The 115343-nt window shown below is 46.5% G+C and carries 113 protein-coding genes, 1 pseudogene and 1 riboswitch (2 of these 115 cut by a window edge); of the genes and pseudogenes, 99 read left to right on the top strand and 15 right to left on the bottom strand.

What is annotated here, in order from left to right; all coding sequences use genetic code 11:
• The 13 genes from pflB to metG form a co-directional block, all read left to right on the top strand.
• Nucleotides 1-666, top strand: partial view of a formate C-acetyltransferase gene (gene pflB, locus NO352_RS13365; RefSeq protein ID WP_005546632.1) — the final stretch only. The gene continues 1602 nt to the left of window position 1, outside the view; 666 of the gene's 2268 nt are visible here — the last part of the coding sequence; the start codon falls outside the window, past its left edge; it ends in the stop codon at nt 664-666.
• Between the two features lie 179 nt (nt 667-845).
• Nucleotides 846-1580, top strand: a complete 735-nt coding sequence (gene pflA / locus NO352_RS13360; RefSeq protein ID WP_289355873.1) for a pyruvate formate-lyase-activating protein — start codon at nt 846-848, stop codon at nt 1578-1580.
• Nucleotides 1581-2063: 483 nt separating this feature from the next.
• A complete protein-coding gene (locus tag NO352_RS13355; RefSeq protein WP_289355871.1) occupies nt 2064-3701 on the top strand; it encodes a DUF4855 domain-containing protein in 1638 nt (545 codons plus the stop codon).
• 290 nt (nt 3702-3991) lie between these two features.
• Nucleotides 3992-5353 (top strand): ABC transporter substrate-binding protein, encoded by a 1362-nt coding sequence (locus tag NO352_RS13350; RefSeq protein ID WP_163977006.1) that lies wholly within the window; start codon nt 3992-3994, stop codon nt 5351-5353.
• Between the two features lie 129 nt (nt 5354-5482).
• Nucleotides 5483-6367 (top strand): carbohydrate ABC transporter permease, encoded by an 885-nt coding sequence (locus tag NO352_RS13345; RefSeq protein WP_163977005.1) that lies wholly within the window; start codon nt 5483-5485, stop codon nt 6365-6367.
• A 2-nt stretch (nt 6368-6369) separates the two neighbouring features.
• Nucleotides 6370-7197 (top strand): carbohydrate ABC transporter permease, encoded by an 828-nt coding sequence (locus tag NO352_RS13340; protein WP_040735919.1) that lies wholly within the window; start codon nt 6370-6372, stop codon nt 7195-7197.
• Nucleotides 7198-7285: 88 nt separating this feature from the next.
• Nucleotides 7286-9214: a cache domain-containing sensor histidine kinase gene (locus NO352_RS13335; RefSeq protein WP_040735825.1), complete on the top strand. Its 1929-nt coding sequence runs from the start codon at nt 7286-7288 to the stop codon at nt 9212-9214.
• A complete protein-coding gene (locus NO352_RS13330; protein ID WP_289355870.1) occupies nt 9211-10812 on the top strand; it encodes a response regulator in 1602 nt (533 codons plus the stop codon). The genes NO352_RS13335 and NO352_RS13330 overlap by 4 nt, the downstream gene beginning before the upstream one ends.
• Nucleotides 10813-10870: 58 nt before the next feature.
• Nucleotides 10871-12508: a beta-N-acetylhexosaminidase gene (gene nagZ / locus NO352_RS13325; protein WP_289355869.1), complete on the top strand. Its 1638-nt coding sequence runs from the start codon at nt 10871-10873 to the stop codon at nt 12506-12508.
• 240 nt (nt 12509-12748) lie between these two features.
• A complete protein-coding gene (locus NO352_RS13320; RefSeq protein WP_289355868.1) occupies nt 12749-14881 on the top strand; it encodes a stalk domain-containing protein in 2133 nt (710 codons plus the stop codon).
• 193 nt (nt 14882-15074) lie between these two features.
• Nucleotides 15075-15539, top strand: a complete 465-nt coding sequence (locus tag NO352_RS13315) for a Fur family transcriptional regulator (RefSeq protein WP_005546658.1) — start codon at nt 15075-15077, stop codon at nt 15537-15539.
• Nucleotides 15540-15622: 83 nt separating this feature from the next.
• Nucleotides 15623-15847, top strand: a complete 225-nt coding sequence (yidD, locus tag NO352_RS13310) for a membrane protein insertion efficiency factor YidD (protein WP_206703743.1) — start codon at nt 15623-15625, stop codon at nt 15845-15847.
• A 436-nt stretch (nt 15848-16283) separates the two neighbouring features.
• Nucleotides 16284-18293 (top strand): methionine--tRNA ligase, encoded by a 2010-nt coding sequence (gene metG / locus NO352_RS13305; protein ID WP_289355889.1) that lies wholly within the window; start codon nt 16284-16286, stop codon nt 18291-18293.
• A 129-nt stretch (nt 18294-18422) separates the two neighbouring features.
• Here metG and NO352_RS13300 read toward each other — a convergent pair whose 3' ends face one another.
• Complete coding sequence (locus tag NO352_RS13300) at nt 18423-19235, bottom strand: undecaprenyl-diphosphate phosphatase (RefSeq protein WP_005546664.1); 813 nt, start codon at nt 19233-19235, stop codon at nt 18423-18425.
• Nucleotides 19236-19530: 295 nt separating this feature from the next.
• Between NO352_RS13300 and NO352_RS13295 the strand changes: the two genes are divergently transcribed.
• The 7 genes from NO352_RS13295 to NO352_RS13265 all read left to right on the top strand — a co-directional run bounded on the left by NO352_RS13295 (nt 19531) and on the right by NO352_RS13265 (nt 26496).
• The gene (locus NO352_RS13295; protein WP_289355866.1) at nt 19531-20526 is read left to right on the top strand and encodes a metal ABC transporter solute-binding protein, Zn/Mn family; all 996 of its coding nucleotides are present in this window, start codon (nt 19531-19533) and stop codon (nt 20524-20526) included.
• A gap of 75 nt (nt 20527-20601) precedes the next feature.
• A complete protein-coding gene (locus NO352_RS13290; protein ID WP_005546667.1) occupies nt 20602-21348 on the top strand; it encodes a metal ABC transporter ATP-binding protein in 747 nt (248 codons plus the stop codon).
• 51 nt (nt 21349-21399) lie between these two features.
• Nucleotides 21400-22206 carry a metal ABC transporter permease gene (locus NO352_RS13285; RefSeq protein ID WP_040735826.1) on the top strand — a complete coding sequence of 269 codons (807 nt, stop codon included), beginning with the start codon at nt 21400-21402 and terminating at the stop codon, nt 22204-22206.
• 56 nt (nt 22207-22262) lie between these two features.
• Nucleotides 22263-22979: a cytochrome c biogenesis CcdA family protein gene (locus tag NO352_RS13280; RefSeq protein WP_005546671.1), complete on the top strand. Its 717-nt coding sequence runs from the start codon at nt 22263-22265 to the stop codon at nt 22977-22979.
• A 314-nt stretch (nt 22980-23293) separates the two neighbouring features.
• The gene (mntR, locus tag NO352_RS13275) at nt 23294-23719 is read left to right on the top strand and encodes a transcriptional regulator MntR (RefSeq protein WP_005546673.1); all 426 of its coding nucleotides are present in this window, start codon (nt 23294-23296) and stop codon (nt 23717-23719) included.
• Between the two features lie 113 nt (nt 23720-23832).
• Entirely contained in the window at nt 23833-25407 is a 1575-nt protein-coding gene (locus NO352_RS13270; RefSeq protein ID WP_483311835.1) for a family 10 glycosylhydrolase, read from the top strand.
• Nucleotides 25408-25518: 111 nt separating this feature from the next.
• On the top strand, nt 25519-26496 hold the full coding sequence (locus NO352_RS13265) for a patatin-like phospholipase family protein (RefSeq protein WP_005546677.1): 978 nt from the start codon (nt 25519-25521) through the stop codon (nt 26494-26496).
• A 50-nt stretch (nt 26497-26546) separates the two neighbouring features.
• Here the strand turns inward: NO352_RS13265 and NO352_RS13260 are convergent, their stop codons facing one another.
• Both NO352_RS13260 and NO352_RS13255 read right to left on the bottom strand, forming a co-directional pair.
• Nucleotides 26547-26855, bottom strand: coding sequence for a hypothetical protein (locus NO352_RS13260; RefSeq protein ID WP_289355862.1), 309 nt, complete (start codon nt 26853-26855; stop codon nt 26547-26549).
• Between the two features lie 38 nt (nt 26856-26893).
• Nucleotides 26894-27847: a DUF1385 domain-containing protein gene (locus NO352_RS13255; RefSeq protein ID WP_268598115.1), complete on the bottom strand. Its 954-nt coding sequence runs from the start codon at nt 27845-27847 to the stop codon at nt 26894-26896.
• A gap of 191 nt (nt 27848-28038) precedes the next feature.
• Here NO352_RS13255 and NO352_RS13250 point away from each other — a divergent pair, with 191 nt between their 5' ends.
• The 5 genes from NO352_RS13250 (at nt 28039) to NO352_RS13230 (ending at nt 32480) form a co-directional block, all read left to right on the top strand.
• Entirely contained in the window at nt 28039-28719 is a 681-nt protein-coding gene (locus tag NO352_RS13250; protein WP_289355861.1) for a YqhR family membrane protein, read from the top strand.
• A gap of 116 nt (nt 28720-28835) precedes the next feature.
• Nucleotides 28836-29300, top strand: a complete 465-nt coding sequence (gene aroQ, locus NO352_RS13245; RefSeq protein WP_005546683.1) for a type II 3-dehydroquinate dehydratase — start codon at nt 28836-28838, stop codon at nt 29298-29300.
• Between the two features lie 33 nt (nt 29301-29333).
• Nucleotides 29334-30410, top strand: a complete 1077-nt coding sequence (locus NO352_RS13240; RefSeq protein WP_289355860.1) for a M24 family metallopeptidase — start codon at nt 29334-29336, stop codon at nt 30408-30410.
• Between the two features lie 106 nt (nt 30411-30516).
• Nucleotides 30517-31074: an elongation factor P gene (efp, locus tag NO352_RS13235; RefSeq protein WP_005546685.1), complete on the top strand. Its 558-nt coding sequence runs from the start codon at nt 30517-30519 to the stop codon at nt 31072-31074.
• Between the two features lie 152 nt (nt 31075-31226).
• On the top strand, nt 31227-32480 hold the full coding sequence (locus NO352_RS13230; RefSeq protein WP_289355859.1) for an aspartate kinase: 1254 nt from the start codon (nt 31227-31229) through the stop codon (nt 32478-32480).
• Between the two features lie 32 nt (nt 32481-32512).
• On the opposite strand, the gene NO352_RS13225 is transcribed toward NO352_RS13230, so the two are convergent.
• From NO352_RS13225 to comA, 3 genes are all read right to left on the bottom strand, one after another.
• Nucleotides 32513-32974, bottom strand: a complete 462-nt coding sequence (locus NO352_RS13225) for a DUF441 domain-containing protein (protein WP_005546689.1) — start codon at nt 32972-32974, stop codon at nt 32513-32515.
• 134 nt (nt 32975-33108) lie between these two features.
• On the bottom strand, nt 33109-33837 hold the full coding sequence (locus NO352_RS13220) for a 2-phosphosulfolactate phosphatase (RefSeq protein WP_262866597.1): 729 nt from the start codon (nt 33835-33837) through the stop codon (nt 33109-33111).
• A gap of 43 nt (nt 33838-33880) precedes the next feature.
• Nucleotides 33881-34702 (bottom strand): phosphosulfolactate synthase, encoded by an 822-nt coding sequence (gene comA / locus NO352_RS13215; RefSeq protein ID WP_289355858.1) that lies wholly within the window; start codon nt 34700-34702, stop codon nt 33881-33883.
• A 234-nt stretch (nt 34703-34936) separates the two neighbouring features.
• On the opposite strand from comA, the gene NO352_RS13210 reads away from it, so the two are divergent.
• From NO352_RS13210 to spo0A, 27 genes are all read left to right on the top strand, one after another.
• Entirely contained in the window at nt 34937-35206 is a 270-nt protein-coding gene (locus NO352_RS13210; RefSeq protein WP_005546695.1) for a YqhV family protein, read from the top strand.
• A 130-nt stretch (nt 35207-35336) separates the two neighbouring features.
• A complete protein-coding gene (spoIIIAA, locus tag NO352_RS13205; RefSeq protein WP_163976981.1) occupies nt 35337-36344 on the top strand; it encodes a stage III sporulation protein AA in 1008 nt (335 codons plus the stop codon).
• A complete protein-coding gene (gene spoIIIAB, locus NO352_RS13200) occupies nt 36328-36861 on the top strand; it encodes a stage III sporulation protein SpoIIIAB (protein ID WP_040735828.1) in 534 nt (177 codons plus the stop codon). The genes spoIIIAA and spoIIIAB overlap by 17 nt, the downstream gene beginning before the upstream one ends.
• An 11-nt stretch (nt 36862-36872) precedes the next feature.
• Nucleotides 36873-37076 (top strand): stage III sporulation protein AC, encoded by a 204-nt coding sequence (spoIIIAC, locus tag NO352_RS13195; RefSeq protein ID WP_005546700.1) that lies wholly within the window; start codon nt 36873-36875, stop codon nt 37074-37076.
• Nucleotides 37077-37108: 32 nt separating this feature from the next.
• Nucleotides 37109-37498 carry a stage III sporulation protein AD gene (gene spoIIIAD / locus NO352_RS13190; protein WP_005546701.1) on the top strand — a complete coding sequence of 130 codons (390 nt, stop codon included), beginning with the start codon at nt 37109-37111 and terminating at the stop codon, nt 37496-37498.
• Nucleotides 37499-37510: 12 nt separating this feature from the next.
• A complete protein-coding gene (spoIIIAE, locus tag NO352_RS13185) occupies nt 37511-38782 on the top strand; it encodes a stage III sporulation protein AE (RefSeq protein WP_005546702.1) in 1272 nt (423 codons plus the stop codon).
• Nucleotides 38783-38806: 24 nt separating this feature from the next.
• Entirely contained in the window at nt 38807-39622 is an 816-nt protein-coding gene (spoIIIAF, locus tag NO352_RS13180; protein ID WP_289355857.1) for a stage III sporulation protein AF, read from the top strand.
• Nucleotides 39623-39759: 137 nt separating this feature from the next.
• Nucleotides 39760-40428, top strand: coding sequence for a stage III sporulation protein AG (spoIIIAG, locus tag NO352_RS13175; protein WP_289355856.1), 669 nt, complete (start codon nt 39760-39762; stop codon nt 40426-40428).
• Between the two features lie 44 nt (nt 40429-40472).
• Complete coding sequence (locus NO352_RS13170; protein WP_289355855.1) at nt 40473-41228, top strand: SpoIIIAH-like family protein; 756 nt, start codon at nt 40473-40475, stop codon at nt 41226-41228.
• A gap of 414 nt (nt 41229-41642) precedes the next feature.
• Nucleotides 41643-42140, top strand: a complete 498-nt coding sequence (accB, locus tag NO352_RS13165) for an acetyl-CoA carboxylase biotin carboxyl carrier protein (protein WP_040735926.1) — start codon at nt 41643-41645, stop codon at nt 42138-42140.
• Nucleotides 42141-42186: 46 nt separating this feature from the next.
• A complete protein-coding gene (accC, locus tag NO352_RS13160) occupies nt 42187-43530 on the top strand; it encodes an acetyl-CoA carboxylase biotin carboxylase subunit (RefSeq protein WP_005546707.1) in 1344 nt (447 codons plus the stop codon).
• A 106-nt stretch (nt 43531-43636) separates the two neighbouring features.
• Nucleotides 43637-44047, top strand: a complete 411-nt coding sequence (locus tag NO352_RS13155) for an Asp23/Gls24 family envelope stress response protein (RefSeq protein WP_005546708.1) — start codon at nt 43637-43639, stop codon at nt 44045-44047.
• Nucleotides 44048-44114: 67 nt separating this feature from the next.
• Entirely contained in the window at nt 44115-44654 is a 540-nt protein-coding gene (amaP, locus tag NO352_RS13150; RefSeq protein ID WP_163976974.1) for an alkaline shock response membrane anchor protein AmaP, read from the top strand.
• Nucleotides 44655-44669: 15 nt separating this feature from the next.
• Nucleotides 44670-44900 (top strand): DUF2273 domain-containing protein, encoded by a 231-nt coding sequence (locus NO352_RS13145; RefSeq protein WP_163976973.1) that lies wholly within the window; start codon nt 44670-44672, stop codon nt 44898-44900.
• 229 nt (nt 44901-45129) lie between these two features.
• Nucleotides 45130-45606 (top strand): transcription antitermination factor NusB, encoded by a 477-nt coding sequence (nusB, locus tag NO352_RS13140; protein WP_289355854.1) that lies wholly within the window; start codon nt 45130-45132, stop codon nt 45604-45606.
• A gap of 53 nt (nt 45607-45659) precedes the next feature.
• The gene (gene folD / locus NO352_RS13135) at nt 45660-46529 is read left to right on the top strand and encodes a bifunctional methylenetetrahydrofolate dehydrogenase/methenyltetrahydrofolate cyclohydrolase FolD (protein ID WP_430109069.1); all 870 of its coding nucleotides are present in this window, start codon (nt 45660-45662) and stop codon (nt 46527-46529) included.
• 42 nt (nt 46530-46571) lie between these two features.
• Nucleotides 46572-47927 carry an exodeoxyribonuclease VII large subunit gene (gene xseA / locus NO352_RS13130; protein WP_289355853.1) on the top strand — a complete coding sequence of 452 codons (1356 nt, stop codon included), beginning with the start codon at nt 46572-46574 and terminating at the stop codon, nt 47925-47927.
• A gap of 5 nt (nt 47928-47932) precedes the next feature.
• Nucleotides 47933-48193 carry an exodeoxyribonuclease VII small subunit gene (xseB, locus tag NO352_RS13125; protein ID WP_005546718.1) on the top strand — a complete coding sequence of 87 codons (261 nt, stop codon included), beginning with the start codon at nt 47933-47935 and terminating at the stop codon, nt 48191-48193.
• Nucleotides 48177-49100 (top strand): polyprenyl synthetase family protein, encoded by a 924-nt coding sequence (locus NO352_RS13120; RefSeq protein WP_005546720.1) that lies wholly within the window; start codon nt 48177-48179, stop codon nt 49098-49100. Before xseB ends, NO352_RS13120 begins: the two co-directional genes overlap by 17 nt.
• Before the next feature lie 745 nt (nt 49101-49845).
• Nucleotides 49846-50472, top strand: a complete 627-nt coding sequence (locus NO352_RS13115; protein WP_005546722.1) for a hypothetical protein — start codon at nt 49846-49848, stop codon at nt 50470-50472.
• Complete coding sequence (gene dxs / locus NO352_RS13110; protein ID WP_005546724.1) at nt 50453-52354, top strand: 1-deoxy-D-xylulose-5-phosphate synthase; 1902 nt, start codon at nt 50453-50455, stop codon at nt 52352-52354. The genes NO352_RS13115 and dxs overlap by 20 nt, the downstream gene beginning before the upstream one ends.
• 48 nt (nt 52355-52402) lie before the next feature.
• On the top strand, nt 52403-53230 hold the full coding sequence (locus tag NO352_RS13105; protein WP_005546726.1) for a TlyA family RNA methyltransferase: 828 nt from the start codon (nt 52403-52405) through the stop codon (nt 53228-53230).
• Between the two features lie 122 nt (nt 53231-53352).
• Entirely contained in the window at nt 53353-53808 is a 456-nt protein-coding gene (locus tag NO352_RS13100) for a hypothetical protein (RefSeq protein ID WP_040735929.1), read from the top strand.
• A gap of 127 nt (nt 53809-53935) precedes the next feature.
• Complete coding sequence (gene ahrC, locus NO352_RS13095; RefSeq protein WP_005546729.1) at nt 53936-54385, top strand: transcriptional regulator AhrC/ArgR; 450 nt, start codon at nt 53936-53938, stop codon at nt 54383-54385.
• 24 nt (nt 54386-54409) lie between these two features.
• Nucleotides 54410-56134, top strand: coding sequence for a DNA repair protein RecN (gene recN, locus NO352_RS13090; protein WP_289355852.1), 1725 nt, complete (start codon nt 54410-54412; stop codon nt 56132-56134).
• Nucleotides 56135-56255: 121 nt separating this feature from the next.
• Nucleotides 56256-57620: a SpoIVB peptidase gene (gene spoIVB / locus NO352_RS13085; RefSeq protein ID WP_163976962.1), complete on the top strand. Its 1365-nt coding sequence runs from the start codon at nt 56256-56258 to the stop codon at nt 57618-57620.
• A gap of 229 nt (nt 57621-57849) precedes the next feature.
• Nucleotides 57850-58674 carry a sporulation transcription factor Spo0A gene (gene spo0A / locus NO352_RS13080; RefSeq protein WP_005546736.1) on the top strand — a complete coding sequence of 275 codons (825 nt, stop codon included), beginning with the start codon at nt 57850-57852 and terminating at the stop codon, nt 58672-58674.
• Between the two features lie 647 nt (nt 58675-59321).
• Here the strand turns inward: spo0A and NO352_RS13075 are convergent.
• Nucleotides 59322-59552 carry a hypothetical protein gene (locus NO352_RS13075; RefSeq protein ID WP_005546738.1) on the bottom strand — a complete coding sequence of 77 codons (231 nt, stop codon included), beginning with the start codon at nt 59550-59552 and terminating at the stop codon, nt 59322-59324.
• A 427-nt stretch (nt 59553-59979) separates the two neighbouring features.
• Here NO352_RS13075 and NO352_RS13070 point away from each other — a divergent pair, with 427 nt between their 5' ends.
• The 5 genes from NO352_RS13070 (at nt 59980) to NO352_RS13050 (ending at nt 68489) form a co-directional block, all read left to right on the top strand.
• The gene (locus NO352_RS13070) at nt 59980-60666 is read left to right on the top strand and encodes a response regulator transcription factor (RefSeq protein WP_005546741.1); all 687 of its coding nucleotides are present in this window, start codon (nt 59980-59982) and stop codon (nt 60664-60666) included.
• On the top strand, nt 60659-62062 hold the full coding sequence (locus NO352_RS13065) for a HAMP domain-containing sensor histidine kinase (protein WP_289355851.1): 1404 nt from the start codon (nt 60659-60661) through the stop codon (nt 62060-62062). The genes NO352_RS13070 and NO352_RS13065 overlap by 8 nt, the downstream gene beginning before the upstream one ends.
• A 182-nt stretch (nt 62063-62244) precedes the next feature.
• Nucleotides 62245-65352 (top strand): efflux RND transporter permease subunit, encoded by a 3108-nt coding sequence (locus tag NO352_RS13060; RefSeq protein WP_262866600.1) that lies wholly within the window; start codon nt 62245-62247, stop codon nt 65350-65352.
• Complete coding sequence (locus tag NO352_RS13055) at nt 65349-66611, top strand: efflux RND transporter periplasmic adaptor subunit (RefSeq protein WP_268599716.1); 1263 nt, start codon at nt 65349-65351, stop codon at nt 66609-66611. Before NO352_RS13060 ends, NO352_RS13055 begins: the two co-directional genes overlap by 4 nt.
• Nucleotides 66612-66626: 15 nt before the next feature.
• A complete protein-coding gene (locus tag NO352_RS13050; protein WP_268599715.1) occupies nt 66627-68489 on the top strand; it encodes a hypothetical protein in 1863 nt (620 codons plus the stop codon).
• A gap of 158 nt (nt 68490-68647) precedes the next feature.
• Here NO352_RS13050 and NO352_RS13045 read toward each other — a convergent pair whose 3' ends face one another.
• Together NO352_RS13045 and NO352_RS13040 are read right to left on the bottom strand one after the other, a co-directional pair.
• Nucleotides 68648-68947 (bottom strand): hypothetical protein, encoded by a 300-nt coding sequence (locus NO352_RS13045; protein ID WP_262866602.1) that lies wholly within the window; start codon nt 68945-68947, stop codon nt 68648-68650.
• A 22-nt stretch (nt 68948-68969) separates the two neighbouring features.
• Nucleotides 68970-69095 (bottom strand): hypothetical protein, encoded by a 126-nt coding sequence (locus tag NO352_RS13040; RefSeq protein ID WP_268599714.1) that lies wholly within the window; start codon nt 69093-69095, stop codon nt 68970-68972.
• A 213-nt stretch (nt 69096-69308) separates the two neighbouring features.
• Between NO352_RS13040 and NO352_RS13035 the strand changes: the two are divergent.
• Nucleotides 69309-70490 (top strand): annotated as a pseudogene (locus tag NO352_RS13035) (VanZ family protein); the annotation flags it as partial.
• A gap of 423 nt (nt 70491-70913) precedes the next feature.
• Here NO352_RS13035 and NO352_RS13030 read toward each other — a convergent pair.
• A complete protein-coding gene (locus tag NO352_RS13030; RefSeq protein ID WP_268599712.1) occupies nt 70914-71303 on the bottom strand; it encodes a DUF2627 domain-containing protein in 390 nt (129 codons plus the stop codon).
• 178 nt (nt 71304-71481) lie between these two features.
• Between NO352_RS13030 and lpdA the strand changes: the two genes are divergently transcribed.
• The 5 genes from lpdA (at nt 71482) to lipB (ending at nt 77333) form a co-directional block, all read left to right on the top strand.
• Nucleotides 71482-72909 carry a dihydrolipoyl dehydrogenase gene (gene lpdA, locus NO352_RS13025; RefSeq protein WP_005546762.1) on the top strand — a complete coding sequence of 476 codons (1428 nt, stop codon included), beginning with the start codon at nt 71482-71484 and terminating at the stop codon, nt 72907-72909.
• A 185-nt stretch (nt 72910-73094) separates the two neighbouring features.
• On the top strand, nt 73095-74126 hold the full coding sequence (locus tag NO352_RS13020; protein ID WP_005546764.1) for a thiamine pyrophosphate-dependent dehydrogenase E1 component subunit alpha: 1032 nt from the start codon (nt 73095-73097) through the stop codon (nt 74124-74126).
• Nucleotides 74117-75100 carry an alpha-ketoacid dehydrogenase subunit beta gene (locus NO352_RS13015; RefSeq protein WP_289355850.1) on the top strand — a complete coding sequence of 328 codons (984 nt, stop codon included), beginning with the start codon at nt 74117-74119 and terminating at the stop codon, nt 75098-75100. The genes NO352_RS13020 and NO352_RS13015 overlap by 10 nt, the downstream gene beginning before the upstream one ends.
• An 86-nt stretch (nt 75101-75186) precedes the next feature.
• Nucleotides 75187-76575 (top strand): dihydrolipoamide acetyltransferase family protein, encoded by a 1389-nt coding sequence (locus NO352_RS13010; RefSeq protein ID WP_289355849.1) that lies wholly within the window; start codon nt 75187-75189, stop codon nt 76573-76575.
• Between the two features lie 41 nt (nt 76576-76616).
• The gene (lipB, locus tag NO352_RS13005) at nt 76617-77333 is read left to right on the top strand and encodes a lipoyl(octanoyl) transferase LipB (RefSeq protein ID WP_289355848.1); all 717 of its coding nucleotides are present in this window, start codon (nt 76617-76619) and stop codon (nt 77331-77333) included.
• Nucleotides 77334-77462: 129 nt separating this feature from the next.
• On the opposite strand, the gene prli42 is transcribed toward lipB, so the two are convergent.
• A complete protein-coding gene (gene prli42 / locus NO352_RS13000; protein WP_005546772.1) occupies nt 77463-77564 on the bottom strand; it encodes a stressosome-associated protein Prli42 in 102 nt (33 codons plus the stop codon).
• A gap of 80 nt (nt 77565-77644) precedes the next feature.
• Between prli42 and NO352_RS12995 the strand changes: the two genes are divergently transcribed.
• Nucleotides 77645-78775 carry a M20/M25/M40 family metallo-hydrolase gene (locus NO352_RS12995; protein WP_262866604.1) on the top strand — a complete coding sequence of 377 codons (1131 nt, stop codon included), beginning with the start codon at nt 77645-77647 and terminating at the stop codon, nt 78773-78775.
• A gap of 170 nt (nt 78776-78945) precedes the next feature.
• Here the strand turns inward: NO352_RS12995 and NO352_RS12990 are convergent, their stop codons facing one another.
• Nucleotides 78946-79134: a hypothetical protein gene (locus NO352_RS12990; RefSeq protein ID WP_005546778.1), complete on the bottom strand. Its 189-nt coding sequence runs from the start codon at nt 79132-79134 to the stop codon at nt 78946-78948.
• A gap of 94 nt (nt 79135-79228) precedes the next feature.
• Between NO352_RS12990 and NO352_RS12985 the strand changes: the two genes are divergently transcribed.
• The 4 genes from NO352_RS12985 to fur all read left to right on the top strand — a co-directional run bounded on the left by NO352_RS12985 (nt 79229) and on the right by fur (nt 82376).
• Nucleotides 79229-79810 (top strand): NUDIX domain-containing protein, encoded by a 582-nt coding sequence (locus NO352_RS12985; RefSeq protein WP_268599706.1) that lies wholly within the window; start codon nt 79229-79231, stop codon nt 79808-79810.
• A 4-nt stretch (nt 79811-79814) separates the two neighbouring features.
• Nucleotides 79815-81044 carry an endonuclease Q family protein gene (locus NO352_RS12980; RefSeq protein WP_005546782.1) on the top strand — a complete coding sequence of 410 codons (1230 nt, stop codon included), beginning with the start codon at nt 79815-79817 and terminating at the stop codon, nt 81042-81044.
• Nucleotides 81045-81133: 89 nt separating this feature from the next.
• Nucleotides 81134-81772, top strand: coding sequence for a stage II sporulation protein M (gene spoIIM / locus NO352_RS12975; protein WP_005546784.1), 639 nt, complete (start codon nt 81134-81136; stop codon nt 81770-81772).
• A gap of 130 nt (nt 81773-81902) precedes the next feature.
• Nucleotides 81903-82376 carry a ferric iron uptake transcriptional regulator gene (fur, locus tag NO352_RS12970; RefSeq protein WP_005546785.1) on the top strand — a complete coding sequence of 158 codons (474 nt, stop codon included), beginning with the start codon at nt 81903-81905 and terminating at the stop codon, nt 82374-82376.
• 173 nt (nt 82377-82549) lie between these two features.
• Here the strand turns inward: fur and NO352_RS12965 are convergent, their stop codons facing one another.
• Entirely contained in the window at nt 82550-83944 is a 1395-nt protein-coding gene (locus NO352_RS12965) for a S8 family peptidase (protein ID WP_289355846.1), read from the bottom strand.
• A 207-nt stretch (nt 83945-84151) separates the two neighbouring features.
• Between NO352_RS12965 and NO352_RS12960 the strand changes: the two genes are divergently transcribed.
• From NO352_RS12960 to NO352_RS12945, 4 genes are all read left to right on the top strand, one after another.
• Complete coding sequence (locus tag NO352_RS12960) at nt 84152-84388, top strand: DUF4227 family protein (RefSeq protein ID WP_005546789.1); 237 nt, start codon at nt 84152-84154, stop codon at nt 84386-84388.
• A 115-nt stretch (nt 84389-84503) separates the two neighbouring features.
• Entirely contained in the window at nt 84504-85433 is a 930-nt protein-coding gene (locus NO352_RS12955) for a tyrosine recombinase (protein ID WP_289355845.1), read from the top strand.
• A gap of 63 nt (nt 85434-85496) precedes the next feature.
• Complete coding sequence (locus tag NO352_RS12950) at nt 85497-86687, top strand: phosphopentomutase (RefSeq protein WP_289355844.1); 1191 nt, start codon at nt 85497-85499, stop codon at nt 86685-86687.
• 54 nt (nt 86688-86741) lie between these two features.
• Nucleotides 86742-87569, top strand: coding sequence for a purine-nucleoside phosphorylase (locus NO352_RS12945; RefSeq protein WP_005546794.1), 828 nt, complete (start codon nt 86742-86744; stop codon nt 87567-87569).
• Here the strand turns inward: NO352_RS12945 and NO352_RS12940 are convergent.
• The gene (locus tag NO352_RS12940) at nt 87562-88152 is read right to left on the bottom strand and encodes a hypothetical protein (RefSeq protein ID WP_289355843.1); all 591 of its coding nucleotides are present in this window, start codon (nt 88150-88152) and stop codon (nt 87562-87564) included. The genes NO352_RS12945 and NO352_RS12940 overlap by 8 nt on opposite strands.
• A gap of 348 nt (nt 88153-88500) precedes the next feature.
• On the opposite strand from NO352_RS12940, the gene NO352_RS12935 reads away from it, so the two are divergent.
• The 27 genes from NO352_RS12935 (at nt 88501) to NO352_RS12805 (ending at nt 114069) form a co-directional block, all read left to right on the top strand.
• Nucleotides 88501-89733 (top strand): D-alanyl-D-alanine carboxypeptidase family protein, encoded by a 1233-nt coding sequence (locus NO352_RS12935; protein WP_289355842.1) that lies wholly within the window; start codon nt 88501-88503, stop codon nt 89731-89733.
• Nucleotides 89734-89824: 91 nt separating this feature from the next.
• Nucleotides 89825-90178, top strand: coding sequence for an anti-sigma F factor antagonist (gene spoIIAA / locus NO352_RS12930; protein WP_005546801.1), 354 nt, complete (start codon nt 89825-89827; stop codon nt 90176-90178).
• On the top strand, nt 90175-90630 hold the full coding sequence (gene spoIIAB, locus NO352_RS12925) for an anti-sigma F factor (protein WP_005546803.1): 456 nt from the start codon (nt 90175-90177) through the stop codon (nt 90628-90630). The genes spoIIAA and spoIIAB overlap by 4 nt, the downstream gene beginning before the upstream one ends.
• 11 nt (nt 90631-90641) lie before the next feature.
• The gene (sigF, locus tag NO352_RS12920) at nt 90642-91397 is read left to right on the top strand and encodes an RNA polymerase sporulation sigma factor SigF (RefSeq protein ID WP_005546805.1); all 756 of its coding nucleotides are present in this window, start codon (nt 90642-90644) and stop codon (nt 91395-91397) included.
• A gap of 100 nt (nt 91398-91497) precedes the next feature.
• Complete coding sequence (locus NO352_RS12915; RefSeq protein ID WP_005546810.1) at nt 91498-92148, top strand: stage V sporulation protein AA; 651 nt, start codon at nt 91498-91500, stop codon at nt 92146-92148.
• Nucleotides 92141-92578, top strand: coding sequence for a stage V sporulation protein AB (locus tag NO352_RS12910; RefSeq protein ID WP_005546811.1), 438 nt, complete (start codon nt 92141-92143; stop codon nt 92576-92578). Before NO352_RS12915 ends, NO352_RS12910 begins: the two co-directional genes overlap by 8 nt.
• Before the next feature lie 64 nt (nt 92579-92642).
• Nucleotides 92643-94304 (top strand): spore germination protein, encoded by a 1662-nt coding sequence (locus tag NO352_RS12905; protein WP_289355841.1) that lies wholly within the window; start codon nt 92643-92645, stop codon nt 94302-94304.
• Nucleotides 94305-94487: 183 nt separating this feature from the next.
• Complete coding sequence (lysA, locus tag NO352_RS12900) at nt 94488-95819, top strand: diaminopimelate decarboxylase (protein WP_040735830.1); 1332 nt, start codon at nt 94488-94490, stop codon at nt 95817-95819.
• A 197-nt stretch (nt 95820-96016) separates the two neighbouring features.
• Entirely contained in the window at nt 96017-96454 is a 438-nt protein-coding gene (locus NO352_RS12895; protein WP_005546816.1) for a peptidylprolyl isomerase, read from the top strand.
• 167 nt (nt 96455-96621) lie between these two features.
• A riboswitch (FMN riboswitch) is annotated at nt 96622-96781 on the top strand.
• Between the two features lie 315 nt (nt 96782-97096).
• Nucleotides 97097-98263 carry a bifunctional diaminohydroxyphosphoribosylaminopyrimidine deaminase/5-amino-6-(5-phosphoribosylamino)uracil reductase RibD gene (gene ribD, locus NO352_RS12890; protein WP_268599702.1) on the top strand — a complete coding sequence of 389 codons (1167 nt, stop codon included), beginning with the start codon at nt 97097-97099 and terminating at the stop codon, nt 98261-98263.
• Nucleotides 98244-98921 carry a riboflavin synthase gene (gene ribE / locus NO352_RS12885; protein WP_289355840.1) on the top strand — a complete coding sequence of 226 codons (678 nt, stop codon included), beginning with the start codon at nt 98244-98246 and terminating at the stop codon, nt 98919-98921. Before ribD ends, ribE begins: the two co-directional genes overlap by 20 nt.
• Nucleotides 98922-98941: 20 nt before the next feature.
• On the top strand, nt 98942-100180 hold the full coding sequence (locus NO352_RS12880) for a bifunctional 3,4-dihydroxy-2-butanone-4-phosphate synthase/GTP cyclohydrolase II (protein ID WP_040735831.1): 1239 nt from the start codon (nt 98942-98944) through the stop codon (nt 100178-100180).
• An 82-nt stretch (nt 100181-100262) separates the two neighbouring features.
• Nucleotides 100263-100730 (top strand): 6,7-dimethyl-8-ribityllumazine synthase, encoded by a 468-nt coding sequence (ribH, locus tag NO352_RS12875; RefSeq protein WP_005546822.1) that lies wholly within the window; start codon nt 100263-100265, stop codon nt 100728-100730.
• Between the two features lie 69 nt (nt 100731-100799).
• Nucleotides 100800-101594 (top strand): segregation and condensation protein A, encoded by a 795-nt coding sequence (locus NO352_RS12870; RefSeq protein ID WP_005546824.1) that lies wholly within the window; start codon nt 100800-100802, stop codon nt 101592-101594.
• Nucleotides 101563-102219 carry an SMC-Scp complex subunit ScpB gene (gene scpB / locus NO352_RS12865; protein ID WP_289355838.1) on the top strand — a complete coding sequence of 219 codons (657 nt, stop codon included), beginning with the start codon at nt 101563-101565 and terminating at the stop codon, nt 102217-102219. The genes NO352_RS12870 and scpB overlap by 32 nt, the downstream gene beginning before the upstream one ends.
• A 52-nt stretch (nt 102220-102271) precedes the next feature.
• Nucleotides 102272-102970, top strand: coding sequence for a metal-dependent hydrolase (locus NO352_RS12860; RefSeq protein WP_289355837.1), 699 nt, complete (start codon nt 102272-102274; stop codon nt 102968-102970).
• 247 nt (nt 102971-103217) lie between these two features.
• Complete coding sequence (locus NO352_RS12855; RefSeq protein WP_268599699.1) at nt 103218-103895, top strand: DUF2953 domain-containing protein; 678 nt, start codon at nt 103218-103220, stop codon at nt 103893-103895.
• Nucleotides 103868-104323 carry a GerW family sporulation protein gene (ytfJ, locus tag NO352_RS12850; RefSeq protein WP_268599698.1) on the top strand — a complete coding sequence of 152 codons (456 nt, stop codon included), beginning with the start codon at nt 103868-103870 and terminating at the stop codon, nt 104321-104323. The genes NO352_RS12855 and ytfJ overlap by 28 nt, the downstream gene beginning before the upstream one ends.
• A gap of 76 nt (nt 104324-104399) precedes the next feature.
• Nucleotides 104400-105836 carry a D-alanyl-D-alanine carboxypeptidase family protein gene (locus NO352_RS12845; protein ID WP_289355836.1) on the top strand — a complete coding sequence of 479 codons (1437 nt, stop codon included), beginning with the start codon at nt 104400-104402 and terminating at the stop codon, nt 105834-105836.
• Between the two features lie 27 nt (nt 105837-105863).
• Nucleotides 105864-106526: a nucleoside recognition domain-containing protein gene (locus NO352_RS12840; RefSeq protein ID WP_040735940.1), complete on the top strand. Its 663-nt coding sequence runs from the start codon at nt 105864-105866 to the stop codon at nt 106524-106526.
• Between the two features lie 70 nt (nt 106527-106596).
• Nucleotides 106597-107142: a spore maturation protein gene (locus NO352_RS12835; protein WP_163978119.1), complete on the top strand. Its 546-nt coding sequence runs from the start codon at nt 106597-106599 to the stop codon at nt 107140-107142.
• 107 nt (nt 107143-107249) lie between these two features.
• Complete coding sequence (locus tag NO352_RS12830; RefSeq protein ID WP_005546841.1) at nt 107250-107996, top strand: pseudouridine synthase; 747 nt, start codon at nt 107250-107252, stop codon at nt 107994-107996.
• Nucleotides 107997-108207: 211 nt separating this feature from the next.
• On the top strand, nt 108208-108735 hold the full coding sequence (locus tag NO352_RS12825) for a redoxin domain-containing protein (protein WP_238555818.1): 528 nt from the start codon (nt 108208-108210) through the stop codon (nt 108733-108735).
• 26 nt (nt 108736-108761) lie between these two features.
• Nucleotides 108762-110444 (top strand): cytochrome c biogenesis protein ResB, encoded by a 1683-nt coding sequence (gene resB / locus NO352_RS12820; protein WP_289355835.1) that lies wholly within the window; start codon nt 108762-108764, stop codon nt 110442-110444.
• A complete protein-coding gene (gene ccsA, locus NO352_RS12815) occupies nt 110441-111700 on the top strand; it encodes a cytochrome c biogenesis protein CcsA (RefSeq protein WP_005546848.1) in 1260 nt (419 codons plus the stop codon). The genes resB and ccsA overlap by 4 nt, the downstream gene beginning before the upstream one ends.
• Nucleotides 111701-111926: 226 nt before the next feature.
• The gene (locus NO352_RS12810; protein WP_040735941.1) at nt 111927-112643 is read left to right on the top strand and encodes a response regulator transcription factor; all 717 of its coding nucleotides are present in this window, start codon (nt 111927-111929) and stop codon (nt 112641-112643) included.
• A gap of 1 nt (nt 112644) precedes the next feature.
• Nucleotides 112645-114069, top strand: coding sequence for a sensor histidine kinase (locus NO352_RS12805; protein WP_262866609.1), 1425 nt, complete (start codon nt 112645-112647; stop codon nt 114067-114069).
• A gap of 156 nt (nt 114070-114225) precedes the next feature.
• Here the strand turns inward: NO352_RS12805 and serA are convergent, their stop codons facing one another.
• Nucleotides 114226-115343, bottom strand: partial view of a phosphoglycerate dehydrogenase gene (gene serA, locus NO352_RS12800; protein WP_005546854.1) — the 3' portion only. The gene runs 469 nt beyond the window's last position; the window shows 1118 of its 1587 coding nt (coding positions 470-1587); its start codon lies beyond the right edge, outside the window; the stop codon is at nt 114226-114228.

The following is a 115343-nucleotide window of genomic DNA, read 5'->3' as shown; positions in this document are numbered from 1 at the left end:
GATTCCTTGAGTGCAATCAAATATGCCAAAGTAACACCGATTCGCAACGAAGAAGGCATCGCTGTTGACTTCAAAATCGAAGGCGAATATCCTTGCTACGGCAACAACGATGATCGCGTAGACAGCATCGCTGTTGAGTTGGTTGAATCGTTCATGAACATGATTCGCAAGCATAAAGCTTATCGCAATGCAATGCCGACTCAATCGATTCTGACGATTACATCGAACGTTGTATATGGTAAGAAGACAGGTACAACTCCTGACGGACGCAAAGCTGGCGAACCGTTCGCTCCAGGCGCGAACCCAATGCACGGCCGTGATAAGAAGGGCGCGCTCGCATCGCTTAGCTCGGTAGCGAAGCTTCCATATGAGCACAGCTTGGATGGAATCTCGAATACATTCTCCATCGTACCTAAGGCGCTTGGCAAAGAGCTAGATGCTCGCAAATCCAACCTCGTATCGATGATGGATGGATACTTCGGCAGCAACGCACACCATTTGAACGTCAACGTGTTCGACCGTGAACAGCTGATGGACGCAATGGAGCATCCAGAGAACTACCCACAATTGACGATTCGCGTATCTGGATATGCGGTTAACTTCATTAAGCTGACTCGTGAGCAGCAATTGGATGTTATCAACCGTACATTCCATGGTTCAATGTAAGAACATAATTACGGTTGAACTAGAGGCAAAATGAGCAACGTAATGGATATACTCGATATTTGATAAGTAAAGGGACGCAACTGCACCAAATGCCATGTATCTTTCGGTCGATGGCGGGGAGGGAGCGTCCCTCTTGTCATTCAATCAGGTTGTATGGGCTGGAGAGGAAAGTGATAGAGATGATCGGACGTATTCACTCGTTAGAAACATTCGGTACCGTTGATGGACCTGGCATACGCTTTATTTTATTCATGCAGGGGTGCGCACTCAAATGCCAATATTGCCATAACCGCGACACCTGGAGCTTGAGTGACGGCAAAGAGATGACGCTGGAAGAGGTACTCGCTGAAATTGAACCATACTTGCCTTACTACCGCAGCTCAGGCGGGGGACTTACTGTATCGGGTGGAGAGCCAACATTGCAGGCGGCATTCGTTAGAGAATTGTTCCGTGAAGTGAAGCAGCGCTGGGATCTGCACACAACACTTGATTCTAACGGATTCAACGACGTGACGAAGCTCGAAGAATTGATGAACGTTACAGATCTTGTACTGCTGGACATTAAGCATATTAACAATGACAAGCATATTGCACTTACAGGTGTACCGAATGCACGCACATTGGATACAGCGCGTTGGTTATCGGAGCATGGCAAGAAAATGTGGATTCGACACGTGTTCGTACCGACGATTAACGATGATGAAGAGGATTTGCTTGAACTGGGCCGTTTTATTGGTACACTGCAAGGTGTTGAGAAATTTGAAATCCTGCCATACCATCAAATGGGCGTATACAAGTGGGAACAGCTAGGCGAAAAGTATCCGCTTGAAGGGGTTCCTTCCCCGACAGCAGAAGAGGTGGAGCGTGCTTATGCGCTTATTGAGAAAGGACGCCAGCAAACGCGCGTATCGTGAAACCCAACTATGTTCATATAGGAAAAGAGATGACTTGCCATATAGGGAAGAGGTCATCTCTTTTTTTGTTGAAATCGTGAAAGAATGTTCATTTTAGAACGCCAATTCAAAAATATCGTGTATCGTGAATTGTGTATAAATTGATCGGAAAGAACTATTTTTAAACTGGAAGAAAAAAACTATAATACGCAGTAAGAATGAGAAAAAGGATTTTCACAACCCGAAATGGAAGCGCTGTCATCTAAGGTCTTTTTTTTACCAAGCATATATGCTGTGGAAATGCATTTTCTTGTCCTCATAACTGGAAGATGAAGAGATGCTATTAGCTACTGGTTCAACCTAGAAAAGGTATCAGGCATCATGGGGGATCAGCTTTTCTTGGATGAATTTATGAATAGAGGAGGTATGATGCAGCTTAGTTATTCGATGATTCAGCGCCGCCGTATTCTTCGAAAATGATCTTATTTAGGAGGGATATTGATTATGATGAAAAAGATGGCAGCACTTGTCTTCAGCATGATGCTGATATTGTCAATCATACCGAACATGCCGAACGCACAAGCGGCACCTCAGCTCCGCAACCTTGCTACGAACTCTACTTACACATGGTCGGAAGCGCCGGAATCGAATTATCCGGATCCAGGCAACAAGCTGATTGATGGAAAAAAAGGAACCGCTAATGTTACGGATCCGGCATGGGTTGGTCATATTAAGAAAAAGGCGCGCGAAGTTACTTTTGATTTTGGACAGCGCAAGTCAATTGCCAGTGTGAAAGCGCACTTCCTTCAAGATTGGCCGGGTTCTGCGATTTTGTTCCCGTTAAGCGTATCTATATATGTGTCAGATGATAGTATGAATTGGGGAATTGTCGGGCACAAAGCAACGGAACGAGGCTGGACGAATGGCCCTCCAATTGATCAAACCTATGTATGGGATGGCAGCAAAGATGGGGTTGCAGGCGGAGGACAAGGTGCTACGATGGCCTATGCACGCTACGTGAAAGTTGTGTTCCCTATGCATCCGAAAGCATGGACATTTATTGATGAGATTGAAATTATGGGAACTGACGGCAAGGCTGACGGAGCAGTTGTCGTGAATATGAAGCCGTTCGAATTCCAGTACCCAGGCGTCGACACTGCTGGAATCCGTAATTTATCGCTTGTCTACAATGGATATTACCCTGACGTTCCGGAGTGGACAAAAGACAGCCTGATTCCGGAAATTGGTTATGTGAATCAAGCCGGACAAGTTCAGGACTGGTTCTTTGATGGGGTGTTAATGCTGGGTCTCCAATCTCCGGCGGGCCGTGATTTCGGAAAGGATTCACTCCTTACGGATTGGCAATGGTATCTGGATAAAACATTTGGCGTGCAAGGTGACTTGAAGCAGTTGAATGAGGCAACGAAGGAAGTAGGAATTCAGCTCGGACAGCCGAATCATAAAACGAAGGTTGTTATGATGCTGCCAAATCCGGGAGAATCAACGACGAACTTCGGTGACATTGACGGCGACGGCATTACCGAGAACTTCAGTGAAGCCAGCGTGGGCATAGAAAAAGCCTTGGCGACACGCCAGAAGGCAGTCAGATGGTGGCTGCAAGAGGTTCAAAACCGCTGGAATGCGAACAACTACTCCAACCTTGAACTGGTTGGTATGTACTGGCTGGATGAAGATATTAGCTGGTCCAAGTCAGCCCCAGACTTCCTGCGGATGATGAACTCTGATGTTCATGCAAGAGGGCTGAAATCGTTCTGGATCCCACATTCCGTGACATATAAGAGTTTTATTTGGAAAGACGCTGGCTTTGATGCAGCGACCTACCAGCCAAATTATTATTTTGAAGATTTATCAATTGATCGTCTTATTGATGGCGTGACTACTGCTAAACGATACGGAATGGGCGTTGAAGTGGAGTTCGACAACCGTATGCTAACGGATAATGTGTTCCGCAACCGATTCAATGACTATATGAACGCAGGTTACCAATATGGATTCGCGGGGAAAGGCTTTACTGCGTATTATAAAGGAAGCGGGCCGGTTCTGCGCGATGCAGCGAACAGCACAAATGCTAGTATTCGAGAACTGTATGATAAGTTGTACAACTTTACAAGAGGGAACTAATTCGCTCATATTCGATTACTGAAATGATGTATTGTATCAGATTGTAAGTTTAGCAGCATTCGAAAGTATATAATAGAGCCTAGTATGCCATGCATTTCACAGATCAGCGGTCAAATCCTCGGATTGGGGTTTTTGACCGCTGTTTTATTTTCTGCAAGGATTGTTAGAGGATTTTATCCCTCAATAGTGAAAATGTCGTCCTTACAGAATGGACATGGTCGATTTATAATGAAGGCGTAGCAAACAACAAGAAGATACTGGCAGACAAAAACATACGGGAGGGTCCTTACATGAAAAAAGGATTGGTAATGATTCTGACGCTTCTGTTCATCGCAACGACAGCGCTTACAGGATGCGGATCGAAGACAGAGAATGGTTCTGAAAAGCCAGCAAACCAAACTGGTGAAGAAAAAAAGGTTGAACCGTTCGAGCTTACGCTTCGTCACACGCAGCTCGGTGATGCAAAGAAAAATCGCTTTGCTATCCTGCAAGATGTTGTAAAGAAGACAGAATCCGAAGTACCTGGTCTGACAATTAAGCTCGATGGTGTGGACTCCGAGGTGAACCGCAAAGAAAAGCTTCGTGCAGAGATGGGCAGCGGATCTCCACCAGATATCTTTGATGCTTTCGGTAACCCAGACGTTAAATTGTACGCAGAGAATGGACTTATTCTCGACGTAGCACCGATTCTCAACGAACTTGGATTGAAGGATAAGTTTCAATCCCTTGCACAATGGACAGTAGACGATAAGATCTACGGTTTGCCAATCGGCGCTTCCATTGAAGGATATTTCTACAACAAAGACTATTTCGCTGAAAAAGGCATTCAAATTCCAAAAACATTGGCTGAGCTTGAAGCAATCGCTGAAAAAGTAAAGGCTGACGGCAAAATTCCATTCGCAATTGGTTCCAAGGATGCTTGGGTACCATTGATGACAACGAACACACTGTGGTCCTACTTCGGCGGTGCGGATATTACATCTGGATTTGCTAAAGGCGACACGAAGTGGAACGATCCAAAAATGGTAGAAGCATTCGCGAAGCACCAAGAGTGGATCAAGAAAGGCTATTTCAAAAAAGGCGAGCTTGGTCTTGACTATGCAACACAACGCACACAGTTGGTTAATGGCGAAGCAGTTATGATGTTCGACGGATCTTGGGCATCCTCCGTATTCGCTGATGCTACACAATCCGGTAAATTGCATAACAAAGCTGGCTTCTTCATGATGCCTCCTGCTAAAGAAGGCGATGGCTACAGCGTAATGTTCGACTCGAACAACGGGTATGCGTTCTCTTCCAAGGTTGCTGAAGATCCACGCAAGATGGAAGCAGTTAAAGCATTCATTAAGAACCTGTACAACGAAGACATGCAAGTACGCGGCTTGAAAGAAGATGGCGTTATCCCTGCAATGAAGGTTGACCAAGCGAAGCTGGATGAGGCTTCCCAAGGCAACGATTTGCTGCAAGCGATTATGGCGCAAATGAAAGACGTGAAATACACATGGCCGGCATTTGACGCACTTGTTCAAGCGGATGTGAACACAGCACTGGGCCAACAGCTTCAAAAAATGATCAGCGGCGAGGCAGAACCGCAAGCGGTTCTGGATGCCGTACAAAAGGTTCAAGAAGAAGCGAACGCAGCATCAAAATAAGATAAACAAAATACAAGCTTGACCACTAGGAGCACCACCTGTCCTAATATGGGGGGTGGTGCTCATTTATCATCCTGAGCGGCAGGTAACCAGTATGATTACGATGTGGGACGGACGGAGGGAAATCATATGAACAAAGCATTAAAGAACCCCTTAACATATGTGTTATTTTTGCTTCCTACGCTCGTTTTGTTCATCGCATTCTTTATATACCCGGTAATCAATGCGATTTACTATAGCTTTACGAGTTGGAACGGAATATCGAAGGACGTTACATTTATTGGCTTTGACAACTATCTCAATGTGATGAGTAAGCCAGAATTTTGGGATTCGGTGAAGAACAACGGTTACTTTATTTTGTTCTCTTTGTTTATTCAGGTTCCGTTAATCATTTTCTTCTCACTGCTCATCTCCAATGTCAAGCGTTTGAAAGGATTGTACAAGACAGCTGTATTTATGCCGTCTGTTATGTCCACGGCCGTCATCGGTATTTTGTGGGGCTTCATTTACGATCCGGACACAGGACTTCTTAATAAGCTGTTAGGTCTGTTCGGCATTGATCCGCTTATGTGGCTGGCAGATAAGAAAACGGCAATGATTTCGATCTTGATTACGAACGCTTGGCAGTGGACCGGTTTCTACATTGTTATGGTGTTGGCTGCAATCTTAGCAATTCCGAAAGACCTTGACGAGGCAGCGATGATTGATGGCGCAACTGGCGTTCAACGTGCGATGCGCATCACGATTCCGCTCATTATGCCAATCATATCCGTAGTCGTCATGCTGTCGATTGCAGGCGCGATGAAGGCTGCAGATATCGTCATCGTTATGACGAAGGGCGGCCCGGCAGGGGCAACCGACGTTATGGCAACTTATATGATCAAGCACTCGATTACAAGCTTTAAATATGGTTACGGGAACAGCATCGCAGTCCTTATCTTCGTGTTCACGCTCATCGTTACTGTGCTTTATCAAGTACTCATAGCGCGTAGAACGGAAAGGATTGAATACTAATGATGAAACAGCTGAAAAAGGGCGTCCCTCATATTTTCCTTCTGCTTTATTTGGCAGTTATTCTTTTTCCATTCTTGTTCGTCCTGTTCTCGTCTGTAAAAACAGACAACGGAGCCATTGCAGCAAATCCATTCGGCTTGCCGACTGAATTCGCTTGGGACAACTATGTAAAAGCTTGGGTTAATGCAAAAATCAGCACTTATTTCGTTAATAGTTTGTATATTTCACTTGCAGCATCCGTATCTACGATTCTCATCGCATCTCTTGCATCCTTTGCGATTACACGTATGCGTTATAAGAAGATGAGTGCAGCAGTGTTCCAGTTCATTCTGCTTGGCTTGCTCATTCCAGGCAACGCATTGCTTCTTCCGATTTACGGCATTCTGAAAAATTTGAACATGCTCGACAAGCACTGGGCATTATATGTTCCGTACACAGCAGGGGCAATACCATTTACAATTATTATTTTGGCGGCATTTATGCGCAGCCTCCCGTCTGAGATCGAAGAAGCAGCCGTAATTGACGGCTTGAACGCACCGGGCATTTTCTTCAGAGTCATCTTGCCGTTGACGGTACCAGCGCTCGTGACGGTATTTATCGTCAACTTCCTTGGCAACTGGAATGAATTTTTACTCGCAAACTTCTTTATCTCAACAGACAACTTGCGCACGCTACCGGTTGGTATGGTAGGCTTCCGAGATACGTACAACACGAACTATGCGCAAATGGCAGCCGGTATTGTATACAGTGTCGTACCCGTTATGGTCATCTACGCAATCCTGCAAGAAAAAATCATTGAAGGTCTTACAGCAGGCGGGGTTAAAGGCTAATCTTCTAATTCTTTCTATGAAATGTAAGCTCTTACGTGTTACTATATTCATAGTAGATTAGAGATAGGGTAAAGGGGTAATGTGCACAATGAATTTACGATTTAAGATGTTCAGTGGATTTATTTTGCTTATCATTATCCCTTTGCTATTGCTTGGCACCATTACGTTTGTCATTACCTTTAATTTGCTAGAAAAGAAATATAGTGAGCAAGCACAATTCTCGATGCGGGCCATGAGCCACAGCATTGGCTATATATTTGATGAAATCAATAAAGTGTCCGACACTGGCATAGCGAACAATGTGTTCCAGAAGGCGTTGGCCTCATCCAACCCTTATGAACACGATATGGTCAGCTCAAGCGTCGTAAGATATGACGATAATGGCAAGCTGTATATTGTTGATGAGCAGGGCAGGCCAATTAGCAAGCAGTTGGATGACACGTTAAAAGGCACAGACTACATCCGCATGAACGAACGTCAGCAAAATTTCCGGAAGCTGCTGTTCAATCATCCTGCGATTAGCTATGCCTTTTTGTACAATTTTAGCTCTTACGCGCGGGGAGAAGGCATTATCCCGATTTTCTCCAAAGAAAATTTCAAGGAAATGCCGTTTGATGATTTCAAAAATCATCCTTTATTTAAGAGAGTAATGGAGCTTAATGGTGTTCCGTTGTGGGTGGGGCCGAATGAATATCCGGAACTTACTGGCTCAGAGCAGGTCTTTACGCAAATTCGGGTTGTAAAGGATTTATCAACATTGAAGCCGCTTGGCATTTCGATTATCCAGATTAAAAACTGGGATCTAGACACCTTTTTCAATAAATTTTACACGGCTGATCAGATGGAAAATACGAAATTTTTTATCGTTAGTCAGGATGGTCGCATTCTATATGACAACTCGAAGCAGCTAACAGGCCAAATGATCGCCGATTATGCTTCTAAGCCAGTGAAGTTCGAGAATACCTATGTAAGCTACAAGGATAAATTCGGGGAACGTGAAAGTGTAATTACGTACCATCCGATGAGCGATTATGGCTGGTATTTAATATCTGTACGCGATTGGAGCTCTCTCTCGAAAGAGATGGTCGTATTTCTGAAATGGGTCTCGACAATTTTACTCATTTGTATTTTAGGTGCTCTATTGTTCAACCTGCTATTTACGAATCGCATCACACGCAATATTACACGAATTGTTCGCTTTATGCGGAGAGTGGAGGATGGGGATTTGAACGCTCGCGTCGTTGAGGAGGGGCGGGATGAGCTGCGAATGCTCTCTCATGGATTCAATAGTCTTATTGAACGAGTATCCGGTCTTATTGACCAAGTGAAAAATGAGCAGCAGCAAAAAAATAAAGCGGAAATGCGTGTGCTGGAAGCGCAGATTAAGCCGCACTTTTTATTTAATACCCTTGAATCAATAAATGTGCTGGCTATCCAGAACGAAGGCCGAAAGGTAAGCCAAATGGTATATCGTCTAGGCAATATTCTTCGGATCAGCATTCAGGATAAAGAGGAAATCACGATACGGGAAGAGCTTGAATATTTGAAGAGCTATTTGGAGATTCAAAAGTTCAGGTTCGAGGAGCTGTTCAACTTCGAAATCGATGTTCCCGAGAACATTATGCATTGCAAAGTGATGAAGCTTACCTTGCAGCCGCTCGTGGAAAACTCGATACAGCATGGATTCGATGGCATCGAGCATACAGGCTGGATTCGCATTACTGCTTACGAGGATCAGGAGCGGATTCTGATCCGGGTAGAGGATAATGGTCTCGGCATGTCGAATGAACAATTAAGGAAGTTCCAGTATATGCTGTCCGACGAGCAGAAATCAGTTCTGCCGCAGGAAGTCGAGTCGTACAATACGGAACGTAGAGGACTTGGGGTTCGCAGTGTAGCGGATCGATTGCGCATTCGATATGGCCCAGGCTATGGATTGTTCATCTGTTCAGCCTCGCAAATGGGAACGATGATTCAGTGTGTGATACCGAAATACGAACAGGGTGATACGTTATGAGTGTAAAAGCGCTGCTCATTGATGATGAAGTTCCGATTTTAAACAACTTGAAGCTGGTTATTCCTTGGGATGAAATGAATGTTGAACTGGTGGGTACAGCACGCAATGGGGTGGAAGGACTGGAAATGGTTCAGTTGCACGAGCCTGACATCATTTTATGCGATATTCGTATGCCTGTTATGGACGGTATGGACTTTCTGCGAGGAATTCGAAAAATGGGTTGTGAAGCCGAGGTAATGATGCTGACCGGCTATCAGGAATTCGAGTATGCGCGCATTGCAATGCAGCACGGTGTTCGGGATTACGTATTAAAGCCGATTAACTACGATGAGCTTGAGCTAACAGTAAAGAAGCTTGCCGATCTGGTGCGCGCAAGACAACTGGAGAAGAAGCTAACAGAACGGCGTTGGGGCCGTATGATCAGTCTTGCGTACGAAAAGATGATGTTCGATGTTCTTATGGGATTTTCCAATGGAGCACTCGCGGCCTTCATGGTCGATGAGGAGCAGCCGATTGAGAAGCTGGCTTACTCTCTGCTGCTTGTTGACTTGGATGGCTATGCACAGCGCAGTGCCTCATGGAGTGACAACGAGCGCAAGCTGTGGAACTTTGCAGTTTGCAACGTGCTTCAGGATGCGATTGTTGATGATTGGAATAAGTATGCGGTATTGCAAATGCGTGAAGGGGAGTGGTGCGTGCTTCTCCAATGCTATCGTGACCAGTATGAAGTGACATCGGTAGATATGGAGCGTTGGGCTCAGGAAATTCAGCAGGCTGTCCACAGCCATGTGAAGTTGACCGTAAGCCTTGCTTGGGATAACGGGCCAATACCGCTGATGAGCTTGGCACATACGTATAAGCGCTTGCAGCGCACTCTTATTTTGCATACCGCTGATGAGCAGCTCGTATCTGTTGATGAAGGCTCAGTAGCAAGGCAGGCGGCCTCCGTGTCGCAGTGGCAATTGGTTGAGGATATTGTTGCGGGTATGAAGCAGAATGACCGATCCAAGGTAGACGACGGAATGCATGCGCTTCAGTCCAGCCTCATGTATATGTCCGAACAGTCTATCGTTCGAGCGGAGACGTTCCTGCACTATGTGATTATCCATTTGATTCGTGAGATGAGGGAATGGGAACTGGTCACACCACAGGAAGAAGAAGCGATGTGGAACAAGCTTGAGCATATGATGAGTGTCAAGGACTTAATGTGTGCAATCATGGAGCTTGTTGATCATACGAAGGAACACGCGATGAACAAAAAGTCGAGCGAGTTGCTTATGATATCAGCCAAGGACTACATTCACCGCAATTTGGGATCGGATATCGGCGTTGAGGAGATGGCTGATTATTTGGGAATCAGCTGCAGTTATTTCAGTTTGTTGTTTAAAAATCATTTCGAAGAAACGTTTGTTGAATATGTGACGCGTCAGCGGATGGAGCTGGCGATGTCCCTGCTACGCACGACAGACAAGAGCATTACGCAAATTGGTGCGCTTGTTGGATATTCAGAACGGAGGTACTTCTCCAAGGTATTCCAGAAGTATACAGGAAAAAAGCCTACTGAGTATCGTGAAGAAGCCGTTCAGACGGGAAAATGATAACGCTTAAATGAATCACATCAGAGTTTCACTATACGAAAAGGATGGGATGAGTAAGATGAGTAAACTTCAACTGACGCTTGAGCAAAAGATCGGCCAAATGGTGATGTGCGGCTTTGCAACGACCGAGGTAAATGACAATATTCGCTCCTTGATTAAGGAGTATCATGTTGGAGGTATTATTTACTTCCGCCGCAATGTTGAGAGCAAAGAACAGGTCAGTGCATTGTCTCATCAACTGCAGGAGATTTCACGGGAGCAGACGAATATACCGCTGTTTATCAGTATTGACCAAGAAGGCGGTATGGTTGCCCGCATTGACTGGGATGATATTACGCTTATTCCGGGCAATATGACAATTGGCGCGACTCGCAGTGCTGAGCACGCTTATCAAGCTGCGCATATTTGCGGGGAGGAATTGTTGCGGCTTGGCATTAATATGAACTTTGCTCCAAGTCTTGATGTGAACAACAATCCTGAGAATCCAGTGATTGGCGTTCGTTCGTACAGTGAGCGTCCTGATCTGGTTGCCGAGCTTGGAACTGCACAAATTCGTGGACTTCAGGAGGCAAATGTAGCGGCAACAGCCAAACATTTCCCGGGACATGGGGATACGGCTGTCGATTCACATCACGGGCTTGCCGCTGTACCGCATGATGAAGAACGCCTTGTTGCTGTAGAGCTTGCACCGTTTGTCCAAGCGATTCGAGAAGGCGTAGATTGCATTATGACCGCTCATGTAATTTTCCCGGCATTTGAGCCGAATGCGATTCCAGCAACCCTGTCATATAATGTATTGACGAAGCTGCTTCGTCAGCGGTTAGGCTATCATGGCTTGATCGTAACGGATTGCTTGGAAATGCATGCGATATCGAAGGAAGTCGGTGTGGCGGAAGGTGCGGTTCGTGCAGTGGAAGCGGGTGCAGATATATTGCTTGTCAGCCATACGTACGAAGAGCAAGTAGCATCCATTCAAGCATTATGCGAAGCTGTACGTTCGGGGCGTATTGCCGAATCTCGGATCGACGAATCAATTGATCGCATTATCACATTGAAGAATAAGCGTCATATGGGAGAAAATAGCGAAGTCGCTGCTGATTTCTTCGCTTACCTTGGAACACCTGAATCCAAGGCGTCGGTCGATCAGATGTTCGAAGACAGTACAACGCTTGTAAAGGATGATGCGGGAGCATTGCCTCTAGATCGTAGTGCAAAAACACTTGTCATTTGGCCTCAGGTACGTACGCGCTCCGAGGTAGATGATCTTATTGTACAGGAGTACACACTGGCCTCTGCACTAGAACCGCATATGCAACATGTGGAGATACTGCGTATCAATAATGATCCAGAGCCTTTTGAGGTAAATGAAATTCTGGCGAATACGGAAGGATATAGTCAAATTGTTGTTTTGACTTACAATCCAGTGTCGAAGTTGCATCAAGGACAGGTGGATGTTGTAAACGCTTTACTGGCACGCAGCAGCATACGTGTTGTGGTTGCATCGACTCGTAATCCATATGACCTGAATCAATTCCCGGATGCACCTACGTATTTGTGCTGCTATGAAAATCGACCTGCCGCAATGAAGGCATTGGGAAATGTGCTTCTAGGCATAACAGAGCCAAAGGGCAAGCTGCCAGTTACGATCTCTGAACAATATTCATTTGGACATAGCGCTTCTTTTTGTAACAAGTAAATAGAACCCATCTCAGAACCTGTACCGAAGGTGCAGGTCTTTTATTTTTTTCGGACAAATGGATTGAAAAATGGTGTTTGCTAGAATGATGACTAAAAATTTACTTACATTAATTATTCCTGAAAAAAAGAATGCCAAAATAGAAACTTTTCGTAAAGTCGTGCGTCTATAACTATGTTCAATCATACAGAATGCGTTAACATTTCGAATAAAAGATGGATGAGGAGTAGGACGTTTACTATGAAATCTTGGAAAAAGCTTTTCGTTGCCTGTGTAGCCGCAGTGCAATTGTTCACAGTAATTCCTGTCTTTGCAGCAGAGGGAACGACAGGAACTGAGGTAAGTGGTGCAGTCGATGCCAATACATCTACGAGCACAACAGAAGATAATAGTAAGCAACAAGATGAGAATCAAGACGTTCAGCAAGATAAGCAGTTAAACAGCCAAGATAAACAACAAGTATCCCAAGCACGTGTTCAGCCTGTACTGCCTGGGGAGTATGACAAGAATGTCGTAGTCCTGATAGCTGACAGCAATAAAATTTATCAAGACGGAAATGAATACACGTCTCCACAGCCAATTACCATCAAGAAAGGTGTATCCTATATCGCGATTCGTTCGTTGATTGATCGTTTTGGATTCAAATTGGATTTTGACAACAAAACGAAGGAAACGATCATCAAAAACGGTGATAAAGAGCTGCGCTACAAAATGGGCAGTGCAGATTATCGTGTAAATGGCGTACCAACAAAAATGAAGGGCGCTTCCTATATTCAAAAAGATGTGTTCATGGTTCCTGTAACTTCAGCGATGGATGCAATGGGAATTCCTTATAAGTGGGAGCAAGCAAGCAAGCGTATCATCATTCAGCTTAGTGCGCAGCCTGTTGCGAAGTTCAAAGTCAACGAAACGGATATCATTGCAGGTGAAACCCGCGTAACGATAACGGATCAATCGACACATCCGCTCGGCCGTCAAATTGTTGAAACGGACTGGGAGGGATTGCAAGAAATCTACGACCAGCCAGGTACGTATACCATTACATTGCGCGTACGTGATGAGGATGGAGAGTGGAGTGATCCGTATTCCCAAACAATCAATGTCCAGAAGCCGCATACGCCGCCGGTAGCAAGCTTCCGTACAGATAAGACAACATATAAAATGGGTGAGCCTATCAATTATGATGATTTGAGTACGGATGAAGAAGATACGAACTTGAAGCGCGAGTGGACGAACAAACAACCGGCATTCTTCGAGCCTGGCGAGAAGACGATTACGCTGAAAGTGACGAACAAATATGGTCTAACGGCTGAAGTTAGCCAAACGATTAACATAACGGATGAAGTATTGTACTCGTTCGATGATTTTAACAGATTATTTACCCCGGCTGGAGACATCTATCCGATAGATGGGACTTCGGTTCTGAGCATGCAAGTGATAAAGCCGAAAATTTCGACAGAAAGACGCACGCTGTATCGCTCGAACAGCCCAGAAAATGTAAAAGCAGACGGGATTCTATATCAAGATAGAGTTGCGGGGGGAGCACGAGTATTCGCCCACCATATTAATAACTCTAAATCTAATAAAAATATGAGATTTTATATTTTGGCTCAAAATATCTCAGATCACACTTCTACCTTGACCGTACAGCATATGGGTATCGCCGGGCCGAGCACTAGCCCGCAGCAGACGGGTAAGATGGGAACTGTTCGTTACTTCGAATCCTTCGCAGAAGAAAAGACGACTGAAACGACTTTGAAACCGAACGAAATGAAGATTATTGTTCCTGAATTGAACCAAATCTCATTCAAGCCGGGGCAAGTATTTACCCTTTACGCTGATGTCTATGCGGACAGCATGGTTGAATATACAGTCGTTGGTATCGATGCAGATAAAGATGTGTTCAAAGCATTGCCGACTTTGCCGTTCCTGGATAAGGACGAACATATCCGTGGCACATATGATAATGCAGATATAACTTTAACTGTGGATGAAACGGTTGGCGAACAAGTTAGTCGCCTTATACTTGCTGATGCTGAACAAGATATAGCGGGTAGTGACATGATTACGCTGGAAGATCAACGCAATAAAGGAAATTATGGCGTGCTGTACCGAATCCGTATGAATAAGGTAGCGCCTCATACTCTTATCTCCTTCAATTCACGTGGAGGATCGTATTCAGGAGGCATGTTTGTTAATGGTAAAACCGTACAAACGCCAACGAACGGTTCATTAAAAGGCGCAAATGAAGCAAGTGTCTTATATCGCACTGGCGATTATGAGGAATCAGTCGAATTACTGTTCTCTTCAGCGGCAGGAAGCAATTTGCCAGTTAATTTGGTATTCACACCGCTTCCTAAACCGAAATCCTAATTCGCATTTATCATGCAATAATGACAATATTCATTTAAATTCGTACACCTATTTGCATATCCGATTTTAAGCGGACTGTCCTGACTTCCATTGGAGCGGGGCAGTCCTTTTTCTATACTTCACGTTTGACTTTACAGCATGGAATAGCGCATTATAATAGAGACGGGTTCCACATCATAGAGGAGGGACTTCGATGCTAAAGACAGAGCAAATCATAGAGAAAATGGCTGATTCAGGAATGAGAATTACGGATCAGCGTCGAACCTTGGCGAAACTGTTCGCTGACACAGATGGATATTTAACACCAAAAGATGTATACGAATTTATGGGGAAGCGTTATACTGGCTTAAGCTTTGATACGGTATACCGCAACTTGCGAATTATGTTCGATCTGGGAATATTGGAACAGGTCGTGTTCGAGGATGGAGTCAAGTTCCGGGTAACTTGTGCGGATGGGCATCATCATCATCATATGATCTGTTTGCAGTGTGAGAAGACTTATCCGATTCATTTCTGTCCAATGTCACAAACAGATGTCCCTGAAAAATTTCAGGTCGTTCAGCATAAATTCGAAGTGTTCGGATATTGTGCTGCTTGCACCGACAAGGACACTCATACATCATTGCCTGCTCCGAATACGAGTGGGAATGCTCTATGAAGGTAGATGGAAATAAGTCATGCTGTTCCAAAGATGAAGATGGACATCATAATCATGAGTCTGCTCCTCGCAGTAGACGCAGCTTGGGAACAAGAATCGCCCAGGCTCCGGTCAGGGCGTATCGCAAATGGATATCTCCATTGAAGCCGCCCACTTGCCGCTTCTATCCAACCTGTTCTACATACGCGATGGAAGCACTGGAGGTTCATGGGCCATGGAAGGGGAGTTGGCTAACCGTAAAGCGAATAGTCAAATGTCATCCTTTCCATCCCGGAGGAGTAGATAAGGTTCCGCCGAAGCGTCCTTGACAGAGGGACAGTTCGTGATTTATATTGAAGATTAGTTGTAGGATGCACATAATTGGAAATCAATATCTCCGAGGAACGGATAAGTAAGCTGAGAAATCCATTACAGAGAGCCGGTATTGCTGGAAGCCGGTATGGAAGCTCTTCTGAACATGGTCCGGGAGGAACCGATAGTGAGCGAGCAAGCTGTCCTAAGCGGCTATTGCCGCAAGCTGTCGGCGCATCATTCCCGTTAACGAATGCTTGGCCGGACTGCATTCCGGTCACAATGAAGCCGTCTGATGTTCCATACGCAGGCGGGAATATTGGGTGGTACCACGTGAGATATAGCTCTCGTCCCAAGCTGGGCGAGGGCTTTTTCTGTTTTTTAGAAGTGCATAAAGGACAACATCGGATATGCTTCCACGAAGAAGCTTATGCTGAGGAGGATGAACGAACAATGAGTCAAAAACGAAACACTTTTTACCTAACAACACCTATTTATTATCCAAGTGACAAGCTGCATATCGGCCATGCGTATACAACGGTAGCAGGGGACGCAATGGCTCGCTATAAGCGCTTGCGCGGCTACGATGTCCGCTATTTGACGGGTACAGACGAGCACGGGCAGAAGATTGAACGCAAAGCACAAGATGCAGGGGTTACCCCACAGCAGTTTGTAGATAATATTGTCAGTGGGATCAAGGAACTGTGGAATAAGCTCGATATTTCGTATGACGATTTTATCCGTACGACAGAAGAACGCCATAAGAAGGTCGTTCAAGAGATTTTTGACCGCTTGGTTCAGCAAGGAGACATTTACAAGGGGGCTTATGAAGGCTGGTATTGTACACCGTGTGAATCGTTCTTCACTGAGCGTCAGCTCGATAACGGCAACTGCCCGGATTGCGGCCGTCCCGTGGAGCTGGTTAAGGAAGAGAGCTATTTCTTCCGGATGAGCAAATATGCGGATCGACTGCTCGAATTCTATGAAGCGAATCCAGAGTTCATTCAGCCGGAGTCCCGCAAAAACGAAATGATTAACAACTTCATTAAGCCGGGCTTGGAAGACCTTGCTGTTTCCCGTACGTCTTTTGACTGGGGCGTTAAAGTTAAGGGAGATCCGAAGCATGTCGTTTATGTATGGATCGATGCGCTTTCCAACTATATTTCGGCACTCGGCTACGGTTCGGACAATGACGAGTTGTATCAGAAGTATTGGCCGGCCGATGTTCATTTGGTTGGAAAAGAGATCATTCGCTTCCATACCATTTACTGGCCAATTATGCTGATGGCGCTTGATCTTCCGCTTCCGAAGAAAGTTTTTGGGCATGGATGGCTGTTAATGAAGGACGGCAAAATGTCCAAGTCCAAAGGCAACGTTGTCGACCCGGTTATGCTGATCGATCGTTATGGTTTGGACGCGCTGCGTTACTACTTGCTTCGTGAGGTGCCGTTCGGTTCTGATGGAACATTTACGCCAGAAGGATTTGTTGAGCGTATTAACTTCGATTTAGCTAACGATTTGGGGAACTTACTTAACCGTACCGTTGCCATGATTCAAAAGTACTTTGACGGTGAAATTCCTGCCTATGCGGGTCAAGTGACTGCCTTCGACGGCGAGATTGCGGCCTTTGCTGCACAGACCGTTGATAAGGTGGAAGCAGCTATGGAGGATATGGAATTCTCCGTGGCGTTGACTGCCATTTGGCAGTTCATTAGCCGCACAAACAAATATATTGATGAGACACAACCATGGGCGCTTGCGAAGGATGAGTCGAAGCGTAGTGAGCTGGCTTCGGTAATGTCGCATTTGGCCGAAAGCCTTCGCATCTCCTCCATTTTGCTGCAGCCATTCTTGACACAAGCTCCAACGAAAATATGGGGTCAGCTCGGTTTGGAGGCCGGTGCAATTACGGCTTGGGAATCTGTCCGCACATTTGGAGCAATCCCGAGTGGTACGAAAGTTGTGAAGGGCGATCCAATCTTCCCTCGTCTAGAAGTGGCAGAAGAGGTACAAATCATTGCGGAAGCGATGAATGGCGGCAAGAAGGCAGAGCCAGCAGTTGAAGAATCAGCTGAGGCAAAGGCAGACAACAATGAAGGCACAGGAGAGACTGTGTCAGCTAAGCCTGATGATGTGAAGGAAGAAATTTCAATTGATGATTTTGCCAAGGTAGAGCTGCGTGTTGCTCAGGTTACGCATTGTGAGCCTGTACCTAAGGCAGATAAGCTTCTGCGCTTGGAATTGGATATGGGGTATGAACAGCGTCAGGTTGTATCTGGAATCGCACAATATTATAAACCGGAAGAGCTGATCGGACGCAAAGTAATCTGTGTAGCGAACTTGAAGCCTGTGAAGCTGCGTGGTGTTATGTCCCAAGGCATGATTTTGGCTGCTTCGAAGGATGGTCAATTAACGCTTGCTACCGTACCAGACAGCATGCCGAACGGTGCGATTGTAAAGTAACGATCATCACAAGTTGATCATGATTATACCGAAATACAATTACAATGGCGGGAACGTGAAGGCCCGCTAATCATATATGAAAAAGGCCGGGATCGAATGATCCCGGCCTTTTCTTTTGTCGAACAATTTTTAATTAACAAAGAATAGGACGAACAGCCCTGCAAGTACACAATAAAGTGAGAACCATTTCAGGTTGCCGCGAGCCATAATGCCCATGAACCATTTTAAGGCAAAGTAAGAAGCGACAAAGGAACATAGGAAGGCGAGCAAATAAGGAATCATCATTTGTCCAAGTGTCGGATCCTTAATCATATCTTTGCCTTCGAGAATCATGCTTCCAACGCTAACCGGAATGTACAGGAAGAAGGAGAAGCGCAGCGCTGTTTCCTGTTTCCAGCCAAGAGCCATTGCAGCAACGATGGTCGAGCCGGAACGGCTAATGCCTGGGATGAGAGCTACGGCTTGCGCCAAACCTACGATGAACGTTTCGCCGAAGGATAAATCCTTATCCCCTTTACGACCGCGCAAGTTGCGAATTAACCACAAAGCAAGTGCGGTTACGAGCAATGTAACACCGATAACTTTAACGCCCTTGAATACATCAGCTATCGTATCTTTAAACACGACCCCGATAATCCCTGCTGGGATCGTAGCGAGTATCAAATAAATAACGAACATGAAGTCATCTTTGGCATCCTGAGCGCGTGTGAACAGGAAGCGGAACGTATTCACGGCCAATCGTACGATATCTTTGCGATAAATGAGCAAAATAGCTAGCAAGGAGGCAAAATTGACAAGCACCTCAAAACCGAGTCCTTCGATATGTAATCCGAATAGTCGCTCAACGATAACCAAATGACCGCTCGACGATACTGGTATTGGCTCAGTGAAACCCTGTACCAATCCGAGTACGGCATATTTCAGCCATTCTATCCAATCCAAATCATTCACTCCTTAATTCATCTTTTAAAATTTGTAATGGTGTCAGATAAAAAGGAACAGACACTCTATCATATTAGTATCGTCTATCAATGATGTCAAAGAGTAACATGAAAGAGAGTACCTTACAATGTTGTAACCTCTATTTTAATATGGGATGAAGAAGAGTAATGTTGTTTATTTGAAAAGTAAGGATTGACAAGGGACAGAAGCCTTTTTATAATCTTAATAGTAATCATTACGAATTACAGAAAATCAACATGCGTACGATACATACTTACGCAGAAGGAGTTATTTGATGAAGCTAATGAGCAAATATAAAAAACTGCGCCATTCCTTACTAGCTTTGTGCGGCCTCGCCTTGATTTTGGCAGGCTGTACGCAAGGAACGCAGTCTAGTATTGTTGAAGGGAAACTGAATGTCGTTACAAGCTTTTATCCCATTGCTTTCCTTACTGAACAGATTGGCGGCGAGCATGTAAATATGATTAATTTGATTCCAACTGGAATTGAGCCGCACGATTGGACACCAAAGAGCCGCGACTTGCATAATGCTTCAAATGCACAACTGCTGCTGGTGAATGGTGCAGGTTTTGAAACTTGGCTGGACGACTTCACGAAGGGCTTGGATTCCTCTTCCCAAGTGAAGATACTCGAAGTAAGTAAAGGAATTCCGCTTATTGAAGCAGATGGAAGCGAGCATGATCATCATGAAGGTGAGGGTGAAGCGTCCGAGAACGAGCATGGGCATGAGCACGGTCACGACCATGGAAGCACTGATCCCCATACTTGGGTTAGTCCTAAGTCTGCGCTAACGATGGCAAGCAATGTTAAGGATGCACTTATTCAGACTGATGGAGCACATAAGAGCGAGTATGAAGCAAATTATGAGAAGTTAAGAACGAAAATTGAATTGATTGATAAATCATATTCGGATAAGCTAAGCTCTTTGAAGCAGCGCGAAATCGTTGTATCTCATCATGCGTTTGGCTACTTGTGCCGCGATTATGGATTGACTCAGCATGCGATAATGGGCATCACTCCAGATGCTGAGCCGAGAGCGCAGGATTTGGTGAAGCTATCGAAGTTAGTGAAGGAAAAGGGCTTGAAGTACGTATTCTTTGAGGAGCTTGTGTCGGATCAATTAGCGAATACATTGGCTGGTGAAGCGGGTGTGAGCACATTAGTATTGAACCCTCTTGAGGGGCTGACAAAACAGCAAGCTGAACAAGGTGATAATTACTTGACGCTAATGGAACGCAACTTGCAAAATCTCCTTGTCGCGCTACAATAAATGGAGTAATGGATCACAGTCCGCTAAGGACAATTGCACGCAAGAATGGAACGTGCAAGGAAGAGAGAGGGCACAATGATGAATGTGACGGACACCTGCCACAATCAGGTGATATCAATAGAGAATGTTGGCTTCAACTATGAAGGACAATCGGTTCTACGTGATGTCAACTTCACAGTATACGAACGGGATTTTGTAGGCGTCATCGGTACGAATGGCGCCGGCAAAACGACGCTGTTACGACTTATGGTGGGTCTGCTCAAGCCGACATCAGGGCAGATTAATCTATTCGGTACGCCGATCAATCGGTTCAAAGAATGGGATCGGATTGGCTATGTACCGCAGAAGAACTCCTTTAACCCTCTATTTCCAGCTACTGTGATGGAGGTCGTGCAATCCGGCATGTACAATCGCCGGCGTATGTTTCGGCGGCTGAAGCAGGAGGAAATCAATCAATGCCGCGATGCGATGCGTGTGATGAGGGTAGAGGATTTGGCGGATAAGCGAATCGGTCAGCTATCAGGTGGACAGCAGCAGCGGGTATTTTTAGCGCGAGCAATGGTGAACAAACCGGAGCTGCTTATTCTGGATGAGCCAACCGTAGGCATCGATACGGAAACGCAAAAGGACTTTTTCAATCTGCTGCAGCATTTGCATGAGCATCATCATATGACATTTGTTATGGTGTCTCACGATATGGATCTTGTAAATTCATGGCTCGGCTGCGATCCGAAGGGAACATGCGGCAAGCTGAACTTTTACGTGAAGCATTCGCACAATGTGCAATGCTCGGAACCGGATTTGGCACATGGCGTGCTTTAACGGAAACAGTGCCGTGCTTTGCCTGGAATTGAAATAAAGGGGACGTTGTCATTGCTGGACATCATACAATCTGATTTTTTTATACGAGCTCTGATCGGAGGTTTATTGATCGGCGCCATTGGGCCGCTTATGGGAATGTTCCTTGTACTGCGTCGTTTGTCTATGATAGGCGATACGCTGGCTCATGTTACAATCGCTGGGGTCGCTCTCGGATTTCTGCTAGGTGTGTACCCGCTCGCCATGGGCTTGGTATTTGCGCTTATTGGGGCGATTGCGATTGAGAAGCTGCGCAAGGCTTACAAAACATATGCAGAGCTATCTATAGCCGTCATCATGTCAGGCGGTGTTGCATTGGCATCGCTCTTCTTTACATTAGGAATGAACTTTAGTGCCAATGTGAACAACTATTTGTTCGGCAGTATCTATACGTTGAATGGTACGGACTTAATTGTTGTTGGGGTAGTCACCCTTATTGTAATTGTGTTCCTGCTTCTATTCTTCAAGGAGATGTTCCTGCTTACATTCGATGAAGATGCAGCCGCGGTAAATGGTCTTCCTGTGCGAATGCTCAATATTGCTGTAACGGTGCTGACCGCACTTGTCATTAGTGCTGCGATCAAAATTGTCGGTGCGCTTCTCGTATCCGCCTTGTTAACAATACCTGTTGCAATTAGTTTATTTGTAGCCAAAGGCTTCAGGCAGTCTGTTACCGTCTCCGTACTCGTAGCTGAAGCTGCTGTTGTCGGCGGCTTGCTGACGGCAGGAATTTGGAATTTGGCTCCAGGAGCTACGATTGTCCTATTGCTCATTGCCGTGTTAATATTGACATTGATAGCAAGAAGAGGAATTCGGGTGTGAAGCAGCATCTGTCCTCCTCCTGCTAGGGCAGCGACTAATACGGGGAGGCGAAGCGGTTGGGTCATATTACGGTGTGGATAGCATTTTGGGCTGGATTAGTATCCTTTATATCTCCATGCTGTTTGCCACTATATCCAACGTATATTTCTATCATTACAGGTATGTCTGTCGGCCAATTGAAGGATAAGCAAAATAAACGTGAAGTGCGTTGGAAAACGATTACACACACCTTGTTTTTCATCCTTGGTATTAGTGTAGTCTTCTACACGCTGGGCTTGGGTGCAACGTTAATTGGTTCCTTCTTGGCTGAATACCGGGATTTAATTCGTCAAATATCAGCTATTTTCATTATTATTATGGGACTTGTACTACTCGGAGTATTTCAACCACAGCTCTTAATGAAGGAACGTAAGATGAACTTTGGGCAGAAGAGCGGCTACTTTGGGTCTTTTTTGTTCGGAATGGGATTTTCCGCGGGATGGTCGCCTTGTATTGGCCCGATTTTAACTGCGATTATTTCACTTAGTGCCTCGGAGCCGAGCACAGGACTTTTGATGATTACTGCTTATTGTATTGGTTTTGGATTGCCTTTCTTCATTCTATCCTTCTTTATTGGTTCCACCCGATGGCTTACGAAATATTCAGGCGTGATGATGAAGATAGGTGGGGCGATTATGATCGTCATGGGTGTACTCTTGTTCACAGACCACTTGAGCCAACTCAACATCTGGCTGCAGCAAATTACACCGGATTGGATGAGAAGACTTACGTAAATGAAGGGATTACATAATCTGGCATTTATTCTGAGACCGCGACCCTCTATTTCTTTCGGATGGCGCGGTCTTTTTGCGGGATCCCGCAGCTCCTAGCAACTTATTAAATGACACCGAAATCGGTTGTAAGGTTGAACTTGTTCTCGAAACCATGTAAACTTAAATATACACGAATATTTCCGTATATGAATATGCTTGCTTCCATTCCTAATTTTAAGTGGTTTTTTGGGTCTAATGTGAAATTAGGAACGTGTTATAAGCAGGAGGCGCTTCTGGACAAGTCGTGTAACGTGGAATGAAATGAGGGACGCTTGATGCCTACACCAAGCATGGAAGACTATTTGGAACGCATCTATAAACTAATTGATGAAAAAGGATATGCGCGTGTATCCGATATCGCAGAAGGATTGGAAGTTCACCCTTCCTCTGTGACGAAGATGATTCAGAAGCTGGATAAGGACGATTATCTTATTTATGAGAAGTATCGCGGGCTCGTGCTGACTAGCAAGGGGAAAAAAATCGGCAAGCGATTGGTGGATCGTCATCAACTGCTGGAAGACTTCTTGACACTGATCGGTGTAGCTGACGAGCATATTTATACAGACGTGGAAGGAATTGAACATCATTTAAGCTGGAATTCGATTACTTGCATCGAGACACTCGTTGAATTCTTCCGTAGAGATCCGCAGCGATTGCAAGCGCTGAACGATTTGCGAAGCGAATTGGATAATGACTCGTAAAACATCTGTTTTTTGCGAAACAGATGTTTTATTTTTTGCGTCTAATAGTTGAGGGGGAAATGAAAGCACACATTTTCTCATTCAACATGGACAAGGGAGAGGAAAACAGAATGATGAATCAAGCTAAGAAGGTACTTCTCGGCACATTTGCTGCTGTTATGTTAAGTACATTCATGCCGTACACGGGGAAAGCGGCAGACAATGAAATTCGAATTTTTGTGAACAACAAGCAATTGCGAACGGATGTTGCACCTTATTTGATGCCCGGCAAAAATGTGACCATGCTGCCGTTCCGGGCAGTTGGGGAGGCCACTGGAGCTTCTGTAGATTGGGATCAGGCAAATCGTAAGGTCGAGTTCCGGAAGGATGGACATACGATTCGATTGACTATTGGTGACAGTAATGCGGAGGTGGATGGTCAAAATGTATCGCTGGACGTATCTGCCTCGATGCGCACTGGACGAACAATGGTTCCACTTCGTTTCATAAGTGAAAGTGTCGGGTTAAAGGTAGATTGGAATCAGCAGGAGCGCATCATCACAATTGGATCAGAGGACGGTGAAGCGATTCACGCAGAATCGATGCGTGGAACTTGGATATCGACCGTTTACAATATCGATTGGCCGCAGGATCCGAAGAAATCGGGCTTTAATGCCGAACGCCAGATGCAGCAATATACAAGCATGCTGGACAAGCTACAAGAATCGGGCATTAACGCTGTGTTCGTTCAAGTACGGCCAACCTCTGATGCGTTCTATCCCTCGAAGCTGCTCCCTTGGTCGGAATGGCTGACAGGAACACAGGGCAAGGATCCAGGGTATGATCCATTGAAATTCATGGTGGAAGAGACGCATAAGCGGGGCATGCAGTTCCATGCTTGGTTCAACCCGTACCGCGTAAGTGTACAAGGAGATTTATCCAAGCTGGTAAATGGTCATCCTGCAAAAGAACATCCAGAGTGGGTCGTAAAGCATTTGAACAAACTCATTTACAATCCAGGGGTACCTGAAGCTCGCCAGTTTGTGCTTGATTCCATTATGGAAGTTGTCAACAACTATGATATCGATGGCGTGCATTTGGACGATTACTTCTATCCATATGGTGAAGATAAGGAAGCATTTAAGGATAATGATACATATGAACGCTATAACAAAGTGTTCAATAACAAGGGAGATTGGCGGAGAAACAATGTTAATGAATTCGTTGAATCCCTATATAAGCAGATAAAGTCGGTGAAGCCAAATGTACAATTTGGCATAAGCCCATTTGGGGTATGGCGCAACTCCAGCGCAGATCCAACAGGCTCAGCAACAAAGGCTGGACTTAGCAGCTACGACAACCTTTATGCAGATACAAGAACATGGATCAAGAACCATTGGATCGATTATATTGCACCTCAAGTATATTGGCACATCGGACACAAGGCTGCTTCCTATGACACGTTAGTGAATTGGTGGGTCAAAGAGACAGCTGGCACAGGAGTTGAACTGTACATTGGTCATGCTGCCTATAAGCTTGCTGATGCAAATGAAACGGATTGGAGCAGCGCAGATGTACTTATTAAGCAGCTTGAGTTCAATTCGAGAATAGACACAGTTGCAGGAAGCATATTCTTCAGTGCATCTGATTTGGTGAAAAACACAAAGCAAGTTTCGGATAAGCTAAAGCAATATTACGAAGAAAAATAGCACCAAGCCGTAATCATACAAATCATTCATTCAATTTAAATCAATTCATATCCCCTCCTGCGCGAGCATACATACAAGTAAAAGATTTATGTGTGCGAGGAGGGGCTTCCCGTGCAGATCAATGCGGTATTCGAGGGTGGAGGAGTCAAGGGAATATCGTTAGTGGGTGCGGTGCACTCCGCGGAGCAGCACGGGATGACATTTCGCCGTGTCGCAGGCACCTCATCAGGTTCAATTGTAGCCTCATTTCTTGCTGCCGGTTATACAGCAGAAGAAATGGAGCGGCTTATTTTAGAAATGCCGTTTTCTTCCTTTTTACAGCGTGCGCCCATTTTCCAAATAATGTGGGCTGGGCCGGCATTGCGCTTGCTGTGGAAGAAAGGGTTATATTCGGGTGAGGCGCTTGAAAAGTGGGTATATGATTGCCTATTGAAGAAAGGGATTCGGACGTTCGGGGATTTGAAAAAGGAGCAGTTGCGGATTATCGCGTCAGACATTACGAACGGGCGTCTGCTTGTTCTTCCCGACGATATTGCTAGCTACGGAATCGACCCATCCAAATTCCTTGTTAGTAAGGCTATACGGATGAGCACAAGCATTCCGTATTTTTTTGATCCAGTTATTCTTCGTGCGCCATTTGAAGCAAAACATGGCCACACGAAGAAGTTTGCAGAGCAGTTCTCCTATATTGTGGACGGCGGGATGCTCTCCAACTTTCCACTATGGCTGTTCGATGATGAAGTCGACTCGCGCACGAATCGGCTTATTCCGACGATCGGTTTTCAAATGGTCGGGAAGCAGGAGGGGCAGCCTCACCGTATAACAGGCTTGATTACGATGCTTCAGGCGATGGTGTCCACGATGATATCGGCACATGATCAACGCTATATCGATAAACAGAATCGATTCCGTACAATTAAGATCCCAACGCTGGGCATCGGAACAACAGATTTTGATCTAACAGTAGAGCAGAGCATGGCCCTGTATGAGTCTGGAAAGAAGGCGGGCAATGCTTTCTTTGATCAGTGGACGAGGGAAGCGTATGAGAAGATGTACAAGGTGCATTGTTGTGGAAAAATGAAGGTATAAAATAAAACAGCGCTTCGATGAACGATCTTTATCGATGCGCTGTTTTTTGATTATTTGGACTGTTGCCTTTTCTCATTCTTAGCCTTGCTGCCCTCAATAACCGTAAGCTTAGCTTGTGATCGGGGCCTTAAGCGCTTCTTCGCTTGTAGCGTACGTGCTGCTTTCAGCTTTGCTTCTGTACGAGGTGACATCTTTACTTTTACATTTTTCTTCGGCCCATACCGGTAGACGAGGAATACAATGGCAATGATGGCGATGGGAATTAGAATGGATATAGGGTCTCGTGTGAAGCTGCTTACTATTCCGATTCCAACCAGCACAGCCATTATGAGCAGCAACCATCGCGGCAGTCGTACCATCGTCATCATCCCTTCTTGTCAATAGGTTAGTAGTGCTATTAAGATACAGCTTGATTGGATTGCAGTTCGCGATCAAGCTCGCGCATGCGATTGAAGGAAGCAATCGACACCTCTACTTGATCGTCAGTTGGCTCCTTCGTAGTCAATAGCTGCAGCCACAACCCAGGATAGCCAAGCCATCGAAGCACAGGCACATCCCGTAGGGCGTTTGTCAACCGCAGGAATTCGTAAGAGACGCCCATGACAACGGGAATAAGCAGCAGCCTCGGATAAATACGCTCCCATAAATTATCATATGGGATAAAGGAGTAAATAACGACACCAACGATGACGGACAAAATAATAAAACTGCTGCCGCAGCGGTAATGCAGTGTACTGAATTTCTGAACATTCTTCACTGTCAAATCAACGCCTGCTTCATATGCAGTTATGACCTTATGTTCAGCGCCATGATACTGGAATAGTCGTTTCACGATAGGTGTTTTGGAAATAAGCCACAGATAGCCAAGCAGGAACGCAATTTTAATGACCCCTTCGATAATCGTGTGGATCACAATGTTGTTGAATGTTGCCCCGAATATTAGTTCTTCAATGACAACCGGAACAGTTGTGAAAATAATTTTACTAAAGATAAGTGATAAAATGCCGACTACCGCGACCCCGACGATCATCGCCAGGTTCCACTTGGATTCCTTGCCCGCTTCAGCAGCTTCAATTCCTTCTTCATCCTCAGCGTATTTCTCTGCCGCGTAATTCAGATGCTGATAACCCTTCGCGCTCGCATCGAATATACCGACAATGCCTCGAATAAGCGGAATTTTTTTTAACCTTGCTACCCAAGGCTTATCTTTCTTTGGTACTTCGTAGAACGTAATGGATTTATCTTTGCGACGGACTGCCGTCACATTGACATGCTTCCCGCCGAACATTACGCCTTCAATTACGGCCTGTCCGCCGTAAATGGCTTTCTGATCTGACAACTGTTTCACCATCCTCATCTTGAATGCAATAACGCTTTGTGTTTGTACCGAAAGTGCCCCAAGCAAAAAGCACTTCACTATGTTGAAATTATAATAATTTTATTGTAGCGAATTTTGCTGACGTTTTCCACACCATGATTGTAAACCGCCTAGGTTGGTGCATACTACATACACATTGATATGAACACTTGGGAGGAATGGCAATGAATGAAAGGCAAGCAAGGGCTGAACGTCAGGGCAAGCGCACTGATCCGTTATCGTTTTCTGTTCAAATTGGCTTTTTTGCTGGACTAATATGGGGAGCGATTCGGTGGTTCGCCTATACTTTCCACTTTACATCGGTAATTCCGGGGATGATTGTAGAGCCGTTCTACCCGCATAAGTATCTCATGACACTTCAGGGTCAATTTGTAGGGTGGGGAGGATTCATTTTATTTTCCATTGCAGCTACCATTGTATATACTCTTATGCTGCGCAAGGTACCAGGCCCGATACCCGGCATTGTTTTTGGGATCGTATGGTGGATTCTATTGTATGTTGCGCCTGGGCCTCAGCTTGGCCTCGCGCCTCCGGCATGGAAGACAACGTGGAATACGATATGGACTGAATCTTGTATCATGCTCGTCTGGGGGCTGTTCATCGGCTATACAGTTGCTACTGAATTCAATAATGAGCAGGAGCGCGAGCCAGATCATGCGGAGCGATTACACATGAAAGGTGGGTCGGGGTATACAGGCGATAATGCGCAGCATTCTACTGGATCTGGCGGCGATAATTCTGGTATTCTGCCTAACAGCGGTGTTGTACATTCGTCAGACAACGTGGAATCTGAGAGGGAAGGTTCTGCTTTCCAAGAACGAAGGGATCCGAAACCGCTCATGTAACGAAATGCGTGATCTTATGCGGGATTTGCTGTATTGACGCTTCTCATTTTCTGCATCGTATGTTAAAATACGTGAGGATTCGTCTGTTGACGGTACGCTTGAGAGGTGGAATCATCATGGCTTGTTACTTGTTATTGAACGGACCGAACTTGAATATGCTCGGCATTCGCGAGCCTGGTGTCTACGGGAGCGAATCGTTGGCTGCGATTGAAGCACGGCTTACAGAGATGGCTGCATCTTGGGGCGTTACCCTGGAATCCTTCCAAAGCAACCATGAAGGGGCGCTCATAGACCGTATCCATGAGGCATATGGGACATGCGACGGTATTGTAATCAATCCGGGGGCACTTACGCACTACAGCTATGCGCTAAGAGATGCATTAAGCGCCGTCCGCATTCCGACAGTGGAAGTTCATATGTCCAACATACATAAGCGGGAAGAGTTTCGACACGTATCTGTAACTGCACCTGTAGTGGTAGGGCAGATTGCGGGATTCGGAGCATTAAGCTATGAGTTGGGATTGTCTGCTCTGCACCAATATGTGTCTTCATTACGGACAGAAGGTCAATCTCAAGAGTGACGGAACAATGCAAAGTCGGGAGATGATGAGAAGATGGGCCAATCACGTTTGACTCGTTTAAGAGAAGCAATGGGGACGAAAGGCTTGGAAGCCATGTTCATCACAAGTGCGGTGAACCGTCGTTACATGACAGGATTTACAGGTTCATCCGGCTATGTGCTGATAACGCAGAATCGTGCAGTGCTGATGACGGATTTCCGTTATATGACTCAGGCGCCGCAGCAAGCTGTGGACTTTGAGGTTATAGAACACGGCGCGAAGATGACAGATACGCTGAAGCAGCTTTTGTCTGACATGAAGATCAGTCGTCTTGGATTCGAACAGGATCACGTGGCATTCGCAACATATACAGGGTATCAATCTCAGCTTGAAAGCATCGAGCTTGTGCCTGTAAGCGGGCTGATCGAAGATCTTCGCATGATTAAGGATGAGGGAGAATTGGCGATCATGCGCGAGGCCGCACAGCTTGCAGATCGTACATTCAGCCATATTCTGGGCTTCCTCAAACCAGGTGTATCCGAGAAGGATATCGCACTTGAAATGGAGTTCTTCATGCGCAAGAACGGAGCAACATCGAGCTCTTTCGATACGATCGTTGCATCTGGCGAGCGATCCGCATTGCCGCACGGTGTTGCAAGTGACCGTATCATCCAAGGCAACGAATTCATTAAGCTTGACTTTGGTGCTTTGTACAACGGGTATTGCTCAGATATTACTCGTACTGTTGTTCTAGGCAAGCCGACAGACAAGCATCATGAAATTTATAATATTGTGCTTGAAGCGCAGTTGAATGCACTTCAACATATCCGTCCTGGAATGACTGGACGCGAGGCGGATGCCTTGACTCGTGACATCATTAAGAGTTATGGATATGGTGACCACTTTGGACACAGCACCGGCCATGGCTTGGGCATGGAAGTTCATGAATATCCAAGGCTGGCTTTCGGAAGCGATACGGTGTTAACTCCCGGTATGACCGTTACGGTGGAGCCTGGCATTTATATTCCAGGATTCGGCGGTGTACGTATCGAAGACGATATTGTGATTACGGAAGACGGGATTGAAATAATAACACAATCAACGAAACAACTGCTCGTATTAGACATGTAGTGACGGGCGCAGCTCAGTCCGATATCTAACCGGTAGCGTAACTGAGCATCGAACGTATTTCATTACGGTTAATCGGGGTTGCCATGCATGTAGGAGGGAATTTAGAGTGATTTCAGTAAACGATTTTAAAACAGGTTTGACGGTAGAAGTGGATGGAGATATTTTTACGGTTCTGGATTTCCAACACGTTAAGCCAGGTAAAGGCGCTGCGTTCGTACGCTCCAAATTGAAAAACTTGCGCAACGGCAACGTTACAGAGAAAACGTTCCGTGCAGGTGAAACAATCGGCCGTGCGCAAATCGATAACCGTGAAGTACAATACTTGTACAATAGTGGCGACGAGTATACATTCATGGACAATGAATCTTATGATCAATTCTCTTTGGACAAGAATCAATTGGAATGGGAATTGAACTTCTTGAAAGACAACATGATCGTTAACATTGTAAGCTATCAAGGTGAAATCCTTGGTATCAATATGCCGAATAACGTTGAATTGAAAGTTGTTGAAACAGAGCCAGGCGTAAAAGGCAACACGGCTCAAGGTGCAACGAAAAACGCTACAGTGGAAACTGGCTTGAACGTTCAAGTTCCACTCTTCATTAACGAAGGCGATGTTCTACTTATCGATACACGCGAAGGTAAATACATCTCTCGTGCTTAATAGTTGAATATGCTATTTTAAATCAAGCTCTGAATGCTTTATGCATTCAGAGCTTTTTCAATTTAAAGTACCACAATGGAAAAAATGTGCTATAATATGCTACTAAAAGAAAGTGCAAGCATTTCTATTTCATAGGGTGGGAGTGAGTCAGTGTGGCAGTATACGTCATGAAATTCGGAGGCAGCTCGGTAGGGAATATTGATAGAATGAAGCGGGTTGCCAAACGAATCGTAGAAAAAAAAGAAGAAGGCCACCAGTGTGTTGTTGTTGTATCAGCAATGGGAGACACGACAGACGAATTAATCGATCAATCTAAACGCTTGAATGAGAATCCTCCTGCGCGTGAAATGGATATGCTGCTCACGACAGGCGAGCAAATATCAGTTGCACTGTTATCTATGGCCATTCATCAAATTGGGCATCAAGCAGTATCGATGACCGGGTGGCAAGCAGGCTTCCGTACAAACGGTACATTTGGCAAGGCGCGTATTGTCGACATTCAAGCGGAGCGAGTAAAACAGGCCCTGAATCAAGGTCAAATTGTAATCGTAGCTGGATTCCAAGGCATGTCTGAGGATGGAGAGATTACGACATTAGGCCGTGGAGGCTCTGATACAACTGCCGTCGCGCTGGCCGCTGCCATTCAGGCGGATGTGTGTGAAATCTATACGGATGTGGACGGCATTTATTCTACAGATCCGCGAATCGTAAGCTGTGCCCGCAAGCTGAAGGAAATATCCTATGACGAGATGCTGGAGCTGGCTCACCTCGGAGCAGCGGTGCTGCACCCGCGTGCAGTTGAATATGCGAAGCACAATTCAGTGTGTTTAGTTGTTCGATCCAGCTTTACCTACAATGGGGGAACGATCGTGAAGGAGGAAGCAACAATGGAACAGGGTGTAGTCGTTAGCGGCATCGCATATGATAAAAATGTAGCGCGTATTAGCATTTTGGGTGTTGCTGATTTGCCAGGAGTATTGGCTAATGTGTTCGGAGCGCTTGCCGATGAACAAATAGATGTTGACATTATTGTACAGAGTGGCGTATTGAACGGTGAAGCCGACTTCTCCTTTACGACAGCGCTTGCTGATTGCGAGCGGGCAGTTGCAGTCATTGAGAACATTCGCAGCGAGGTTCCGTACCGTCAGGTCACATCAGAACGGGATTTAGTAAAAATCTCGATTGTAGGTGCAGGTATGGTCAGCCACCCGGGTGTTGCAGCTAAAATGTTCAACATTATTTCCAAAACCGGAGTCAGCATTAAAATGGTTAGTACTTCTGAAATCAAAGTATCCTGTGTTGTGGCAGCGGACAACTTACATGAGATTATTCGTGCTCTTCATACAGGCTATGGCTTGGACTCCTTGGAAGAAGCATTCGTTGGTGGCCCGAAAGAGCGAAGATAACAAACTCTATAAAAACAAAGTTAAAAATCACATTAGAATTTATCAATAATCCATCTGCTAATGTATAGCAATAGAGCGGTTATACCGGCAGCCATTAATGGCCCTACCGGTATGCCGCGCAGTAGGACGATCCCGATGATTGAACCGGCTACAAGGCCGACAATCATTTGTGGATCGTTTTTTAGTAATTCCAAACCTTTGCCATTCATAGAGGTAGCAATGGCGCCGCCCGCAAGAGCCATCATGCCCGGCCAAGAGGATAGCGCGGACCATAGGTCATGGGTGGTGATCCGTTCTGCGGCAAAAGGGACGAGCACGGCAATCGTAAGAAATAACAGCCCGAATTCCAACCCCCTACGTTCAATAGTAGGGAGATAGCGCTCCAAGTGGACAAGCTTAACGATGAGCAGAATACAGGCAGCAGTTGTAATAATTGAAGATCGGCTGATGAGACCTATGAGGATGAGTGTTACGAGTACGAATTCACCATTCATGTATCATGCTCCTCTGGAGAGAGTTGTTCACACTATCGCGCATATGTACAGCGGTCATTTTCAATGTATGAACAAGCCCCTCTGCTTTAGAACATGGACTGGCTGTCATCAAGTTCAAGTTCTCAATTGTAAGGCTACTCGAAAAGGAACGGCTTCATTGTGTGATTTTCTGTGAGGATGGGAACGAGTGTATATGCATTGACGGATGAACAGAACTCGACATCTTTCGCAAAGCCAAGTTTACATAATCTTTTGCCGCCGGAACATTGGTGAAGCGCCTCTGGTATGCGATCTGCATAAAATTGATAGGAGCTGTAGACGGTATATCCAATATCGTTCACGGTTAGATCGCTCCAGCTGCCAATACAACGTTGAAGCTCAGTGATAATAAGACCTGCACATAGACCATCCTCGAAGGCAAATTCATCCTGCGCCCCAGAGCAGAGCAATGCGACATCTTTGCGCAGCTTACAGGCGGCATATGCGGTCGCTTGTGCATTAATGATAGCTCCGGCCAATATATAATCTGCCTTCAATGCTTTTTGGATGGCCCTCGTACCATTCGAGGTTGTCAGCACGACTCGTTTGCCCTCGATGTCGTTCGTCATATATTCATAAGGGGAGTTCCCTGCAGCGAATCCTGTTATTTTTTTGCAGAATCGTTCTCCGCCTAATACATCCTCGTCTTTCGCAATTTGTTTCGCTAGAGATACCGTATCAACGGGAACGACACCGCTGGCGCCATGCTGGAGTGCTGTCACGATTGTACTTGTTGCACGCAGTACGTCGATTACGATTACTGTCCGGTGCGTCAAGTCAATGACTCGAGCTTCGTTTACGCTAGGGATGACATCGATGTGCATGTTGGTTCCCCCCTCTTTTTTTATTGTTCTCATTTATCAACCATTAGATCATGTAATGAGACTGAACCATGGCACTCATCGTGTCTGAACGGAGCCCTCTGCGCAGTGCTTCGAAGGCAAGAATATCATGTGGAGATACGTTGCCGATATTCGCATCTAGACCAATGGTTCGTAAGATTTCGACCTGTTGGTCCTTCTGTGGTGCTTCCCACATCAATCGATTAGGCGTGTGAACTGCTGCAGCAATCTGTTGGACTAGTGTGGTGTCACAACTACCGCCGCAATCAAATACGCCTACTCCCACACCGGATTCTCTTCCTTCTAGTGTCATCCATTCCGCTCCGTGTGCTAGATCTTCTGAAAATGTATTTACGATATCGTGAAGGACAAAGGGGGAGGAATTATCCTTTTTTCCATACTCTGTACAAACAAGAAGTCCTTCCTCGCAAGCGCGACGGATGAGTGCATTACGCTCCTTGCGTGACAAGGTGATTGTGCCGTCTGATACTTCAACGCCAGTAAAACCAGTCTCTCTCATCATATGAAAAAAAGCATCTACCATGCCTTGCGCGACAGCAATTTCTAAAAACGTACCTCCGGGAATAATAATCACATTATGCCGAGCTGCTGCTTCAAGCTTAGCGCTTAGAAGTAAAGGGGGAGTGACAGCGGAGGTTCCGAACCCCAGTTTAATCACATCAATATGTTCGTGGGCAAGCTCCAGCATATCTGTAAACTCGTTGATTCCCATTCCTTTATCCATGACCATCGTCATTCCCGTGGTACGTGGCTTCGCATTGCGCATTCTGCTTGGATCACATAATTGACTCGGCCAACAGCCAACTTGATTGTCAGTGAAGCTCATGGTTTACAATCTCCCTCATCTCATGAAGATAGTCAAACTATGAAGTCAATATATGCATAACTTGCCTGACAGGTGCCTAGCTGCTTGGAGATGAGTCTAGTTTCATGCGATTGACTGCTCTAAACAAGTCTTACCCTGCATACAATGTGACAACGTGATGTTTGGACAGGCAGCATTTATTTTGATATCAAAACGAAAGTCGAACTAGCAATATATGAACAGGAGGTGATAACGGTGACGATTGATAAATTCGTCGCAAGTATGGCAGGGCTGCGCATTATGTCTGGATGTTTGGAAATCGCTGCAGCCCTAATCATGTTGAAATTCAATGATGCGGAGAAGGCGCTGACAGTGAATTCATTGCTTGCACTGGTAGGGCCGCTTGTGCTTATTACAACGACAACGATTGGGCTAATAGGCATAGCCGATAAGTTGAATTGGACGAAGATTGCATGGATCGTAGCTGGCGTTACTTGCTTATTGATTGGCATTTTGAAGAAATAGCAGTTGTGCATATGGTCTATCCTGTTCATGGTGCATATTTGCAGGACAAGGGTCATACATATGGGTTACACAAAGGTTGTACTCAATGCCCAATGAAATAACGATGATGAGCCAAGGAGGATGGGGGAAGATGAACGCACACAGTTGGTCTGAGGTGCTGCCTCCTGCGCTGCGATCGATCTTAATGCGTCTGCCTGAGCGTATGCTGGATGAACTGGAAGAAGTAAGAGTTCGAGAAGAGCGTCCGCTTGAAGTTAGCACAATGGGTGAATTTCATTTTGTGACTAAGGACGGAACAGTGACGGATAAGCCTGATACAGCTTATCGGCCTAATCGTGAAGACAGCCTTCAATTACTCGATTATGTAACGAATCATTCATTGTATACGATGGAGGAAGAACTGCGGCGAGGCTTCATTACAGTGGCCGGTGGACATCGAATTGGACTAGCAGGTCGGACAGTGCTGACGCAAGGCAGAGTGAGCCATCTTCGCGATATAACAGGCTTTAATTTGCGTATCGCCCGTGAGGTAGCTGGCATTGCAGATGAAATTATTCCGCAACTGCTCGATTTCGCTCATCGGACAATCTATAGCACACTCGTTGTGTCGCCCCCACAACATGGCAAGACTACCATGCTTCGCGACATGGCGCGTGCCGTTTCCTCTGGTTGTTGGAATCACCCGCAGGCGGTCTGGAAGGCGCTTAAAGTAGGAATTGTAGATGAGCGTTCTGAAATTGCAGGCTGTATGAAAGGGGTACCAAGCTATAATCTTGGCTATCGTACCGATGTCATCGATGGCTGCCCCAAGGCAGAAGGATTGATGATGTTTATCCGTTCTATGTCTCCTGACGTGCTCGTTGTGGATGAGTTCGGCAGAGAAGAAGATTATGATGCGATGCGGGAGGCTATACATGCAGGCGTAAGGATGATTGCCTCTGTTCATGGCTCAGATGTAGAGGATATACTTCGCCGACCAGGCTTGGCTTCTTTGCTGGATGAAGGTGGATTCTCACGAATTGTAGTGCTGCGGCGGACGTCAAGGCAATGGCAGCGCAAAGTGTATGACGGCAAGTTGAGAGCGCTGCAGCCGGGTCTTGTGTCGAAAATACGGGGAGGAGGTGGCTGTCACGTATAAGTTGCTTGGAGCAGCGATTCTCATATCCGCTGCCGCTGGAATCGGATGGGTCCAAGCGGCTGCATATGCGGCAAGACCGAAGCAGCTGCGGCTTTTGCATCATGCGCTTGCAAGGTTGGAGACAGCCATCGTGTACGGACAAACCCCGCTCTCTACGGCATTTTATGATATTGCGCAACAAATGCCTGCCGCTTTACGTGATATATTCATCAGCGCATCGAAGGCGATGGGACATTCGGCTGCATTTCCATTAACGGCGAGAGAAGCTTGGCAGCAGGCGTGGGATCACTATGGCAGCAATACTGCGCTTTCCAAGGAGGATTTGCGAATCGTTAAGGAGCTTGGGTATTCGCTTGGAATAAGTGACCGAGAGGATCAAAGTAAGCATATCAAGCTTGCCATCAAGCAGCTTGAGCAGGAGGAATGGAGCGCACGGGAGGATCATAGCCGATATGGCAAAATGACCCGCAGTCTTGGTGTGCTAGCTGGTTTGCTCGTCGTAATCTTGATGTATTGAGGTGCCAGAAGATGAATGTAGATGTCAGCGCCATTTTTCAAATTGCCGGAATCGGAATTATCATCGCGATGATTCACACCGTGCTGAAGCAAATGGGAAAGGAAGATATGGCTCATTGGGTGACGGTCATCGGCTTTGTTGTGGTCTTGTTCATGGTCGTTCGCTTGCTGGATCACCTATTCCAAGAAATCAAAACAATCTTCTTATTTCAATAAAACTTTGGTAGGAACATAGGTCAGGTGATTTCATGGAAATCATTCAAGTCGTAGGACTCGGGCTATTGGCGACGATTCTTGTTTTAGTTGTCAAGGAGCAAAAACCGATGTTTGCATTTATCATCTCAACCTTTGCTGGAATTGCCGTCTTTCTGTTCCTTATCGGAAAGATTGAGGTTGTCATTCAAGTGCTGGAGGACTTGGCTGAACGGTCAGGCATACAGCCCATTTACTTGAAGACGATATTAAAAATGATTGGTATCGCCTACATCGCGGAGTTCGGTGCCCAAATTGTTCGGGATGCAGGACAAGATGGCATGGCGTCCAAGATTGAGCTCGCGGGGAAGGTACTTATCATGGTGCTGGCCATTCCGATTATTAGTGTCATTATCGAAACCGTGATGAAGCTGCTTCCTGCGTAAGGTGGAGTGCGAATGAACCGAATTCAATGCCAAGAACGACAGTGGATATTCCTTATTAGGAAGCGATCGTGGATGTTATTGCTGCTTTGCGTGTTGTTCGCCAGTATGGGCACGGCATTCGCTGATCCGACGTCAGAAGTCAAGCCGGTACCGCAACAGATTCAAGAAGAAGGACGCCCGAAACCTGACGCGACAGCAGTATGGGTTGAGGAGCAGACGAAGCGATTGCAGACGGGAGAGGTTGAGCGTTACTGGAACGATCTTTTGGTGAAGTATGGGGGTTACTTCCCTAGAGATTCAATGCCAGATTTCGTTGATTTGCTGCTTCCTGGTGGGGAAAAGTTGACGGTCAGCAATGTATTCAAGGCAATCGGAAAATTTATGCTGCAAGAAGTATTTATGAATGGCAAGTTGATTGTCACGATTGTCATACTCGTTGTATTCAGTATGGTGCTGGAAACGTTGCAAACCGCCTTTGAGCGCAATACCGTAAGCAAAATTGCCTACACAATTTCATATATGGTTATTATTATTCTTGCGATTAACAGCTTCCAAATCGCAATCGGATATGCCAAGGAAGCCATAACGAGCATGATTAACTTTATGATGGCGATGATTCCCCTGCTGCTGACCTTACTTGCTTCGATGGGAAGTATGGTGACAGTTACCGTTATGCATCCGCTCATTATTTTTATGGTGCATATGGTTGGAACGTTAATCTATGTTGGTGTATTTCCTCTCCTTTTCTTTTCGGCACTGCTGCATATCGTTAGCTCGATCTCTGACAAATACAAGGTAACACAGCTTGCTAATTTGATGCGCAGCATTAGTGTGGGTTTGCTCGGTGTGCTGCTGACGATATTTCTGGGCGTTATATCTGTTCAGGGAGCTACAAGCTCGGTTACTGATGGGGTATCGATTCGAACGGCTAAGTATATTACTGGTAATTTCGTTCCGGTCATTGGCCGCGCATTTTCGGATGCGACGGATACGGTGGTTTCAGCATCCCTGCTTGTAAAAAATGCGGTAGGGTTGTCAGGGGTCATTATATTGCTATTCTTATGTGCATTCCCAGCCATCAAAATATTAACGCTTGCGCTAATCTATAACGCCTCGGCTGCGATTATGCAGCCGTTGGGAGATTCTCCGGTGTTGGGATGTCTGAAAACGATTGGCAAGAGCATGATCTATGTATTTGCAGCTCTCGCTGCTGTCGGGCTAATGTTCTTTCTGGCCATTACGATTCTGATTACGGCAGGCAATGTGACGGTGATGATGCGCTAGCATTGAGGAAACGGAGTGAACGCGATGAGCTGGTTAAGTCAATGGATGAAAGAAATCATCATGATCATCATGCTTGCTACGTTCATTGATCTGCTGCTGCCCAATCGCTCGATGCAGCGCTATGTCAAGCTAATGCTCAGTTTAATTATACTGCTAACCTTATTGTCACCGGTACTGAAGCTGTTCGATGCGAAGCTAGCAGACCAATTGGCGAGTGAATGGAGCTCTTCGCTGTCTTCATCGTTGATTGCGGAGAGGGATCAGACAGCAAGCATCACGGAGATTCGCAGGAAGGGAGAACAGCTTGCTCGAGAACAGGAAGCGAGTGCACTCCGTCTAGCAGAATCGGAAATTGGAAATCAGATGAAGGAACAGCTTGCGCTCGCGTTCCGTCAAAGCGCTCAAAATAAGGATGGAATTGAGAATCGCACAGCAGAGGGACAGGTACAAGTGGAACAATTGCAGGTTAAGCTTGCACGCAATGCGAAGGGAGAACCGATCATTGAACGAATCGAATTGGCTCTTTCTGCTGGACAGGCTCCATCGTTTGTTGCTGAATCACCCGCATTTGCGAACTCAGATAGCGGAGTGGAGTCTGTAAAGCCTATTCAGCGCATTCAAATTAATGCTGGATCGAGTATGCAGGAGAAACAGGATAGGGGACAGCCGCAGCAATCGAAGTCAATACCTGCTTCTGGCTATGCAGAGCAACTGGAGAAAGAGACCGAACAATATCGCAGCAGGATGGCTAATCAAGCAGTACGATCGTTAATGAGCTCTTGGATTGTGAATGCAGAAAAAATTAAGGTGGAATGGACGCATAAGGATTCGAAGCTATGAGGCAGAAACATTGAAATGTTTAGCTTGAACAGATTAGACCCAAAACTTTTTGAAAAATTAGCATATATTCCAAGCTCTCGCATATAGGTGAAATAGGACAAGTAAGACAAGTCCATTCGATTGCAAAGGAGTCGATCATGTTGGCGAAATGGTTGCAGCAGATTGAATCGTGGATCGGAAAAGGCAGCAACGGCTCAAAGCGCATACGTTCGTTCCGCTGGCTGCTCCTGCTCGGTCTTGTCGGCGCAGCACTGCTACTTTTCGGCTCATTCCAACCGCAAGGAAGCGGCGGAGGATGGTTTGGGAGCAAGGGCAGCGCGGACAGAGAGCCGCCTACAGTCGGGGCCTTTGATTCGATGGACACCAAGAATTCATCTGATAAGGCTTCATCGAGTGTATTCGAGTCCATTGAGCAGTCATTTGAAGCACGCGTCAAAAGCATTTTGGAAGAAATCGTCGGCGTCGGACAAGTTGATGTGCTTGTCACTATCGATTCCACAGAGGAACTGATTGTTCAGCGCAACTTTAAAGACAATCAGCAGCAGACGGAAGAGACAGACGCGAACGGCGGAAAGCGGCACACCACCCAATATACGCGCGATGGACAGATCGTAACGCTGGAAGCCTCGGGCAATCAAGCTCCAATCGTGACGAAGCGCATTAAACCGAAGGTGCGCGGGGTTATTGTCGTTGCGAAGGGGGCGGAGAATACGACGGTGAAGAAGATGGTTGTTGATGCTGTTGAAAAAGGCTTGAACGTACCAGCATACCGAATTTCAGTCGTACCGCGCAAGATTGCTCAATAAGAATGGATTTGGATGATGAGAATGAATATTAGGAGGGTAATGAAATGAATACAAAAAGACAGACGATATGGTTGGTATCTATGCTGAGTTTGATGGTTGTATTGTCCGCTTACTATTTATTCACAGAAGACACATCGGCTCCGGCCAAACAAACGGTTGACAATGTACGTACAGAGCAAACGCTGAAGGGAGATGCGACAGAAGTTGGTCAGCTGCCCGAAATTAAAGTGACTGAGGTATCTACAGGACATGGTGCTGATCCGAGTGCTACGGATAAGGATGGTGCCGCTTCAACTCAGGACAACGGCAGCCAAAATAACGCAACTGGCACTCCTGCAACCAATGGCAGTGGCGCTGAAGCCGACGGTAAAAATACTGGAACAGATACTAGTGCGGCTGCCAAGGAAGACAAAGAAAAGGAAATGCTGGATAAAATTGAAGCAGAGGGCGTTATGAAGCGAAGCACTATTGAGGAGCTGCAAATGCAGCGAGCTGAGAAGTATCAGCAAGAGATGGAGAAGCTAATGGGTGACCTTAACTCAACAAGCAGTGAGAAGACAGCTGCCGTTCATGATGAAATGGGCAAGCTGGAAGATCATGAAACAAAATTAGCGGCCCTGGAAACCGAGCTGCAAAAGCAATATCACAGCGCAGTTATTACACAGGATAACGATAAATATCAGGTGCTCGTACAAAGCAACAAACTGGAGGCTAAGGATGCTGTTGAGATTGTAGACAAAGTCATGAAGGATTTGAATGTGACGCAAGATAAAATTGTCGTAGAATATGTCAGTGAATAGCGAATAACCTCGAATCAAGCCCAGTTGCAAACTGGGCTCTTTCCATTTGGAACGATTATGTTATAATACTAACGTCTGTAGATTGTCCTTTTATACGTTGTCCATAAAGATGGCTTTCATTTGGAAAAGCAACGAAAGGTCTCTCAGCATGGAATCTTGCATTCATTCTCAAGGATTGCCGCATAAAATTAGCATCATTAGCGCAACATCATGCGTTCTTCGATGTAAGCAGCCATAGTGCTTCATGTTGTTAAGCTGATCTACAGATTGGCCACAGTCTGTATAGGCAGCATGCGCTGAGTGTCCTTGCAGCCATTTGGTGCGGATTACTGCTCTCTTTTTGGACATGTAATTGCAGTGTGATATCTACCTTGCTATAAGAGACTTATCAATTGTCACGAGGAGTGAAATATGTTGTTCAAGATTGGCGAAATCAAAGAACTGATCAAGCTGTTGGACCAAACTTCCGTGCAGGAATTGGAAATCGAGAACGAAGGTTATCGTCTTTCCATTCGCAAGCCCGGCAAGACTGAAGTTATTAGTGTTCAACCAGCACCTGCACAGCCTACATATACCCCGGCTCCAACTGTACCTGCTCAGCCAGCTGCAGTTGAGACTGTTTCTGCGAACCCTGCAGCAAATGTTGTTGCCGACACGAAGGAGCAAGCAGGATTGCATAAGATTGTGTCTCCGATGGTAGGTACTTTCTATCGTGCGTCCTCTCCAGATTCCCCTCCTTTTGTGAACACAGGCGACAAGGTTAATGAGAAATCAGTCGTATGTATTTTGGAAGCGATGAAGCTAATGAATGAGCTGCTCGCAGAAGTCAAAGGTGAAATTGTTGAAATTCTTGTAGAGAATGGCCAGTTGGTTGAATTCGGTCAACCTTTATTCTTGGTGAAGCTGGATTAGTGGATATGTTATCCCAAACAGATGTCAAGCCAAGGAGGTCTAAACATTGAAATTTCAGAAGATTCTAATTGCTAACCGTGGTGAAATCGCTGTTCGCATCATTCGAGCTTGCCGTGAACTTGGAATTGCCACTGTTGCTGTTTACTCGGAAGCTGATCGAGATTCCCTTCATGTACGTCTCGCGGATGAAGCATACTGTATTGGTCCGACATCTTCCAAGGAAAGTTACTTGAACTTTACGAATATAATGAGCGTTGCTACTTTGACGGAATGCGATGCCATACATCCAGGCTATGGATTTTTGGCAGAGAATGCTGACTTCGCTGATATTTGCGAGTCATGCGGCATTACCTTCATCGGGCCATCTTCAGACGCGATTGAGCGTATGGGGGATAAGGCTGTCGCGAAGCAAACGATGAAGGATGCGGGGGTTCCTGTTATCCCGGGTTCCGACGGACTGGTCGAAGATGTAGAAGAAGCCCTTATGATTGCACGTGATATCGGATATCCGGTCATCATCAAAGCAACCGCTGGAGGCGGCGGCAAGGGCATTCGGATTGCTGAAGATGAGGATATGCTCGTAAAGCAAATTACGACAGCACAGCAAGAAGCTGAAAAAGCCTTCGGCAACGCTGGTGTTTATTTGGAAAAGTTTTTGACAGGCATGAAGCATGTTGAAATTCAAATTATCGCAGATAAGCATGGTAATGCTGTATATCTAGGCGAACGTGATTGCTCTGTGCAGCGCAGACGTCAGAAGCTGGTTGAGGAAGCTCCTTGTCCAGTATTGACACCTGCAATTCGAGAGCAAATGGGCGAGGCTGCTGTTCGCGCTGCATTGGCTGTTAATTACTCGGGTGCCGGGACTTTGGAATTTTTGTTTGGGCCGGACGGTAACTTCTACTTCATGGAGATGAATACACGTATTCAGGTTGAACATCCTGTTACAGAAATGATTACAGGAATCGATCTCATCCAAGAGATGATACGGGTAGCAGAAGGTAATCCATTATCGTTCCGACAAGAAGAGGTTCAGTTTAACGGATGGTCCATTGAATGTCGTGTGAACGCAGAAGACCCAGATCGCAACTTTATGCCTTCCGCAGGGCAAATTCAGTTTTATTTGCCGCCGGGAGGTGCGGGTGTGCGAGTAGACAGCGCAGCGTATCCAGGCTGTGTGATCTCTCCGCACTATGACTCGATGATTGCAAAGTTGATTGTGTGGGCTCCGACTCGCGAACAAGCAATTGATCGCATGAAGCGTGCGCTTGCAGAGTTCGCCATCGAAGGCATTCATACGACAATCCCGTTCCATCAACGGCTGCTGCGGCATCCGAAGTTCGAACAAGGGGATTTTGACATTAAGTTCCTGGAAGAGCATGAGGTCTAGAATATCATCAAGAGTAATTTGTCATAAAAATAGACAAATGCTATAGTTATGATTATGACGGACAAGAACTGCCTCTTTTCAAAAAATGATGAGGAGTGTGTAACGGATGAATCAGACGATTATTCCGGAATTTGATCGTACGGATCTTGGCAATATTCAGATTGCTCCTGACGTGATTGCAGTGATCGCAGGCCTTGCTACAATTGAGGTAGAGGGTGTAGCAGGAATGAGCGGTGGTTTTGCAGGCGGTATTGCCGAATTGCTTGGCCGTAAAAACTTGTCCAAAGGCGTTAAAGTGGAAGTTGGACAACGTGAAGCTGCAGTAGATGTGAACATTATCGTAGAATATGGTCGCCGCATTCCTACAATTGCTGATGAGATTCAGCAAAACGTGAAGCGTTCTATTGAAATGATGACAGGCCTTCACGTCGTTGAAGTGAACGTACATGTACATGACGTGCATTTTAAATCGCAAGAGAAAACGGAAGAGACGGAAGTATCTGTGCGAGTGAAATAATGATGGTGATAAACCCCCTCCTGGTGGCAGGGGGTTTACTGCCATTCCATGAGGAGGATCGTAAAGCGTGAGCAGAATTGTAGACAGGCTGTTGTTGTTTGTGTATAGTTTGGTCATTGGTTCATTATCGGTAGCGGCCATATTGGCTGCATTAGGCTTCATTTCCGAGCCGCTTGATCCAACTCAGCCGTTGTGGCTGCAAACAACTGTAATTTCGGCTGCGGCCGTTATTTTATTGCTTAGCGTCCGCTTCTTTTACGTTTCCATCCGTCGTGAACGGAAGTCATTGCCTTCCATTGATCAGCGTACCGAAATTGGTGATATTAAAATATCGATGGAAACGATCGAGAACGTGGCGTTGAAGGCAGCGTCCCGCGTTCGTGGTGTTAAAGATTTGAAAGCACGCATTCGCACCAACGAATCAGGGCTTGATATTACGATCCGTACAGTTGTGGACGGGGAGACGGCGATACCGAGCATGACAGAAGAGGTTCAACGCCAGGTTCGCGATTATGTGCAAGAGATTACCGGAATCCCGGTTTCTTACGTTTCGGTATACGTTGCTAATATTGTGCAGACGCAGACCTTTAAAGCGCGTGTTGAATAGGTGGTGAGCTGTCCAATGTGGAAAGAAATATGGGAGAGTCACGGCGGACGTCTTCTTGGCGTCGCGGCGGGCATTTTTTTTGGTATCCTTTATCTAATCGTTGGTTTTTGGGACATGCTGTTCTTTGCGTTACTTGTATTCATTGGATATGCGGTAGGCAGACAGCGGGATATGAATCTTGGCCCATTATTCCCAATACAGCGAATTGGAATGTGGATGTCTGAACGTTGGAGAAGGTTGAAGTAGTCCTATGGACGCTCCGCACGACTGCTTGACCGCCGGTTCATGCCGACGGAAGACAATCGGGGAGCTTCATAGGATTTTTTTCACAAATAAATCGTAAGTAGATGCATCAAAGTGCTTATAATCGTAACAATAGTGGCAATCGCCTTGATGAATGTAGGGTGCATGCGCTATGGAAATGCAGGGATACGAGTTCGACATGTTGGATGCTTTACATGCAGGAGGATAAATCATGAAGAGACGCATTGCCAGAGAAATGGCTATTCAAAGTTTGTATCAGCTTGAGATGACAGAGGTAACCCCTCAACAGGCTGTTGCTATGATTGTGCAGGAATCTGCACATGACAACGAAATTGGTGTAAAGCAAGAACATGCAGAAGCTATGCATACCCATGTATTGGAATGGGTGCGGGCAACGTGGGAACATCGTGTAGAAATTGACCAGCTTCTGGCGCGTTATTTGAGAGGCTGGCACGTTGAGCGTTTATCCCGAGTAGACAGACAGATTTTACGTCTTGCTACTTATGAAATGAAATACCGTGATGATGTTCCTCCTAAAGTAGCCATCAATGAAGCCATCAATTTGGCTAAGCATTTTGGTACGGACGAGTCCGGGAAATTCGTTAATGGTGTTCTAGGCCAGATGATGCGTGAAATGGATAAAGCTTCTGCTGTAGAAGCTGATAAAGAAATAAATCCAGAAGAATAGATGCAAGTTCAGCTAGGATGACAATGTCGAGTATTCGAATGGAGGCGCATAGCATGATAACAGCAACTTTATTGGATGGTAAGGCATTATCCCGAACGATTCGTGAGGAGATTACAGCGGAGACGGAACGATTGAAGGAGAAGGGGATTCAGCCGGGGCTGGCTGTTGTTCTTGTAGGTGAGGACGCTGCTTCCCAAGTGTACGTAAACAGTAAGCATAAGACATGCTTGGAGCTTGGCTTTAACTCTGAGGTTCATCGTCTTCCTGCAGATACTTCACAAGAAGAACTGCTTGCTCTCGTTCATCACTTGAATGATGAGCCATCCATTCACGGAGTTTTAGTGCAGCTTCCGCTGCCTAAGCACATTGATGAGAAGGCTGTCATCGATGCGATAGCCGTCGAGAAAGATGTGGATGGCTTCCATCCGGTTAGTGTTGGCAACATGGTCATCGGTGACGATTCATTGCTGCCTTGTACGCCTGCCGGTATCATGGAATTGCTCAAGCGTAACCAAATCGATGTTGCAGGCAAGCATGCTGTTGTCATTGGCCGAAGTAACATTGTCGGCAAGCCGATTTCGATCTTGCTCCAACGTGAGAATGCGACTGTCACAATGTGCCATTCTCGAACAGTCAATATGAAAGAGATTACGAAGCAGGCGGATATTCTTGTTGTAGCTATTGGCAAAGCGAACTTTGTGGATCGTTCTTATATTAAGCCAGGTGCTGTTATTATTGATGTTGGGATGAACCGTTTGGAGAACGGCAAGCTGGCGGGAGATGTCGATTTTGAGGACGTGAAGGAGTTATGCGGCCCGATTACACCAGTGCCAGGCGGTGTGGGACCAATGACGATTACAATGCTCATGTTCAATACGCTGAAGGCAGCCAAACGAATACATCACATTGCGCACAACGAATAGTTGTGCGCTGTCTGTCATTATGAACGAAAGGAGGCAGACAATGTGTCCGAAGAAGCACGAATATTAACCATTAAGGATGTCAACCGCTACATTCGCATGAAGATGGAAGGGGATGCGAGGCTTCAGGATGTATGGCTTCGCGGAGAAATATCGAACTTCACACATCATTCGAGCGGTCATATGTATTTTACATTGAAGGATTCTGATAGTCGTATTCGCACGATCATGTTCGCATCTCATAATCAGAAGCTGGCATTTCGTCCGAAGGAAGGGACTAAGGTCATTGCCCGCGGCAATATTACGGTATATGAACGGGATGGACAATACCAATTCTATGCGCAGCATATGCAGCCGGACGGTATTGGCAGCTTGTTCATGGCGTTCGAGCAATTAAAGGAACGGCTCAGCACAGAAGGATTATTCGCAGAAGAACGTAAGCGCAGTATTCCACGTTATCCGGCAGCGATTGGTGTAATCACTTCACCGACCGGAGCTGCCGTCCGCGATATTCTCATTACGCTGCGCCGACGCCAGCCAGGTGTAACGGTACTCTTATATCCTGTGCTGGTACAGGGAACACAGGCCGCTGGCACGATTGCGCAGGCAATTGAAGCCATGAACCGCAGTGGCGAAGTAGACGTGCTTATTGTTGGCCGAGGCGGTGGATCACTAGAAGAACTGTGGGCATTTAACGAAGAGGTGGTTGCGCGTGCAATCGCAGCATCATCGATCCCTGTCATTTCTGCGGTAGGACATGAAACGGATTTTACGATTTCAGACTTTGTTGCTGACCTTCGCGCCCCAACGCCTACGGCAGCAGCAGAATTAGCGGTAACGCATCGGGATGAACTTCGTCAACATCTTACACATGTCAATCGCAGGCTGCAATCGGCAATGAATCGCATCTTGAATCAGAATCAAGAGCGTTTGCTGCGGACCCAGCAATCCGTGGTGTTCCGCAAGCCTGAACAGCTCATAATGAAGCATGCGGATAAGGTCGAACGCTTACGCGAGCAGTTGGCGTATCGGCTACAGCTTGTGCAGGCTCAATCGGAGCAGAGATGGAAGGAGCTGCGAGGACGCCTGCGTGAACAGACGCCTGTCCATCAGGTGCGTGCAGCACGGAAGCGGCTGGATGGCAACCACCGTCAGCTTGTTCAAGCAATGACATCTATAACGAAGCAGAAACGCATGGAGACAGCTGCAATGTTCAGGCAATTGGATGCACTAAGTCCTCTTAAAATTATGTCACGAGGATATAGTTTGGTATATGATGAACAAGAAACGAAGCTGATTCGTTCGATAGAAGAAGTGCAGCTTGGTGATGTTGTGCGAGTGACACTATCGGATGGTCAATTAGATTGCCAAGTATGGTCGATGAAAGGAGAGCGTGAATAACTCTCATGGAAAATAAAGAGACTATTGAACAATTAAGCTTCGAAGCGGCAATGGATAAGTTAGAAGAGATCGTTGCCAGACTCGAAGGTGGAGATGCTCCACTTGAACAATCGATCGAATTGTTCCAAGAGGGAATGATGCTCTCCAAGCTATGTTCTGAGAAGCTTGAACAGGTTGAGCGCAAGATTGAGATGGTAACCGAGCAGAACGGCGAATGGAAGCGACAGCCGTATGCTACAGAGGAGACAGGTGATTCGATTGATTAATTATCAATCGGCCGGAGTATTCGTTGACTATGTAAAGCAGCAGGCGGAACGAATAGAATCGAAACTGCCTAAGATGCTGGAAAGTCAGCGTATTGTTCCCGAGCCGCTAACACAATCGATGCTTTATTCATTAATGGCAGGTGGCAAACGATTGCGGCCAATCTGTGTACTGATGGCATGCGATAGTTTGAATGGCAATACGCAAGCAGCAGAACCCGTTGCTTGTGCAGTCGAGATGATTCATACGTATTCATTGGTGCATGATGACTTGCCTGCAATGGATAATGATGATTTTCGACGCGGCAAGCCTACAAATCATAAAGTGTTCGGTGAAGCAATGGCGATTCTTGCAGGTGACGGGCTGTTGACGCGTGCGTTCCAATGTATTGTGCAGAGTACTCGGAAGCATGGTGTGCCAGCTGATGTCTCTCTCTCTATTGTCGAAGAGCTGGCTGAATTCGCAGGCATGAGCGGCATGGTCGGTGGGCAGGCTGCGGATATGTTGGGTGAGCAGGGGATTACCACATTGGATCAGCTGGAATATATCCATATGCACAAGACGAGTGATCTTATCGTCTTCTCGCTTCGTTCTGGCGGTCGAATTGCTGGCGCATCAGAGCTGCAGCTGCAGGCATTGACGACATATGGCTCGAAACTGGGACTTGCTTTCCAAATTCAAGATGATGTACTGGATATTATCGGTGACGAAACCATGCTTGGCAAACCAAAAGGAAGCGATGTTAAGAGCGGAAAAGTAACTTACCCTTACTTCATTGGCCTTGAGGAATCGAAGCGAGAGGTTGAACGCTTGACGGAAGAGGCCAAGTCTGCGATTATAAATGCTGGCTTCAACAAACCGGAGCTGCTGCTTGGAATGGCTGATTATTTGATGAAGCGGGACCATTAATTGTCGAGTATTTAACTGCTATTTATGATATAATAGGGCTTGCGTAGAGTGGTGCAGTATTCTAGTCGGCCTACCAACGTTGAAGGCGGGCCTAAAAATTCGCTAAAGGGCACATCGATGAAGTTCCTGGTGTTGGCTTTCGACGCCCAGTCGGGGGCTGATGCTGGGAGTTAAGGTTGTGGGGCGATCCACAATGGCATGTGGGCGTTGACCCCGCTTCCGCGGAGGCCCAAGTGCGTGGTACGACGTCCTCGAGCGTCGCATTACGGCTTGGGGTATGAACCTACATTGCGAGTCGCACATTGCAATTCTTCATTTTACTATGAAGCGCGATGTACGTACCCGGCTTGTTTGTAGCGTAGCCTGCCTTGAGTGAGCCTGCGGGGATTGCGGATGTGTAGATTCGGCGAGCTTCGGCCAAAGGGCGCATGAATCGTATGCCGTATGAAATCTGGCTTGCAAAAGAGGCTAGGGGTTGGTTAAAGGCTGTTCGAGGAAAACTCCTAGACTGTTCACTGGCGTGAAACTTCTTGAGGATTATAGTGTGGACTAAGTGGTAATCCAGTCTGACGCTTGGCGACAACGTCAAGATGCTCTTAAATGGAAACGGCCTGCTCGGTGACGAGGAGGCGAGCTTCTGGGAAAACCTACTGGACCTAAGCCACAGCGTTTACTTAAGAAGTTGCCACTCTCATACTTAATGTATTGATTAGTTCGAACAGTAAAGGATGGAACATCACATACAATGAAATTTTCGTTTAAACATTCCGTTCGGTGGAGCGTACTCATTTTCATCGTCACATTTGCTTTAGCGGCTGTCTTTTCCGTTGTGTCGACTTCGATGCTGGAGGGCGTTGGCTGGGGCATCGGGATGGTGATTGTACTCTTTCTCGTGCTTATCGGAGTGTTTTTTGATATGATGGGGCTATCGGCAGCGGCAGCGAAGGAGACACCGTTTCATGCTATGGCTTCAGAGAAGGTTGCTGGTGCAAAGCAGGCGATCGCGATCGTTCGTAATGCAGACCGATTCTCCAACTTCTGTAATGATGTGATTGGCGATATGACTGGGGTCATCAGTGGATCGGCCACTGCAATTGTCGTTACGAACTTATTATATTCGATGGATGCTGATTCTTCAGTAATAAAGGCAGTAACGAGCGTTGTCTTTACAGGACTCGTATCAGCATTGACGGTTGGCGGTAAAGCACTTGGCAAATCATATGCTATTCATTACGCCACACCGATCGTCCTGCTAATTGGAAAGTGTTTCTATGTGTTGGAGACGAAATTTAACATTACGTTATTCACCGTGAAACGCAGCAAATTGAAACAACGAAAGCGAGGGAAATCCCGTGCTGCTCGATCAGATTAATCAACCTAGTGACCTGAAGCGGTTGACCAAGGATCAACTAGAGCCGCTATCGGCTGAAATACGGCAATTCTTGATTGAAAAATTGGCGGTAACCGGAGGGCATTTGGCATCCAACTTGGGTATTGTTGAGCTTACGATTGCTTTACATTATTTTTATGACAGCCCGAAGGACAAAATGTTATTTGACGTTGGGCATCAGGCCTACGTACACAAAATATTAACCGGACGCAAGGAACGCTTTGATACTTTGCGTCAATACAAAGGCTTATGCGGCTTTGTAAAGCGTGCAGAGAGCGAACACGATGTATGGGAAGCCGGACACAGCAGTACATCATTGTCCGCCGCAATGGGGATGGCATTGTCACGCGACTTGCAAGGGCAAGATAATCGAGTCGTCGCGGTCATTGGTGATGGCGCGCTGACGGGCGGTATGGCGCTCGAAGCGTTGAACCACATTGGTCACGAGAAGCGCAAATTAATGGTTGTGCTGAATGACAACGAGATGTCCATTGCGCCAAATGTAGGAGCTCTACATAATTACTTGTGTAAAATTCGCTCTGACCGTAACTATAAAAAAGCAAAAGAAGAAGTGGAACAGCTTCTTAAGAAAATTCCAGCGATTGGCGGCAAGCTTGCCAAGACGGCAGAACGTGTGAAGGACGGATTGAAATATTTGGTCGTTTCCGGAATGCTGTTTGAAGAGTTTGGCTTAAAATATTTTGGACCAGTGGACGGTCATGATATCGATAAGCTGCTAGATATCTTCCAGCAGGCAGAACGAATTGACGGACCAGTACTTGTTCATGTAGTTACTCGTAAAGGGAAAGGATATTCGCCAGCCGAGGCTGATTCTCATAAGTGGCATGGTGCAACTCCTTACAAGATTGAATCTGGCCAGCCTCTTAAATCAGTGGGGACGCCTAATTATACAGATATATTTAGCGAAGCGCTCATTGAGCTAGCTGAGCAAGACGAGCGGATTGTAGCAGTAACGCCCGCTATGCCAGGTGGTTCAGGCTTGCTGAAGTTTGAGAAGCTGTACCCGAATCGGATGATTGATGTTGGAATCGCAGAGCAGCATGCGGCAACAATGTGCGCGGCAATGGCTATGGAGGGAAGGAAGCCAGTATTTGCGGTTTACTCTACTTTCCTGCAGCGGGCGTACGATCAGGTTGTGCATGATATATGCCGTCAGCAAGCGAACGTCATCTTTGCCATTGACCGAGCGGGCTTCGTTGGACCTGATGGAGAGACGCATCAAGGCGTTTACGATATTCCGTTCTTGCGTCATATCCCAAATATGGTCATTATGATGCCGAAGGATGAGAACGAGCTGCGCCATATGATGAAGACGGCCGTCAATTACGATTCAGGGCCGATAGCTGTACGTTATCCGCGCAATGCTGTTGCCGGAGTACCAATGGACAAAGTAATGAGCCCTATTCCGATAGGAACATGGGAAACTGTCCGCAATGGCGATTCTGCAGCGGTGCTCGCAATTGGACCGATGGTGCAAGTTGCAGAAGATGCGGCAGAACAGCTTCGTAAGGAAGGAATTCGCTTGCGTGTCATCAATGCAAGATTTATTAAGCCGCTGGATAGCGAAATGCTGGCGCAGCTTGCGAAGGAACGGCTTCCAATCATTGTTCTAGAAGAAAGTTCTGCGATTGGCGGATTGGGCAGTGCAGTGTTGGAATGGTATGCCGCACATGACATTTTTGATATGAGAGTGAAGCCTGTTGGGGTTCCAGATTGCTTTGTTGAACACGGAAGCATTAAGGAACAACGGAATGAGGTTGGATTAACGCCTGAACGGGTTGTAAAAGAAATTCACTCCATGTTGTTCGCAGCAGGCGGCAATAATCGGTTGACACGGGCTTAAATACGATGTTCGGGTTGACGAATGAATGGGAACAGACGGGAGTACAGAATGTCTATACCGAAGGAACGAATTGATGTCCTGCTCGTTGAGCAGGGATATTATACGAGTAGAGAAAAAGCGAAGGCAGCCATTATGGCAGGTCTTGTGCTGGCGAATTCAGAACGTATCGAGAAGGCTGGCATGAAGGTTCCGCGTGACGCAACAATCACAGTAAAGGGGGCCGTTCATCCTTATGTAAGCCGTGGCGGTCTCAAACTGGAAAAGGCGATTCAGCAATTTGGCTTGGATATGAAGGATTGTGTAATGCTGGATATTGGAGCCTCCACAGGCGGGTTTACCGATTGTGCGCTGCAGAACGGGGCACAGCAGGTATATGCACTAGATGTTGGCTACAACCAGTTGGATTGGTCATTGCGAAATGATGAGCGTGTGATTGTTATGGAAAGAACGAATTTCCGATATACAGAGCCAGAGGATTTAGTAGGTCCAGTTCCTGATACAGCTTCCATTGATGTGTCTTTCATATCTTTGAAGCTGATTCTTCCCCCGCTAAGCCGATTATTGGCGAAGCCAGGACGGGTCATTGCGCTTATTAAACCTCAGTTCGAAGCTGGACGGGAAAAGGTAGGCAAATCGGGAATTGTCCGTGAAGCAGACACTCATGAACAAGTGCTGCGAGATATTCTTGACTTTGCAGCTACTATCGGATTTAAGCTCGAAGGACTGACGTTCTCACCAATCACTGGCGGGGAAGGAAATATTGAATTTCTAGCTTATTGGAACGTTCCTGTACTTACGGATGAAGGAATGCCGCAAGTATCACGCGAGCTGATAGCAGATGTCGTGAAGGAGGCTCATGCTACGTTCCGTTCATAGTGGCACGTAACATGCTGTTAGAAGAAACTCATCCGGGACAAGCATCCGAGGATGAGTTTCTTTTGCACATAGCATGTATCCACAAAGTATGTATTCGTATTTGCGAACCAGGGGTGATTCTGATGGGTGATCAGTGGATCATGGGCTTGATCGGAATTGGTTTGGCTGTATGGATTGGATATGCAATACGACACTACATGCGTACACCTGAAGCGATGGAAAATGTGTGCTTGACTGAACGCTATCCGCAGGATGATGAAGTTATTTCTTTGCTGGAGTCGGCTGGCTATGAGATCATTGGCGGCAAATATTATGTGCCAATCCAGCTTTATATGGATGGAGAAGAGCTGGAGCAAACGAAATTATGGATTGATATGATCGTCAAACGGGAAGAACAATGGTATATTGTTCGTATCACACGCGAACGGATGCAGTTAGATTGGAGCTCTAGCGCGATCCGCAGACAATGGGGAGCCTACTTCGCGGCATATCCGGAATGTGATGGGCTGCTTGTCGTGGATATGGCAGAGCGGCGTATTCGTATGCTTCAAATCGAATTTGGGGATGCAGAGTCTTAAACCGATATGGTGAAAAAGAACCTTTTGTCTAGGTTATGAGAGTTTCCTTTGATTTGAGGCAGGACGATAGTAAGTGAAGTTAAATTATGGTCATGAAAGATTGTTATAGACAGTATGGAGGGCATTCATGAAAGGACAACGACATATTAAAATCCGAGAAATTGTAATGAACAACGATATTGAAACACAAGATGAACTGGTAGACTCGCTTCGCAATGCGGGGTTCCATGTTACACAAGCGACCGTCTCTCGAGATATGAAAGAATTACATCTCATAAAAGTGCCAATGGATAATGGGCGATATAAATATTCGCTTCCTATCGATCAGAGGTTCAACCCTGCTCAAAAACTGAAACGGTCATTACTTGACAACTTTGTTAGTGTAGACAGCGCTGAAAATCTGGTCGTCATGAAGTGCTTGCCAGGTACGGCTAATGCGATTGCAGTGCTTATGGATTCGATTGAATGGCCCGAAATTATGGGGACGGTATGCGGTGATGATACAATCCTAATTATATGCCGTACGAAAGAACTGAGCCAAAGTGTTGTTGATCAAGTGATGAGTTATATTTCATAAGTGTTCTTCCGGGAGGGGTTCTTCTTGCTAGTAGCTATATCCATCCGCAATTTGGCGGTCATTGAATCGGTGCAGCTGCGGTTTCATCGTGGATTTCATGTTCTGACAGGGGAAACGGGCGCAGGGAAGTCGATTATTATTGATGCTTTAGGCCTTATCGGAGGAGCAAGAGGATCCTCCGATTTTGTGCGGTACGGATGTGATCGTGCAGAGGTGGAGGCATCATTCGATCTTGCAGATGATCATCCAGTATGGGAGGCATTATCCCGCTTAGGGATTCAAGGAAGCAGTGAAGAGCTTCTCATTATTCGAAGAGAGCTTACTGCACAAGGCAAGAGCTTGTGCAGAATCAATGGTCAAATGGTCAATCTGACCATGCTGCGTGAAATTGGCGAGCTGCTTATTAATATTCATGGGCAGCATGAGCACCAATCTTTATTGAAGGTTGAGCGGCATTTGGATTGGCTTGATGCGTATGGCGGTGAAGAGGTAGCGACACTCAAGCGTAAGTATCGTGATGATTACGGCTGCTTTATGGCTCTGCAGCATGAACTAAATCAGTTGAAGGAAACAAGCCAGCAAGCTTACCAAATGCTTGATCTGTATCGGTTCCAGATTGAGGAGTTGCGCAATGCTCAGCTGCAAATTGGTGAAGATGAATCATTATCGGAAGAAAAGCGCAAACTAGCCAATGCGGAGCAACTTATGGATCATGTGAATGAATCCTATGAACGCCTATATGGCCAAGGTGCGATGGATTCCGTCAGTGTTGCGATCTCCAAACTTGAAGATGTGCTCATGTACGATACATTGAAATTCCAGCCGATTATCGAGCAAATGCAAAACGCCTACTATCAGCTTGAAGATGCGGCTTATCAGCTGCGTGATTATCGAGAAAACATTGAATTCAATCCTGAACGTCTCGAACAAATTGAAGATCGGTTGGATCATTTGACTTCCTTGAAGCGCAAGTACGGCTCGACCGTTGAGGAAATGCTTGAATATTTGGCCAAGATTGAATCAGAAGCAGACAAGCTCGAACATAAGGATGAGCGGATAATGAAGCTGGAAGCCGAAACACAAGAGCGTCTTGGCAAACTTGCGAAGCGGGCACAAGCGCTTAGTGATGCTCGACGTAAGCTGTCACTGGAATTGACGAAGCGAATTGAGGCGGAACTGCAGCATCTTCATATGGAACGTACTCGGCTTGATGTCCGTTTGGATCGACTGCAGGATGGGCAAGGCGGGCATGAAGTCGATGGCGTGTCTGTTCGCTTCACGAAAAACGGATGGGATGATGCAGAGTTTCTGATTTCACCGAACCCTGGTGAGCCGCTGCGTCCACTCCATAAGATTGCATCTGGGGGCGAGTTGTCCCGTATTATGCTCGCCATGAAAACGATATTCGCTGAGGTTGATCGCATTCCAGTACTTGTGTTCGACGAAGTGGATACCGGTGTAAGTGGACGCGCTGCACAAGCGATTGCTGAGAAGCTTGCTGAGGTGTCCCGGAGCGGGCAAGTATTTGCTATTACGCATCTTCCTCAGGTTGCATGTATGGCTGATCATCAATATTACATTGAGAAGCAGGTTCGGGATGAGCGAACATCCACGCAGGTGCATGAATTGGAGGACGAAGGCCGTATTGCGGAGCTCGCACGCATGCTTGGTGGGGTAGAAGTAACGGAAGCAACCTTGCATCATGCTCAAGAAATGCTTGAATTGGCTGAACGTCAAAAAGGTGCGTAAATACAAGGGATTGAGGAATCATTTTCACTTATAAAACGTAGGGGCCGGGGATACCTTAAAGTTACGAAATGGGCACGTCTCTTTTCGTCAAGCTTCCGTAAACAAAGGAGTGTGACCACCTTTGAACCCCAACGTCAAACGACTGCTTGGCCTAATGCTCGTCATTCTTGTATGCTTAAGCACCACCACAACATCATTTCGCACGTACGCGGCACTGCCGAATCAGTTGAGGTTATTTGAAGGACAGCAAACGAAGCTCGATCTCGTTATGCCTGTTTCGGCTTCAGCTACGGTGGATCGGCCGGATATTTTGCGTGTGAATGGCGAGAATCGGCCTACATTTCAGTTGTCGCCAAATCGTCCAATTTCTTTGCAATCTGCACAATCTGGTCAAGCAGAGCTGAAATTAAAGCTATTCGGTGGTATACCGCTCAAAACACTGAAAGTGAATGTGGTACCGAATCTGCGTGTTATTCCCGGAGGCCAAACGATTGGCGTTAAGGTAAAGTCAGCAGGCATTCTCGTTGTCGGTCATCACCTTGTTAAGATCGAGGATGAGCGCAAAGTATCTCCAGGAGAAGAAGCAGGTGTTCGACTTGGTGATCTGATTATGAGTATGAACGGTACACGATTAAACGATGTAAGCAAGGTTGCGGATATTGTAAAGCAAGCTGGAGAGAACAAACGTCCTATTGATCTTGTTATTCGGCGCGGTGATTCCGAAGTAAAGGCGCAGCTGACGCCTGCTTATGATCAAGAGGATAAAACTTGGCGGCTTGGCTTATATATCCGTGATTCTGCTGCTGGTGTCGGTACCTTGACTTTCTATGCGCCAGATCAAGGCGTGTACGGTGCGCTGGGCCATATTATTACGGATATGGATACACAGACTCCGATTGTAGTGGGACAAGGTGAAATTGTTCAATCCCATGTAACGTCCATTTCGAAAAGTCAAAATGGAGAGCCAGGCGAAAAACGTGCTCAATTTGTTAAGGAAAGTCGTGTGTTAGGTAATATTGAACGCAATACTCCGTTTGGTATTTTTGGCAAGATGGTATCGAACCCTGAACATAGTGTATATAAAGAACCGATTCCTGTTGCATTTCGCGAAGAGGTAAAGGTCGGGCCTGCTGAAATGCTGACTGTTGTCAATGGTCAGCAGGTGGAGCGATACAAAATTGAAATCGTCCATGTGACGAAGCAATCTGCTCCTGCGACGAAAGGAATGGTTATTCGCATAACAGATCCACGCCTGCTGCAAAAAACCGGAGGCATTGTGCAAGGGATGAGCGGCAGCCCAATTATTCAAGATGGGAAATTGATTGGTGCAGTTACGCATGTATTTGTGAACGATCCAAGCTCCGGCTATGGATGCTTCATCGAATGGATGCTGCAGGACGCGGGAGTTGTTCTGGCCACACCTCAATCTATGAATGAACAAGGGAAGGTTCACGTTAAGCGTGATCCTTCTTTTTCTTTATTTTAACCGTAATCATCGCAATCATCAGGATATGTCGAAACGATACGAATGATTTCGAAAACTGTTGGATTCTTGGATAAATTATTAATTATAATAGAAAAAATTTAAAAAATAAAGAAAAAAGTTTTCGACAGAAGGAATTTCATCTTTGATGTCGAATAATATGATCTGGAAGCGATAAATACCAAAACGGTTACTATCGTTGTGTGAAACTTTGACAAGGGAGGATCCCAAGTTGCAAAAGATCGAAATATTGTTAGCGGACGACAACAGAGAATTTACAAATTTGTTGGCTGATTTCTTATCCGAACAAGACGACATGGTCGTCACTGGTGTCGCCTATAATGGTGAAGAGGTGCTCCAATTCCTTGAGCAGACGAGAGCGGTGCCTGACGTGCTCATTCTCGATATTATTATGCCTCATTTGGATGGTTTGGGTGTTCTTGAGCGCTTGCGCAATATGGAGCTGTCCCCGCAACCGAAGATCATTATGCTCACAGCCTTCGGGCAAGAAAGCATTACGCAACGTGCGGTTCAACTTGGTGCATCCTATTACATACTGAAGCCTTTCGATATGGACATTTTGGCGAATCGGATCAGACAACTGGCTGGTGTTTCATCCAATACGGCAGTCACTGGCGGCTCCGCTGGTAATTTAATGACGTCATCCGCTTCGAAGTCGAATGTCGTACCGTTAGGTAAATCCAAAAATTTAGATGCGAACATCACGTCGATCATACATGAAATCGGGGTTCCTGCGCATATTAAGGGATATCAGTATTTGCGCGAAGCTATTACGATGGTGTACAACAACATCGAAATTTTGGGCTCAATCACGAAAACGTTGTATCCAGCAATTGCGGAGAAATATAAAACGACACCGAGCCGTGTTGAACGAGCAATTCGTCATGCTATTGAAGTGGCTTGGACACGCGGCAATATTGACAGCATCAGCCGCCTGTTCGGCTACACAATCAACATCAGCAAGTCGAAGCCTACGAACAGTGAATTCATCGCGATGGTTGCTGACAAGCTGAGAATTGAGCATAAGGTAAGTTAACGGATAGGTCAAATCGCTGATTATCTCGCCGTACCTCGCCACCGCGAACAAGTATATCCGGTAAGCTGCTTGATTATCGCTTGAACAGCCGTCCGGTCATACGAGTAGGGAAGGATAGGGCGTGGGGGAAATACGAGGGTTAGAGCAATCATTCATGTCAACAAGTACCGTGCCCGCAATCACCGAGCGTTACATTAATATGGTTGGTAAATAACTTATCTAGACTTACAAATAAGATTTAATATAGCGCATCGGAATAGAAATGCGCTATTCCCCCGCGTGCAGATTGAAACATGATATATTTCTAGCGATGAAAACGACGCGAGTAAGTATTGATGGACTATCTTTGCCAAAACGTATTAGCGTGAAGGCTTGTCATGTTCGAAATGCCGAGAATGATAAGATGATCGCAGAGGATAACTACGCTAGTTAGAAGCTCTGGCTGCTCTCGAAAATAAACGAATAGCAATCGATCAAGCTCACGAATATATGCCGTGGGCTTTTTCTTTTTCTTGTGAAAGGGGAGACGAGAATGTAAAAGAGGTCGGATGACAGAAAGAGGAATGCCACGAATGTTGTGTTTAATGAACGGTTGAAACCGACTGATCAAGAGTCCTCAGCCGGTTTCGTTTTACGAAAGAGTATTGTTACTTTGCGACGTGAGCTTCGCCTGTTTCTGGATCAATTAAAACAGGCTTGTTTACGTGAATGCTCGATGGCCGTCCGTCTTTGTAGTCGTAGCGTTTAGCAATTGTACCGTCTGAGTATGTAGTCGTTATTATTATTGCGTCTTCTGTATACTCAGGTGTTGAGATCACGTAGTCAGGCGTTGGATGTCTAAACGCTGTGTTTCCTGAAATTTTGTCAACGGGTTTCAAATCGATCACCTCCTTTTATGATGAATATTCACGACAGGGGAAATAAGTCCTTTAAAGGGGGAGTTTATGAAAAATACGCTAACTTATCGAATGCACTATCGATATATCCGATTCACTGGCGGAGCTTGCCGCGGTAATCTCGTCTGTAATCGAATACCTCCGGACAAGCAAATGGAAATTCTCCGTGCATTAACGAGCAAATCGCAAGGACTCTCACGGAGATTGAGGTAAGAGAATCCGCGCTGGAGAAATCTCATCCTTCATAGATTAGAATTTACAAAAAACACAAACGTAAAAGAGAAAAAGCGTCTGCCGTACAGGGAGACGCTTTTTTAACAGATTGTAAGGTAAGGATGGAAGATGGAGTGGTGATATATTACAATTAACTTATTGAAATATGTTCCAATTCAAAGGAGAATATTTTGTCATGAGAACAATATTGGTTGCAGATGATGATGAAAATATAGTTGAACTAATAGGATTATATCTTCGAGCAGAAGGATTTCATGTCATTGAAGCACGGGATGGGATAGAGGCGCTTCGGCATATGGACACGGAACGTGTGGATCTTGTTATTTTGGACATCATGATGCCATCTATGGATGGTTGGGAGTTGTGCGCTGAACTGCGCCGTCAATATCCGGATCTCCCAATTCTTATGGTAACGGCAAAGGGGGAACCGGGGCAGAAGGTAAGAGGGTTCCAATTAGGAACCGATGACTATATGACAAAGCCTTTTGATCCAATGGAACTGGTTATGCGTGTCAAGGCACTGCTGCGTCGTTACCGGATCGCATTCTCGCAGGTCATACAGCTTGGACCTCTGCGGTTGGATCGAAGCAGCTACAAAGTGATGAGTGAGAATGATGAATTAGCCATTACATTGCCGTTGAAGGAATTTGAGCTTCTCTTTAAGCTAGCAAGCTGCCCTGGACAAATTTTAACGAGGGAACAGCTTATACACGATATATGGGGCATCGATTACACCGGAGACGATCGAACCGTAGACGTACATATTAAGAGGCTGCGCGAGCGCTTTGCCGACTACTCGGAGATCTTCAATATTGTGACTGCCCGCAGTCTCGGATATCGAATCGAGGTTTCCCATGATTAAAACCTTGTATGTCCAAGTTGTGCTTACCTTCATGGTGGCGCTTATCATTGGAATAATAGCCGCATTTTCTGTGTCTGGACTGTTGTTTCAGAAGGAGATGGAGGAGGTATCTTATCGTGAGCTGACGAAGCTTGGCGAGGATTTGGCGAGATTGCGATCAACCATGTCTGCCAAGCAATTCGAGAATTATGTGATGTCGCTTCAATCGCTCGATACATATCAGGTTCATATTATGAACAGCCAAGGAAAGACTGTTTTTCATCGTATCCCCAAGCATCGAAAGGTTTATTCGATCAAGGAGGAACAGCTCGCAAAGGTGCTCGCTGGAGAAAGAGTTCGTGATATTTCAAACACTGTGGAGCAAGAGCCGGTTATCGGAATTCCGATTCAGGTCGATAACGAGCGAGAGGCATTATTTATGCAAATGTCAATTGGCGGTATGGATATCATCGGTCGGTTTATACTTATGGTTCTGGTTGTGGTGCTGGTGGTGGGAAGCATCTGTTTTGTTATTGCAGCGCAATATGTCGTTCTTCCGGTTAAGCGGATGACAGCCGCAACAAGGAGAATGGCCAAGGGAGATTTTACGACAGAACTTCGCATCAAGCGTAAGGATGAAATTGGCGAGCTGGCGGATAGCTTTAATAATATGGCGAAAGAGTTGAATCAGCTCGAACAGATGCGGCAGGATTTCGTATCGAATGTATCGCATGAGATTCAATCTCCGTTAACCTCCATTCTAGGCTTCGCTAAAGCGCTGAAAAATAACGTGGTTCCTGAACCAAAGCGAGAGCGGTATTTGCAAATTATTATGACGGAAAGTGAAAGGTTGTCTCGGGTCAGTGAAAATCTGCTGCAGCTTGCCTCACTTGAGTCGGATCACCACCCAGTAAATATGAGGGCTTACTCGCTGGATGAACAGCTGCGTAGGATTGTAGTAGCATGTGAGCCACAATGGAAGGCAAAGTCGCTGCAGATGGAATTGCATCTGGAGCCAGTCACAATTGTTGCGGATGAAGATCTGCTAAGTCTCGTGTGGATGAATGTCATAGGCAATAGTATGAAGTTTACTCCTGAACATGGATCGATTACCGTTACCTTGTCCGTATCGGCAGATGGTGCAATTGAAGTAAGTATCCAGGATACAGGAATCGGTATCCCTGAGCAGGATATGAGCAGAGTATTCGAACGTTTCTATAAGTCGGATCGTTCTCGTCGAAGAGACGGCAACGGCAGTGGCTTGGGACTGGCCATCGTATATAAGATTGTGTCCCTTCATCATGGTACAGTCGAGCTGGTGAGCAGTATTGGTCAAGGAACGAAGGTAAAGATAGCATTACAAATTGGACCAGAGATGGTCTCTGGAAAAAGCAGACATGAACTCTCTTATATATAGAATTGAATCGAGCCATAGACACGGAGAACCGTAGATATGGCTTTTTTGCATGAAATCCGGTTAAAAATTTTTTGTGCAATATTCTCCCAGTTCATACTCCGTTCATATTTCCTTGTTAGGGTATATTCTAAGCCAGCGCATGGGAAGATGGTGTCGTAAAGGAGGAGGCAAAGAGAGCCATTATGAATTCATTGATTCGTTTTTCTATGAAAAATGTGGCTGCGGTTTTTATTATGGTAGCCATGCTGTTCGGGGGAGGATTTTATGCAGCGACAGGACTGAAAATAGACAACATGCCCGACATTTCGTTCCCGGTAGTCATGGTGACTGCCCAATATGCGGCCCCCCCGCAAGACGTAGTGGAGCAGGTGACGAAGCCGATTGAAAAAAAGATTTCCGGCTTGGAACGAGTAAAATCAATATCATCGACCTCCAGCGATCAGACCGCCTCCATTTTTGTAATGTTTGAGGAAGGCGTGAATCCGGAACGGAAAAAGGACGATATCGAAAGCTTAATTCAAGACATTGCATTTCCCTCTGGTGTAGAGCGCCCACGTGTGTCCACACTTGGAATGGCCTCAATTCCCTCATACTATTTAGCGGTGTATGGAGAGGGAGGAATCTCGCAATCTCAATTGGAGCAGCATTTTACGAAGACGATTAAGCCTGGATTTCAAGCATTAAGAGGATTGGATCATATGGATATTATCGGTGCCAGAAGTACACAGTTGAATATTAAACTCGTTCCAGAGCGGCTGCGGGCATATGGATTATCGCCTGTACAGGTGTCGGAAGCAGTGCGCAATATTTTGGCATCAGGGCCTGCTGGGACGGTGGAACTGGATGGTAATACATTATTGGCTCGCATGAATAACGGGTTATCCAGCATCAAGCAGTTGGAGGATATTTCATTTCAGACACCACAAGGAGAAAACTTACGGCTGGGAGAACTGGGCCGGATTGCCGAAATTGCAGAATCCAAGTTCATGGCCAGGCTGGATGATCAACCAGCTATCGGTATCTTGCTATATAAGGCAAGCGGCGCTAATGCAGTCGAGTTTTCCTCTGGGGCAGATCATTTAATGGAACAATGGAAATCAGAGCTCGAAGGTGTAACCTTTAAGAAAATATATAACTATGCAGACGAAGTGAAGCAATCAATAGGTGGTCTTGTGCGCGAGGGATTAGTTGGGGCTTTGCTTGCATCACTTATGATTTTGATCTTCCTGAGAAATATGCGCATGACCCTAATTGTACTTGTCTCCATCCCGCTCTCCGTACTTATTGCACTTCTGCTTATGAAATGGATGGACATCTCCCTAAATATCATGACGCTTGGTGGCTTGTTTATTGCGATTGGGCGTGTTGTTGACGACAGCATTGTCGTTATCGAGAATATTTATTCCAAGCTGCAACGGGCCGAGGAGCGCAATGAATCGGTTATTGCGATTGCGACTAAGGAAGTGGCCAATGCCATTACGTCTTCCACTCTTACAACGGTAGGTGTTTTTGCACCGATTGGCATGCTAAGCGGGCCGGTAGGACAATTATTCCGCCCATTTGCCATTACTTTGGCATGTGCTTTAATGGCATCACTCCTCGTCGCTTTGACGGTCATTCCGATGCTGGCAAAGCTGCTTGTATTGAAGCAGGCTAATGTCAAGGGTCACGAGCATGCTAGGCCGTCTCGAATCACGCTTGGCTACCGAAGAATTTTAGAATGGTCGCTCAATCACCGCATTAAGACATTGTTTATTTCGATTTTGCTATTCATCGTCACAATGGTAGCGCTGGTTCCACAGCTTTCCTTTACCTTCATGCCAGAAGGGAAACCACCGAGACAGTTCTTCTTTACAATTAAGCTTCCCTATGAGAATTCCCTAAAGGCAACGGACAGTGTGATGAAACAATTAGAGGCGGAGCTGCGTGCCGCTAAGGACGCTCAGAATCGCCCATTGTTCACGTTCATTGAAACGTTGGTCGGTTATGGTGGAGATCCAAATCCGATGCCGTATATGGCTCAAATATACACAGAAGTGAATGAAGAGGCTGATGTGGATTTAGTGAAGCGCGAATATAAAGCGAAGCTGGAAAAGTTCATGCCAGCAGGCTCAGAGCTGGATACCCGTACTTTGACTGGAGACGCGGGCGCTGCTCCTGATTTCACTTATGTATTGTCTAGTGAAGATGCTGTACAGCTAAGACAGGCCGCAGCAATTATCAAGCAGGAAATGAAGCAATTTCCGGAGCTGTCCGAAATCAAGGATACGTTAAGTGAAGCGTCATCAGAAGTTGTAATTAACGTCGATCCGCGTAAGGCCAGACAATTCGGCTTGACCCCAGCTGTCGTACAGAATACGCTCCAAACGTGGCTGTTCCAGGATAAGATTGGTGAATATCGATATCAGGAAGGGCTGCTGTCTACAGTAGTAGAAACGGAAAAGGGGCTGCACAATGATTTGAGCGCAGTAGGTCTTATTCAGTTGAGAACACCGACACAAGATACCGTAACAGTGGCGGACATTGCGGATATTAAACGAATACAGTCGCCTGCCTCTATCAAACGCGATGAGCAAAAGCAGGTTATCAATGTTACGGCCAAAATCATCGGTCAGAACAAAGGTGGAATCAGTGCGCAGGTGGCTGCTGAATTGGATCTTATTCAGCTCCCGGAAGGCGTCGGACGCTCTGTAACAGGTGTTAGCGCGGATATAGGAGACAGCTTTAGCCAATTGTTCGTGGCCATGGTCGCAGCGGTTTTTGTTGTCTACTTGATCATGGTGCTTACGTTCGGTAACGCGACCGCGCCATTTGCGATTATGTTTTCCTTGCCATTTGCGGCCATTGGGGGCGTACTTGGACTGTTCGTTACTAATGAGTCGATCAATATTACTTCTCTCATCGGCTTCATGATGCTGATCGGTATCGTGGTGACAAACGCGATCGTATTTATTGATAAGGCACAGCAGCTAAGAGAACAAGGATTAGATATCCGTCAATCTCTCATTGAGGCTGGACTGTCACGCCTGCGGCCAATTATTATGACGGCAGGAGCCACGATTATGGCACTGCTTCCACTGGCATTTGGTTTCGGACACGGAACCCTTATATCACGTGGTCTAGCCGTTGTCGTAATCGGTGGTTTAACGGTGTCTACATTGCTTACTCTTATCGTGGTTCCGATCATTTACGATATGATTGCCCGGCGCCATAAAAACAAAATGCAGCCGCTTGATCAGATTGGAACTGGCTCGGCGCTGCCAAATGAAGGGAAGGGGACTTCATCATGAATCAAGCACATGTAAGGAGCATGAAAGTACTGCTTATGTTGATGCTTGCGGGTACGGTTATGGGAGTGGCCGGTTGCTCTGCTTCGGAGCCGGGGGATGGACTCGAAGCGATAAATGAACAACAGACGAAATCGACAGTAGGAGAGGTTAAGACGGCCGTAGTGACAAAGCGCACAATGGGGGCTGTACCTGAGATTGTCGCCGATATTGTTCCGTCTGTTACGATAGACATCGTAGCAAAGGGAAGTGGAGAAGTCGTTGCGGTGCAGAAGAAGCGCGGGGATCAGGTGAAGCATGGAGAAGTGATCGCTCGAACAGATGTGGCGCGTGTGATTTCTCAGAAAAATCGTGCTGAGCAAGCGTTGCAAAACGCCAACAAGCTGCTGGAAACTTCTCGTGCCACTAAACGTGTCGACTTGAATGAAACACGCTTATCGATGACAAAACTGGAGGAACAGATTGAAGAACAGACAAAGGCACTCAATAAGCTGAAAAACGGATATGATGAGGGCACCGTGGAAAAGGCGGCTGTCGAACAGTCAGAACTCCAGCTTAAAAATACCAAGTTTGATCTGCAAGTATTGAAAATGAAGCTGGATACAGCAGGAAGACTTACAGGGGATATAAGCGCAGAGGAGCAAATCTCGGCAGCGGAGTACCAATTGAAAGAGGCGCAATTTGCGATTGCAGATGCTGAGGTTAAGGCACCGACTGATGGCATTTTGACGGAATGGACGGCTGTTGCAGGGATGAATGTGGCGCCAGGCACGAAGCTGGGCCGGGTAGCGAACGTGCATACTGTACGAGTCCAAGGAAAATTGTCGGAAGATATGCTGCCACTGCTTAAAGGGAAAAAGAAGTTGACATTTTACATGTCGGGTAAGCCGGAGAAAAGTTATTCCGGAACCATTTCATATTTATCTTCTGTCATGGATATGGATACACGGACGTATGCGATAGAGCTAATGGCAGATAATGCGAAACTCGAATTGAAAGCGGGCATGAAGGTTCAGATCGTGCTGGCAGGAGAAAATGAGCGCAAAGTGCCAGTGGTTCCGTCAACTTCTGTCGTACGAGAGCAAGGCTCAGCCTTTGTATTCATTTACCAAAATGGTACGGCAATCAAGCGTCCTGTTACGCTTGGCACGCTGGAGGATGCAATATATCCGGTAGTTGAAGGATTGCAGGAGGGAGAATCCATTATTATCTCAGGCCAGCACCAGTTGAAGGACAAACAACAGGTGCGGCTTGTGAAGTAGAGGGGTTGACGTGACATGAAGCAGAAAACAATTCAGGCTATTGCTTTTGCCGCACTGTGCGGAATGATTATCGGTACGCTACCAACTAGTGCACTCGCCGTTGTGAAGGAAGGAGGCAAGCCTTCTAATACAGTGAATCCGGCTAAATCGCCTTCAAACGCCATTACTACGAAGCCTATTCAGAAGCAGGTGCCGAAGGCTCAGGATTACTGGAAAAATAGATTTCGAGTAAAGATCGAACTAACTGATGTGATTAACAGTGTAACGGACAAAGGGAAGCAGGTTGCCACCACGATGAAGGTCAAAAATGAGTCAGGAAAAAGGCTTCGGATGCCCGATTACGAACTATATGTGCAGATGGACAACAAGAAGGAATATGCAATGATAGCTAGCGAGAGCAATGTACGGGTGCTGTCTCAGGGCGAGGTGGCAGAGTTGCGCTGGATGAGCAATGTAGTTGCAGATGCAGATGATACAGCCACTCCTGTCCGCTTTATATGGAAGGAAGTGAATCGTGAGGTATATCCAAAAAAAGAAACCATCGTTACGGTAATGGATATAAAGCAGCCTGCATGGGAGAATGATTATTCTCCAATTACTGACCCCTCCATGATTAAGGAGTGGGGGCAGCCTTTCCAGCTGCAATCATTGTCGAAATCATCAATGCTTACGTACACGCCGATCAGTATAATGAAAAGCTCAGGCAAACCAGCGCAAACAGCAGAACGATTCAAAGAAAAACTGGAGACGGTTCACGTCGTTACATTCCGTGTCGTAAATAGGAATAATATACGCGAAAATGTGCCTGATATTAAGCTGACAGCATGGTCGAATAACGATCTATATCAGAGCAAAAAGCTGGGAAAGGCTCCTGAATCGCTTATGCCGGGTGAAAGCGCAACGCTCCGATACGCGGTAGAGACAGGGCCGAATACAGTGCTCACAGGCTTGAAGCTTTTAACGTCCGAGTCATTCCTTCCACCTGGCTCAACTGATCCGACCAAAGCAGCAACCTATCAAGTAGGCCGCCTTTTTATTACCATTCCGAATCAAGGAACGAGTAAAGTCGTACCGACCGATTATAGACTGAGGGATCAGCTTAGTTTCAGTGACGCTTCGGAATTATTCCCGGTAGGTTTGAATGTATCGATGGAAGAGGAAACGCTCCTTGAGAACAAAGAGGCTGGCTTCAAAGCTCTGCTTCTTCGTTTCAAATTCGAAAATAAAAGCAGTTCCTCGGTCACAATACCTTCTTATCAATTTGAGGTAGAGGATAAGAATGGCTCTAGATTTGGCGGTGAACGCCTAGGTACCAAGGTGGACAAAAAATCGCTGCTTCCGAATGCTGCTGTTGTCGAGTCACATATGTTCGTATTGCCTGATGTCGGGAAGGAGCCAGAATTTTTGCTGCATGTCATAGACAATCGTGAAGAGAAGGACTATCCTTTCATAGTAGATACATTCCGATTCAAGACGAGCTACGATACTACAGGCGACTTGCTGTTTGATATGTATCCATTCCAGTTGAAGATTAACGATTGGGAAGGAAAATGGCTGCGAGGCGGTTCTGACACGGCTGGGTCGACAGCATATGCCTTAAGACTGAAGCTGAATATTGATCGGGCGAAGCAGGTCATGACTGATCCAAGCTTGTCAAAAATCAAGCTGGAGTTAACTGATCATAGCGGACGTATGCTCGGTTCTAAACTGTTCTCACTGGTTGAAGAACCGTTGTTGAGGGAAGGGGAACAGAACATCATTTTTGAGAACATTGATATGATAGGCGTGAAGTATCCGGTTATGGTCAGCTTCTATGAAATGCTTGATACGCCTTATGGGCCAGTGAAGAGATTCTTGGGTAAAGTCATACGAAGTTGATCGTTTGAAGCATAATAATAAAGCAGGGTTAGAGAAGCAAGACTGCTCTAACCCTGCTTTGAATTTCTATAATAAAAGTTGACGGAGCAATAGAGGTTTAGAGGTTCTCATTTGAGCGCCAACACTTGTCCACGTGAAGAAATACCTAAATAGACCTGTTATTCGCCGAATCTTTTTAAGCTTTCGAGGAAATCTCCGACCGACAGATCGCTTATTTGATCGAGCAGATTGTCCATCTGTGTTTTTTTGCGAAGAGAGCCGACGAGCAATATTTCAACTGCCTGATCACGGTCTACGAGAACAGATTGTACCTTCAAGGAATTCGTTAGTAATGCAGCGATAACTGCAATTTGGTCAATGCTTAAGTTAGGGCAGTTGGCCTTTTTTTTACTGTTTTTTTTAGAGTTACCGTTTCCGTTTCCATTTGATTTCTTTTGATTGTTACTCGAAAAGGACACAGCCACTCACCCTCTTGTCAGATTACGGTATTATTGTTTCTGCCGGTTCTTCTCCAGTTCCTTTCACGATTCCAAACGCAAAGGATACGAACACTACAATGAGGACAATTAGTAATATAATTCGATGATTATCATCTTCCGCCGCCATAACATATTCTCCTTGATCCACGACATGTTATCATGATTATTGTAATCAGGTCGGAGGGGAAAGGTTCCAGCAGTTCGGCCTAATCTGCATTGGAACCGTTTCGTATGCAGGCTTACAAAAATGTAATGTGGAAATTGGCTCTCAACTCGTTGACTTTTGGTGGTATTATCGTTAAAGTTACGAATGCGACTACAGATATAAAGAGGGTTTCAAATGAACGCATATCTATTTCCCATTAAGTTTGCTTTTATTACATTCCCGATAGCGGCACTATTTCTGACACTGCCGTTTCTTATTGTGCAATATCGAAAATATGGATATGTGAATAAGGTTCGCGCCATGGTGCTTTACTCCATGCTTCTTTATTTCATATCTGCTTATTATTTGGTCATATTGCCACTGCCACAAAATGTGCATAATTGCTTGGATCGAGCCGGTGCTGTATTTGAACAGCTGCGCCCATTCCAATTCGTCCGAGACATTGTGAAGGAATCCCGTGTTGAATGGTCGCATCCAACGACCTATGTACTGCTTCTTAAAGAAAGAGCATTTATCCAAGCAGCTTTCAATGTGGTACTAACACTTCCGCTTGGCGTATATATGCGCTACTATTACCGGCGCTCGTTTTTGCAAACGACCGCAATTGCATGTTTCGTCTCCTTGTTCTTCGAGGTTACACAGCGAACAGGCTTGTACGGTATCTACGATTGTCCGTATCGGTTATTCGATGTGGACGACTTGATTTTGAACACCTTAGGCGGAATTGTCGGATTCTTGCTTGCGCCAGTATTTACATACTTCCTGCCGCGCTCGCATCAGCTTGATGATCATATCGATCTGACCAAAAAGCCTGTTGGATTCATTCGCAGAGGCATTGCTGCATGGCTAGATTTGACGCTGCTATCCATCATTATGGGATGTATGTACATTGTATACCGGTCACTTGTCTACGGAGACAAACAAAGTATTAACTTCCAGTTGAGTGAGTTCAATATGCTTTATCTTGCGGCAGGTATTCTTGTGTATTTCGTCATCATTCCATTGTTTACCGATGGAAAAACATTTGGCAAATGGGTGACACGCATCCATCTTGTTCAAGATGATATAGACAATTCGACCCGAACCCTTACATTTATGGGGTTGATGAAGCGTTACGGATTACTTTATTTCGGTGTAGGCGGCATCAATTACGTATTTGGTTATGTTATGCGATTTAATGAAGCAATGGATCCGATGGATCCAATTGTAACGGTGCTTGTCTTTATCGCGTGGGTGGGCTTTAATGGATTACTATTCCTGCATTTGCTTCTTCATATGTTCAAGAAGGATAAACGTTTGTTCTATGAGAAAATAAGCCGGACTCGGAATGTGATTACAATTCCTGAACGGATGCAAAAAGATCGAGTTGGAGGATCTGCATCATCTAATGCTCCTTCGTCGGTCGAATCGACGTTAGCAGAAGATGGAGTTGTACTTGAGCAAGGACATGAGAGAAAGCACAAGTTAGAGTCCATGGATACAGATTTGCTTACAGCGACGGACGCATCAGAGCGATTTGGATCCTCGGAAAAGGAAGAGAACACACCCCAACGGCAAGAGCCTCCATCACAGCCAGCACCTGCACTTGATGCACGTGAACTGGTTGACCAGGAACTTGCTCGTTTGAAGGAAAAGCTGGCTAAGAAAGAAGAATAAATACCAATAACAAGGGCCTCTATCGTCACAAAACAGTGATAATAGAGGCCCTTTTTCATGCAAATGTAGTTAATTTTATTCTGAATTCATCGTGTAAACGAATACAATGTGTTACCGACCGAATTAGGAACCACTAGAGTGATTCGTGCGCTCTTCTTGTAGTCCGGATATACTCGAAGTCTGCTCTCCACCTTTTGCAGAAGTTTTCACACCTGGTCGGAGGGATGGAGGTTTAGGACGTTTCTCACGGAAGCGTGTGGCCACATAATTGCGCTTACGGTCACGATAAAATATCCAGCCTCCAATGAAGCCTACGCCTAGAATAAATAGCAGCAGACCAATGGTGAAGGGCACCCATTGGAATACGGGGGCAGTCAGCTTGTCATTTCCGTGATCGACCACATAGTCGAATATCGCATTTTTCATAAGCAGAAAGCCGCTTGTCGCGATAACTCCCGGAATGGCCAGGAGCAGAACCGCAATAAATCGAGTGATAACATGGGTTTGCTTCATTATGTTCTTCACCTGCTCACATCTATGTAAGTTAGCTTAATATTACCTTGATTGCGCTTACTTGTCTAATGTTTCCTCTCTTAGAACTGAACAGAATGACAGTTGTCATGTTTGCGGCGCAAAGAAAAGGGAGTACAATAGAACCATCGGAAAATGAACGAAAAGGAGAGTTGCTTGCATGACGAAACAAGTAGATGTTGCGATCTTGGGAGGAGGAACTGGGGGTTATATTGCTGCAATAGCGGCGGCCCAGGCAGGAAAATCAGTCGCTGTCATTGAACGTGAGAAGCTGGGAGGAACTTGCTTGCACCGTGGATGCATACCTAGCAAGGCGCTGCTTCGAAGTGCGGAGATTTACCGTCAAGCAGGAGAAGCAGCTTCATTCGGCGTCGAAATTGAAGGGATGAGGTTGAACTTCGATCGGGTACAGGCTCGAAAACAGAAGGTTGTTGACCAGCTTCATAATGGTGTGCAATTTTTAATGAAGAAGTACAATATCGAAGTGATTCGTGGGGTAGGACGCATTATGGGGCCTTCTATCTTTTCACCGAAGAGCGGCTCGGTTGCTGTGGAATGTGAAGACGGAGAAGCGATTACGGTCGTTCCGAACTATGTCATCATTGCTACAGGCTCACGTCCGCGCAAGCTGCAGGGGCTTCCCGTGGATCATCCATCTATAGTGACGACAGACGAAGCGTTGGAGTGGGATGAACTGCCGAAGCGGGTGGCTATACTAGGTGGAGGAGTTATCGGGGTAGAATGGGCATCTATGCTGATAGACTTTGGCGTAGAGGTTACAGTTATCGAGTCTGCTTCTCATCTTATACCTCAAGAGGATAAGGATGTGTCAACCGAACTTCAGCGGCAGCTGGCAAAGCGTGGAGTGCGTATACATACAGATGCAATTGTAGAATCTGAGAAGGTTCAGATAGATTCAGATACAGGAGAAGTAAGGCTCCAAATCACTGCGAAGGGGCAAGCAGTAGACATAACTGCAGACAAGCTGCTTGTATGTATTGGGAGACAGGCCAATATCGAGAACATTGGATTGGAAAATGCGGGTATCGAATACAGTAACGGCCGAATTACAGTTAATGAATATATGCAGACAAATGAATCCCACATATACGCAATTGGCGATGTCATCGGGGGACTCCAGCTTGCACACGCAGCATCTGCTGAAGGGATATTGGCAGTTCGTCATCTATGCGGCGAGGCTCAATACACCATTGACTCCCACCGTATTCCTCGCTGTATCTACACTTCTCCAGAGACAGCATCAATTGGATGGACAGAAAAGGAAGCAGTCGAAGCTGGATATTCGATTAAGACGAGTAAAGTTCCTTTCAAGGCAATAGGGAAGGCAATCGTACAAGGTGATACGTCAGGATTCGTGAAAATAATTGCAAATTCGAGCACAAATGATCTGCTCGGTGTACATATCGTTGGGCCTCATGCTACAGAATTGATCGGCGAAGCCGCGGTTGCCCAGTGGCTGGATGCTACACCGTGGGAAGTAGGAGAGGTTATTCACCCGCATCCTTCTCTCAGTGAGATTATGGGCGAAGCTATGCTTGCTGTTGATGGTCGCGCATTAAATCTATAAAGGATGCGAGGAGTCTGACGTTTTCTTTTGGGAATGTTCAGAGTATAATAGTTTTTAGGCTCTAGTCTTAGTACCTGGTATTAGATAACTGACCACTGTTCATTATCCTGACTGCAATGGTACTCTTACCTGCTCTACGCGGCAGGATAAGGACGAATGATGCAACAATAAAGGAGGATGACTCCATGACACCAGATATGACAACTCGTCAACTGACGAGACATGAAGAACTTGGTCTGTCCCATAAGCAGGCATTGGAAATGTACCGAATGATGCTTCAAGCGCGGATGTATGATGAACGTGCGCTTTTGCTGCAGCGTGCCGGCAAAATTAATTTCCATGTATCAGGGATTGGCCAAGAAGCAGCGCAAATTGGCGCAGCATTTGCACTTGATCATCAGAAAGACTATTTCTTGCCATATTACCGGGATTATGGATTTGTGATGTCGGTTGGGATGACTGTACGTGAGCTTATGCTAGCATTATTCGGCAAGGCAGGCGACCCGAACAGCGGAGGACGCCAAATGCCAGGTCACTTTGGCTGCAAGCGGCTGCGGATCGTAACAGGATCAAGTCCAGTCACGACACAGGTTCCACATGCGGCAGGTATCGCACTAGCCACGAAAATGCGCAATGAGGATGCGGTATCCTTCGTAACGCTTGGAGAAGGATCAAGCAACCAAGGCGACTTCCATGAAGGCTGCAACTTCGCCGGTGTGCACAAGCTGCCGACGATCATTATGGTAGAGAACAATCAATACGCCATCTCGGTGCCGATTGCGAAGCAAATAGCAGGTCGGGTTTGCGATCGGGCTTTAGGCTACGGCTTCCCTGGAGTTCAGGTTGACGGTTGTGATGTGCTTGAGGTATACCGGATTGTGAAGGAAGCACGTGAGCGTGCTGTTCGAGGCGAGGGGCCTACACTCATTGAAGCAGTCATGTACCGCTTGTCTCCACATTCCACTTCAGACAATGACATGGCATACCGTACAAAGGAAGAAGTGGAGGAGCATCGCAAGAAGGACGGGCTTCCTCGCTTCAAGGCATACTTGATGGAGTGCGGTATATGGTCGGAAGAGGAGGATGCAGCCTTACGTGCTGAATTGAAGGCTGTGCTTGACGACGCAACTTCTTATGGCGAACAGGCGCCATTCCCGCAAGCAGAAGAAGCGCTGAAGCATGTTTACGGGGAGGAGGGTCAAGGAACATGGCAGTAATGGAATACATTGATGCAATTCGTTTGGCAATGAAGGAAGAAATGGAGCGAGATAAGAGCGTATTCGTGCTTGGTGAGGATGTCGGTGTGAAGGGCGGCGTTTTTACTACGACGAAAGGTCTATATGAGCAGTTTGGTGAAGCTCGTGCCCTTGATACTCCGCTTGCTGAATCAGCAATTGCAGGTGTTGCTATTGGCGCAGCAATGGTCGGTATGAAGCCGATTGCGGAAATGCAGTATTCAGACTTCATGTTCCCGGCAACGAACCAAATCATTAGTGAAGCGGCGAAGATCAGATATCGCTCGAACAATGATTGGACCTGTCCACTTGTTGTACGTGCTCCAATTGGGGGGGGCGTTGCGGGAGGGTTATATCATTCCCAATGCCCTGAATCGGTATTTTTCGGTACACCGGGATTAAAAATAGTAGCTCCGGCCACTGCATATGACGCGAAGGGAATGCTGAAGGCAGCGGTTCGTGATCCAGATCCGGTTATTTTCTTTGAGAACAAGAAGTGCTATCGGATGATCTCAGGAGAGGTTCCGGCTGACGATTATATAGTGCCAATTGGCAAAGCGAACGTAGTTCGTCAAGGAACAGATTTAACGGTTATCGCATACAGCTTGCCCGTCCATTTTGCACTGCAGGCTGCGGATGAATTGGCGAAGGAGGGTATCAGTGCGCATGTGCTGGACTTACGGACGATTCAACCGCTTGATCGTACAGCGATACTCGAGGCTGTATCGAAGACTGGCAAGGTGCTCATTATTCACGAGGATAACAAGACTGGTGGCGTAGGGGCGGAGGTAGCAGCGATTATTGCAGAAGAGCTGCTCTACGATCTCGATGCACCGATACAACGCTTGTGCGGACCGGATGTGCCAGCAATGCCTTATAGTCCTCCGATGGAGAAATTCTTCATGCTAAGCAAGGACAAAGTGAAGGAAGCGATGCGCCAATTGGCGATCTTCTAATTGAATGGCAGACGGCCAGAGGTGAGGAGCTTATTTTCTAATTTTAGAGCTTCTCTCCAGGCCGTACAGAACGGGAGTGTGAAACGATGTCTTCAAATCATGGAACAGAAGTATTAATGCCGCAACTGGCGGAGTCGCTCGTACAGGCGACGATTGGCAAATGGCTGAAACGTCCTGGTGATGCCTTTGATGCATATGAGCCGATTTGTGAGGTGATTACGGACAAGGTAGTTGCGGAATTGCCTGCAACTGAAGCAGGAATTATGCGCGAGATTGTAGCTCACGAAGGGGAGACAGTTGCAGTTGGCGCGGTAATCTGCCGTGTTGAGCCGCAAGGAGCGACATCTGCACCAGTGTCTGCAACAAATGTCTCTGAGCCGAAGCCTCAGCAATCAGCAAATGCTCAAGGCAATCACACTGGGCAGGATATGCGCAATCGCTATTCACCGGCTGTACAGCGCCTTGCTCAGGAGCATGGCATTGATTTGCAGCGTATAGCTGGTTCTGGATTGGGTGGTCGTATTACACGCAAGGATGTTATGGCGGCGATCGAAGCTGGCGGAGAAGCAGTTGTAATACCTTCGGGGCCAGCATCTGCGGGCTCGGTAGGCAACGTGCCAACTGCAGCGCCAAGTATGGGGATATCTGGCGGAGCTGCCATGCCGCAATCTGTTTTTGTTCAGCAAGCTAGTGGGCCTGTACGCCATACTGGGCTGCATTTAACTGAAACACCGCGCATTCCTTCTATTGAAATTGAGGGCAGCGGACAAGCAGGCAATGGAGAGACCTTCATTGACGTAACGCCGATTAGGCATACAATTGCGACACGCATGCGTCAGAGTGTTTCTGAAATACCGCATGCTTGGACGACTATTGAGGTCGATGTAACGGATCTCGTACAGCTTCGCAACAAGATTAAGGATGAATTCAAGCGCAAGGAAGGCATTAACCTGACTTATTTGGCATTCGTACTCAAGGCGATTGTTAATGCTATCAAGGATTACCCAATTATGAACTCAGTATGGGCTGTCGATAAAATTATCGTGAAGCGCGATATTAACCTGTCTTTGGCTGTAGGTACGGAAGATTCGGTATTGACGCCTGTCATTAAGAAGGCAGACCAAAAAAATATTGCGGGCTTAGCAAGAGAAATTGATGAGCTGGCACGCAAAACGAGAGAAGGAACATTGTCTCCGAATGATATGCAGGGCGGAACATTTACGGTGAACAATACTGGCTCATTCGGTTCCATTCTATCGTATCCGATTATTAACTATCCGCAAGCCGCGATTCTTACGTTCGAATCGATCGTGAAGAAGCCTGTCGTCATTAATGATATGATTGCGGTTCGCTCCATGGCGAACATGTGTCTATCTTTGGATCATCGGATTCTCGACGGCGTAATTTGCGGAAGATTTTTGCAGCGTGTAAAAGAAAATCTTGAAGGCTTCTCATTGGACACGAAAGTGTATTAAAATAAGATCAGCACGAATCGACAGAAGAAAGCGTGATAACAATGAGTAATGAATGGAACAAATTGGACAAGGCTCTTCGTGTAACGTACATGGATCGCATCGATTATGACGCAGCATGGGATTTACAAAAAAAACTCGTCCGTGCCATTGATGATGGAACGAGAGAGGATACGCTGCTGCTGCTTGAGCATCCGCCTACGTATACAATCGGTTCTCAGCGTCATCCTGAGCATTTGCTGCTTAGCAAGGATGAACTTGAACGTCAAGGGATAGCGCTGTATGAGATTGATCGCGGTGGGGATATTACATATCACGGTCCAGGCCAGCTTGTTGGCTATCCGTTAGTGCTATTGGATGGGCCTCAATTAGATCTTCATGGTTATTTGCGATCGCTTGAAGAAGCTATTATTCAATTTCTTGCAACATTCGGTGTAACAGGAACCCGGAAGCCAGAGTATACCGGTGTGTGGGTTGGCAATGTTAAAATAGCGGCGATTGGTGTGAAATTTAATAAATGCAGACACCGTCGTGGTTTTGTAACTAGCCATGGCTTTGCACTGAATGTGAAGAGTGGTATTCAGCATGAAGGGTTCTCAGGCATTATTCCGTGTGGAATTAGTGAATACGGAGTAACTTCTTTAGAGGACTGTACAGGACAATCCTTAACCGTTGAGCAAGTGGGTCAATTGTTGCTGCCACATCTTATTCATGTGTTCGGATTCGAAGCGGCTCAGATGGATACGTCGTTGTCGGTGTAAGAGGGTGCAAGTTAGAACAAGCCATGCGATTTCTCGCATGGCTTGTCCCGTAGCCGTTCAACTTGATTCTGGTTATGTGGTTGCTTGATCGATGCAGCTATGTGGCCCCAGCTTATTCTGCTTGAAGCACTAGCCATATATGAATGGCTCGACAATCACAAGCACGGTGGATGCGAGCATCGCGGCGAGCATGACATAAATAATAATTTTAAACCATCGTTTGGATTGCATGAGGGCAGAGAACTCCTTTCATCATTAAATCATGAGTTATTCTCTATTGTACATTAAATAATCGTTTGGAGGAAAGAGATATGGTTCAACAAGAAAGACTTGTAAAGCATTTTATGGAACTGGTTCAAATTGATAGTGAGACAAAAAACGAACGCGCGATCTGCGATGCATTGAAACAGCAATTCGAGGCGCTTGGCTTACAGGTATCGGAAGACGACACAACAGCTGAAACCGGTCATGGGGCAGGCAACCTGATAGTGAATTGGCCAGCTACAGAAGGACAAGAGAATGCAAAGCGTTTATTCTTTACTTCTCATATGGATACTGTTACACCAGGTAATGGCATTAAACCACAGCTTGGTGAGGATGGATATATCCGCAGCGACGGCACGACAATTCTTGGTTCAGACGACAAGGCAGGGCTTGCTGCGATGTTCGAAGCTATCCGACTCATTCAAGAATCGAATACGCCGCATGGCACGATTCAATTCATCATTACAGTTGGTGAGGAATCCGGTCTTGTAGGCGCCCGTGCAATGGACAGTAGCCACTTGCAGGCTGATTTCGGTTATGCGCTGGACTCTAACGGTGAAATCGGAGCGATCGCGGTAGCTGCTCCAACACAAGCCAAAATTACGATGGAAGTATTCGGCAAGTCCGCTCATGCGGGCGTGAATCCGGAAGATGGCATCAGCGCAATTCAAGTTGCCAGCAAAGCGATCTCTCGAATGCCGCTTGGCCGCATTGACCACGAAACGACTGCTAACATCGGCAAATTCGAAGGTGGTGGCGCAACAAACATTGTATGCGATTATGTGAAGCTGCATGCGGAAGCGCGTAGTATCGTACAGCATAAAGTTGAGGCTCAAGCGAAGGCAATGAAGGAAGCGCTCGTGAGCGCAGCTGAGGAATGTGGAGCAAAGGCTGAGTTCCATAGTGATATTGTGTATCCTGCATTCCAGTTTACAGAGAAGGATGAAGTCGTACAGCTTGCGAAGCGGGCAATCGAAAGCATCGGTGCAACGACTCGCTTGTTCCATTCGGGCGGTGGCAGCGATGCGAACATCTTCAATGGCATGGGTGTGCCGACAGTAAACTTGGCGGTAGGATACTTGGACATTCATACAACGAAAGAACGTATTCACGTATCCGACTTGGTGAAAACAAGCGAATTAGTTGTAGCCATTATTCAACAAGCTGCACAAGCATAACACATTACTCATGGAATACGACTTTTTGATGGATGCGGCCATGCTATCTACCATTAGGTAAGAAAAGCATAATTGACTGCCTCAAAATTAGAATAGTAAAGCCCTTGTTCAATGAGAATCATGAACAAGGGCTTTTTGGTATTTAGAGACTTTGCGCATAAGTTGAAGAGTTATTTTGCATCGTAAGAGGTGAAGGCAATTTGTTTTTTGCTGAAATTTCCACGGTTCGCTTGCTGTTGAACCAGCTCTGATATTGAAGTGTTGCCTCCATGGCGCATCATGAGGCGGCGCAGCTCAACCATTACCTCTTGCTTCTTACCTACTAGCAGCATTTCTTGTTCTTGATATATTCGCTGCATTCATGCATCACTCCCGGATCGAATCGGACAAGCCGTAATGATATAATGAGTATGTTCTAGTGAACGGGAATATGACATAAAGGAGAAAGAGAATATGAATGAACATCAAAGACCGATACAGACATGCAATCACCTGGAAGAAGTTACAATTGAGACCAAGTCCATATTTGATGGAAAAATCATTAAGCTCCAAGTAGATACGGTTAAGCTTCCAGACGGATCAACTGCTACAAGAGAGATTGTCCGTCATCCTGGTGCAGTTGCCGTGCTAGCTATCAAAGGGGAGAAAATGCTCGTTGTCGAGCAATATCGTAAACCGCTTGGTCGCAATCAGGTTGAAATTCCCGCTGGCAAACTTGATCCGGGCGAGCAGCCAATAGAGGCAGCGATGCGAGAACTCGAGGAAGAGACGGGATATCGAGCGAATACTCTTATTCCATTAGGCTCCTTTTATACGTCGCCTGGCTTTGCAGATGAAATCATTTATTTATATGCAGCAGAGCAATTGACAGCAGGTGAAGCGCATACAGATGAGGATGAGTTCCTTGAGGTAGGCGCGATGACCTTAGAAGAGGCTTTCGATGCGATGCGTGATGGGAGTATTAGTGATGCGAAGACAATCAATGCGATGTATGCGTGGCAAATTTACAAATTGACTGGAAAGTGGCCGGTGTAAGCAAATGAACAACGCAGCAGGAAGCAAGCCAAACGATGCGCTTCATACGATGTATGGGGATTTCCATATCCATATTGGCAGCACGTCCGATGGACGGCCTGTTAAAATAAGCGCCAGCCGCAATTTAACCTTTGAGGCAATTGCACAGGAGGCATCGGAACGCAAAGGAGTCCACTTAATTGGCATCATCGATGCCCATGCGCCGGGTGTTCTGCGGGATATCTCGGCACTTCTCGATAAGGGGGAGATGGAGGAGCTTGCCGACGGAGGAATTCGGTACAAGGATACAACTTTGTTTTTGGGAACGGAGCTAGAGATCCGTGAAGAAGGATATGGTATCGCCCATGTGCTCTGTTACTTGCCGAACATAAATGCAATGGAGCGCTTCTCAAGCTGGCTTGCACCTCATGTAACGAATATGAATTTATCGTCGCAGCGTGTTTATTTGTCTGGTCGTACCCTGCAAGAAGAAACGGCGGCGTATGGTGGTTTGTTCGTGCCTGCACATGTATTTACTCCTTATAAGAGCATATATGGGAATTGCGCAGATCGAATGGCCGACATACTGGATTTAGAGCTGATAGACGCTGTAGAACTTGGATTGAGTGCCGATACGGAAATGGCAAGCTGTATCTCTGAATTGGATCGCTTTACGCTTCTGACGAACTCGGATGCGCATTCTCTAAGTAAAATCGCAAGGGAATATAATGCACTTGCCATGGCATCTCCTACATTCAAGGAATGGGCAATGGCGCTTCGTAGCGAAGCGGGGCGCAAGGTTACAGCCAATTACGGCCTTAATCCTCGTCTTGGAAAATATCATCGTACGTCATGTGCCAATTGTGGTCATGTCCTGGATGGGATCGTTATCGATGGTACTTTAAGTGAAGTACAGCCTATCTGTGAGAAGTGCGGCTCAAAGAAGTTTATTCGCGGTGTATCGGATCGGATTCAATCTATCGCTGACCGCGAAGCGACATGTCTCGCTCACCGCCCACCATACTGTATGCAAATTCCGCTCGAGTTCATACCTGGCGTAGGGAAGCGAACGCTGGCTAAGCTGCTGGGGCATTTTGGAACAGAGATGAACGTCCTGCATCATGCCACGGAAGAAGAACTCAAGCAAGTAGTTGGACAAGCAACGGCAGAGCTTATCGTGCTTGCTCGTAGCGGACAATTATCTCTGCAAAGCGGAGGCGGCGGGACTTATGGCAAAGTAATTGCCGGGGAATAGATTTCAAAATCATAAATGGACGAGCTGGAGCATAAATTGGATGGACGAGATATTCGTCACTGTAACCTACTAGAAAGGGGCCTTCATCCATGAAGCCGATTGCTCAGTCTTTTCGTGCTCAGCTCCATTTATATATTTTCGTATCTGTTCTTTTCCTTGTCGGCGTTGTATTTGGCTCCTTGCTTGTCAATGCTTTGACATTGGAGCAGCAACAGGATATAGGCAGCCATGTCAATCAATTTGTATCGACGATGGGGCAGGAGTCAGCTGCTTCGAATTTAGCTGGAGTCGGTGGGGAGACGTTCTTAAGCTCGACGATGTTCTATGTCAAATGGGTAGCACTCATTGCACTGCTCGGCATATCCATTATCGGCTTTCCTCTTGTACTTGCACTTGTGTTCGCAAAGGGCGTATTTATCGGATTTTCGGTAGGGACGCTTATTAGCCAATATGCATGGAGGGGTGTTCTGTTCGCACTCGTATCTGTCGCCCCGCATAACATTGTTGCGATTCCTTTTTTGATGATTGCAAGCGTAGCCTCCATGGTATTCGCAATGCATATTTTAAAAAATCGCTTATTTGTTCCTAGAATGCAGTCATTGCGTGAACCTCTCCACCGTTTTATGACACTTCAAACTGTCTCATTGGTTGGTATGGCTGGGGTAGCTGCGATTGCAACATGGGTGTCCCCTATTATGATGAGTTGGGTCGTTCCGATGCTAAGTTGATTGAATTAAGAATGAATCGTGCCAAGAAAATTGACTTTGTGCAATTCATTTGACACTGCTTGCGTTCTCCCCCTATAATATATAGAAGTGATACAAATGAAACGTGGATGGCAGGCAAGGGGGGAGACCATTGGAAGCGCGGATTGAGAAGATTAAGCAGCAACTTCAATCCCAAGGGTACAAGCTGACACCACAGCGCGAGGCAACCGTGCGCGTCCTGCTCGAGAATGAAGAAGATCATCTTAGTGCTGAGGACGTATTCATGCTCGTGAAAGAAAAAGCGCCTGAAATCGGTCTTGCCACCGTATATCGTACATTGGAATTGTTAAGTGAGCTGCATGTCGTGGAGAAAATGAACTTCGGCGACGGCGTTGCACGATATGATTTGCGCGGAGATACGAATAAGCATCATCATCATCATTTGATATGTGTCCAATGCGGCTCTATGCAGGAGATTCGTGAGGATTGGCTTGGGCCTTTGGAAGAGCGCTTGGAGAAGGAATTTCAGTTTACTGTTGTTGATCATCGTCTTGATTTTCAAGGCATTTGCAAGAAATGCCGTGAAAAGCAGGCTGAGGAGCAGGTGGAATCACCGCAGCAGTAAGCGGGAAACTGTAATGGCGCAAGGCTGTGCCAGTACGGGGAATAGCGGCAGCTTATGAGATGGATATGATGAGAAAGCCTCGGCAGCATAGCCGAGGCTTTATTGCTTGGGATCAACGATAACGGCATAGATACATAATGAAATTAGGAATGCGAAATGTGCTTATGAAGCATTTACTCTTTGCGCATAGCAACAGATGTTCTTTTTCGGCTGTTGGCGGTGATCCGCCTTTCAACAACGAGAGTTCGGCGAGCTGCACGCTTGCGCTTCCTCCGCTGAACAGCGGCTGTTTTCTTACTGCGATTGCTTCGTGAGGAGGCTATTGCCATATAAGGAGTGATTGGAGTCGCCATAGCTGGGGCCAACTCGTAACTATTGCTAGCTTCCGCCGCTGGCTGGGATGCGATGGAAAGTGCAGAGAAGGCCTGCTCTGCTTGGATCAGACCGAATCCCTGTGAAATTCGCGAATACCCCTTGAGTGGGCGGGCATTGTTTATTAACAATTTGCGAACATGGGCGGGGCTTATTTTGCGGTTGTGAGCCAGCAGCAGGGCGACCGTTCCTGAAACATGTGGCGCTGCCATCGATGTTCCGGAATTCGCGACAAATCCTTTTTTGTTGCTAGTGGATACGATATCGCTACCTGGTGCAGCAACATCAATGCCTCGCCCGCGGCTGCTAAATGATGCAATGCGATTTTTCTTGTCCGTGGCCGCAACCGCGATGACTTCCGGGTAGCTGGCTGGCTGATCGATTTTTTTGCTGCTTTTGCCCTCGTTACCGGCTGAGGAGACAATCACAATTCCATTGCGATGAGCTCGCTTTACCATTGTTCGCAGTGATGCACTGGCTCCATTAAGTCCTAAGCTCATATTGATGACGTCCATTTTATTGCGTATGCACCATTCAAGCCCTTCCACAATATCTGAGACATATCCGTCCCCGGTCTTATCCAGAACCTTTACGGCATAGAGTTTGACCTCTGGGGCTACACCATACTGCATTCCATTTTTCCCTAGTGCAGCAACAATCCCCGCTACATGCGTTCCGTGACCATTGTCGTCCTTATAAGGGCTTCCCTTATGGATTGTGTTCACCCCACCTGCAATTTGGAGATCAGGGTGGGTAGAGATGCCGGTATCAACGATGGCGACTTTAATGCTTTTTCCTTGAGATTTCTTCCATACGGGTGGAACCTGTATGCGTTTGACTCCCCAAGGAATTTGGTCTGTTGCAGAAGAAGCCTCTGTAGTTATGGAGTCCAGATTAAAGTCTGCACGATCATAGAAGAAAGGGGATAGATGTGCTCTGACTTTCGCGTCCGTTTCAATTCTGCGGACGTGCGGATGTTTCTTCAATCGCATCAATGCTTGATGGTTGCCATCCATATGACAGCATAACATATTCGCTGAATCGACTTGCTTGACAGGTGTAATGCCGAATTTTTGTAATTCAAGTATGCATGCGTTGTAGCTTTCTTCGTCTTTTAAAATAATCATCTTGCGTATCGCTTTGCGATGAGGCCGACTGCTGACAGCCGCCTTCAACATGCGTGATAAGGTGCGCATGCTTGCTAGCCCTCCAATTCGATGCGGTTTGGCAGATCATTTGCAGGATGAATGGAATGCCATGTTGTATCGTATGAGACTAATATAGAACGGTGAAATAATCTATCCACAAAATTCATTCCTTGAATTGAGATGACCCGCATATCCGAGGGCCTGGCATCATATGTTACAGGAGAATGATTTAGCCCATCGGAAGGGGAGAACACAATGATCGTGCCATTGCGAGCCCTATTAAGACGAATTAAGTTTATGGCATTATTTCTCATGATGACCTACGCGGTTGCTTATTTTATGGGGGCAATCAGTGATTGGATTTATCCAGTGGACAAGTATCGTGAGCCGCATGGCAAGGCTGTAAAGGTGTTTCGGTGGGAAGATGAATTGGATAGAGAGCATATGACTTTTACAGAACGGCTGCGTGTGTACTACTGGTTGGGCGAGTAGGGAAATGTTTGTGCAGAGAAGGATTTAGCATGAAAGCTGTGGAAGTAGTGTAGGATTGGTTGCTTATAACAGTGATAACAGCCAGTGAAAGTCGCAAGTTAAGGAGTATAGTTCGATGGCAAGCTTACTAGAACAGCAAGTGGAAGCATATCGCAATTATTTAATGAACGAACGGCGGGTATCCTTGAATACGCAGGAAGCCTATATACGCGATATTGAGATGTTCATTGCAGCGGTTGGCGAAGGCGTGAATAGGGTCGATGAGATTCGTTCTTACCATGTTAATCAATATATGTATCAATTGAAGCGGGACGGTAGGGCGGCTTCGAGCATAGCACGCATTGCGGCCTCATTACGTTCCTTTTTTCATTTTTGTATCCACGAAGGGAGCCTGAAGCAGGATCCATCTTATGAAGTGGAGCGGCCGAAGACATCGACGAAGGCCCCTGAGATTTTGTCCCTATCGGACACAGAACGGCTTCTGTCATTACCAGACGATCGTTCGCCGTTAGGCATTCGGGATCGAGCGATGCTTGAGACTTTGTATGCGACTGGAGTTCGGGTATCGGAGCTCATGTCGCTCAACGTGGAGGATGTCCAGCCGAAGCTTGGGTTTCTGCGCTGCATGAGCGGCAAGGAGCGTGTTGTACCATTAGGGCAAGTCGCTGCGGAAGCCTTAGATCGATACTTGAACGAGTCAAGACCACAATTTATCTCCTCATCCTCGCTTGTTGGGGAAGTAGAGTATGGAGAGCAATCGGCTCTGTTCGTTAATGTGCGCGGTCAACGGATGTCACGGCAAGGCTTCTGGAAAATGGTCAAAAAATATGCGGAACAGCTGGAACTACCCTTTCCGATTACGCCTCATACTCTGCGACATTCCTTTGCCGTTCATCTGTTATCAAATGGTGCCGATGTTCGGGCTGTGCAAGAAATGCTTGGCCATGCCGATCCGGCCACAACACAGCGATATGTGGAATATATGAAGAAGTCCAGCATGAAGGAAGTCTATACATTTGCCCACCCGAGAGCGAAGAAGAAGTAACGAGAGTATGGTTCAAATCTCCTTAACATAATCTAAGATGAAGAATGAGAAGGAGTGGTAACCGTGAATAGAACTAGTAACCGATTTGGTCGTATTGCAGTTATTGTGCTGGATAGTGTTGGCATAGGGGAACTGCCAGATGCTCCGCAATTTGGCGATGCAGGCGCTCATACTTTGGGCCATATCATTGAACACAATCCGAATATAAAACTGCCGAATATACAGCGACTTGGTCTTGGAAATATTGCTGACCTGGGTACCTTGAAGGCTGTTGAACACCCAGAAGGCGTATTTGGCAAAATGGCCGAGATCTCAGTAGGCAAAGATACCATGACAGGTCATTGGGAGCTGATGGGTCTTCGCATCACTACACCGTTCAATACGTATCCAGATGGATTCCCACAGGAACTGATCGAAGCGTTCGAGAAGGAAACAGGACGGAAGGTGCTGGCCAACAAGCCTGCATCCGGGACGGAAATTCTTGAGGAATATGGCGAAGAGCAGATGAAGACGGGATCATGGATCGTTTATACATCTGCGGATAGTGTGTTCCAAATTGCGGCCCACGAGGAGATTATTCCTCTGGATGAGTTATATCGCGCATGTGAGATTGCTCGCAAATTGACGCTTTGCGAACCTCATTCCGTTGGTCGCGTCATTGCACGCCCTTATGTTGGCAAGCCAGGCGCGTATACACGAACGCCGAATCGGCACGATTATGCAATTAAGCCTCCAGCAGATACTGTGCTTAATCTTTTGCAGCAGGCAGGGAAGGACGTAATTGCGGTTGGGAAAATTAACGATATTTTCTCGGGAGAAGGCATAACCGCCTCGTATCCAACCAAGAGTAATTCCCACGGTATTGAAACCACGACCGAATTGCTGGGGCAATCCTTTGAAGGATTGTTGTTCGTCAATTTAGTGGATTTTGATTCCATGTATGGGCATCGCCGGGATCCTGTAGGCTATGCCAAGGCGTTGGAGGAATTTGATGCGGCCCTGCCAGCGATGATGGATAGAATTGGACCGAATGATTTATTAGTCATTACTGCAGATCATGGCAATGATCCCACGCATACAGGGACAGATCATACACGGGAATATGTGCCACTTCTGCTGTATAGTCCATCTTTGCAAGCTGGACAATCGCTTGGTATTCGTACAACCTATGCGGACTTAGGGGCTACAATTGCTGACAATTTCCAAGCGGGATCGCCGCAGGTGGGCACAAGCTTTTTGCATGAACTGAAATAAGGGATTACACGATCCGATACCAATCGGACGATTATGAAGAATGGGGGAGACAAAATGAGCAACACAATGACACACGATCATATTCAAGAGGCAGCAGCTTATATCCAATCCAGAATTAGTGAGACGCCAGAAGTAGGATTGATTTTGGGATCCGGACTAGGGGTACTGGCAGACTTGGTGGAACAGCCTGTTACGATTGCTTACGGGGACATTCCGCATTTCCCTGTATCCACTGTAGAAGGCCATGCTGGTGAGCTTCTGGTCGGCAAAATCGCTGGCCGTACGGTAGCACTGATGAAGGGCCGCTTCCATATGTACGAAGGATACGGCCCTGAGCTGACAGCATTCCCGGTCCGCGTTATGAAGGCAATTGGCGTATCCAAGCTGCTCGTGACGAATGCGGCAGGCGGTATCAATACTTCCTATAAGCCTGGAGACCTTATGCTTATTTCTGATCATTTGAACATGACGGGACGCAATCCGTTGATTGGTGCGAACGACAACCGGCTCGGGGCACGATTCCCAGATATGTCTCAGGCGTACAGCCCGAAGCTTCGCCAGAAGGCGAAGGAAGTTGCAGCCTCGCAGGGCGTTGAACTGCAGGAAGGCGTCTATGTTGGCTTTCTTGGCCCGAACTACGAAACGCCTGCGGAAATCCGCATGCTCCGTATACTAGGTGGCGACGCTGTAGGGATGTCTACAGTATCAGAAGTGATCGTTGCACAGCATGCAGGTATGGAAGTGCTCGGTATTTCCTGTATTAGTAACATGGCGGCAGGAATCCTTGATCAGCCGTTGTCGCACGCTGAAGTTATGGAGACAGCAGAGCTCGTTCGCGATAAGTTCCTCAAGCTTGTTATTGGGATTATCCCTGTTATGTAAGTAAGACATTTGTATGTGAAAAGGCCGCTGCATGGCTGTCCATCGATCGGGCAGTACAGCGGCTTTTTCTTATGGTTCCAGCAATATAAAATGAGCGAGTCCATTCGAAGAAGGCAATTGTATAACGTTTCAATTCGATGAGCTGATCGGTCACATAAGAATATAAAAAATGATAATACCAAATAAAATACTCCTCGAAGGAAGTTTCTGTATCGAATAGGGAAGCGTGATACGCTTGAACCAGCATAGAACGATAACCCTCGAACAGGTTGATCATATCCGCCGTAATAAGATTGGCAATGCGATGCAGTGCTTGATATTCCTCGTTGTTCAGTACAGGTATCATCAGCTTGCCGTTCTTCCACAAAGTCTCTTGCTGAATTCGATTCGCTTTAAGCTTTATTAGTGATACGATATCATTCCCAATTGGGATGCTAAGCTGGTAGAGATGCTGCCCCGACTCATGTGCGATGACCGGAAATGTCGGAACATATCGCTCCTCTTCTTTTTTGATGAGACCTTCACTGTAGAGCAAATCGATGCTATTTTTCCACTGTACCTGTGAAATAGAGATCTCTCTCATTAGCTGTTCCTCTGAATAGCCCAGATACAGCCCGATACAGATGCGATCAAGGTTATTCTTAGTAAAATCAAAATCCGGGAAATTCGAACCCCACGAGATCATTTTGTGTTCAAATTGTGACTATAGCATGATATCATCCTTTCTCGTTGTGTACTGCATTTCACTTCAAATGCTATAAATTTGTTTTCCAATTTTTTCTACTTTCACAAGAGAATCCTTCCAAGTTCTGCTCTATCTTTCGGTAAGAGTGGAATATTTTGCTTTTGAAAGGTAACACTGGATAGAAAGTGCATCCTGCTCATGTAATGCACTCAGGATGTACGCTATTTAGATAGGAGGGGACAATCTGTGAACAAATGGCTGTGTGCTAGTCTTAGCCTTTTATTCGCTGCCGCTTGTATATTGCCTGCTACGGCGAACGCATCTTATGCACGAGCAGACTTGCCGCCTTGGACGAATTCGGAAACGCCAAGCCAAGCAACATCCTCTGCTGCGCCGGAAGCCCAATTGGCGGATAACGCGCGCTCAGCGGTGCTTATGGATGCGGAAACAGGAACGGTGATCTTCGAGAAAAATAGTCACGATAAGCTTCCACCAGCAAGCATTACGAAAATTATGACGATGCTGCTTGTCATGGAAGCGATTGACAAAGGCAAGCTGAAGATGACGGATAAGGTGGCGACAAGCGAGTACGCTGCGTCTATGGGCGGATCGCAAATCTTTCTTGAGCCGGGCGAAGAAATGACGGTCGAAGAAATGATGAAGGGAATCGCAATGGCTTCAGGCAATGATGCATCGGTTGCAATGGCTGAGAAGATTGGCGGTTCCGAAAAAGCGTTCGTACAGATGATGAACGATAAGGCTGCAGAGCTTGGCATGAAGGATACTCATTTTGTGAATTGCAATGGCCTCCCTGCTGAGAATCATTATACGTCAGCGCATGATATTGCCTTGATGTCGCAAGCATTGTTGAAATATCCGAGTGTAACCAAATTTACAGGTGCATATGAGGATTATTTGCGGCAGAACACCAGCAAGAAATTTTGGCTTGTCAATACGAACAAACTTGTACGGTTCTACCAAGGCGCCGATGGATTGAAAACAGGATTTACTTCAGAAGCGCGTTATTGCTTGTCAGCTACAGCAAAGCGGGACAATATGCGTGTTATTGCCGTTGTGCTTGGCGAACCGAATACAAAGACACGCAATGCAGAAGTCACTCAAATGTTCGATTACGCCTTCGCTCAATATACGAATGTTCCGCTGCTGAAAAGCGGTGATCGTATAGGAGACATTCGCGTTGAAAAAGGCATGGTCGAAAAAATAGAATTGAAGGCTCAGCGTCCATACCATGTGCTGCTCAAAAAAGGCGAGGGCACGGACAATCTGCGCTTTGAGCTTGACGGTCCGAAATCGGTTAAGGCTCCGGTGAAGGCAGGTCAGTCGCTTGGGAAACTTGTCGTATATCAAGGGGATAAGGTCGTTCGCGAATATCCTGTCGAATCTGCGGAGGAAATTGCGAAAGCTGGTTGGTGGACGCTCTTTAAGCGTACGTGCGGCAAGTTGTTTTTTGTCAATTAAAGACGGGCAGCTTCTAGTTTTGTCGGCAGGCAGGAATTGGTTATCCAATTGACGAACTGTATCGGCATCATGGGGAGGAGAGTGAGGCGCCATGAATCTGCAGGTGGAATTGGAACACCAGCGCAACGTATTAATTACCCGTCTGAGTGGGGAACTGGATCATCATACGGCAGAGCTCGTACGGATTCAGCTCGACGAAGCAATTCAACGAAAGCAAGTGAACCATGTCGTGCTAAGCCTTCGTGATTTGACGTTTATGGACAGCTCAGGATTAGGTGTCATTTTAGGAAGATACAAGCAGATCAAGGGACGAGGCGGAAAAATGGCGGTGTGCGATATGAATCCGGCAGTGCGACGTCTGTTCGAATTGTCTGGCTTGTTTAAAATTGTGCATGTTTACGATAATGAGCGCAAAGCGCTTAATGGGTTGGAGGTCGTATCATGAGTGTACAATCAGACACGAACGTAATGACGCTGCAATTTTCCAGTCGTTCCGAAAATGAGGCATTTGCCCGTGTGGCTGTGGCGGCATTTGTATCCCAGCTTGACCCGACAATGGACGAGCTGACGGATTTGAAGACGGTAATCTCTGAGGCAGTAACGAATTGTATCATCCATGGTTATGACAATGACCCTACAGGGATGGTTACGATTTCAGCCTCTATTACAGGAGAAGAAATCACGCTTACGATCTCAGACAATGGACGAGGCATAGAGGATCTTGAGCTGGCAAGACAGCCGCTGTATACGTCTAAGCCGGATATGGAACGCTCTGGCATGGGCTTCACGATCATGGAGAACTTCATGGATGAATGCGAAGTAACTACCGAGCTGGGCGTCGGAACGAGCATCCGCATGAAAAAGCGGATTGAATCGAAAAAAGCGCTCTATAATTAGGGGTTGAAGCCATGGAAGCTGATTTGAAGCAGTCGTCGCCCAATTATTTGGATGACGCGGAAGTGAAGCGTCTGATTGCGCTTAGTCAGACAGGTGACTCATTAGCAAGGGAAACACTTGTCAATTGCAACATTCGCCTTGTCTGGTCCGTCGTTCAGCGCTTTATGAATCGAGGATATGATCCGGATGATCTATTCCAGATTGGTTGCATCGGATTGCTGAAATCTGTTGATAAATTCGATTTGTCTTATGATGTGAAGTTCTCGACCTACGCGGTGCCGATGATTATCGGTGAAATTCAACGCTTTTTGCGTGATGATGGAACCCTTAAGGTAAGCCGTTCCTTGAAAGAGATGGCGAACAAGGTGCGCAAAACGAAGGATGAGCTGTCCAAGCGTCTTAATCGCCTTCCGACAATTAAGGAAGTTGCTGCCGAGCTTGGGGTATCACCGGAGGATGTTGTATTTGCACAAGAGGCGAACAAGCCGCCCACCTCTATCCATGAGACGGTGTTTGAAAATGACGGTGATCCGATTACGCTCATGGATCAAATTGCAGACGATACACAGGAAAAGTGGTTCGATAAGCTGGCGCTGAATGAGGCGATTGAAGGCTTGAGCGAACGAGAGCAGCTTATTGTGTACTTGCGGTATTATCGGGATCAGACACAATCAGAGGTTGCGAGCCGGCTCGGAATATCCCAGGTGCAGGTATCGCGGCTTGAAAAGAAAATATTGCAATCCATCAAGGCTCAGATAGCGCAATGAGCAGATGGGAGTTAAGCATTGAACCGCAGGGAATGTCCCTGCGGTTTTTTTGCTGTCCATTCATCCATACTAACGCTATGGAGGAAGGAGGGGGATCGATATGGCGACTGTGGATGGGATTCCAGAATCCGGAAGCACCTGCTACATCCGGCTGCGTAAGCAATCTTCAGTAAAGCCCGGGCATCCGATAAGATTGCAGGATGTAGCGGAAGTAATTGCAGATGACGCTTGGCATGCAAAATTAAAGGAGATTGTACTGAAGGATCCAAAACCAAGCGATGGCAATGTAGTTTTGATTGATATGATGCAAATCACTAGGTTGATTAAAGCTATATACCCGAAAATGACAATTGAATGCTTTGGCCAGCCACATACGCTTGTAGAGGTTGCTGCAACCGTGAAAAAGCCGAACGTGGCCTTGATTGTCCTCGTTTGGCTGCTGCTGTTCTTTGGTTCAGGTCTCGCCATCATGAACTTTCACGCCGATGTAAGCATGCTTCCAGTACATAAACGGATTGTCGAGCTGCTTACAGGCCGTAAGGATGCGAATCCTTTTTGGTTTCAAGCGTGCTACTCAATCGGGATAGGGTTGGGAATGGTCGTATTTTTCAATCATTTCTTCCGGAAAAAGTTCAATGAGGAACCGACGCCGCTTGAAGTAGAGATGTTCCTTTACCAAGAAAATTTGAACCAATACATGATTACTGAGGAGTACAAGCGTTTGCGCAAGGAGGATTTGAAGCGTGAGTGATTCATGGATGTATGGTCTCGCGCAGCTGCTCGCGTCCTTTGCGGGTTTAGCTGGAGGGATTACGGTCGGCGGTGCAATGGTCGCTTTATTTGTCGTACTGGACATGCTCCCTCGTCTTGCTCAGCTGACGCGTTCCTTCCATTGCTCATATTGGTTTGAGTATGCAATCATTGCGGGTACGCTGTTCTTTACCGTAACAGATTTGTGGAATATCTCCTTTTATTATGCAGGATGGTTCTCCCCATTCATTGGACTTTTGGACGGGGTATTCGTTGGGCTGCTGGCGGCAGCACTTACGGAAGTGTTAAATGTATTTCCAATACTGGCGAAGCGGCTGGGGATGACTTTTGTGCTCCCTCACCTGCTTACTGCCATGGTTATCGGGAAGGTTGTTGGTTCTTGGCTTGATTGTTTTAAATACCCGCATTGAATGAGCGAATATGAGCAGCCGAGCGCTGTTGTACAACATTACTTAACGAAGGAGGAGATTGCCGATGACAGAGCAACGTTCAGAACAAGAGGAGTCTAATAGGGACACATTACCGCCTCCTGATATGAGTTCAGGCCAAGAGCATGCCAAGGAGAAGGATGATCGGAAGCACGCCTCATCTCAGGATAAGAAAACGGAGAAGAAGAAGCAGAACGAAAAGTCCGATACGATTGAGGAATCCATCATCTATTGGCAGAACAAGGATGAAGTATCAAAAAAGCTGGACGAAACGAAGAAAACTCTCCAGCGGGTAGTCGGGCTTGGAGAGTCGTTTGATATCATTTTGCGTGAAATGGTCTTTGGTGAGCGTCGTGTAGGTTTGTTTTATTTGAACGGATTCGCCAAGGAAGAGGTCATGACTTTAATCCTGTCCCGCATGTCGTATTTAGACAAGGAAGAAATAACGCCGAATGCCCTCAAATCCTTGTTCGAGCGCTACATTCCCCACCTGCAAGTAGAGCGGGAGAATAAACTAAGCAGTATCATTAATAAGGTGCTGGCTGGTAGCAGTGCGTTCTTTATTGATCATGAATCAACCGCGATTATTGTGGATTGCAAATCCTTTCCGGTGCGAGGTCTGGAAGAACCGTCGCTCGAACGCGTTGTACGGGGGGCTCGCGATGGATTCGGTGAAACGCTGCTTACGAATGTGACCTTAGTGCGTCGACGTGTACGCGACCCAGGGCTCATGTACGAAATGGTGCAGGTTGGCCGCCGTACCCGTACAGATGTGTGCATTGCCTATATCGATGATATTGCAGACAAGCGTCAAGTGGAGTCGGTTCGTAATAAAATAAAAGCGGTGAATCTCGATGGTCTTCCTCATGCCGATAAGCAGTTGGAAGAAGCGATTATCAATAAGTTTTGGAACCCGTACCCGTTAGTGCGGTATTCCGAGCGACCGGATGTCGTAGCTTCCCACCTATTGGACGGCAGTATCGTTATATTTGTCGATACTTCGCCATCTGTTATTATTTTGCCGACGACGTTTTTCGACCTATGTCAGCATGCAGAAGAAAATCGACAAACCGCATTTATGGGAACCTATTTGCGGAGTGTACGCTTCATCGGGATTTTTGCGTCACTATTCATTCTCCCTCTTTGGCTGTTGCTTGTTATAGAACCCGGCCTGAAACCTGCCGCTATGCAAATAATTGGACCGCAGGAGACAGGGAAGATACCGCTCATCTTTCAGTTCCTCATCGCAGAGCTTGGGGTCGATTTGATGCGAATGGCAGCCGTGCATACACCGTCTCCTCTAGCCATCGCGTTAGGCTTGCTGGCCGCGATCCTTGTAGGGGATATTGCAGTAAAGACTGGGGTTTTCGTCAATGAGGTCATTTTGTATATGGCAGTTGCTGCTGTAGGGATGTTCGCGACACCGAGCTATGAATTGGGGTTGGCCAACCGTATCGTTCGGCTCGTACTGCTAATTTCTGTTGCTCTGTTCAGGGTCCCAGGACTTGTCATCGGGACAACGGTATGGCTGTTATGGCTTACCTTGCATCGCTCATACAATGCTTCATATTTATGGCCGTTTATTCCGTTCAACGCCAAGGCGATGTACAATATTCTCATTCGCCAGCCGTTTATGCTGGTGAAGACTCGCCCGAGCTTGAATCAGACGCGAGATAATACAAAGATGCCGCCTAGAACGAAGCGATAGCATCTGTGCTTGAAGGCAATGTGTTTGTCCCTTGACAACCTTTATAATGCAAATGATGGACGGAAAAATCCATTCTTTCGTGATCGAATATGCTGATATACTCGATGTAATATTTTGGCCAACAATTGGAACAGCATAAGGGGATAGACATAGAAGATCGAGTGGGAGTGGGGAGAAATGACAATGTACTTACACGGAACGAGCAGGATTAATGGGGACGGACATTTGGAAATTGGTGGTTGTGATGTTACCGAATTGAAGCATAGATTTGGTACTCCGCTATACATTTTTGACGAAGCATTAGTCAGAGAACGCTGTGCACAATACATGGATGCATTTCGTGAGTCAGGGTTGACCTTCCAAGTAGCCTATGCAAGCAAGGCATTTTGTACAACAGCAATGTGCCGCTTAGTTGATCAAGAAGGACTATCCCTTGATGTTGTATCTGGGGGGGAACTGTTCACGGCAATGCGGGCCGGATTCCCTGCACACCGCATACACTTCCATGGCAATAATAAGACGCCTGATGAAATTGAAATGGCGCTTGACGCTCGCATCGGCTGCTTCGTAGTTGATAACTTTACCGAGCTGAAGCTGCTCAACGCAATCTGCCAGGAACGCAATCAGTCAGTACCTGTGCTGCTTCGTGTTACTCCGGGTGTCGAAGCGCACACTCATGAATACATTTCTACTGGCCAGACGGATTCTAAATTTGGCTTTGATATCGGGAATGGGACTGCACTCGATGCTGTACGCCAGGCAGCGGATGCGACACACTTGGAGCTGCTTGGCATCCACTCTCATATCGGTTCTCAAATTTTTGAGACAGAAGGCTTTCAAATGGCGGTTGAGCGCGTAGCGCAATTTGCACGTAGGGTAATGGAGCAGCTTGCGATCACATTCCGCGTCGTGAACTTAGGCGGAGGGTTTGGTATTCGCTACGTGGAAGGCGACACGCCTTTACATGTCCGTGAATATGTGAAGGCAATTACTGATGCGGTGAAGCAGCACTTTGCCGGTGTAGCGGAGAGCCTGCCTGAAATCTGGGTTGAGCCAGGACGCAGCATTGTTGGAGAAGCGGGAACAACTTTATATACTATCGGCTCCGTGAAGGATATTCCTGGTGTGCGCAAATTTGTCGCTGTAGACGGCGGCATGACGGATAATCCTCGTCCTGCATTGTATGAGTCGCGTTATGAGTCTCTGCTTGCCAATCGAGCAACATGCGAGTCCACCGAAACGGTATCTATTGCAGGAAAATGCTGTGAGAGCGGAGATATGCTGATTTGGGATACTGTGCTGCCTGCGGTTCAGCAGGGCGATTTGCTTGCCGTATCCTGTACAGGTGCCTATAACTATTCGATGGCAAGCAACTATAATCGGATTCCAAGACCTGCAGTCGTGTTCGTCTGCAATGGGGAAGCAGATATTGTGGTGCGCCGTGAAACGCATGAAGATATCGTACGCAATGACTGCATTCCGGCACGCATGAGCAAGGAGCCGATGCTGAAATAACGTTTCATTGCATGGTTGTATGTGCAATTTGCATGCGGTTGAATGTACAATGAATAAGGTAGAAGTCATACACCCGAGTACCTGTATTGTCGTATACAACGATAAGACAGAAATCGGGTGTTTTCTTTTTGCTTGAAAATAACGTATAATCGGATGAGCAAGCGTGAGCATTGTACATATGGAAGGAGATAATAAATATGAGCAAATATGCAGTGATTGAATTAGAAAAAGGCGGTACGGTAAAAATTCTGCTTCATGAGCAAGATGCGCCTGGTACTGTTGCAAACTTTGAGAAGCTATCTACCGAAGGGTTCTATAACGGTTTGACATTCCACCGCGTTATTCCTGGCTTCGTAGCGCAAGGCGGATGCCCGCACGGAACAGGTACAGGCGGCCCAGGCTACACAATCAAATGTGAAACAAAAGGCAATCCGCACAAGCATGAGCGCGGTGTGCTTGCAATGGCACATGCTGGAAAGGACACAGGCGGTTCCCAGTTCTATATCACTTACGACGCATTCCCTCACTTGGACGGCGTTCATACGGTATTCGGTAAAGTGGTTGAAGGCATGGAGCTTATGGATGCTGTAAAGCAAGGCGACAAAATGAAGCAAGTAACAATCGTTGAAGAATAGAAGAGCATGAAAGGAGACGTGTGTACGGCGGGGCTGTATGCACGTCTTTTTTGCTGCTCACTGTTCGCTTAAGCAAAGCGGTAAAGCGCCGTAAGTTGCATTTTGCTAAGACAGGTGGTACACTTCTAAGTGCATATATTTATACCAAATGAATAGCAATCAAAATGACAGACCTTCAGGGCAGGGTGAAATTCCCGACCGGCGGTGATGAACGGAGACTTGCGTATGCAAGACGTTCTTAGTCCGTGACCCGGGTGGATTCGTCCACACGGTGGATCTGGTGCAACTCCAGGGCCGACAGTATAGTCTGGATGGGAGAAGGGGCGTCAGGAGAGAGGAACTTGATTTTAGTTCTTTAAAGTTCTTTTTTTCACAATTACATGGCATTTCAGGCGAATTGGAGAGGGATACCTGCGGAAGAAGCGCGAGGTTTTCTATCGTTGTATCGTCGTATTTGACATATGCTGAATGGAAATGTATCACTGATTACATCCGTGTTCTCAGTTGTCTTTGGCGTATGCAAATGAAAGTGTATTGTGAAATAAAGTACATGCCTGTAAGCTCAATCAATCATGCCCTTCGGAGGATCCGAAGGGCTTTTTTGCATTAGCCTTGATCCGTTTGTGGAAAGGAGGACAGCCAATGTCTACTGTCATCAATGATGAACTGTACATGCAGCTTGCTTTAGATATGGCAGAGCGTGTGCTTGGACAGACGGATGTAAATCCTGCTGTTGGATGCGTCATTGTCAAGGAGGGACGAGTTGTAGGTCTTGGTGCACATCTGCGCCGCGGTGAAGGCCATGCAGAAGTTCATGCATTAGCGATGGCTGGGGAAGCTGCGCAAGGTGCTACTGCATATGTCACACTTGAGCCATGCAGCCACTATGGGCGAACACCGCCCTGCTGTCTAAGGCTGATCGAATCTGGAGTTGCTCGAGTCGTAATCGCTTGTGTCGATCCAAATCCGGCAGTTGCTGGGAAAGGAATTGCACTGCTGAAACAACATGGGATTGAGGTAACGGTAGATGTACTTCGGGAACAGGGTCTAGCACTCATTGAAATGTTCGCTAAGTATATAACGACCGGTCTCCCGTTTGTTACTCTCAAGACAGCCAGTACGCTTGACGGCAAAATTGCAACGGCTTCAGGAGATAGCAAGTGGATCTCGAATGAGCAATGCCGTGAAGTGGTCCATACGATGAGGCACCGCCATCAAGCAATCATGGTGGGCATTGGCACAGTGCTTGCCGATAATCCTTCACTCACGACACGGCTGACTGTGCCAGGGGTTAGCCCGATTCGCTTAATCGTAGACTCCAAGCTACGCATCCCAGTGGAAGCCAAGGTAGTGACGGATCGTTCTGTACGCACGTGTATATTTACAACTGCGCTGGCAAGCGAGCAAAAACGGAGGGAGCTGGAGTCTCGTGGAGTAGACGTGGTCGCGTGTGGAGAAGGTGAACAGGTTAATCTGCATCAGATGATGGAATGGTGTGGCCAACATGATATTGGCTCGATACTTCTCGAAGGGGGAGGACGCCTAAATGGGGCCATGCTTAAGGAGAAGTTGATTGACAAGATCGTATTGTTTATCGCCCCTCTTATAGTTGGCGGTCAGCAAGCACCAGGCAACTTTGCGTTCGGAGGGGTGAGCCGGATGAAGGATGCATACCATCTCCAGCATATGGAGGTTGAGGTGCTCGGAGATAATGTGTGCATTAGCGGGTATCCGTTCGGCAAGCGCCAAGTAGAACAAGCTAAAAATGGCATGAAGGAGGATGACGACGATGTTCACCGGGCTCGTTGAGGAAGTTGGAAGGCTGCAATCGGTCTTGAAGCGGGGCGAAGCGATGGTGCTTCACATTCGTGCGTCTAAGGTACTGGATGGCATGAAGCTGGGGGACAGCATCGCTGTCAATGGAGTATGTCTAACGTCAACATCTTATGATGGCGTCTCTTTCATGGCAGATGTAATGCCGCAAACATTTCGCCATACGAATTTGAAGGACTTGAAGCCGGGCGATCCGGTGAATCTGGAGCGTGCAATGGCAGCAGGCGGCCGATTCGGCGGCCATATTGTACAAGGCCATGTAGATGGACTAGCAACGATCGTGAGACGAACGAGTGATGCGAATGCCGTTGTATATGAGCTGCGTGCCAGCCGACCTGAGATGGCCAAATATATGATTTCACAAGGCTCGATAACGATAGACGGGATTAGCTTGACCCTTACAAGGGCAGAGCATGGGGAGTTTTCCGTATCCATTATTCCGCATACGTTGGCACAGACTGCTCTTCAGAGCAAGATGCCGGGTGATACGGTCAACATTGAGTGTGATGTGCTCGGAAAGTATGTGGATCACTTGCTTCGTTATGGCAGGCAGGGAGCGGAAAACGACACGAAAGGAACGGATCGTTCCGGAGGTCTCAGTACGGCGTTTTTGGCAGAACACGGATTTATGTGACGATGAAAGGGGTTAACGACATGAATGAAGCATTTCATTTTGATCGGATAGAAGACGCCCTTGCTGAGTTGAAGCAGGGGAAGATAATCATCGTCGTCGATGACGAGGATCGTGAAAATGAAGGTGATTTTATCGCATTGGCTGATAAGGCAACGCCGGAAGTCATCAACTTCATGATTACAGAAGGCAGAGGATTGGTCTGTGTACCGATCTCCCAAGAGCGTGCCGATGAGCTGGAACTTCACCCAATGGTAGCCCGCAATACGGATAATCACAGTACGGCGTTTACAGTATCTATCGACCATGTTGATACGACAACAGGCATCTCGGCTCATGAACGCTCGTTGACGATTCAGAAGATGCTGGATCCTGGTGCTAAGGCAGAGGATTTCCGCCGGCCGGGACATATTTTTCCTTTAATTGCGAAGAAGGGCGGGGTATTGCGCCGCGCAGGGCATACAGAAGCGGCAGTAGATCTTGCTCGAATGAGTGGCTCCGCACCAGCTAGTGTCATCTGCGAAGTAATTAAGGAAGACGGCACAATGGCTAGACTCCCCGACCTGATGGAGCTGAAGAAAAAGCATGGCCTGAAACTGATCAGCATCAAAGATCTCATTCATTACCGGAATGAGAAAGAAAAGCTGGTTCAACGTGAGGTTGAGGTGAATATGCCAACAGCCTTCGGAGTTTTCCGGGCGATTGCGTATACGAACGGTGTGGATAACAAGGAGCATGTTGCCTTAGTGAAGGGCAGTCTTGACGATTCGAAGCCAGCTCTTGTCCGTGTCCACTCGGAGTGCTTAACTGGAGACGTTTTTCATTCGCATCGCTGCGACTGTGGCCCTCAATTTGCTGCAGCGCTTCGGCAAATCGAGAGGGAAGGGGCAGGTGTGCTGCTCTATATGCGCCAAGAGGGACGTGGAATTGGGCTGATCAACAAGCTGAAGGCGTATAAGCTGCAAGAACAGGGTTTAGACACCGTTGACGCCAACTTAAAGCTTGGATTCCCGGCAGATCTTCGGGATTACGGCATTGGAGCTCAGATATTGAAGGATCTCGGCATCCGGCAAATTCGCCTTCTTACGAACAACCCTCGCAAAATTAAGGGGCTGGAAGGCTACGGGCTAGAAGTTGTTGAGCGCGTTCCGATTCAAATGGAGGAGAACGAGGACAACACAAAATATTTGCATACAAAGGCTGCAAAACTTGGTCATATGCTTGTATTCGACGATGTGGAGCAGGATGAGCACGCTCAGTAAGCAAATGTACGGCTTGGCTAATAGAGTAGAGCTACTCACAACTTGATTATTCAACTATTTTCCTTAGAGGAGGATTTTATTAATGCCACACGTTTTTGAAGGTCACTTAGTATCCGAAGGCTTAAAATATGGTATCGTCGCAGGCAGATTCAATGAGTTTATCGTCAGTAAGCTAGTATCCGGAGCTCTCGATGCGCTCAAGCGCCATGGAGCGAAGGAAGAAGAGGTAGATATTGCCTGGGTTCCGGGTGCTTTTGAGATTCCGTTGATTGCTCAAAAGATGGCGGAAAGCGGGAAGTATGATGCTGTAATTACACTTGGCGCAGTCATTCGCGGATCTACTCCACACTTTGATTATGTGTGCAGCGAAGCAGCTAAAGGTGTTGCGCAGGTCAATATGAAGACAGGGGTTCCAACAGTATTCGGTGTGCTTACGACGGACTCTATCGAACAAGCAATTGAACGTGCAGGAACGAAGGCAGGTAACAAGGGATGGGAAGCCGCAGTTACTGCAATTGAAATGGCAAACTTGACGAATCTGTTAAAATAGTGCTTATTTAATGTAGTGCCCTTTTCAAAGGGCGCTACATTTGTTTTTTGCTCAGGAGGTTATCACGGGGTGACCGTAACGTATAAGCTGGAACAGTTTGAAGGGCCGCTCGATTTGCTCCTGCATTTAATCGACCAAGCGGAAATTAATATTCAAGATATTTCGATCAGCGAAATTACCGATCAATATATGGAATATTTGCACAATATGCAGGAATTGGAGCTCGAGATTACGAGTGAGTTTCTCGTGATGGCGGCAACGTTGCTGTCTATGAAATCACAGCAACTGCTTCCTAAGCCTCCAGTGATGGAATGGGACGACTATGAAGATTATGTGGATGATGAGCCTGATCCGCGGGCAGAGCTAATACGCAAATTGATTGAATATCGGAAGTACAAGGGAATTGCGGAGCATCTCCGGGAACGCGAGACAGAACGTAGCATGATTTTTTCCAAGGAACCAGAGGACTTAACTCCTTTTATGCCGACTGCTCCTGATAATCCGGTTGAGGGTCTACATGTATCCGACCTGATTGCAGCATTCCGCAAGGCGCTTAGCAAAGCGTCGCGCAGAGCTCAGGTCGCTACCATCCATCGGGATGAAATATCGGTTAAGGATCGGATCAAGAGTATTATTGATACGCTCCGTCCGTTCGGCAGGGGAGGCAAGATGATGTTCTCCAGCCTAATTGGCGAACATCTAACCCGTACGGAAATTGTCGTATCCTTTCTCGCGCTGCTGGAGCTGATGAAGATGAAGCAAGTTCGCTGCTATCAGGACAGCCTCTTTGAGGATATCGTAATTCAATGGAGCGGGGAGGTGGACACAGAGGATGGACTTTCAGACGTTGAAGTCGATTATTGAGGGACTGCTGTTCATGGCTGGAGATGAAGGCTTGAACATCAAGCAAATATCTGAAATTACAGAACAGCGTCCAGAGGTTGTAGAGGAAGCTGTGAATGACCTGCGTGCGGATTTTGAGCGTTCCAAGCGAGGGCTGCAAATTGTTGCCATCGCAGGCATGTATGAACTGGCTACATTGCCGGAACATGCGCCTTATTTTGAAAGGATGGCATATTCGCCCTCGCGCTCCTCGCTTTCGCAAGCAGCTTTGGAGACTTTATCTATTGTTGCCTATCGACAGCCGATAACCCGTGTTGAAATCGAAGAGATTCGTGGTGTTAAATCCGATCGTGCGATTCAGACATTAACGAACAAGGGATTAATTGAAGAGGTTGGACGAGCTGAAGCGATCGGAAGACCTATTTTATACGGAACGACAAAATCATTCTTAGATTATTTCGGATTGGCTACGCTTAAAGAATTGCCGGATTCCTCTGCATTTGAACAAATGGATGGATTAGAGGAGGAAACCCAGCTATTATTCGAGAAGTTAGATGGACGTCAATTAACAATTGAAGACGTGAAGGAAGTCGAAGAACAATTGGAAGCAGGAGTTTATGCTGATCAGGAGGAAGAGATCCGATAGGTAACTTCTGCGGACAAGCTGTTGAATATGCAATTATGAGGAGGAAAATGCTTTGAAAATTCATTTCCATGGTCATTCCTGCATTCAACTCGTTACCGAACAGCATCGTATTATCATTGATCCTTTCTTAACAGGCAACCCGGCAGCAGATGTTGAAGCGGCTCGTATCGAGGCTGATTTTGTGCTGCTTACCCATGCGCACGGGGATCATATCGGAGATGCAGCGGCAATTGCTAAGCGCTGCAATGCACCCATTATCGCAATGGTTGAGCTTGCGAACTATATGGAAACACAAGGGGCACAAGCAGTAGGCATGAACTTGGGCGGGTCTGCATCCTTTGAATTCGGTGTGCTCAAATTAGTACCTGCTCTGCACAGCTCTTCCGTTACGGTCAATGGTCAGGATATTTATATGGGAAACCCTGCTGGCATCGTGCTGCAAACGGGTGGTCTGACGATTTATCATGCCGGGGACACTGCATTGTTCAGTGATATGAAGCTGATAGGAGAGCGCTACAAGCCGGATATCGCCTTTTTGCCGATTGGAAGCTTCTTCACGATGGATCCAGAGGATGCATTGCTGGCTGCTCAATGGGTACAGGCGAAGGTAGTCATCCCGATTCACTATAACACATTCCCGCCGATTCAACAGGACGGTGCGGCCTTTGTGGCGAAGCTGCAAAAGCTTGGCATTCATGGGATTGAACTGCTGCCTGGTCAGTCTATCGACAGTTCCCATCTATCGTTGTAAACAATTATTAAAACGTTACCTTTATACTTAAAAAGCGAACTTTTTCATTTTTGATTGAGAACAATCTTATTATGGATGAACGTCATCGCATCTCTGACGACTTCAGCCCGTCTGCTTCGAACCCCATTCGTAGCAGGCGGGTTTTTTCATGATTATCCAAGTTTGTAGAGTCCTGGCTCAAGATCATGCATGCTCGACTGGATGAAAGGCCATAATACGGATAGTTTAGGAAATGGAGGCGCATGACATGTTAGGATGGGCGATTGCTGGAGGCGTGGTAGCTGTTTTGCTTGTCTTCTTCTTCTTTTCGTCCATTGAATGTAAAATCATCGTTCATAAATCAGGGAAGTATGAGCGAATTGTCTTATTGATTCGTGCATGCTATGGACTGTTCCGATGGAGATACGAGTGGCGCTCGATTCGGTTTATTAACTTAGAGGAAGGATTCCACGTTCGTGTAAAGGCAAAAGACAATGTCGGAACAGGTAATGCTAGCCGAGATAAGGCCCAAGTGGATAAGAGGAAGGCAAAGAGGTATGTACATAATGCACAGCGTTTTCTTCACCATACGTATGAACTTACGCAATGGTTCAAGCAAACCCTTCAGCGCGTTCAGTGCAGCATGTTTACTTGGGAGACTGAAATTGGGCTGCTCAATCCTGCAACAGCCTGTTTATTAACAGGCGCCTCCTGGTCGTTGAAAAGTCTGCTGGTGGGTGTAATGTCACATCATGTTCAATTCCGCAGTCTTCCACAATTAGAAGTAAACCCGCAGTTCCATTGTCCATTCTTTTCCACGAGGGTTGTTTGTATAACCAAAATTCGCATCGTGCACGCTATAAGTGCTGTATTCAAGTTGATTATTCGCATCGTTCGAGCAGAAGGAGGATTACGAACATGGCGGAGCATCCTATCGAGGGCTTAATGCAAGCAGTTTTCAACAATATAAAAGCCATGGTAGATACAAATGCAATCGTAGGCGATCCTGTACAGACGCCAGATGGCAGCGTTATTTTGCCGATTAGCCGCGTGGCACTTGGGTTTGCAGCAGGGGGAAGCGACATTCGGGTGGAGGAGAGACATGACAGATTAACTACTGATCATCATGAACCACATGCCTCCTCAGTGTATGGCTCGAAACCGTTCGGCGGCGGAAGCGGCGGCGGCGTTTACATTACGCCGATAGCCTTTCTCGTCGTAGGCAAGCAAGGCATTCATGTCGTATCGCTTGACAATCAAACGCATCTGCTGGAGAAAATTATTGATGCAGTTCCGAATGTGTGTGATCGCATCAATTCCATGTTTAAGAAGCAGGAGCGGTCAACGACTGCCGAAGATATTATTTTATCTTGACCGGTATGAATTAGGCGTCAGGCTTGAATGTTGCTGCCGTTTTTGCCGAGGAATGGCGCTTACGGTCAACGGGAGCTTGACGCTATTTTTTCGTTCAGAGCAGATGAGATTGCTTGCAATAGACGAAGTGATGGACATACTCGGTCTCGAACAAGCATACATATGGAACAACTTGACCGGTATGCAGATAAAGGAGGAACGCATGAGCAAGCTTCCATACGTAGGACAAGTTGGTAAAATGATTGTGCTGTGTGTTTTATTGGGGGCGGTTCTGTCATACAAGTCCTACGGACGCATGGCAATAGCTGATCCTTCATTGGACAGCAACGCTTCACGCCTACAGCGCGAAGCTGTACAGGAGTGGTCTGTCCCGCTGCAAGTCCAACAGCAGCCTAATGAAGCCGGTACAGCACGAATCTCGTCCCCACATACATCGGCTAGAGCAGCTGCCTTAATAGATGTAGCATCAGGCAGAATGCTTTATAGCCATAATGGTGATAAGGAACTCCCAATGGCAAGTACGACGAAAGTGATGACGGCAATTGTAGCAATTGAACATGGGCGGCTGGAGGATATGGTGAAGGCTACTTCACGAGCTGTTGGCAAGGAAGGGTCTTCGATTTATTTAAGACTAGGAGAAGAAATGAGTTTGAACCACTTGCTTTACGGTCTTATGCTCCGATCAGGCAATGACGCAGCTGTTGCAATTGCCGAACATGTCGGAGGATCGGAGGAAGGCTTCGTCCATTTAATGAATGAGAAGGCGAAGCTTCTCGGACTGGAACATACTCAATTCCGTAATCCGCATGGGTTGGATGAAAAAGGCCATTATACGACGGCTAATGATCTAGCACGTATTACTGCTTATGCGCTGCATAACCCAACCTTCCGTGAAATTGTACGCACCCGTACCAAGAAAGCACCAAATTCCATCGACAAATGGGATTACGTATGGGGAAATAAAAATAAAATGCTTCATTTGTATGAAGGGGCAGATGGTGTGAAGACGGGATACACAAAAGGCGCGCTGCGATGTCTTGTTAGTTCTGCCACACGAAATGGTCAACAGTTAGTAGCGGTTACCTTGAATGACTCAAGAGACTGGGAAGACCATAAAAATATGCTTAATTACGGGTTCCGCGCGTATCCACAATCGAAGATTGTTGAGCAGGGCCAACCAATTGATGGGCATCCTTTTCAGGCAGCGGCATCGCTTACGTATCCGCTTAAGACGGGAGAGCAATCAAGGGTATCTGCCAAGCTAATGGTTCCGGTTAGCGGAAGTCTCGAAGGGAAATTAGGTCATCAAGGCCGTTTGATGATGTATCTGGATAATAAGGCTGTAGCAAGTGTGGATGTTCGCAAAATGAATCCAGATCCGTCAGCATCAAGCCAGTCTGGAGAAGCGAAACATTCATCTGCAGTGCTGAGCACAGATAGTGGAGGAAACCTGTTGTACAAGTGGATGATGGTGTTGAAGCGTGTCACCGGATCTTTATTCGGTGCAGCTTGATGGCTCATGGGAAGGGAGACGGTTGTTATTGTAAATGCAATATGGATGTTCATGCTGCTCGTAGGCTTCATCGCAGCTGCAGCACAAGGGCGGATTGACGCCGTGACGGAGGCGGTGTTCGAAGGCGCCAAGACGGGGGTATCAGTCAGCTTCGGCCTCATCAGTGTGATGGTGTTCTGGTTGGGAATGATGCGGATTGCTGAGGATGCAGGCTTGCTGAAACGGCTTGCCAAGGCTCTCGGTCCAATCGTAAGGTACTTGTTCCCTGATGTACCGCGCAATCATCCCGCCCTTGGCTTTATTATGTCGAATATGAGCGCGAATCTGCTTGGGCTAGGAAATGCTGCAACACCGATGGGGATACGAGCTATGCAGGAATTACAGAAGCTGAATCCAAGTAAGGATACGGCGACTCCAGCGATGTGCACATTGCTGGCCATTAATACGTCAAGTATTACGCTAATTCCAACTACTTTAATAGCAATAAGAATGAACTTCAACTCAGCTAATCCCGCTGAAATTGTAGGGACAACGCTGCTGGCGACTATCGTGGCTACATTCGCGGCAATCTTCGCGGATCGCTGGTATCGAAGAAGGGATGCGAAGCGGCCGCCGCCACATCAATTTAAGTCAGACGCAAGTCCGTCTGCTGGGGCACAAGGATCGGAGACTCATACTGCAGTCAGTTAATGCATTTCAATATAACTTTGCATCATGACCATACTTCCAACTCCATTGAAATAGAAAGGATGGTCCGGTTATGTATGCATTCGTTTCAGCTTTATCCGCGTGGGCCATACCGGCTATTATTGTTTTTATCCCGCTGTATGCTTATTTTCGCCGTGTTCCCGTCTATGAAACGTTTGTTGAAGGAGCGAAGGACGGCTTTCAAACCTCAATCAACATTATACCTACTTTAGTTGGCATGATGGTTGCAATCAGCGTATTTCGTGCATCAGGTGCGATGGATTGGATGGTTAGTATGCTGCGTCCGCTGCTTGATTGGGTCGGTATTCCCGGTGAAGTTATGCCGCTCGCTTTTTTGAGGCCGATTACAGGCGCTGGTTCACTGGCCTTCACGACGGATCTGATTAAAATGTATGGGCCTGATTCGATGATTGGACGCATCGCTTCGACGATACAGGGCAGTACAGATACAACGATCTATGTATTGACCGTTTACTTTGGCGCTATAGGGATAAAAAAAGGCCGGTATGCGCTTAAAGTTGGATTATTCTCTGATTTAGTTGGATTTATTGCAGCAATTGTCGTCTGTTTTCTTGTATTTGGCTTCATAACAGGGTAATATCATATTAGCTTGAATAATGTAAGTTAATGACAAGCTCGCGCCTTCTTGGTTCGCGGGCTTTTATCTTCATCCAGGTAAATAATAGTTTGAGGTGACAGACATTCATGGAAGAACGTTTACAGAAGATTTTGGCGAACGCGGGCGTCGCTTCGCGTCGAAAGTGTGAGGAGCTTATTAAAGCAGGTAAGGTGCAAGTGAATGACGAGGTTGTGACAACATTGGGTGTGAAGGCCGACCCTTCAGTAGATGTCATTACCGTTAACGGTAAAGCAATATCGGTAGCGTCCGATAAAATAGTGCTGGCTTTCCATAAACCGAAGGGTGTCATCACAAGTACTTCTGATCCTGAGGGGCGTAAGACGGTCATGGATTTTATGAAGGGCGTAGGTGCGCGTGTATATCCAATCGGACGTCTTGATTACGACACAGAAGGGTTGCTGCTGCTGACGAATGATGGTGAATTGGCAAATATGCTCATGCATCCTCGTCATCATGTGGAGAAGACGTATCATGCAACAGTCAAGGGTGTTCCACATGGGGACAAGCTGGAACAACTGAAAAAAGGGATTAAACTTGAAGACGGCTTCACACAGCCTGCGGCCGTCGAGTACCATGACGTTGATCTGGAACGCAATATTGCAACAATCAGTGTAACGATCCACGAAGGACGAAATCGTCAGGTTCGCCGCATGTTCGAGGCAATTGGCCACCCAGTTACCAAGCTGAAGCGGGTGAAATTCGGCAATATTACACTTCAAGGAATTGCCCGCGGAAAGCATCGTGTGTTGACGAAAGCGGAAGTGAATGAACTCCGTATGGAGATGAAGTCCAACCGTACTATGCGTACGTAATAACGATTGACCGCTTTGCGTATCTTATTGCAGCCCTGCCCTGTATCGTGACACATAATTTTCATATTGAGGAAGATATGTCCGCTATTCTATGAATTATAATAGTCGTTGATGGTGTAATGCAATTGTTGCATTTATGCTGTCTGGGTGTGAAATATGTCATAGAAAGCGAGAGTTCAATCTTACGATTGAACCATATCAAGAAGGGGCGATGATATTGGGCAAAAGAAACAAAACAGTCCAGGTTCTCATATTAGCCGTCATTGTGATACTTGGCGGGATTGCAATCAGCAATGCGTACAGCAAGCCTACATATCCTGAGGTGGGGAGCCGAATACCAGATTTGTCCCTTCATGCATTGAATGGAGATACGGTACAACTCAGTGATTACAAGGGGAAATTCCTCATTCTGAACTTCTGGGGCTCCTGGTGTGAACCGTGTGAACGGGAAATGCCGACATTGCAAAAGGCGGCAGATGATTGGAAGGATCGCAATGTAGAGGTCGTTGGCATTAACTATGGGGAAGATGCCATTGTTGTGGACAATTATATGAAGGCGGTAAAAGTTCACTTCACGATGTTGCTCGATACGAAAAAGAATGTAACCAAAGCGTTCGGTGTTCGGCCATTGCCTACGACGTTCTTTATTAAGCCAGATGGTAAAGTCCATGCTATTCATACCGGAGAAGTCACTACAAGCCAGCTAGAGACCTATTTAGAGCAAATGGCGAAGGAATAGGGCTTGAAGAGGAGGAGGACTAGGCTGTGCGGTTGGAGAACACAAAGTGCGAATGCGGCCATCAGAATGCAGTCGGAACTGTACTCTGTGAGGCCTGCGGCAAGCCGCTATATGAGGGGGATGAGACAGATTCCGTACTGGAAATGCGATATGACGGGGTGGCACGAAAGTCACAGAAGGCGAGCCCGTCTTGGATTGATCGCATTTGGAATTTCTTTTCCTCCGTCAAAGTGGCGGTAATACTTATCGTCATTACATTAGTTGGTGCATCTCTTGGCACCATATACCCACAGGAAAGCTCATTTCTCAGCATCGATCCTACACAATATTATAAGAGCACGTACGGCACATTGGGCCAAATTTATTATATGCTTGGTTTGTCGCATACATACGAATCCTGGTGGTTCATTACATTGCTAGTTATGATCGGTGCTTCGCTGGTCATTTGCAGTATAGACCGTGTGCTTCCGCTATACCGTGCCTTGCACCGGCAGAAAATACGCAAGCATGTGCAATTTATTTCCAGACAACGAATTGTCTATGAAGGAAACATAGAAAAGGAATCCGAAGCTTGGCTGGATCAGATAACTGTCGTCTTAAAAAAGAAAGGCTATCGAGTCATAAAGGACGATGTCGCGCTGCTGGCCGAGAAAAATCGCTTCAGCCGCTGGGGTCCGTACATTAATCATATTGGCCTTATTCTTTTCTTGCTTGCCATACTTGCACGCAGCATCCCGGGCTGGCATTACGATTATTATGATGGTTTCCCGCAAGGAGAAGCTCGTGAAATACCCGGAACTCCCTATTATTTGCGTAATGATAAATTTACAGTTGAATATTATGGCGAGGAAGATATGCCGGAACAGTTCATTAAGGAAGGGCGTATCATCCCGAAGTTGTTCGAGACAAAGGCAACGCTGTTCAAATGTGTGGACAAATGCGGTGATCCTCGTATTGAACCCATACTGGAAAAGGTAGCCCAGCACAACATACAGTTGAATTCGCCGCTTGAGTACGAAGGGCTTATGGTTTATCAGTCTGATTTTGAATCGCGTCTTGTTGCGGTCAATCCGGTGTTGAGCAATGAGGATACAGGCGAGGTATATGGTAAATTTGAACTTCGAGTGCAAAATACGCCTACGGAATTTCAGGTAGGACCCTATACATTGAAGCTGACTGGCAAGTATTTGGATTTCGCAATCGGCAAAAATGGAGAATTGACTACAAAATCGCAAAATCCGAACGCTCCTGCATTTAGCTTCCTGATTAAGGGGCCTAGTCTGCCAAGCGAAGGCGTGCCTTATTTGTATTTCGCATTGCCTAAGGATAAGGATCAGTTCCATCAGGATGATATCAATGCCAAGCTGAGAGAAAGCTTAGGGGCAGACTCGATTCCGCATTTTCGGATCGGATTGGAATCCATGGAGGATGTCATCTATACAAATTCAATCAGTTATATGACTGTTCGCAAGGAGACGGCACTGCCACTCATCTGGATTGGGGCTGGTATCAGCATGATCGGTCTAGTTATGGGCTTCTACTGGCAGCATCGCCGCATATGGCTACGAATTGACGATAAGCGCTTACTTCTCGGTGCCCACACGAACAAAAACTGGTATGGGATCCGTAATGAAGTAGCGAATGCACTTGCAGCTGTTCATATAGAAGTAGATGCCAAATCGATCGATCGTGGGGGGAATAAGGCGTGACTTTGCAATGGAGTCAGGACGCATATATTATTGCGTTTTTCTTGTTTTGTCTTTCCTTTATTTTGTACGTCGTGACTGTTGCCGGCCGTAAGATGAAGACTCGTGATCCGGTTCGCTTTGAACGGAGATGGGGGGCAATTTCGTTTGGCGTAACGATACTCGGCTTTATTAGCCAGATCGTTTATTTTGGATGTCGCTGGGCGTACGCTGGACATATCCCTGTTAGCAATATGTATGAATTCATGTCATTTTTGTCGATGATGATTATCGGCGCATTTATTGTTGTATATCTGATTTATCGCAGTACCGTTTTGGGTTTGCTTGCAGTACCACTGGCATTTTTAATGATGGCATATGCGTCGGTCTTTCCTAGTGAGGTGCAGCCGCTCATTCCACAGTTGAACTCAGTGTGGTTGAAGCTCCATGTTACGATGTCGGCTTTAAGCTATGCGTTCTTCGCCGTAGCATTCGTTGCAGGACTTCTCTATTTGCTGCGTACAGTTCGCTGGGAAGAAGGCAGCTCTCGGAAGCCGCAGCGCTGGCTCGAATTCACGATGGGCTGCATCGTAGTATTCATTGGCTTTATCGTTGTAGTGTACAGCTTCCGGGCTGCTAACTATGAGGTTGTTATTGGTCAAAAGGTAGAAACGGTGAAAACTGGCGGTGAGATAGAAACAGGGCTTGAAATGGTCACGTATACGATGCCGCCGCTGATTGCTCCGCATATGAGCGATGAAGCTACGTTGAAATCTGTTCCTTCCTTCTTGGGGATGAAGCTTCCATTAATGGAGGCGCCGGGATGGATGAAGGGAGTTCAAGCTGGCCGCAAGCTGAATACGGTCGTGTGGTCCGTCATTGCAGGCTTGATCTTATACGGCTTGATCCGTTTGCTGCTTCGCAAGCCAATCGCAAAGGCGCTTCAGCCTTTATTTAATGGGATTGATCCTGAGACCGTTGATGAAATCAGCTACCGATCAATTGCTATCGGGTTCCCGATCTTTACATTAGGTGCTCTTATTTTCGCAATGATATGGGCTCAGGTTGCGTGGTCGAGATTTTGGGGTTGGGATCCTAAGGAGGTATGGGCGCTTGTCACATGGCTTGCCTACAGCGCATATTTGCATTTGCGTCTTGCACGCAGCTGGCAAGGAACCAAATCTTCTTGGATGTCCGTAATCGGATTTATCATTGTCATGTTTACACTCGTAGGCGTAAACCTTGTTATATCGGGGCTCCACTCCTACTCGGGCGTGTAATTGCGTTAATAATGGGCAAAAATTTAGAAACGGCTGGGATTGCTGAACTAGGTGTACCCCAGTCGTTCACATTTTTGCTATAATAGAGCCAAGTATGAAGGCAACTACGAAAGGGGTATCCTTCGTGTTGCCTGCTTATATTACAGCTAGAACTATGAACCTCGTCAATTGCAGCCGCATTTGGCTTCGCTGGGGGTTTTCTTTTATGGTGAAAGGGGAGTCACACATGTCCGAGCAAGTGAATCGAATCTTGATCGTCGATGATGAAGAACGGATTCGCCGACTGTTGAAAATGTACCTTGAAAAAGAAGGTTTTGAAATTGAAGAAGCAGAGGACGGAGAAGCGGCGCTCCGAATGGCTGTCAGTGAAGAATATGATCTCATTCTTCTGGATGTAATGCTGCCAGGGATCGATGGCGTTGAAGTGTGTACGCGTTTGAGACAAGTCAAGGCTACACCTGTTATTATGCTGACAGCTAAGGGGGAAGAGATTAACCGGGTACAGGGCTTCGAAGTTGGTGCAGACGACTATGTTGTCAAGCCATTCAGCCCACGCGAGGTTATTTACCGAGTGAAGGCAGTGCTGCGACGTTCATCGGCGACAGCTTTTTTGACAAACGATCCGAAAGCAAGCAACAACATTGTATTTCCTCATCTCGTCATTGAACATGATGCTCATCGTGTAACAGCAGGAGGTCAGGAAATCAGCTTGACGCCGAAGGAATATGAGCTGCTGCATTACTTGGCGGTATCACCGGACAAGGTGTTCTCTAGAGAAGAACTGCTGAAGGATGTATGGAATTATGAATTCTTTGGTGATCTTCGCACCGTGGATACGCATGTGAAGCGGCTGCGTGAGAAGCTGAACAAGGTATCACCGGAAGCAGCGACTATGATCACTACGGTATGGGGTGTAGGTTACAAGCTCGAGGTGCCAAAATAACGTGAAATTCTGGAGAAGTATTGTTGGGAAGCTGTGGATGACCATTATTGGTCTTGTTGCATTTGTTCTCATCATTTTAGGGTTGTATTTGCTGCATTATATTGATAGCAATTTCGCCCATCCAAACGATATTAAGCAGTTGTTTGTGTACACAGCCATAATCGGATTTTCACTAACAACCTTTTTTGCGTTCTTCCTTTTCACGAAAATTACGCAGCCGCTTCGGAAGCTGAAGCAGGCAGCCGATACGATCCGTCAAGGCGATTATTCTACACGTGTGACACTTCGTTCCTCTGATGAAATAGGGGAGTTGTCTCGCACGTTCAACCATATGGCGGAAGAGCTGAACTCCACTATATTAGATTTGCAGCATGAGAAGGAACACTTAGCCAGCATTTTGCGAAGCATGACTGACGCTGTTATTACCTTTGATGCAGCAGGGCAGGTGCTGCTTGCGAATCCGCACGGAGAATCGGTTATGAGCCGCTGGAACGGAATGGACTGGGCGCTCGAAGAGGAAACGGCAGAAGCATCAGGAGTGCCGGAACCGTTGAGACCTATATTTCATACGGTGATCTCGGAGGCTCGGGAGGTAACGACTCGTGTTCATGTGAAGCAGCAGGTATGGTCTGTTGTAATGGGGCCATTGCATGCAGACAGCCGTGTTCGTGGTGCAGTTGCAGTATTGCGGGATGTAACCGAAGAAGTGCAGCTTGAGAAGCTGCGCAAAGATTTTGTGGCAAATGTATCCCATGAAATTCGCACGCCGCTATCGATGCTTCAGGGCTATAGTGAAGCGTTGTTGGATGATATTGCAACCTCACCAGAAGAGCGCAGGGAGCTTGTGCAGGTTATCCATGACGAGTCATTGCGAATGGGCAGACTGGTCAAGGATCTATTGGACCTAGCCCGTATGGAGGCTGGACATTTACCAATGCACAAAGCTCAAACCGATGTGCATGAACTTGCATCACGAGTGTATCGGAAGTTTGCTGTGTTGGCTAAGGAACGCAATATTCCGATCGAAGTGCAGCTTGAAGCGATGGATTCTGTTCTTCCTGAAGCTGATGAGGATCGGCTTGAGCAAGTGCTGACGAATCTGCTGGATAACGCGCTTCGTCACTCATCCGAAGGCCAGCCGATACATATTCGGACGGAACGTACGGACAATGAGTGGCTGTGGATTCATATAGAAGATCATGGACAGGGCATACCGTCAGAGGATGTACCCTATGTATTTGAACGATTCTATAAGGCAGATAAAGCGCGCAAGCGCGGTCCTTCAGGCGGTACGGGACTAGGTCTTGCCATAGTAAAAAATATTATTGAGGCACATCAGGGACACATCCGAGTAGACAGTACATTAGGGAAAGGAACAACGTTTTCTATTGCACTGCCTGTTCAGCCCGTTAAGTCCACGAACTGACACAAAACACCCAATTGCGCAACTTGTGTGCAATTGGGTGTTTTTTTGTAGAATGAGTACTGGAAGATATGTCAGACGAGGGCACAATTTTCCGATTAATCTTGATGGTCGTGGAACAATTCGAACTGTTCTCCTCGATTCATAGGATAATTCGGATTATAATACGATTTCCTTGGCTTTTTTAATATCTGCAGATTCTTTCAGCTTCGCAATTACCTCTTTTGGAATGGCTTTGTCGACGGAAAGCACCATAATGGCTGAGCCTCCGACAATTTTACGACCAACTTGCATGGTGGCGATATTAATATCGTTCGTTCCAAGCAGTGTACCTACTATTCCGATAACACCAGGCTTATCATCGTGTGAAATGAGGAGCAGATGTCCCTCTGGAGAGAGGTCTACAGGGTACTTGTCGATTTGTACGATTCGTTCGCCATAACCGTTCAATAACGTACCAGCCACCAAGCGCTCTTCTGTATTGGTTCTCAATGTAACAGATAACAGATTTGTAAATCCCTTCGCTACGTGAGATTGCTGAATGATAATATTGATATCACGCGTTTTAGCAAGATGCACAGAGTTGACAATGTTCACATCAGTGCCAAGATGCTGCGTGAGAACACCTTTGACAATATGTCTGGTTATCGTTTGGGTATCGACCTCAGCCAGCTCGCCAGAGTAGCTCACAAGGATTTCTAGAATGGGGCTCTTTGTCATTTGAGAAACAAATTGTCCGAGTTTCTCGGCGAGTGTGAAGTAAGGCTGGATCTTTTTTAAAACTGCCGGAGCAACTGGCGGCATATTCACCGCATTTTTGAACGGCTCATTGCGCAAAATGCGCAGCACTTGCTCTGAAACATCGACAGCAACATTTTCCTGCGCCTCAACAGTGGAGGCACCGAGATGCGGCGTTACGATGATTTTAGGATGACTCAAGAACGGATGGTCAGGCTGTGGAGGTTCTACCTCAAATACGTCAAATGCGGCGCCTGCCACAATGCCTTCATCGATTGCCTCTACAAGTGCCATTTCATCAATAATTCCACCGCGTGCACAGTTAATAATGCGCATGCCGCGTTTCATGACCTCGAATTGTGGACGAGCAATCATATGCTTCGTTTCAGATGTCAACGGCGTATGAACCGTCAGGAAATCAGCTGTGCGAATAATCTCATCAACAGTGCCGAGTTTGACCCCTAACTTTTCTGCTCGATCTTCTGTCATGAAGGGATCGTATCCGATGATTTCCATTCCAAATGCCTTCGCTCTCTTAG

The sequence above is a fragment of the Paenibacillus sp. S-12 genome (genome assembly GCF_030363895.1).
Classification (GTDB): Bacteria; Bacillota; Bacilli; order Paenibacillales; family Paenibacillaceae; genus Paenibacillus_B; species Paenibacillus_B alvei.
The sequence above is the reverse complement of the archived record's forward strand: the minus strand, read 5'-3'. Positions and strand labels throughout refer to the sequence as shown.

Bases quoted from the DNA above. Each gene is read 5' to 3' on its own strand.
- pflA (WP_289355873.1), top strand. From the start codon at position 846: ATGATCGGACGTATTCACTCGTTAGAAACATTCGGTACCGTTGATGGA.
- NO352_RS13355 (WP_289355871.1), top strand. From the start codon at position 2,064: ATGATGAAAAAGATGGCAGCACTTGTCTTCAGCATGATGCTGATATTG.
- NO352_RS13350 (WP_163977006.1), top strand. From the start codon at position 3,992: ATGAAAAAAGGATTGGTAATGATTCTGACGCTTCTGTTCATCGCAACG.
- NO352_RS13345 (WP_163977005.1), top strand. From the start codon at position 5,483: ATGAACAAAGCATTAAAGAACCCCTTAACATATGTGTTATTTTTGCTT.
- NO352_RS13340 (WP_040735919.1), top strand. From the start codon at position 6,370: ATGAAACAGCTGAAAAAGGGCGTCCCTCATATTTTCCTTCTGCTTTAT.
- NO352_RS13335 (WP_040735825.1), top strand. From the start codon at position 7,286: ATGAATTTACGATTTAAGATGTTCAGTGGATTTATTTTGCTTATCATT.
- NO352_RS13330 (WP_289355870.1), top strand. From the start codon at position 9,211: ATGAGTGTAAAAGCGCTGCTCATTGATGATGAAGTTCCGATTTTAAAC.
- nagZ (WP_289355869.1), top strand. From the start codon at position 10,871: ATGAGTAAACTTCAACTGACGCTTGAGCAAAAGATCGGCCAAATGGTG.
- NO352_RS13320 (WP_289355868.1), top strand. From the start codon at position 12,749: ATGAAATCTTGGAAAAAGCTTTTCGTTGCCTGTGTAGCCGCAGTGCAA.
- NO352_RS13315 (WP_005546658.1), top strand. From the start codon at position 15,075: ATGCTAAAGACAGAGCAAATCATAGAGAAAATGGCTGATTCAGGAATG.
- metG (WP_289355889.1), top strand. From the start codon at position 16,284: ATGAGTCAAAAACGAAACACTTTTTACCTAACAACACCTATTTATTAT.
- NO352_RS13295 (WP_289355866.1), top strand. From the start codon at position 19,531: ATGAAGCTAATGAGCAAATATAAAAAACTGCGCCATTCCTTACTAGCT.
- NO352_RS13290 (WP_005546667.1), top strand. From the start codon at position 20,602: ATGATGAATGTGACGGACACCTGCCACAATCAGGTGATATCAATAGAG.
- mntR (WP_005546673.1), top strand. From the start codon at position 23,294: ATGCCTACACCAAGCATGGAAGACTATTTGGAACGCATCTATAAACTA.
- NO352_RS13270 (WP_483311835.1), top strand. From the start codon at position 23,833: ATGAATCAAGCTAAGAAGGTACTTCTCGGCACATTTGCTGCTGTTATG.
- NO352_RS13260 (WP_289355862.1), bottom strand. From the start codon at position 26,855: ATGGTACGACTGCCGCGATGGTTGCTGCTCATAATGGCTGTGCTGGTT.
- NO352_RS13255 (WP_268598115.1), bottom strand. From the start codon at position 27,847: ATGGTGAAACAGTTGTCAGATCAGAAAGCCATTTACGGCGGACAGGCC.
- NO352_RS13250 (WP_289355861.1), top strand. From the start codon at position 28,039: ATGAATGAAAGGCAAGCAAGGGCTGAACGTCAGGGCAAGCGCACTGAT.
- aroQ (WP_005546683.1), top strand. From the start codon at position 28,836: ATGGCTTGTTACTTGTTATTGAACGGACCGAACTTGAATATGCTCGGC.
- NO352_RS13240 (WP_289355860.1), top strand. From the start codon at position 29,334: ATGGGCCAATCACGTTTGACTCGTTTAAGAGAAGCAATGGGGACGAAA.
- NO352_RS13225 (WP_005546689.1), bottom strand. From the start codon at position 32,974: ATGAATGGTGAATTCGTACTCGTAACACTCATCCTCATAGGTCTCATC.
- NO352_RS13220 (WP_262866597.1), bottom strand. From the start codon at position 33,837: ATGCACATCGATGTCATCCCTAGCGTAAACGAAGCTCGAGTCATTGAC.
- comA (WP_289355858.1), bottom strand. From the start codon at position 34,702: ATGAGCTTCACTGACAATCAAGTTGGCTGTTGGCCGAGTCAATTATGT.
- spoIIIAA (WP_163976981.1), top strand. From the start codon at position 35,337: ATGAACGCACACAGTTGGTCTGAGGTGCTGCCTCCTGCGCTGCGATCG.
- spoIIIAC (WP_005546700.1), top strand. From the start codon at position 36,873: ATGAATGTAGATGTCAGCGCCATTTTTCAAATTGCCGGAATCGGAATT.
- spoIIIAD (WP_005546701.1), top strand. From the start codon at position 37,109: ATGGAAATCATTCAAGTCGTAGGACTCGGGCTATTGGCGACGATTCTT.
- spoIIIAE (WP_005546702.1), top strand. From the start codon at position 37,511: ATGAACCGAATTCAATGCCAAGAACGACAGTGGATATTCCTTATTAGG.
- spoIIIAF (WP_289355857.1), top strand. From the start codon at position 38,807: ATGAGCTGGTTAAGTCAATGGATGAAAGAAATCATCATGATCATCATG.
- spoIIIAG (WP_289355856.1), top strand. From the start codon at position 39,760: ATGTTGGCGAAATGGTTGCAGCAGATTGAATCGTGGATCGGAAAAGGC.
- NO352_RS13170 (WP_289355855.1), top strand. From the start codon at position 40,473: ATGAATACAAAAAGACAGACGATATGGTTGGTATCTATGCTGAGTTTG.
- NO352_RS13155 (WP_005546708.1), top strand. From the start codon at position 43,637: ATGAATCAGACGATTATTCCGGAATTTGATCGTACGGATCTTGGCAAT.
- NO352_RS13145 (WP_163976973.1), top strand. From the start codon at position 44,670: ATGTGGAAAGAAATATGGGAGAGTCACGGCGGACGTCTTCTTGGCGTC.
- nusB (WP_289355854.1), top strand. From the start codon at position 45,130: ATGAAGAGACGCATTGCCAGAGAAATGGCTATTCAAAGTTTGTATCAG.
- folD (WP_430109069.1), top strand. From the start codon at position 45,660: ATGATAACAGCAACTTTATTGGATGGTAAGGCATTATCCCGAACGATT.
- xseB (WP_005546718.1), top strand. From the start codon at position 47,933: ATGGAAAATAAAGAGACTATTGAACAATTAAGCTTCGAAGCGGCAATG.
- NO352_RS13115 (WP_005546722.1), top strand. From the start codon at position 49,846: ATGAAATTTTCGTTTAAACATTCCGTTCGGTGGAGCGTACTCATTTTC.
- NO352_RS13105 (WP_005546726.1), top strand. From the start codon at position 52,403: ATGTCTATACCGAAGGAACGAATTGATGTCCTGCTCGTTGAGCAGGGA.
- NO352_RS13100 (WP_040735929.1), top strand. From the start codon at position 53,353: ATGGGTGATCAGTGGATCATGGGCTTGATCGGAATTGGTTTGGCTGTA.
- ahrC (WP_005546729.1), top strand. From the start codon at position 53,936: ATGAAAGGACAACGACATATTAAAATCCGAGAAATTGTAATGAACAAC.
- NO352_RS13070 (WP_005546741.1), top strand. From the start codon at position 59,980: ATGAGAACAATATTGGTTGCAGATGATGATGAAAATATAGTTGAACTA.
- NO352_RS13065 (WP_289355851.1), top strand. From the start codon at position 60,659: ATGATTAAAACCTTGTATGTCCAAGTTGTGCTTACCTTCATGGTGGCG.
- NO352_RS13060 (WP_262866600.1), top strand. From the start codon at position 62,245: ATGAATTCATTGATTCGTTTTTCTATGAAAAATGTGGCTGCGGTTTTT.
- NO352_RS13055 (WP_268599716.1), top strand. From the start codon at position 65,349: ATGAATCAAGCACATGTAAGGAGCATGAAAGTACTGCTTATGTTGATG.
- NO352_RS13050 (WP_268599715.1), top strand. From the start codon at position 66,627: ATGAAGCAGAAAACAATTCAGGCTATTGCTTTTGCCGCACTGTGCGGA.
- NO352_RS13040 (WP_268599714.1), bottom strand. From the start codon at position 69,095: ATGGCGGCGGAAGATGATAATCATCGAATTATATTACTAATTGTCCTC.
- NO352_RS13030 (WP_268599712.1), bottom strand. From the start codon at position 71,303: ATGAAGCAAACCCATGTTATCACTCGATTTATTGCGGTTCTGCTCCTG.
- lpdA (WP_005546762.1), top strand. From the start codon at position 71,482: ATGACGAAACAAGTAGATGTTGCGATCTTGGGAGGAGGAACTGGGGGT.
- NO352_RS13020 (WP_005546764.1), top strand. From the start codon at position 73,095: ATGACACCAGATATGACAACTCGTCAACTGACGAGACATGAAGAACTT.
- NO352_RS13015 (WP_289355850.1), top strand. From the start codon at position 74,117: ATGGCAGTAATGGAATACATTGATGCAATTCGTTTGGCAATGAAGGAA.
- NO352_RS13010 (WP_289355849.1), top strand. From the start codon at position 75,187: ATGTCTTCAAATCATGGAACAGAAGTATTAATGCCGCAACTGGCGGAG.
- lipB (WP_289355848.1), top strand. From the start codon at position 76,617: ATGAGTAATGAATGGAACAAATTGGACAAGGCTCTTCGTGTAACGTAC.
- prli42 (WP_005546772.1), bottom strand. From the start codon at position 77,564: ATGCAATCCAAACGATGGTTTAAAATTATTATTTATGTCATGCTCGCC.
- NO352_RS12995 (WP_262866604.1), top strand. From the start codon at position 77,645: ATGGTTCAACAAGAAAGACTTGTAAAGCATTTTATGGAACTGGTTCAA.
- NO352_RS12990 (WP_005546778.1), bottom strand. From the start codon at position 79,134: ATGCAGCGAATATATCAAGAACAAGAAATGCTGCTAGTAGGTAAGAAG.
- NO352_RS12985 (WP_268599706.1), top strand. From the start codon at position 79,229: ATGAATGAACATCAAAGACCGATACAGACATGCAATCACCTGGAAGAA.
- NO352_RS12980 (WP_005546782.1), top strand. From the start codon at position 79,815: ATGAACAACGCAGCAGGAAGCAAGCCAAACGATGCGCTTCATACGATG.
- spoIIM (WP_005546784.1), top strand. From the start codon at position 81,134: ATGAAGCCGATTGCTCAGTCTTTTCGTGCTCAGCTCCATTTATATATT.
- NO352_RS12965 (WP_289355846.1), bottom strand. From the start codon at position 83,944: ATGCGCACCTTATCACGCATGTTGAAGGCGGCTGTCAGCAGTCGGCCT.
- NO352_RS12960 (WP_005546789.1), top strand. From the start codon at position 84,152: ATGATCGTGCCATTGCGAGCCCTATTAAGACGAATTAAGTTTATGGCA.
- NO352_RS12955 (WP_289355845.1), top strand. From the start codon at position 84,504: ATGGCAAGCTTACTAGAACAGCAAGTGGAAGCATATCGCAATTATTTA.
- NO352_RS12945 (WP_005546794.1), top strand. From the start codon at position 86,742: ATGAGCAACACAATGACACACGATCATATTCAAGAGGCAGCAGCTTAT.
- NO352_RS12940 (WP_289355843.1), bottom strand. From the start codon at position 88,152: ATGAGAGAGATCTCTATTTCACAGGTACAGTGGAAAAATAGCATCGAT.
- spoIIAA (WP_005546801.1), top strand. From the start codon at position 89,825: ATGAATCTGCAGGTGGAATTGGAACACCAGCGCAACGTATTAATTACC.
- spoIIAB (WP_005546803.1), top strand. From the start codon at position 90,175: ATGAGTGTACAATCAGACACGAACGTAATGACGCTGCAATTTTCCAGT.
- sigF (WP_005546805.1), top strand. From the start codon at position 90,642: ATGGAAGCTGATTTGAAGCAGTCGTCGCCCAATTATTTGGATGACGCG.
- NO352_RS12915 (WP_005546810.1), top strand. From the start codon at position 91,498: ATGGCGACTGTGGATGGGATTCCAGAATCCGGAAGCACCTGCTACATC.
- NO352_RS12905 (WP_289355841.1), top strand. From the start codon at position 92,643: ATGACAGAGCAACGTTCAGAACAAGAGGAGTCTAATAGGGACACATTA.
- lysA (WP_040735830.1), top strand. From the start codon at position 94,488: ATGTACTTACACGGAACGAGCAGGATTAATGGGGACGGACATTTGGAA.
- NO352_RS12895 (WP_005546816.1), top strand. From the start codon at position 96,017: ATGAGCAAATATGCAGTGATTGAATTAGAAAAAGGCGGTACGGTAAAA.
- ribD (WP_268599702.1), top strand. From the start codon at position 97,097: ATGTCTACTGTCATCAATGATGAACTGTACATGCAGCTTGCTTTAGAT.
- ribE (WP_289355840.1), top strand. From the start codon at position 98,244: ATGTTCACCGGGCTCGTTGAGGAAGTTGGAAGGCTGCAATCGGTCTTG.
- NO352_RS12880 (WP_040735831.1), top strand. From the start codon at position 98,942: ATGAATGAAGCATTTCATTTTGATCGGATAGAAGACGCCCTTGCTGAG.
- ribH (WP_005546822.1), top strand. From the start codon at position 100,263: ATGCCACACGTTTTTGAAGGTCACTTAGTATCCGAAGGCTTAAAATAT.
- scpB (WP_289355838.1), top strand. From the start codon at position 101,563: ATGGACTTTCAGACGTTGAAGTCGATTATTGAGGGACTGCTGTTCATG.
- NO352_RS12855 (WP_268599699.1), top strand. From the start codon at position 103,218: ATGTTAGGATGGGCGATTGCTGGAGGCGTGGTAGCTGTTTTGCTTGTC.
- ytfJ (WP_268599698.1), top strand. From the start codon at position 103,868: ATGGCGGAGCATCCTATCGAGGGCTTAATGCAAGCAGTTTTCAACAAT.
- NO352_RS12835 (WP_163978119.1), top strand. From the start codon at position 106,597: ATGTATGCATTCGTTTCAGCTTTATCCGCGTGGGCCATACCGGCTATT.
- NO352_RS12830 (WP_005546841.1), top strand. From the start codon at position 107,250: ATGGAAGAACGTTTACAGAAGATTTTGGCGAACGCGGGCGTCGCTTCG.
- NO352_RS12825 (WP_238555818.1), top strand. From the start codon at position 108,208: ATGATATTGGGCAAAAGAAACAAAACAGTCCAGGTTCTCATATTAGCC.
- NO352_RS12810 (WP_040735941.1), top strand. From the start codon at position 111,927: ATGTCCGAGCAAGTGAATCGAATCTTGATCGTCGATGATGAAGAACGG.